Consider the following 110,655-nt stretch of genomic DNA (forward strand, 5'->3'; position numbering starts at 1 on the left):
AAGAGCGCCTGAAAGCCAGCGGTCGCGCTGCCTGGGCGCTCGGAATGCCCGTCATCATTCTGGGCGGCATCAAGGCTGGCATAGTCACGCCAACGGAAGCTGCTGTGGTTGCCGCCATGTATGCGCTTTTCGTGGGCATGTTCATCTATCGCGAACTGAAGATCACCGATCTCGGTCACGTGTTCCTTCGCGCCGCGAAAACGACTTCCGTCGTCATGTTCCTCGTCTGCGCGGCCCTCGTCTCTGCATGGCTCATTACAGCGGCAAATATTCCAGCTGAGATCAGCAACTACATTGAGCCACTGATCGATCGCCCGACTTTGTTGCTCTTCGTCATCATGCTTCTGGTTCTGGTCGTTGGTACAGCACTTGATCTGACACCGACGATCCTGATCTTGACGCCGGTCCTTATGCCGATCATCCAAAAGGCAGGCATTGACCCTGTCTACTTCGGCGTCCTCTTCATAATGAACACATCTATCGGCCTTCTCACACCACCCGTCGGTGTCGTCCTGAATGTGGTTTCAGGTGTAGGACGCGTTCCACTTGGTCGGGTCATAACAGGTGTTTTCCCGTTCCTGCTTGCCGAGATTTTGGTGCTGTTCCTTCTGGTTCTGTTCCCCGATCTTGTTCTTGTTCCCGCCAGCTGGCTCTATTGAGCCACTGGTATTCTTTCATTTTCTCTAAACTCTGGGAGGATACTCATGAGAAAATTCCTAATCGCAACAACCGCACTCGTTTCTGCCGCGGCCACTTTTGCCGTCGGACCAGCACAGGCTGAGTTCAAGAGCCGCAATATCCGCGTCTCCAATGGTATCAATGCCGATCACCCGGTTGGTGATGGCATCAAGGCGATGCAAGCATGTCTTGATGAAAAATCAAATGGCAATCTGAAGCTCACGGCGTTCTGGGGCGGTGCGTTGGGCGGTGACCTTCAGGCAACGCAGGCTCTGCGCTCCGGCGTCCAGGAAGCTGTTGTGACGTCTTCTTCGCCTCTGGTTGGTATTGTTCCGGCACTTGGCGTCTTTGATCTTCCATTCCTGTTTGCCAATTCCGAAGAAGCTTATACCGTCATGGATGGTGAGTTTGGCGATCTGCTGAATGAAAAGCTTGAGGCAGCCGGTCTGGTTAATCTGGCTTATTGGGAAAACGGTTTCCGCAACCTGTCAAACTCCAAGCATCCCATCAACAAATGGGAAGATCTTGAAGGGATGAAGGTTCGCGTGATGCAGAACAATATCTTCCTCGATACGTTCAAGAATTTTGGTGCCAATGCGACCCCGATGGCATTTGGTGAAATTTTCTCCGCGCTGGAAACCAAGGCTATCGACGCCCAGGAAAATCCATATGTGACGATCGACACTTCAAAATTCTACGAAGTGCAAGCCTATGTTTCGGAAACCAAACACGCCTACACACCATTCCTTTTCTTGTTCTCTAAGCCAATCTTCGACACCTATTCTCCTGAAGAGCAGGCTGCTCTGAGGGAATGTGCTGACGTCGGCCGTGATGTCGAGCGCAAGGTGATCGCTGAACTGAACAAGAAGTCGCTAGAAAAAATCGAAGCGGCTGGTGTGAAGTTCAACACGATTACGCCGGAAGAACAGGCGCGTATTCTCGAAAAGTCCCAGGTGATTTACGAGAAGCATAAAGCTGATATCGGTACTGATATCGTGGAACGCGCTCAGAGTATCCTTGCCGACCTGCGCAAGTAAGCCTTAGTTCAAATGCACAAAAAGCCCGCGGTGATATCTCACCGCGGGCTTTTTTTACAAAAGGATTCACGGACGGGACAATTGCCCATCCATTTACGCTCCCCGCTTCACTCGCTGCTCACGGAAGAAAATAAACAGACCCGATCCAACGATCAGCGCCGCACCGATCAACATGCTCGCTTTCGGAATATCTCCGAAGAACATCCAGCCAAAAAGCACAGCCCATAGCAAAAGCGTATATTGTAGCGGCGCTACAGTCGCCGCATCTGAGATTTTCAGCGCACGGTTGACGAGCATATGAGCCCCCATCGCCACAACACCCAAAAGCAGCATCAGCCCGATCTCGGCCGGTGCCCCCAATGGTCGCCAATCTAGTGGCGCGAAAATGACGCCAGCGATGAGCGCGCCCATCAATTGAAAGAAAACAAGTGTCTTGTCCGGTGTAGCGCGCAGACTCCGGCCCGAAATCATCATGAATGCAAAGGCAATGGTGCCAAGGATTGAGATGATAGCTGGCGCGGTAAACATGGCGCTGGACGGATTGAGCGCGATAATGACGCCCACAAAGCCGATACCGATAGCTGTCCAGCGACGCCAGCCGACTTTTTCACCAAGCAGAAAAGGCGATGCCGCCGCTACATAGATCGGTGCAGCCAGCCAATAGGTCATGACATCAGCCAGCGGCAGATACATGACAGCAAAGTAGAACGCGAAAACCTCAAAGGTCGAAAAGAAAACACGCGCTGCCTGCAGAAGCGGTTTCTCTGCCTTTATAATAGGTTGCAGGCCGGCCCGCCAAAGAAAAGGAGCCAGAATGACAAGTGCTGCAACGCTGCGGATCAGAATAACCTGACCAACACTGTAACTGGCGACAAGCCATTTACCCATTGCGTCATTTAATGAAAACATCAGCATACCGATAAGCATAAGTGCCGGTCCGGCGATTGCCGGAACTGCACTGCCGCCGTGCTGCTGTTGCGTGGTGGCAGACATAGAGCCTCCGTTCAGAGCTGTTCGTTATTGCCCGACATCAAATTGAGTTTGCATCCGAAATACGCCGGCTCACCGTGAATGCCTTATCGAGCTCCGGGTTTAGCTCCATGCCAAGGCCAGGGCCGGGAGGAACCGTAATCATACCGTTCTTCACCTCCGGGAGAGCTGTGACCAGATCCCTATACCATGTCCGGTAAAAGGCGCGGACACTCTCCTGCACCAGCGCGTTCGGCGCGTTCAGTGAAAGATGGGTTGAAGCACACAAAACGACCGGGCCAGTGCAATCATGCGGAGCAACAGGCAGATGCCATGCTTCCGCCATCGACGCAATTTTCCGGGCCTCAGACAGCCCCCCACACCAGGAGATATCCAGCATGACAATCCCCGCAACGCCGGTTTCGAGATAATCGCGAAAGCCCCAGCGGGAGGCCAGTGTTTCAGAGGCGGAAATGGGCGCAGGAGAGACTTCTGCGTAGCGCTTGAGGCTGGAAAGACTATCCATTTTGATGGGATCCTCATGCCAGAAAGTCCCATAGGGCGTTAGCGCTTTCGCGATCTGCATGGCTGGCAAAAGCTGCCACATGGAGTGAAACTCCACCATAATGTCAATGCGATCGCCAACAGCTTTACGGATCTTCTCAAAAGGCTCGAGTGCGGCTTTCATATCTGTTGAAGAAATATACTGCCCCCGCGTTTTTTCCGCAGCTGCATCGAACGGCCAGATTTTCATAGCAGTGATGCCATCTTCAAGCAGGGAGTGGGCTAATTCATCAGCCCTATGCAGAAAGCCGTTGAGATCGTCGTAATCGCGACCGCTGGAAAGACCGTAATTGCCGGTGGTCTGGCCGGTCGCTTTTTTGATGTACTCGGTGCCTGCACAGGTATTGTAGGTTCGGATTTCCCGCCGCGAAAAGCCACCGAGGAGCTGTGCTATCGGTTGATTGGTTGCCTTGCCAAAAATATCCCACAACGCGATATCGAAAGCCGAGTTTCCGCGCACTTCCGCGCCGGACGAACGAAAGCCGACATAGCCAACGAGATCCGATGCCAGCAGGTCGATTTCCAAAGGATCGCGACCTATGACCCTCGGTGCAACATATTCGTGAATATAGGTTTCGACCGTTTCTGCGCCGAAAAATGTTTCACCAAGCCCGGTAATACCTTCGTCCGTATGAACAAGAACCCAGAGCAGGTTAGCGCGTTCAGCCACGCGCACGGTCTCCAGCGCAGTGATCTTCATAAATTCCTCCTACCCCCCCCCAAGATTACTCCTCATAAGTCCTTGGGATTGCTGGCAACCTGACTGATGAAAGTATCAAATTCGTTAGCATTTGGCGTACTGGGCTTTAAAAGCTCAGTCGAATTTTTCACAGAGCGATTCTGAGCTCAAATTGCGCGCGAGGTATCGCAGCATTCGGGAAAATCTGGACTTGTGTGGAAAACAAAATGGCGGAGGGGGTGGGATTCGAACCCACGGTACAGTCTCCCGCACGCCGGTTTTCAAGACCGGTGCCTTAAACCGCTCGGCCACCCCTCCGCATCTGAACGAAGCAGACTTGGACGTCTCTTTATCGTTATCAAATAGCAGCGTCAATCTGCCACTTGCTATCATCCGCTATTAAATGCCTGAAAGTCTTGCTCTCAGTGTTAACGAAGTCTAAACATGAGGATAATAGTCATAAAGAAAAGGGAACTCATGAGTCTGGAATCGGTCAAAGCTTTTTTCGCGGACAAAGCACCAGAAATAGAAGTGATCGAATTGCCCACCAGCACCGCGACAGTCGCTCTCGCTGCTGAAGCACATGGTGTGGAACCAGGGCAGATCGCTAAAACGCTGTCCTTCTCGGCGAAAGACCAAACCATCCTGATCGTTACGCGTGGAGACGCGCGAATTGATAATCGTAAATTTAAAGACCGTTTCGGCACTAAACCACGCATGCTGGATGCCGAAAGCGTGTTGAACGAAACAAGCCATCCTGTTGGTGGTGTTTGCCCATTCGGGTTGCCGAGTGCCCTGCCCGTCTATTGCGATTTATCGCTCAAAAGTTTTGAAGAAGTTGTGCCAGCCGCTGGTGCCACAAATAGTGCGGTGCGGATCACACCACAAAAAATAGCCGAACTTGTTTCTGCAGAATGGATTGATGTCTGCCAATGACAACAATCATTGTCCGAAATACCTGATCGCGACGACGTGATGATTGAAGCGCTTTTTTACTCTTTAAAGGTGATAAAGGGCTTCATATATTTTAAGAATAGTTCTAAAGTGGATTCGAGATGAATGCACTCGCTTGGCACATGCCCCTGCCGAAAACTCCGGCTTCGGATGGGACTGTGACGTAACAAAAGCAGAGTTTTCCTGTGGATAAGACCATCTGGAAGGCTTGAGAATGTGCTGAAAGGAATAATCAATGCGTCTTACTCGTCAGACGAATTATGCCATTCGCATGCTTATGTATTGTGCCGCCAATGACGGCAAACTGAGCCGCGTTCCCGAAATCGCCCGCGCTTATGGCGTGTCGGAGTTGTTTCTTTTCAAGATTTTGCAGCCTCTTGTTGAGCACAGTCTGGTTGAGACCGTGCGCGGACGAAATGGTGGTGTGCGTCTTGGGCGCGCAGCAAAAGACATCTCTTTGTTCGATGTCATACGCGTAACCGAAGAAAACTTCGCAATGGCAGAATGCTTCGAGAACGATGCTACTGAATGCCCGCTCGTCGATAGCTGCGGCCTGAATTCTGCGCTACGCGAAGCACTGAATGCCTTCTTCGGTGTTCTGATGAAGTACAGCATTGCGGATCTGGTTAAGGCGCGTCCAAATGTGCGTGCCCTGCTTGGTATCGATGAAGTTGAAGTAGAGCGCGTTGCCAGCTGATCGTTAGGTGCAACCGGAAAATACAAAAAGGCTGAGAACTGGATAAGTTCTCAGCCTTTTCTTATTGCTAGAGCATTTCCAGCAAAAGTGCGAAGCGGTTTTGTGTCGGATAATGCGAGAAAAACAAAGAGATAGAGCATTTCCAATGATTCAAGAAAAACAGGAAATGCTCTAGAGCTTTTTACAGTGCCGCAGCATAAGCTGATTGCGGCAGCACGAATGGAACACCCTGTGCTGGCGGCACTCCCACCCGCAACGAACATTCATAGACCCGTTCCAGCCGATCATCCGTCAGAGCATGTTGCGGCGTGCCGATAGTATCGAGCCTGCCTTTGTGCATGACCGCAATGCTGTCCGCGAACATGGCTGTCAGATTGAGATCGTGAAGGATCGCAATGACGCCGCCGCCTGCTGCTGCAAAATCGCGCGCAATTTCCATCACTGTGATCTGATGCTTGATATCAAGGCTCGAAATAGGTTCATCCAGAAACAGATAACGCGGCTTGCCGTCAACAACAGGCTTCCAGACCTGACACAACACGCGCGCAAGCTGTACGCGCTGCTGTTCACCACCGGAAAGCTCCTGATACAGCCTGCCACTGAAGCCCGCCAGATCGACTTTCTGCAACGCAAGATCAGGCAGCCTCTCCTGTTCAGCACCTGTTACACCGCTAAAGCCACCCGTCAGGCCAATATGCACGATCTCGCGGACGGTAAACGGGAATGACAAGGCACTTGCTTGTGGCAATACTGCACGCCGTGCCGCCATACGCCATGGCTTGATCCCTGAGAAATCTTCGCCATCGAGATAGGCCGAGCCGGTATAGGAAAGATCGCCCGAAAGCGCACGCAATAAGGTGGTTTTTCCAGAGCCGTTGGGACCGACGATCGCCGTCACTTCCCCCGGACGTGCAACAAAATCGATGTTCTCGATGATTTGTTTGCTGCCGATGGAAACGCATAGGTTTTTGGTTTCAATCATCTCGTGCCTCACAGATCAAGAACGCCGCGCTGACGCAGCAATATCCAGAGGAAAAATGGAGCGCCACAAACTGCCGTGATGATGCCAATTGGCAATTCCGCAGGGGCAACGATCGTACGGCTCACAGCATCTGCAAGCAGCAACATGATAGCACCGAGAAGTGCTGCCGAAGGCAACAGATAGCGATGATCCGGCCCGATGCTCAGACGGAGCATATGCGGCACCACAATACCGATAAAGCCAATACCACCAGATATGGCCACAGTTGCACCGGTTGCCGCCGCCACTGTAACAATTGCTACGTTTTTGATCCGCTGCACAGGTATGCCAAGGTGCCCGGCTGCGGCCTCACCCAAGGCTAACGCATTGAGACCGCGTGCCAAAAACGGCGTTGCAACCAAAACAACGGCGATGATCGGACCAGCGGTGCCAATCTTGCCCCATGTGGCCCCGGCCAACGAACCAAAGCCCCAGAAAGTCAGGTCACGCAACTGGCGGTCGTCGGAAATATAGACAAGCGCACCTGTTGCAGCACCTGTGAGTGCTCCAAGCGCGATACCAGCCAGAAGCATCGTCGCTACAGACGTGCGTCCGCGCCGGGTCGCCACGCGATAAAGAAGAAGCGTGGTGACAAGTCCGCCAAAAAATGCCGCGAGTGGCAAGGCATAAAGGCCGAGCAGAAGATAAAGTGGAGCGAGTGCTGTTCCACCCAGAACAATCATCGATACGGCACCGAGACTGGCACCAGCAGACACGCCAACAAGACCCGGATCAGCAAGAGGATTACGAAACAATCCCTGCATAACTGCTCCTGAAACCGCCAATGCAGCACCGACCAATATTCCCATGACGATACGCGGCAAGCGTATTTCCATGATGATCAGATGATCGCGACGGAATGCCTCAACGCTTTCCTGCGTGCCGAAAATGAGCGCACGCATAACGCTCAGAACAGAAGCGTCCGAAGCACCGGCCGTCAGGCTGAAGAGTGCTGTGAAGCAAAGGGCTACCGCAAGAATTATAATAGCCATACGGGCTCGCACGGAGCGATCTCCGGCATGCTTGCTGGTGACTTGATCACGCACGGCAAAGCCCCCGGGATTTGCCGCGCGATCTTGGCTGGTCATTTCGATATGTCCTCACTGCGGGTTTCCGCGAGTGCCTGTCCGTATTCTCCTCCGGCAGGCATATATTTTAGAGCGCGTTTCGATCTGATTGAATCAGATCGGCGCTCTAAATATTTGTTTTAACGCGCATCTTTGTCCGAAAACCGTTTCACACTTTTCGGGATGCGCTCTAATTTGCGGCCTGCTTGCCATAGAGCTTTTCTGACAACTCGCGACTGGCTGCACCCGTGCGTGGACCAAAGCCAAGGAGATAGAGCGAATCCATCTGCACGATATTTCCGCTGCGCCCTGCGGGGGAATTCGCAAGTGCCGGGTTCTTCAGAAGGTCATCTTTCTGAATACTGTCCTTGCCTATATCCATGGTGAGGATCAAATCCGGTGCTGCCTTTTCGACAGCTTCATCTGTCAGCTGCTTGTAGCCTTTATAAGAATCGATGGCGTTCACACCGCCTGCAAGCGTGATGATGCCATTAGCCCCCGTGCCGGTGCCAGACGCCATAATACGTCCTTCCTGCGCCGACATGATGAACAGCACACGCTTGCGCGGGTTCTGATTGGCAGAGATTTTCTGCGCGGCTTCCAGATCACGCGACACATCTGCTGCAAGGGCGTTGGCCTTGTCTTCTAGCCCAAGAGCTTTGCCAACCGCTTCAATCTTCTGAATCACGCTCTCAGCAGTGTGGTCGTCAGGAATAATAGCGATAGGAACAGAAGCTTTCTTAAGTACTTCCAGCGTTTCCGGGGGACCGCTTCCTTCCGATAATAGAATACCAGTCGGGTTGACTGAGAGAACGCCTTCCGGCGAAAGGCGGCGCATATAGCCCACGTCAACAAGCTTCCGGGCTTCTTCCGGATAAGTGCTGGTCTGATCGCGAGCCACCAGCCTATCGCCTGCACCAAGCGCATAGACGATTTCGGTCACAGCACCACCGACTGATACAAGTCGCGACGTATCAGTGATTTTTTCAACTGTATCGGCTTGTGCTACTCCGCCAAAGGCAAGCGAAGCAGCCAAAGCGGCACAACGCCCGATGCTCAATGAAATGATTGACATGTTCTGTTTCCCTAAAGCACGTCGCGGAAAATTCGGAACCGGCGCTCCGCTGAAGACGTGCATAAAAACTATGGTTCTGACTGCAGTCCGGAAATGAACGGCACTTCCGGACTGCACATCAGAACAAAGGCTTAGCTGCTATTTTTTCAAGCAGCGCTCGACTGCGGCAAGCGCGGGAGATTTTCAGCAATCATGCGCCAGTCAGCAAGTTCGACTTCACCTTCGTGACGCTCACCGAAGAACTGAATGATCAGCTCACCATTGGCGTCATAAGCTTCGAGCGATGTGACATGACCATCTTTCGTTGGCTTGCGAACGACCCAGGCGTCAGCAATGTGGTCGGCACGCAGATGCAGATGGAACGTCGGGTCAAGCACATTGAGCCATGGCCCCATCGTCTTGATTTCCGCAATCGTGCCAGTGTGGATCTGGATACAGCCACGACTACCGACAAAGCACATGATCGGGATCTGTTCCTGAACCACGTGGTTCATCATCGCTTCGACTGCTGAAAGATCAACGCGCCAGGCAAAGTCCTGTCCGGCAAGATGCACAGCCTGATGACGATCAACACCGAAATCTTTCAAGAGACCAACAAACTGGTGAACATCGGTGAGAGAGCCCCAGCGTTCGCGGAATGCATCGCCGTCAATAGTCGAAGCATCGGCTTTTACTGCCTTTGCAGCGATTGGCTTCGTTTCGATGGCTGGCGTCTGATCGTCGAGCAGTAATTCGGAAACGAGCTGCTCATAAGCTTCCAGATTGGATGCCGGACGAAGATGAATTTTGTGAACGGCTTCGCCCGATGCATCGAAAAACTGCAGGCTTCGGCGAACATGCTCACCATCAAGCTTTGCTACAGCAAAACCATGCACCCAATGCTTCGGGAATATGCGGAGATCGATTTCCTTACCGAGCGTAAGGGACGCGTGCGGACCCCAAATCGTCTTTTCAAAAGGACCGATCTTTTCATGCACAGCGCTTTCATTGCGCGTCAGCGCCATGACTTCGCCAAGCGAAGGCGCATGTTTAAGCAGGGTTTCCACATCTGCACGGATGCGGCGAGCAGAGATTGAGCTGTCAGCTTCTGCACCGGTGTAAGCCGCAATGAAATCGGCTTCCGATATCCCGAGACTTTGAGCGAAATCACGCTCGCGCATTTTCGGGTTATCTGCCCGTGCCTTGAGTATCTGCTCTGGGGAGGGCTTGGTCTGGGTCGTCATCTGTTGTTTGCCTATTTGTTCAGGATGAGCTTGCCTTGACGGGTGATCTTCAAGCGATAGAGAGAGCCGCCATGCTCTATCGCCACTTCACGGGAACCGTTGAAGAGTTCACGGCTGCCATAAGTCTGGAGCTGCGGCTCAAGCGGAGATTCAGAAGTGCGCGCTCTGATTTGTCCGTCCGCAGCAAGGCGGGACTGGATTTCGGGCATGCGGCTGGAGACGCGTTCCCGCGGCAACCGCACCTGCATGTCGATGTGAATACGCCTGTTCATTTTTCTGCCTCTGCGCCAGTTATGGAGCCGTCTTGTTAACTGACCGAATGTCGACCAAATCATTAGTTGACATCTAAAGTCATGTTTAATAATCACTGCCTTACTGGATTAAACGAGTCAAGTTTAATTCTTGTTTTTTCCAGAGCAAGCCCGAAGGTTTCTCCTTCCAGCCAGCGTTGAGACTCCCCTCGGGATGGGGAGATCATAACCTATTGAGAAACTTAAATTTCTCACCTCCGGCGGGGCGTGAGAATTTTGCTTTGTCCTTCAGGAGAAACTAGGCAATGCGGGCAATAAACGGGGAACAGAAGCGGTCATTTTTGGCGAGCACCGGTCTCGCAGTCGTAATTCTGGCAATGGCGTCGGGTGCATACGCGCAGGAGCAAACTGCAGCGACTGACAGCAACGGCGTTGAGCTGAAACCTATTGTTATCAAGAACACGCGCGGCACTAAGGGCTCGGTTTCCGATACACCTTTGGCAAACGTCACGACTGCTGACGAAATCCGCAAAAAGGACATTGAATCCGTCAAAGACCTGTCCAATACGCTGGAGCCTGGCCTTGCTGTAAACACGACAACTGGCAGCGTAAATATTCGTGGCCTTCAGGATGATCGCGTATTGACGACCATTGATGGCATTCCAATTCCTTATCTTGATGCGACTGTCCGTACAGATGTAAATGGCGGCGGAAGCGATGCATATGACATTTCCGCTCTCTCAACATTTGACGTCCTCTATGGCGCTGATGCCAGCCGTCTTGGTTCAGGGGCCATGGGCGGCGCCGTTGCACTGAAGACATTGGAACCTGAAGATCTGCTCGCTCCGGGCAAGGCATTTGGTGGTCTTGCTAAGCTTACCTATGATGGCTCCGACAAATCCTTCATCGGTTCTGCTGCTGTCGCTCAGAAAATTCAGAACACCTCAGTTCTGTTCCAGGGTTCTTATAAGCGTGGTCATGAAGTTCAGGGCACCGGAGACATCGGCGGATATGGCGCAGCCCGTACAGAAGCCGATCCGAAAGATTATGATCGCAGCAATCTTATGTTCAAGCTGCGGCAGGAGCTTGAAGGTGGCCACACCATCGGCATCACAGCTGAACGCAATCGTTATGATTCCGACACCAATCTGAATTCGGATGCAGGGACGACCTACGACAATCGCGATTACAATCAAAACCGCAAAAATGATCGTGACCGTGTATCGCTCGATTATCGTTATGAGAGCCAGGATGATGGCATTGTAAACAATGCATGGGCAACCGTTTACTGGCAGAAGATGACGCGATCTTATGGCACCGACACCATCCGTAAAGGTGCGCTCGCAGGTCCTTTTAGCCGCCACTACAAACTTGAAGATGAGCGTTACGGTGCAAGCGGTTATACCAATCTCGGCTTCGACACGGGAACACTTTCTCACTCGCTGACTGTTGGCGGTGATTTCAGCATCGGCAAAAGCACTCAGTCGTTTACAGGTGATGACGCATGTATTCGTGGTGTTCAAAGCCCGACCTGCGCATTCTTGCATATCAATCAGGCAGATACACCTGACGTCGACAACTATCGCTTTGGCCTCTTCGCTGAAGACCGTATCGAAATAGGCGAGACGCCTTTTGCCATCACTCCGGGTATGCGGTTCGACTGGTTTAAGTATGAGCCAGATTCGATAAGCGGTTATGCTAACAATTCGGACAGCCGCATTTCGCCAAAGATCCGCTTCTCGTGGCAGGCCACACCAGCTCTTGAACTCTTTGCGCAGGTATCTACGACTTACAAAGCTCCGGAAATTGATCAGCTTTATGTCACCTACCTGTCTGCTGGCTATGGCACAATCGGCAATCCTGACCTTAACCCTGAGAAGGGATACGGCATCGATGTCGGCGCAAATTTTGGCGATCAGAATTCAGGCGGTAAAATCACGGCATTCGTGAACCGCTACAGTGACTTCATCGATACCGTAACCACCCGCACAACCGAATTTCCAATGGGCCTGACCGAGTATCGTAATCTCGATAAGGCGCGGATTGCCGGTATCGAAGTAAAAGCGCACCATAACTTCGTGAACGGCTTCAATGTGCACGGCACGTTGGCTTACGCGAAGGCTATGAACCTGGATGATAATATCCCATTGGCATCATCACAGCCCTTCAAGGGCGTGTTCGGTGTGGGTTACAATGCTGAATCCTGGGGCCTTGACACCAGTGTTGTCGCAGCGGCCTATGTTAATCAGACTATTTCAACCCAAACAGGGACACAAACACGTCGTTTGCCCGGCTATGGTCTCGTCAATCTGACAGGTTGGTGGGAGCCAAAACAACTGAATGGCACGCGTCTTCAGGCTGGCGTCTACAACATATTCGACAAGACCTACTACAACGCTATGAATGTAAACAGCTTAGCTAACGTGACTGAACGTTACTCAGAAGCAGGCCGTTACTTCAAAGTATCGCTGACGCAGAAATTCTAAAAAAATTCGGGAGGCGACAGCCTCCCGAACATCAATCGTCGTGTCTACGAAGTCCACCCATCTCTGACCGCGGCTGTGGCCTTCATATCCCGAGATACGGCGCGGCGAGTGCGGGCCCTACCACCGCACTCGCCGGAAAACCGACAGGACACGGCAGAACATCTGTGCGATTGTTCTGGAGATTTTTTTGTAGCCAGTCCATCTTTGTAAAGAAAAGGATCAGCAATGTTCATCGCAATGAATCGCTTCAAGGTTCTCATCGGCAACGAAGCCGATTTCGAGACCGTTTGGAGAAACCGCGATTCCCAGCTCTCCGAGCTTCCCGGCTTTGAAAGCTTCAATCTGCTGCGCGGCGCAACCAATGAGGAAGAAGGCTATACGCTCTATTCTTCCCATACAGTCTGGCGCACTCGTGATGATTTCGTCTTCTGGACAAAATCTGAACAGTTCCGCAATGCCCACCGCAACGCTGGCAATAACAAGCCTCTCTATGCAGGCCCACCACAGTTCGAGGGATTCGAGGCCGTTGAAGGCGTTTGAGCCACTGTCACGCGGTGTTTTCCACATCGTGCGGCGAAATGGCGCATAAGTTTGAAGCAGGGCAAAAACTGCCCTGTTTTGCCCCATGTAAAAGTCTAATTAACGTTTAAAGATGGGTGCTTAACTCATATTTAGAATAATTCTAAGTTGTTGATTTTTAGAACGTTTCAAAAACATAAAATTTGACAGAACCACCCCACCCCAGCCATAACCTGACTTAAATTGGTGGGTTTTTAAAGACTTACCCAAGACTACCTTTGATGTTCGGGCCTTTAACCCCTGCGATTGGAGGAACCTTTGTTCGGTTCAACACGGCATTTTGCCAATATTGAAGTAAAAATCGGCGCGATAAGCGGCATTTTTAGCGATAACAATAGCAACGAACAAAGTGCGTCACTCCGCGTTGTGAATTTTATACAATCACATAGCATTGCAGATGCTGGAGTTTACTTTTCATGCTAGTCTGCAGCTGCAACGTTATTACCGAAAAAGATATTGAGATCGTCGTTACGCAGCTTCTTGACGAAGATTGCTGGCGATTAATCGTACCTGGCACCGTCTATAACGCCATGTCCAAGAGCGGTCGCTGCTGTGGCTGCTTCCCAAACGTCGTAGAAACGATCATAAGGGTGACTGAAGAATACCATCTTCGTCACAACCAAATGGACGAAAACGTGGTCCTGTTCATGGATCGTGTGCGTTCTCTACGAGACAAATTCGGGAGTTCATGGAATGAAAGGCGAACCAAAGGTCATCGAGCGGCTTAACGAGGCACTGTTTCTCGAGCTTGGTGCAGTAAACCAGTACTGGTTGCACTATCGTCTGCTCAACGACTGGGGTTTCACGCGTCTTGCAAAGAAAGAACGTGAAGAATCCATCGAAGAAATGCAGCATGCGGACAAGCTGATCGACCGCATCATCTTCCTTGAAGGCCATCCGAACCTGCAGACGCTTGCGCCACTGCGCATCGGACAGAACGTCAAGGAAGTTCTGGAATGCGATCTTAAAGGCGAATACGACGCTCGCGCATCCTACAAGAAGTCCCGCGAAATCTGCGATGAACTTGGTGACTATGTTTCCAAGCAGCTTTTTGACGAGCTTCTGGCGGATGAGGAAGGTCACATCGACTTCCTCGAAACCCAGCTCGATCTGCTCGCCAAGATTGGCGAAGAACGTTACGGCATGCTCAATGCAGCACCTGCCGATGCAGCCGAATAAGTTCGGCTGAGCGAACTTTTAAACCGGAGCTTTGCTCCGGTTTTTTTGTTTTGGCTTTCGTAAAGGTGTGCGAACACATAGGCTTGTTTTTTCAGAATCCAAGCCCGTGGAAGTTTATCATGACCGATACCACCATATCCATTCGCAAAGCCATTGACGCCGATCTTACGGCGATTGTAGCCATGCTGGCGGATGACGCGCTGGGGGCCACGCGCGAGGATAACAGCAGCCCGCTGAACCAATGCTACATTGACACGTTCAAAGCCATAGACAACGATCCCAACCAATTGCTTGCCGTGGTCGAGCGTGACGGGATAGTAGTCGGCTGCTTACAGCTCAGCTTCATTCCGGGATTATCGCGCAAAGGCATGTGGCGCGGGCAGATCGAGAGCGTGCGCATCACCAGTGATATACGTGGCGGTGGCATAGGCAGACAAATGATTGAATGGGCAATTGAGCAATGTCGCAAACGCAACTGTGGTTTGGTGCAGCTTACGACCGATAAATCTCGTGCCGACGCGATACGCTTCTACAAGTCTCTCGGCTTTGTTGACAGTCACGAAGGTATGAAATTGTCGCTTTAATAAGGGCAAATAGTCCGCTGATTAAAAACCAAAAAGGGCGCTTGAAGCGCCCTTTTCCTTTAAGCCTGTCATAGCTTATTGCGGCAGCTTGTCGTCAACGCCAGCAACGTAGAAGTTCAGACCAAGCAAGGTCTTGTCGTCAGCCTGTTCGCCTTCCTTGAGCCACTCGGAGCCGTCCTGCTTCTTGATCGGGCCAGTGAACGGCTTAAGTTCACCCGACTTGATCTTGGCTTCGGTTTCCTCGGCCATTTTCTTAACATCGTCCGGCATGTTGGTGTAAGGCGCCATCTTCACGAGGCCTTCCTTCATGCCCCACCAGATGTTCTGGGTCTTCCACGAACCGTCAAGCACAGCCTTGGCACGGTCGATATAATATGGACCCCAATCGTCAACAATCGCCGTCAGCTGGGTTTCAGGGCCGAACTTGATCATGTCCGAAGCCTGACCGAAAGCCTTGATGCCGCGCTCATGCGCAACCTGAATTGGTGCGGTCGAGTCCGTATGCTGGGTGAGAATGTCTACACCCTGATCGACGAGAGCCTTGGCAGCATCCGCTTCCTTGCCTGGATCAAACCACGAATTGACCCAGATGACCTTGACCTTGAAATCAGGGTTGATCGACTGTGCACCGAGCATGAATGCGTTGATGCCCTGTACAACTTCCGGCACTGGAACTGACGCGATATAGCCTGCGACGCCCTTGGTGGACAGCTTGGCTGCAATCTGGCCCTGTACATAGCGGCCTTCATAGAAGCGCGCATTGTAGGCCGCCATGTTATCTGCGGTCTTGTAGCCAGTTGCGTGCTCAAACTTCACATCCGGAAACTTGGCAGCGACTTTGAGAGTCGGGTCCATGTAACCGAAAGAGGTCGTGAAGATCAGCTTGTTGCCTGCACGCGCCAGACGCTCAATCGAACGTTCAGCATCCGCACCTTCCGGTACGTTTTCGAGAAAGGTCGTTTCGACCTTGTCGCCAAGAGCTTCGATCATCTCCTTGCGGGCAACGTCGTGCTGGTATGTCCAGCCGAAATCCCCTGGAGGTCCGATATAGATGAAGCCGATCTTCAGTTTGTCTTCTGCATGTGCCGCCCCACCAAGCATAAAGCTGGCCGCGGTGGCGATTGCCAACAGCGTCTTTTTCATGTTCCCTGCGCTCCTTTTTTCACCCTCAAAATAAAACGGCAGACTGTGGGAGCCAGACCGCCGTTCAAAACCATTATCTGTCTGGCACGAAAGATTTACCGAGCGACGCAGGTGTATTCATCATCGTCAAACGCCTGTTGCGCGAGATGATGACCAAAACCACAATGGTCGCGAGATAAGGCAAAGCCGACAAAAACTGCGATGGCAGGCCGAAACCAAGCGCCTGCGCGTGCAACTGACCGATTGTAACCGCACCAAACAGGTAAGCGCCAATCAGCACGCGCCACGGACGCCATGACGCGAATACAACAAGTGCAAGCGCGATCCAGCCACGCCCTGCCGACATGTTCTCGACCCATTGCGGCACATAAACGAGCGAAAGCTGCGCACCGGCAAGCCCTGCACAAGCACCACCAAACAACACAGCGAGATAACGGGTGCGCACCACATGCACGCCAAGCGCATGCGCCGAGCCATGGCTGTCACCAATGGCACGCAATTGCAGCCCCGCTCTGGTGCGGAACAGGAACCATGTCACGCCAATAACCAGCAGAATGGAGATATAGAAGATCGGGTCCTGCCCGAACAGGAAACGGCCAACATAAGGAATATCACTGAGATATGGAATGCTGATTGCCTCAAGCCGCACACCCGGCATACCGACAAAGCTCTCGCCGAGCATAGCCGAAGCACCGATGCCGAGAATGGTCAGCGCCAGCCCCGTCGCAACCTGATTGGTCACAAGCGTCAGTGTCAGGAATGCAAAAATGCCTGAAAAGAGACTACCAACAAAGATAGCGGCGATCATGCCAAGCCAGGCCGAGCCTGTATATTGTGCGGCGGCAAAGCCCGAAACCGCACCCATCAGCATCATGCCTTCGACGCCAAGGTTCAGCACACCAGAGCGTTCGACGACAAGTTCGCCAATCGCTGCAATCAGCAAAGGTGTTGCAGCAGTTGCAATGGTGAGAAGGATTGCCTGTGTCAGATCCATTAATCACACCTTTCCTGCTGTGCGGCCCGCTACAAAGCGGATGCGATAATGGATGAGTGTGTCGCAGGCGAGCACGAAGAACAGGATCATGCCCTGAAACACGCGGGCCGATTTTTCCGATATGCCGATGGCAACCTGTGCGGCCTCGCCGCCCAGATAAGACAGCGCAAGCACAAAACCTGCGGCTATGGCCCCGAGTGGATTAAGACGACCAAGAAAGGCAACGATGATCGCCGTAAAACCGTAACCGGGTGAAATGACTGGACGAAGCTGGCCAATGGCACCCGATGTTTCCGCAATACCGGCGAGACCCGCAAGCGCACCTGAAACAGCGAAGACAAAGAAGACCAGCTTGCCGGAACTGAAGCCAGCAAACCGCCCTGCCCTTGGGCTTTGCCCGATGACCTTGACCTCGAAACCCTTGAGCGTTTTGGCCAGAAGGAACCAGACAGCAACAGCGGCAATGATTGCAAAGATGAAGCCCCAATGGGCGCGACCCGATGCGCTCCAGATTTCCGGCAATACTGCACTCGGATTGAACTGGCGTGTTTCCGGGAAGTTATAGCCTTCAGGATTGCGCCATGGTCCACGCACCAGCCAGTCAAGGAACAGCTGCGCGACATAGACCAGCATAAGGCTCGTCAGAATTTCATTGGTGTTGAAACGAACCTTGAGCAGCGCCGGAATGGACGCATAGGCGGCACCACCTGCCATGCCCATCAGCATCATCAGCGGCAAAACGATCCAGAGCTGCAATTCAGGAAACATGACCGGTAAAATGGAGCCGGTTATTGCACCGATAATGAACTGACCTTCAGCTCCAATATTCCAGTTATTGGATAAGAAACAGACGCAGAGACCCACCGCAATCAGGATAAGCGGCGTCGCCTTGACCAGCAACTCATGCCACGACCACACATCAAGCAACGGCTCAACGAAAAAGACGTAAAGCGCCTGAAACGGGTCTTTGCCCATCAGTGCAAAAGCGAGGCCACCAAAGACCATCGTGAGCGCAAGCGCCAGCAAAGGTGAAACTGCACTGAAGATTTTTGAAGGCTGAGGCCGTTTGACAAGTTCTATCCGCATTATGCTGCCCCTGCCTGATCCGTGCCGGATACACCGCCCATGAGAAGGCCGATCTTTTCCAGCGTCACTTCGGCAATGGGCATAGGATCAGAAAGCGCACCATGGTTCATGACAGCAATACGGTCGCTGATTTCAAGCAGTTCATCGAGATCCTGACTAATGACGAGAACGGCAGAGCCGGAACGGGCCAGATCGAGCAGTGCCTGACGGATATGCGCCGCAGCGCCTGCATCCACGCCCCATGTCGGCTGGTTTACAACCATGACAGACGGAGAGCGATCGAGTTCACGGCCAATAATGAATTTCTGAAGATTCCCGCCAGACAATGCTGAAGCTGGCGGGTTTTCAGCGCTTTTGCGAACGTCCATCGTTTCAATAATGCGCTTTGCAGCCGAGCGCAGAGCGCTTTCCGCAATCAGCTTCAGTTTGCCACCGCGCAAAAACGCTTTCGCATCAGTCTTATAACGCGACAGGAAGAGATTATCCGTCAACGGCAGGGATGGCACGGCACCATGGCCAAGTCGTTCTTCGGGGACAAAGGCTGCGCCCATCAAACGTCTTTCGCTGATACCGAGCTTGCCTGCATCCTTGCCGCGAATGCGCACGGCAGACGCTGATGATTGAAGAAACTCACCGGAGACAGCTTCAAAAAACTCGCCTTGCCCGTTGCCCGCCACACCTGCAATACCAACAACTTCACCTGCCTTTACCGAAAGCGAGATATTGTTGAGAGCGGTCGAAAACGGGCCGCGCGGGGCCTGAGACAAATTTTTGATTTCAAACAGTAGCGTGGCCGCAGTTTCAGCCACATCAATCGGTCTGCGCGCTACGACTTTGATATCATTGCCAACCATCATGCGGGCGAGCGACGCCGCAGTTTGCTCTCGCGGATCGCAATGCGCGACCACCTTACCATGACGAAGCACGGTCGCGCGGTCACACAGCCGCTTCACCTCTTCAAGGCGATGGCTGATATAAAGGATCGACTTGCCTTCTGATTTCAGGCGCTCCAGCGTCTCAAATAAACGATCAGCTTCCTGTGGTGTCAGCACTGAAGTCGGCTCATCGAGAATGATCAGATCCGGCTCTTGCAGGAGACAACGCACAATCTCGATACGCTGACGCTCGCCCACCGAAAGATCGCCAACATGCGCCTGCGGATCAATCGGCAGGCCATAGGCTTTTCCGATCTCGCGGGCACGCTTCGCCACTTCAGGGAGCGGCAGTGAACCATCAAGAGACAGGGCAATATTCTCGGCCGCAGTCAGCGAGTCAAACAGGGAGAAATGCTGGAAAACCATACCGATGCCCAGCTTCCTTGCTGTACCGGGCTGGGTAATGGTGACGCGTTCACCCTTCCAGACGATTTCGCCTTCCAGCGGCTGCAACGCGCCGAATAGCATTTTAACGAAGGTGGATTTCCCAGCACCATTTTCGCCCAGAAGCGCGTGGATTTCCCCCTCTGCAATGACGAGATCTACCGCGTCGCAGGCTCTGAGTTGACCAAATACTTTGGTGAGCCGGCGGACATCCAAAAGAGGCCGGTCGGATAAAGGCGCTGACATTGTTCCCCGAATTTATTTTTTTAAGACCTTATCCAGCAAGATCGCAATTGAAAAGCCAAAAAGAAATCGGCGGAGGACATATGCACACCGCCGATATTTCCAAGGCACAATTTCATACCCACTATGGGAGCAGGATACTCGCCCCCGTCGTCTTGCGTGCTTCCAGATCTTCATGCGCTTTGCGCACATCTTTGAGCGCATAAGACTGCTTGATCTCAATCTTGACTGCACCGCTTGCCACAACGTCAAAGAGATCGTTTGCGGTTCTCTCCAGATCGGGGCGCTTCGCCACGTAGTTGAACAATGTAGGGCGGGTCGCAAAAAGCGATCCCTTCTGCGCAAGAATGTTCAGATCAAATGGCGGGATTGTTCCGGAAGACTGGCCGAAGCACGCAAACATGCCAAGCGGCTTCAACACATCGAGCGAACCCATATAGGTGTCGCGACCAACCGAGTCATAGACAACATCCACGCCTTCGCCGGCGGTCAGTTCCTTGACACGCTCGACAAAATTTTCCGTGCGATAGTTGATGACATGGTCATAGCCATGCGCCCTGGCTAGCGCGATCTTGTCTTCTGAACCCGCCGTTCCGATGACGGTTGCACCAAGATGCTTGGCCCATTGACCTGCGATAAGGCCAACGCCGCCTGCAGCCGCGTGAAAGAGGATCGTGTGGCCGGGTTTAACAACAAAGGTCTGACGCAGCAGATATTGCGCCGTCATCCCCTTGAGCATCATCGCAGCAGCCGATTTCAGCTCAATCGTTTCCGGCACTATCAATAGACGACTAGCAGGCAGGATACGTTCATCGGCATAAGAACCCGGTGTCGCAGCATAGGCGACACGATCACCAAGCTTGATGTCATCGACGCCAGAACCAACAGCAACGACAATGCCTGCGCCTTCATTGCCGGGAATGAACGGCATCTGTGCCGCCTTGTATAGCCCGGTGCGGAAATAGACATCGATGAAGTTCAGGCCAATTGCCTCGTGGCGCACCTTCACCTCACCCGGACCTGGATCACCAATTTCAATCTGTTCATATTGCAGAACGTCAGGACCACCCGTCTGATGGACACGAATTGCATTGATCATGATGCTTCTCCAGTCGTTGTGTTCTTGGCACTCGCAGCTTCAGCGGCAATCACCGCAGCCGTCCGACCAAGATTGGGGAAGAATTGCATGATGGCACCGATGAAGTAGATATAAAGCCCTGTCACAGTGATACCGACACGCACCCAGAGCGGTGCATCCAGCGTGTAATACAGGCCTGCCGCACCGAAAGCGCACCACAGTAGGAAGACAGTCAGGTTCAATGGACGCAGACGCACCACGCGCACAGGATGCAGGAAACTGATCGGCAGGAAAGAGAGGATCGCTGAAGCAACGACGATGGCGAAAGCTTCCCACTCGCCGGGTCTGACGATAAAGAGCGTGAACACCACCATGTTCCAGACAACCGGGAACCCCTTAAAGAAATTCTCTTTCGTCTTCATTCCCGTGTCAGCGTAGTAAATAGCGCTCGAAACCACGATGATTGCGCCAGATATAAAGGACAGGTTTGTCCCCATAAAACCGCTTTGATAAAGCGCGAAGGCCGGTATCAGAACGTAGGTCACATAGTCGATGATATTGTCGAGCAATTCGCCGGACCAGTTGGGCAGCACATATTTGACTTCGAGCTTGCGCGCGATTGGGCCATCGATACCATCGACGAACAGAGCCAGACCCAACCACCACCACATTGCGGTGTAGCGGCCATCACTCGCCGCAACGATCGACAGAAACGCAAGAAACGAGCCTGATGCCGTGAGAAGATGAACAGAAAATGCCTTTGCCTGCGGCGCTGTCACTTTCTTGGCTTTGAGTTTTCCGGTCAGTCTGGTTTTCACGCCGTTCGCCATTTCTCTTGAAGGCTGCCCTCAATCTTCCAGCGTTCATTCTGCCGGGTGCGGGTCAGCCAATATAACTCTGAGGCTCTGAGCCAAAAAGTCGTGATCTTGCATAAAGCTTTCCCCGAATAAGGCGAAAAGAGCAAGTAAGTCATGAGACAAAACCGCCCTCATTCCACCAAAGATTAGGTTTTAATTAACGCGACATTGGCCTTTTCGGCCTATTTGCGTTTAAGTGCGGCTGAACCAGAACGAATAAGAATCGCTTTCGGCCAGCATTTTGGCGAAGGATAGAATACGATGAATGACGTGGTTGTCGATAAGCCCCTCACCGAGATCGTCATCAGTGGCGGTGGACCAGCCGGGATGATGGCAGCACTTGCGTTGAGTGCAAAAGGCTATCGGACAGCGTTGCTAGGCCCTGAAACCGACAAAAGCGACCGTCGCACGACCGCACTCATGATGCCTGCAATTCGCTTTCTCGAAGAGATTGGCGTTTGGGGCGACATTGCTCCGGAAGCAGCTCCTCTCGCCTCGATGCGCATTGTTGACGCAACCCGTCGTCTCATCCGCAGCCCGGCGGTTACATTTCGCGCTGGCGAGATTGATGAAGTGGCTTTCGGCTACAACATTCCAAATGCGGCACTCAATCAGAAACTTGCGGAAGCGGTTGAGAAGAACAGCGCGATTGAGCGCATCACGCTTCCGGCCATCGAATATCGTAACAACGACGATCACGTAACGATCACGCTCAAAGGCGGCGATACGCTCCACACCCGCCTTGTTGTTGCTGCCGATGGCCGCAACTCAGCCGCACGCGAAGCCGCAGGCATTCGCACGCGCCGCTGGAGCTATCCGCAGACAGCTGTTGTGCTGTCGTTCAGCCATACGGTCGATCATGAAAATATCTCGACCGAGTTTCATACCGAAGAAGGGCCGTTCACACAGGTTCCGCTCAAGGGCAAGCGTTCCAGCCTTGTCTGGGTGGTTAATCCTGGACGTGCAGAAACGCTGCTCGCACTTGATGATGAAACGCTTGGTCAGCGCATTGAAGAAATGATGCAGTCCATGCTCGGTAAGGTCACTCTGGACATCCGTCCACAGGCATGGCCTCTGTCTGGTCTGGTTCCGCATGCTTTTGCCGCCAAGCGTACGGTGCTGATAGGCGAAGCTGCTCACGTGTTTCCCCCAATCGGCGCGCAGGGCCTTAATCTCGGGACGCGCGATGTGGAAACGCTTGTGAAGGCCATTACAAGTGATCCATCGGATCCCGGTTCGGATCGTGTCACGCGCGCTTATGATCGCGGCCGCCGCCCAGATATTCTGGCGCGCACAGGATCTGTTGATGCATTGAACCGGTCGCTACTGTCACCAATGCTGCCAGCACAGATTGCGCGCGGCGTGGGCCTCGAAATGCTGCGTTCATTCGCACCGCTCAGAGCATTCTTCATGCGCGAGGGTTTGCGTCCCGGCAGTGGTTTTTCGCAGTTTATGCCCAAGCTTCCAAGCTTGGCCGAACGCGGGAAAACGTCACCAAAGCAATAAAGCGCTCCAATAATCGACCCTGAAACCTCCCGCAGCTTTATTTCGGCGCGCGGTGAACTACATATGTCTTATGAGTATGGCACAGATAAAACACGCTAAGTTTCAGATCGGACAGGTGGTCAAGCATCGACTGTTTCCCTTCCGCGGGATCATTTTCGACGTCGATCCGGAATTCGCCAATACGGAAGAATGGTATGAATCCATTCCCGAAGAAGGGCGTCCGCGTCGCGATCAGCCATTCTACCATTTGCTGGCTGAGAATTCAGAGTCGGAATATGTGGCCTATGTTTCGGAACAGAACCTTGTTCCTGATCTCAGCGATGAACCGCTTCGCCATCCACAGCTCAACGACATGTTTGAGCGCCTGGAAAACGGATCATATCGTGTAAAACTGCACGCAAACTGAGCTTTATACCAAGGCGGCTCAAGATGCCAACGCATCACGCCTTGATAAAGTTCAATTGCCACTCAGGCTTAACCAAAGTCCAATGAGTTTCACTCAATGAACTTTGGTATTACGGGTTCTTTCATTGAATAGTGCAACAAAAAAGGGCGCTTTGAAGCGCCCTTTTAAATTCCTTGCATCAGAACAGCTTAGTTAGCTGCACCCTTTGCCTTGGCCTGTTCAGCCTTCATCTTTTCTTCAAATTCCTTCTGGCGCTTTGCAACAGCGTCCTGAAGTTCTTTCTGACGTTCTTCAAGTTCAGACTGCTTCAGGCCCGGGCCCGTAAGAGCTGCCGAGAAGCCGGTCAGTGCAACTGGAATCGGGTTCTGCTTGTTCTGGTAGTTGACCGAAGTCAGAGTTACCTTGCTGCCCTTCTTGAGAGCATTGATCAGATCGTCGGAAAGCGGAGCTTCCGCAATGCAGCGATCCGGGAAGCAGATGCCGTATTCAAGCTTGGTTGGCTTGTTGTTGTCGATCTGCAAACCGACGCCAGCAGGGATCAAACGGCCAATCGGTACGGTGACCTGAAAAATCTTACGATTGATCTTGCCCTTGATTTCGATGAGGTTGACAGCGGTCAGCAGCTGGCCGGAGTCAGCAGTGATAATGTTCTGCGTGTTGCAGATGTCGTTATCTTCCTGCTTCGAGCAAACCTTGAACCAGCCCTGTGGCGGCTGCTGCTGTGCGGCTGCAGGCATCGTCGCAGAAGCAAGCAGGGCGAACGCGCCAGCAAATGCAGATGCGGCAGCGATTGTCTTCGTGCTGGTCATGATCAACAGTTTCCTTCCAAGGCTTTGATCTTCCGGTCTCTGGTTTGAGTCAGCGATAGACCGTCACTGATTTGAAAATGCGGCAACAGCGTGACCTCCGGGACTTATCATCCCAATCCGAGGGCCGTGTTACAACGACTTCAGCTATGAATCCAGATGGTCGACCACATTCAGACAGCAAAATACGCCATATTTTTTGTTTTAATCTGCACTGTCACGCGCCAGACACGCTCTTAATCCGCACAAATGCAAGGTTCATGCTAATTTCGCCACACGAATCGATACTAAACTCACACTTATTTACAATGGACCTATCAAGTTGAACGGGGACGCGAGAAAGTTGACTGGATTGTTTGCTCTTTTCCGCAACACAGCTTTAGCAAGCCTGATTGGCATCTTTGCGAGCATTGCTTCAGCACAAGCGGAAAACAACGCTTCGCCCAATTATGCGCTTTCAATGCATGGCGACGTGGCCCTGCCCGCTGATTTTACGCATTTTCCTTATGCGAACCCGGATGCGCCCAAAGGTGGCGCGCTTAAAATGGGTGTGGTCGGGACATTTGATAGTCTCAATCCATTCGTGCTCAAAAGTATGCGCACGACCGCCCGCGGCCTGTTCGGCGATCTCGACTTTGGCAATCTTCTCTATGAAACGCTCATGCAGCGTTCACGCGACGAGCCGTTTACCCTTTATGGGCTGCTTGCTGAAAAAGTTGCAGTCGATCCGGAACGAAAATGGGTCGAATTTACGCTTAACCCGAAAGCCAAATGGTCCGACGGTGAGCCTGTCACCGTGGATGATGTCATTTTCACCTACGACATTCTGACCGAGAAAGGTCGTCCACCATACAACAATCGTATGAGCCGGATTGAAAAGATCGAGAAGACCGGTGAACGTTCGGTGCGCTTTGTCTTCAATGACAAGTCAGACCGCGAATTCCCGCTGCTGATTGCTGCAACCATGCCGGTTCTTCCCAAGCATGCAATCGATCCTGCGACTTTCGGCAATTCGACGCTTAAAGCGCCGGTCGGCAGCGGTCCTTACATTGTATCTGGCGTACAACCAGGCCAGCGCATCGTTTATAAACTGAATCCTGACTATTGGGGCAAGGACCTACCCGTTCGACGCGGTTTCGATAATTTTGAAACCCTGAGCATCGAATATTATCGCAACGAAACGGCCTTGTTTGAGTCCTTCAAGAAAGGACTGCTCGATGTGTTTCTTGAAGGCAACCCGACACGCTGGGAGAAGTTCTATGATTTCCCGGCTGTGACACAGGGAAAGGTCATCAAAGAGAACTTCGAGAAAGGTACACCGGCAAACATGCTGGGCTTTGTCTTCAACACGCGTCGTCCGGTTTTCGAAGATCGCCGCGTGAGACAGGCGCTGGGACTGTTGTTTGATTTCGAATGGGCCAATCGCAATCTCTTTGCTGATCAGTACAACCGCCTGCAAAGCTTCTGGGAAGGCTCAGAGCTGTCATCCGTTGGCAAGCCTGCAAGCGCGCGCGAACGCGAGTTGCTACAACCGTTCCCCGATGCCGTTCGAAAGGACGTTCTGGATGGAACGTGGCATCCGTCGACCACAGATGGGAGTGGTCATGATCGCGGACCGGCAAAGGCAGCCTACGAGCTTTTGATTGAGGCGGGTTTCTCTTTCGAGCACGGCAAAGCGATAGATCCATCCGGCAAGCCTTTGCAGTTTGAGATCATGACACGCTCGCCAGACGAGGAAAAAGTAGCACTTGCCTATAAGCGTAATCTTGGACGCCTTGGTATCGATGCCGAAATTCGCAGTGCCGACGATGCACAATATCAGCAACGCCTGCAGACCTTTGACTATGACATGATCCTCGGCGCCTTGACCGGCTCACTATCACCGGGCAACGAACAATGGCAGCGCTGGGGCTCAGCATCGCGCGAAGCTCAGGGTAGCTTCAATTATCCCGGCGTTGCCGATCCGGCGGTGGATGCCATGATCGAAGCAATGCTTGCCGCACGCAAACGTGAGGATTTCGTCAGCGCCGTTCGCGCGCTCGACCGCATTCTCATATCCGGAGACTACTATATCCCGCTCTATTATCTGCCTTATCAGTGGGTAGCGCGCTGGGATCGGATCGGACATCCGGCGAAAACATCGCTGTATGGCTATCAGCTTCCCACATGGTGGCAGGTCGCCCAATAGCGTCAGTTGATAAGGCCGTAATTCACCCTACATTTTGGAATTATAAAGATAAGCGAGCAGGAGAATACGTCTCCTGCTCGTCGAACGGAGCACCTTTATGACCGCAAGAAAAATCACCATCGATGTTGTTTCAGATGTCGTCTGCCCATGGTGCTTCCTTGGCCGCAAAAGGCTGGAACAGGCCCTTGCACTAGCGCCCGACGTCGATGCCGAGGTCCGCTGGCGCCCTTATCAGCTGGACCCGTCTTTGCCTGCGCAGGGCAAAGATCGTCAGGCCTATATGCGCGAAAAATTCGGCACTGGCTCGAAGATTGACGACATTCACAAGCAACTCACTGAGCTTGGCGAAGAGAACGACATCGTCTTCGATTTCGAGGCTATCACGCGGGCACCGAACACGCTTGATGCACATCGTCTGATCCATTGGGCTGCGCAAGCTGGTCCGGGAAAGCAGGATAAGCTCGTTGGCACACTGTTCTCACTCTATTTCGAGCAGGGACAGGACATCGGTGACCATGACGTGCTCGTTGATGCCGCAGCAAGCATCGGCATGGAAGCGCCAGTCGTCGCCCGGCTTCTGCAAACGGATGCCGATAAGGCCACGATCCGTGAGGAAATTGACACCGCCAATCGCATCGGCGTGCGCGGCGTTCCCTGTTTCATTATCGATCAGAAATATGCAGTCATGGGTGCGCAGTCTGCGGCTGTTCTGGCTGATGCCATTCAGCAGACTGCGGAAGGCTTTGAACCAGGAATTTCTGAAGATCGCTGAAAACAGAGCTATACAATAAAAAGCCCGCGCTCCATCCGGATGCGCGGGCTTTTGGCTTAAACATCAAGAAAATTCTTACATGCTTTCGTCGGATACGCGAACCAGAGTCCAGCATGGCTGCTTGGCAAATTCGAATTCCATGTATTCACCATTGTCAGTGCCTTTGATCACGACAATCTTGTTACCATTCTCACCATCTTTGTACTCAGCCTGCCGTTTTCTTCCGGCCAGCGTTTCCACGTCTGGCATCACCGGCCATTCAACGTCAGCAAGAGGAACTTGCCTACTGACCTTCTTTGGCTCAGGGTCGGCTTCCATATCCATGCTCTCAAAGATGACTGTCTTTGCGGTAGAAGCTTCCTGAATCGCGATATCGTGGCTGAAGTTCTTAACGAAATTCTCAATCTCCTGCACCTTGCAATTAGGCGTAGACAGAGCGAAAGCCGATTGAGAAACCAATACGAGTGCGGCAGCAGCGCAGGAAACGCGCAAAGCATTCTTAAGCATCAAAGTTCTCTCCGTTTTAAACTTCAGAGCCGGGGGATTGGCTCCGAACCCTCAATGTTTAATCTCTGTGTATCTCAGCCACCAGCCGCGATTTTTGCAAGCTGAGTCATGATAACTGCCGAGCCGTTCAACCGCTTTTCCGGTGTTGCCCAGTCGCGGATGAAAACGATGCTTTGGTCCGGTCTGATCTTGGCCATTGAGCCCTGCTCGCCGATCATCTTCACCAGCCCAACCGGGTTTGCAAAGGTTGCATTGCGGAACTGGATAACCACGCCCTTTGGACCGGCATCGAGCTTTTCGACATTGGCGCGGCGGCAAAGCGCCTTGATATAGACGATCTTGAGCAAGTGCTGCACTTCTTCCGGCATCGGGCCGAAACGGTCGATCAGTTCTGCGCCAAAGGCGTCGATATCCTGCGGTTCTTCAAGATCGGCCAGACGACGATAGAGCCCAAGACGCAATTGCAGATCAGGCACATAAGCTTCCGGGATCATGACAGCTGTACCAATCGCAATCTGTGGCGACCACTGGCTGTCTTCAACCTCAATTGTACCCTTGAGCGTCGCGACCGCCTCTTCCAGCATCTGCTGATATAGTTCGAAGCCGACTTCCTTGATGTGACCCGACTGCTCTTCGCCGAGCAGATTGCCCGCACCGCGAATATCCATGTCGTGACTTGCAAGCTGGAAGCCTGCGCCAAGTGTATCGAGCGATTGCAGAACCTTAAGGCGACGTTCGGCAGTGGCGGTCAGTGTGCGTCCGGCAGGGAGTGTGAACAATGCAAATGCACGCTGCTTGGAGCGACCAACACGTCCACGCAACTGATAAAGCTGCGACAGACCGAACATATCGGCACGGTGCACAATCATCGTATTGGCCGTCGGAATATCGAGGCCGGATTCAACGATGGTCGTGGAGAGCAGCACATCATATTGCCCGTCATAGAAGGCATTCATGATGTCATCGAGTATGCCCGGCGCCATCTGGCCATGAGCCACGGCCACTTTCAGCTCCGGCACATGTTCCTTCAAAAACTCTTCAATCTCGGTGAGATCGGCAATACGCGGGCAAACATAGAAGCTTTGGCCTCCACGATAGCGTTCGCGCAGCAATGTTTCACGGATTACAAGCGGATCGAAAGGGGAGACGAAAGTGCGCACCGCCATACGATCAACGGGCGGCGTCGTGATCAGCGAGAGCTCGCGCACACCTGTCAGAGCCAGCTGCAATGTGCGCGGGATTGGCGTTGCTGAAAGCGTCAGCACATGAATGTCCGACTTCAGCTCCTTCAGCCGTTCCTTGTGCTTAACCCCAAAATGCTGTTCCTCATCGATGATAAGCAAGCCAAGATTTTTGATCTTGATCGAATTGCCGAGCAACGCATGAGTGCCCACAACAATATCGACCGTGCCATCTTCCAGCCCCTTTTTGGTAGCGGCCAGTTCTTTTGTACCCACAAGCCGCGAGGCATGAGCCACATTGACCGGCAAACCATGGAACCGCGCAGAGAAGGTCTTGAAATGCTGGCGCGACAGAAGTGTCGTTGGCACGACCACCGCCACCTGAAAGCCGCTCAAAGCAGCAACAAAAGCTGCGCGCAGTGCCACTTCCGTTTTGCCAAAACCGACGTCACCGCAGATGAGGCGATCCATCGGCTTGCCTGCCGCAAGATCGTCAGTGATGGCATCAATCGCACGCAGCTGATCTTCGGTTTCATCATAAGGGAAGCGCGCGGCAAATTCGGCATAAAGTCCATCGGGCGGCGTCATGGACGGCGCGCCACGCATCTGCCGTTCAGCAGCAATCTGGATCAGATGACCGGCGATTTCAAGCAGGCGCTTCTTGAGTTTGGCCTTGCGCATCTGCCATGCGCCGCCGCCAAGCTTATCAAGAACAGCTTCAGACCCTTCCGAGCCGAAGCGAGAAAGCAACTCGATATTTTCAACCGGCAGGAACAGCCGATCATCGCCGGCATAATGTATCTCCAGACAATCATGTGGCGCACCCGCCGCCGTGATCGTCTTGAGACCAATAAACCGCCCGATACCGTGATCGACGTGGACGACGATATCGCCCGCTGAGAGCGACGCCACTTCGGAAATGAAATCCTGATCGCGTTTGCGGCGCTTGGTGCGGCGTACAAGACGGTCACCAAGAATATCCTGTTCGGCAACGACGACCAGATCGCCTGCATCAAAGCCGCTTTCGACCGCAAGAACGGCTGCTGTGATTTTGTCACGTGAAAGCGCCTTAACCGTCGAAAGGCGATCAACAGTTTCGATTTTCTCAAGGCCGTGCTCGTCCAGCACCTGTAAGAGACGGTCGAGCGAGCCTTCAGACCATGCAGCAACCAGTACTTTTTTGCCAGCCCCGCGCAGATCGCCGATGTATTTCACCACCGCTTCAAAAAGGTTCACATCGGTTGCAGCACGTTCTTCCGCAAAGCTACGGCCCTTATGCACATCGGCATGAACGACCGTCCGACCGGAGACTTCTGGTGTGCCAAATGGCGTAAGATCGATACGCAGACCCGTCGACGCGGCAACCGCTTCGACTTCCCTTGGTGTCAGATAAAGCGCTTCCGGCTTGACCGGCTTGTAGGGAATGGCATCGCTGCCCGGCTCTTTACCTTCTGCTTGCCTGAGACGTGCCTCATAATGATCGACGACCATTGTATGGCGTTCGGTCAGCGCCTCATGCACCAGATGATCGAACACCACCGGCATATCGCCCGCATGGTCGAATACCGTTTCAAGATTGTCGTAGAACAGTGGCAGCCAGTGTTCCATGCCAGCAAAGCGACGACCTTCACTGATTGCCTGATACAGCGCATCATCGCGCTGTGGTGCGCCAAACATCGCCACATAGTTTTTGCGGAAGCGGCTGATCATATCCGGCGAAAGCGAAATTTCGCTCATCGGCTGGAGTACGAATTCCTTGCGCGCGCCCGTGGTGCGTTGCGACGCCGGATCAAAAGCGCGGATTGTTTCCAGCGTGTCGCCAAAGAAATCAAGACGCAGCGGTTCTTCTGAACCCGGCGCATAAAGATCGAGAATGCCACCACGAACCGCATATTCGCCGATGTCACGCACAGTCGAGACACGTTCAAAACCGTTGCGTTCCAGCCGCGCACCCAGATCGTTCATGTTGAGCTGGTTGCCGGGACGCGCCGAAATTACCTGCTCGGCAATTGCTGCCTGTGGCGGCAGCTTTTGCAAAATGGCATTCGCCGTTGTGATGATAACTGCCGGATGCGGCGACTTCTTCAGCGAAGCCAATGCGGCCAGTGCCGCAAGTCTGCGCGCCGATGCGTCTGCTCCCGGCGACACACGATCATAGGGCAGACAGTCCCATGCCGGCAGATGCAGAACCGGCAGATCGGGCGAAACGAAATTCAGCACCTGCTCCAGATCGGCAATGCGCTGACCGTCACGGACGATATACAGAACAGGCCCGCGCTCACCGATCTCCTCGACCAGACGCGCAAGGCAAAACGCTTCGAAACCATCGGCAACGCCGTCGATTACGATATGCTTGCTGCTTTTGACGCCTGGACTGGTTTTAAGACCGAGTTTGCTGAATACGGGCATGGGGACTTATTCTCAGAATTCTATGCGGTCGCGGAAAGCGATAATGTCTCGAAACAAAGGCGTATCATATTCTTGCGGTGTTTCGCTTTCGCCTGTCACCCATTTCAGAAGATCGCGATCAAGAACTTCAAGAATCTGCTCAAACTCATCGAGTTGTGCATCGGTGAAGGCTGGAAGATACTGATCGGCATATTGCCCGAGGATCAGATCCATCTCGCGCATACCGCGATGCCAGGCGCGAAACAGAAGCTTGCGACGCCTTACATCAAGATTTCCTGCCGCAAGTGTGCTGCCAGTCATTGTTTGAGCGCTCCATTAACAAAATATGCTGCCGGTATATAGCATCTACGGCGCAAGTGGGAACCCATTTAGGCAACAAGAACAAAAATAGTACAAAATCATTTCAAAGGCTTGCGCAGAAAAGCAAAGCAGTTAATGCTCGCCGCCATGCGTCCGTCTGTGCTTGATCCGTTTTTCGCTTCCGTCCGCTCGCTTTCCGGCATTGGCCCGAAAGTGGCTGCCTTGCTTGGTAAACTTTTGGGCACTGATGTTCCCGGTGCGGAGCCGAGAGTTGGCCAGCTTCTCTTTCTGCCACCGCATAGTGTGATCGACCGGCGCAACCGTCCCGGCGTCGCTTTTGCGCAGGAAGGCGCGATCGTTACACTGGAAGTGATGATCGATCAGCATCAGCCCGCCCCGCGTGGGAGAGGCAACGTTCCGCATCGTGTCATTGCCCATGACGATACCGGTGAAATCATTCTCACCTTCTTTCATGCGCAATTGCCATGGCTTGAAAAGATGTTGCCTGAAGGCGAAACCGTCATCGTTTCCGGCAAGGTCGAATGGTTCAACGGGCGCGCCTCGATGGTGCATCCCGATTATATTGCGAGCTTGGAAGACGCAGCCAATCTGCCGATGGTTGAGCCAGTCTATCCGCTGACGGCTGGCCTTTCATCCAAGACCCTTGGCCGCGCAATGAAAGAAGCGCTGACCCGCGTGCCGGTGCTACCCGAATGGATAGACGGGCCGCTGATCACGCGCGAGCGTTTTGCTTCGTTCAAAGATGCGCTCGCTACAATGCATCTCCCGGAAGACCCGAGCGATATAGCCCTTGAAAGCATCACGCGCCGCAGGCTTGCTTATGACGAGTTTCTGGCTGGTCAACTGGCTTTGGCGCTGGTGCGTGCCAAAACGCGCCGCCTTTCGGGTCGCCCACTCGAAGGCAATGGACGTATTGTTGCAGAAATCATGCGCCACCTGCCCTATCGACTGACCAAAGGTCAGGAGCAGGCCGTGCGCGAAATCATCACCGACCTTAAATCGCCAGAGCGTATGCTGCGGCTTTTGCAAGGCGATGTCGGTTCGGGAAAAACGGTCGTGGGCCTGCTTTCTATGGCGCATGCCGCTGAATCCGGCGGGCAGTCAGCGTTGATGGCGCCCACAGAAGTTCTTGCGCGACAGCATTTTGCAACGATTGCACCTTTGGCTGAAAAAGTCGGCCTGAAAGCAGCCCTGCTTACAGGTCGCGATAAGGGCAAAGAGCGCAATGCTGTTCTTGAAGGTCTGAAAAGTGGCGAAATCGATATTGTCATCGGCACGCATGCACTGTTTCAGGAGAAGGTCGAATATCACGATCTGGTCTTCGTTATCATCGATGAACAGCATCGTTTTGGCGTGCATCAGCGTTTGATGCTGACCGCAAAGGGCACTGCTCCCGATATGCTGGTCATGACAGCAACGCCCATCCCACGCACGCTAGTGTTAACGGCCTTTGGCGATATGGATGTTTCAAAGCTCACAGAAAAGCCAGCCGGGCGTCAGAAGATCACCACAGCAATTCTGCCTATGGAGCGGATGAACGAACTTGTTGAACGCATCCGAAAGGCAGTCCAGGAAGGGCAGAAAATTTACTGGATCTGCCCATTGGTGGAGGAGTCCGAACTCGTTGAGCTGACCTCCGCCGAAGAACGGTTTGAATCGCTTAAACCTGTTTTTGGCAACAAGATCGGACTCATTCATGGCCGCATGAATGGCACGGAAAAAGATGAAGCCATGCGCGCCTTCAAGCAGGGCGAAACACGGCTTCTGGTGGCAACGACCGTGATTGAAGTTGGTGTCGACGTGCCGGATGCAACAATCATCGTCATCGAACATGCCGAGCGTTTCGGGCTTTCACAGCTGCATCAGTTACGTGGGCGCGTTGGCCGTGGCGACAAGCCATCCACTTGCCTGCTGCTCTATAAAGGCCCGTTGGGAGAAATCGGTCAGGCACGTCTTAAGGTGATGCGCGAAACGGAAGATGGTTTCCGTATTGCCGAAGAAGATTTGAAGCTACGCGGCGAAGGCGAGTTGCTTGGCACAAGGCAATCGGGTACACCGGGCTTCCGGCTTGCTTCAATTGAAGCTCATGGTGACCTGCTGGAAATCGCGCGCAAAGACGCACGTTATATTCTGGCAAGCGACCCGGATCTTGAAGGCGAACGCGGGCAAGCGCTGCGCGTGCTTCTCTATCTTTTCGGTCGTGATGAAGCGATCCGCCTGCTTCGAGCAGGATAGTAAAAACAGAAATGGCCGCATTGCTGCGGCTATTTCTATTCATCTATTAAAGCCTATCTATAAAAGACTGTTTTTCTTTTACTCTACAGTCACCGACTTCGCGAGATTGCGCGGCTGATCGACGTCCGTACCCATCAGAATAGCGGTATGATAAGCGAGCATCTGGATCGGTAGAGCATAAACCAGCGGCGTGATGAACTCTGGTACGTCAGGCAGAACGATGGTTGCCATCGTATCAAGGCTTGCTGCTGCCGCACCCTTCTTGTCGGTGATCAGAATGATACGACCGCCGCGTGCTGCGACTTCCTGCATATTGGAAACGGTCTTCTCATAAAGACGATCCGACGGTGCAATGACGATAACCGGCATGGTCTCATCAATGAGTGCAATCGGGCCGTGCTTGAGCTCACCAGCCGCGTAGCCTTCGGCGTGAATATAGGAGATTTCCTTGAGCTTCAGCGCGCCTTCCATGGCCAGCGGGAAGGATGTTCCACGGCCCAGATAAAGAACGTGATTGACCTTGGCCAATTCAGAACAAACCGCTGCGATCTGATCTTCAAGCTTCAATACCTGATTGATGAAACGCGGCGCTTCAGAAAGCTGACGCACCAGTTCCTGCTCACGCTTGTCATCAATCGTGCCGCGAACCTTTGCGGCAGCAATTGCAAGTGACGCCATGGTCGAAAGCTGGCAGGTAAAAGCCTTGGTCGATGCAACACCGATTTCAGGACCGGCAAGTGTTGGGAACACGGCATCCGATTCACGGGCAATGGTCGAGCCGGTGACATTGACAACAGAGGCGATCTTCAGACCTTGCGACTTGCAATAACGCAACGACGCCAGCGTATCAGCAGTTTCGCCAGACTGCGAAACGAACATCGCAAGCGAGGCTTTTGAAAGCGGCATTTCACGATAGCGGAATTCCGAGGCGATATCGCTGTCGACTGGAAGGCGGGCAATCTGCTCAAACCAGTATTTGCCGACCGAAGCCGCATAAAAGGCGGTGCCGCAGGCAGAAATGGTCAGACGGTCGACCTTGCTGAAATCAATGCCGACTGCTTCTTCACGGACTTTGCCAGTGGTGAAATCGAGATAGTTTGCAAGCGTATGGGAAATGACTTCCGGCTGCTCAAACATCTCTTTCTGCATGAAGTGGCGATGATTGCCCTTCGAGACCAACATATTGGCGGTCTGCGATTTCTGAATCGCGCGCTCAACCTCAACATTGTTCTCGTCATAGACGGTCACACCCTTGCGGGTCAGCACAGCCCAATCACCATCTTCGAGATAAGCAATCGTGTCGGTAAATGGTGATAGTGCGATAGCGTCGGAGCCGAGGAACATTTCGCCTTCGCCGTAGCCAACAGCCAGCGGCGGCCCCTGACGCGCACCGATTAATGTTTCTTCATCGCCTTCAAACAGGAATGCGAGTGCAAAAGCACCCTGCAACAATGGCAAGCTATCGCGCACGGCTTCCACAGGCGACTTGCCCTTTTCCAGCTCGCGCGTCACGAGATGCGCGACAGCTTCGGTGTCGGTTTCTGTCTCGAACTTGCGGCCTTCCGCTTCGAGCATAGCGCGTAGTTCAGCAAAGTTTTCGATAATACCGTTATGCACCACAGCCAAACGGGTGGTGATATGCGGATGCGCATTACGTTCAACCGGCTTGCCATGCGTTGCCCAGCGAGTGTGGCCGATGCCGATCACGCCCGGAAGCGGGTCGCCCGCCAGACGCTTTTCCAGATTGACAAGCTTGCCCTCGGCACGACGGCGAGCAAGCTTTCCATCGAGCAGCGTGGCGATACCGGCAGAATCATAGCCGCGATATTCAAGTCGCTTCAGCGCATCGACCAGACGCGGTGCGACTTCGTCATTGCCGATAATGCCGATAATTCCACACATAGGGTGCTCCAAATCCGAGATTCACGCATATAACTGCGATTTAAAGAGTCTAGCGCGGAACGGCAACCCAAGGGACTGCCGTTCTCTTCATCTGTTCGTCGATTTATTTCGAAGAGGTTTTAGCCGCTTTGATGGCAGCATACTTCTCCCGCAGGATCTTTCCCCGGCCTTCTTTGGTTTCCTGTCGGGCACGGCCAAAGGCCAACGCATCTGCCGGCACATTATCTGTGATCGTGCTGCCTGAAGCGATATAGGCATTATCACCAATTTCGACCGGCGCCACGAGCGAACTGTTCGAGCCTACGAATGCGTTTTCACCGATAACCGTCTTATATTTATTGTAGCCATCGTAATTGCAGGTGATCGTACCCGCACCGATATTGCTTGATGCTCCGACAATCGCATCGCCGATATAGGTAAGGTGATTGATCTTGGCACCCTTGCCGACCTGCGCGTTCTTCACTTCGCAGAAATTTCCGACCTTGGACTTTTCACCAAGATTTGCACCCGGACGCAAACGTGCAAACGGTCCAATCTCGGCTTTCTCACCAATATTTGCGCCTTCAATATGTGAAAACGCATGGATCAACGCACCGGATGCGACATGAACCTTCGGTCCAAAAAACACATTCGGTTCAATTACAACGTCGGCTTCAATCAATGTATCATGCGAGAAAAACACAGTTTCAGGTGCAATCAGCGTCACACCCGCCAGCATCATGTCCTGACGCTTACGGTTCTGCCAGATGGTCTCTGCCTCTGCCAGTTCTGCGCGATTGTTGATGCCGATCACATTGTCCACTGGCACTTCGATGGCAGTGACGTTCAGCCCCTTGTCATGAGCGATAGACACGATATCGGTGAGGTAATATTCGCCTTTGGCATTGTCATTGCCAACAGCGTCGAGCAAAGCCAGCGCGTGGGCACCACGCACAGCCATCAAACCACCATTGCAGAAACCAATCTTTTTTTGCTCAAGGGTGGCTTCCTTTTCCTCAACAATGGCGACCAATTGATCGTTCTCTTCAATGAGACGACCATAACCATGCGGGTTCGCCGGACGGAAGCCGATCACAACCACGTCCGCACCATGGGTCAGTTTTTCACGCGCGACCAGAAGGGATTGGGCTTCGATCAATGGTGTGTCGCCGAAGACAATCAGCAGATCGTCATAACCGCGCTCGATGGCTTCGCGTGCTGCAAGAACCGCGTGGGCTGTACCAAGACGTTCTTTCTGCTCGAAAGCCGAAACTGCGTCGGCAACTTTTTCGACAGCGCTACGCACTTCATCCGCTCCGCGCCCGACGACCAGCGCCACATCGCTCTTGCCGGTGTCCTGAACGGCTTTCACCACATGACAAACCAGCGGAAGCCCTGCCACCTGATGCAGCACCTTCGGCAAGCTCGATTTCATACGCGTGCCTTCGCCCGCGGCAAGCACGATGGAAAGGCAGGTACGGTCTGTCCTAGCACTGTCTGTCATTATATCGTCCAGAATGATTGAAGGCTCATCTGCTCATAGCATTAAAGCGTATATGGAAACTTACGGATTGCTTAGCCCAATCGTCCCAATGCCGGGAAAGTCTCAAGCAACCAGAACGAAAACGACTGCATGCCGCCGGTAAGAAAAAGGACACCGGCAACAACGAGAAGTGCACCCATTGCCTTTTCGACTTTGCCAAGATGAACGCGGAACTTGGACAGAAACCGCATGAATGCGCCCGAAAAAAGGGCCGCGATCAAAAACGGAATTCCCAAGCCTAGCGAATAAACAGCCAAAAGTGCGGCCCCCTCACCCACCGTGCTGCTGCCGCCCGCCAATGTGAGAATTGGCCCGAGAACCGGCCCTATACAAGGGGTCCAGCCGAATGCAAAGGCCAAGCCCATCACATAGGCCCCAAGCGGTGACGCAGGTGCATTGCGTGCTTGAAACCGGGCTTCGCGGGACAAGAACGAGAAACGCAATATGCCAAGGAAGTTGAGGCCCATCAAAATGATGACGACCCCAGCCACCATGGCGATTTCCTGCTGCCACATGCGCAAGAATGCGCCAATGGACGAAGCACCGGCGCCAAGCGCTACAAAAACTGTGGTGAAGCCAAGCACAAATGAGATCGCAGCCAATGCCAGCGAGCGACGCTGCAAGGAAGCGGCGGCAACCCGTGATTCCTTTTCGGCGCGAAAATCTTCAACGCTCACACCCGCCATATAACACAGATAAGGTGGAACCAGCGGCAGAACGCAGGGCGATAAGAACGACAGCGCACCCGCACCGGCAGCCGTTAGATAAGAAACACTAAGCACCAAAACCTCATTTTTTCACATAGAGCAGTTATTATCTGAACCAGATAAGCTGTTCTATTGAATTGTTTTTGAGCAAATTACGAAAAAATATCTAACTTTCCAACTTCACTCAAAATGCTTGCGGCGAACGCCGTTTGCTGGCCTTATACCCTAACTTCGACATTACTTTGAATATTTTCAATGCGGCATCTCGCTCGAACATAAGTTCGCCCTAAATCAGGATCACTTGCGCAATTTTAGATTGCTCCAACTGGACGACGCTCCGATGAGCTTAATTGATAATGAAGAACCTTCTTCAGTATCCACCAGACAGAATAAGTCTTTCGGATTTCTGAAACGATACCAGCATTTTCTGTTCCCCATAGCGGGCATCGCCATCGCCCTCTTAGCAATATACGTTCTGGAAAATCTGCTCCAGAACACCTCACGCAAAGACACGCTTGAGGCCCTTCATGCCATTTCGTGGACGACCATTGGGCTCGCCGTATTTTTCACGATGCTAAGCTATGCAGCTGTGGCGCTGTATGACGTGGTTGCGGTGGACACAATAGCGCCCAACCAAATCCCGCGCCGCATTGCAGCGGTGGCTGGGGCTGCGGGCTATGCGATTTCCAATGCAATTGGCTTCTCGCTTCTGACCGGCGGTGCACTTCGCTATCGCATCTATGCGGCTGAAGGCATCAGCCTTGCCGATATCGGAAAGATCGTCGGTACTTCCTGGTTTGCGATCTGGTTTGCACTCATCATCATGGTGGGGGCTGCACTCCTTATCGACCCGCAGGACGTGCCGTGGATTTCTACGATCGACGCCCGCATCGATATTGTTGCTGGCATCATCATTCTTGGTGGCATCAGCTGGCTGATCTACTGGCTTTCGCATGGCGAGCGCACACTGCGCCTTGGCTCACTTAGCCTGCGCCTGCCTAACTCCAAGGGTGCTATTACACAGATTTTTGCGGGTCTTGTCGATGTCGGTGCTGCGGCTGCAACGCTCTATGTGCTGATGCCTCAGGATGCAGTTCCAAGCTTTGCTGTCTTCGCGCTCGTCTATGTCATCGCCATTGTACTTGGCATTGCGAGCCATGCTCCGGGCGGGCTCGGTGCCTTCGAAGCGACGATTATTGCTGGCCTCGGCATTGGCGGACAACCTGACGCTATCGCGGCTCTCCTTGCCTATCGCGTGATCTATACGGTCATGCCGCTTGTGGTCGCCACAGCAGGCATCCTGATATGGGAAATCATGAGGCGCAGGCAGATGCTGGGACGGCAGGCCAAGTTTGCCAAACGTCTCGTTGAGCCTCTGATACCAGGGCTTTCCGCCAGTATTATCTTCCTTGGTGGCATTATCCTGCTGGTTTCAGGCGCAACACCGGATATGCGATATCGCGTAGAAATTCTCTCCGACATCGTGCCAGAGTTTTTCGTCGAAACATCGCATCTCGCAGCAAGTCTTGTGGGCGTTGCCCTGCTCATCGTTGCGCGTGGTCTCTTCAAAAGGCTGGAACGCGCATGGATTGCTGCCCTCATTCTTCTGCTTTTCGGTGCGGTTTTCTCGCTCACAAAAGGTCTCGACTGGGAAGAAGCGACCATTCTTTGCGTCTTTGCCTTTGCCCTATGGGGCTTCCGCGATTCCTTTTATCGCCGTCCGATTTCTGGCCCGTTTGAACTGAGCTGGAGCTGGATCACATCAGTTGGCACCACTGTTATCGTTTCGACATGGCTGGGTTTCTTCGTTTATCGCCACGTTGAATACTCCAATAATCTCTGGTGGGATTTTGCATGGAATGCCAATGCGCCGCGCTTCCTGCGTGCGACCGTTCTGGTCTTCGCAGTTGTGGCGGCAGTTGGCCTCCATTCGATCATCAACCGGCATAGCCAGCGCAAGCGTAAACGCGACTACTCTATTCCAGAGGCTGTTCCTGCACTTGTCGCCGCCTGCCCGCATACGGATGCTGCGCTTGCAATGCTGGGCGACAAGCAATTCCTGCTCGCACCTGATAACAACGCATTCATTATGTATGCGCAATCCGGTGGCAGTCTGATCGCCTTGGGTGAACCAATCGGAGACAAAAAAGCCGCCAGAGAACTTGCATGGTCGTTCCACGGCCTCGCCGACAAAATGGCATTGCGCACGGTGTTTTATGGGGTTGGGCCTGAAAGCCTGCCGCTGTTTCTGGATATGGGCCTTGTAGCGCTGAAACTCGGCGAAGTTGCTCGCGTCGATCTGACTGATTTCTCGCTTGAAGGCCCTCGTCGACAGCCATTTCGTTATGCTGATCGTAAGGTCGACAAGGATGGGCTGACCTTTGAAGTCATCGACGTGAAAGATGTGTCGCCACTCGTCCCCCGCTTGCGGGAAATCTCCGATGCATGGCTCGACCATAAATCCGGCAGCGAAAAGGGCTTTTCACTCGGCTATTTCGATGATGACTACATGGAGCGTTTTGACGTTGCCGTGATGAAAAAAGATGGTGAGATTGTTGCCTTCGCCAATTTGTGGCGTGGAGCCGACAAATACGAAATCACCGTCGACCTGATGCGTTATATGCCCGACGTACACAAGCTGCTGATGGACGCGCTTTTTGCCAAACTGCTGATGTATAGCAAGGATCAGGGCTATAAATGGTTCAATCTGGGTGCGGCACCGCTCTCCGGCTTGAACCGCAGCAGACTCGCATCACGCTGGAACCGGTTCGGTTCATTCATATATCGACGCGGTGCAGACCTCTATCACTTCGACGGCCTCAAGGCTTTCAAAGAAAAGTTCGACCCGATCTGGACACCACATTACATGGTTTGTCCTGGGGGTCTGGAAACGCCTCGTGCTCTTATCGATGCCACAACGCTGATCAATGGCAGCCCTCTGGAGTTCATCCGCAAATGAAGAAGCGACGCATTCTTTTAACTGTTCTTGGGTTAGCGCTGATAGGAGGTGCCGGTGCCTATGCAGCACTTCACCCCGGCAAGATTGCGCGCCAGTGGGCGCAATTCTTCAACGCGGACGAACCGGTCATTCACGCAAGCGCCGAGCGGCTTTCGAATATTCCAGTCTACATGCCGAAAGGCGATCCAGCCGGGCTTGCCATATTGCTGAGTGATGAAAACGGCATCGGCGACAAAGAACGCAGCTATATGGATGCAATGCTTGCGCGAAACATAATCGTTTTGCCCGTCGAGCTCGGTCCCTGGCGGGCGGCGCTCGATAAGGAAGATGGCGAGTGCAACTATCTCGACTCCGACTTTGAAGCCATCGCCAAGGAAGCGCTGCGGGGGCTTGATCTCGATGTTTACTTCCATCCAGTCGTAACCGGCATTGGTCAGGGCGCAACGATTGCCTATGCGGCCGCGTCAGATTCGCCTGATGCGACCATAGCAGGCGCTATTGCTCTTGATCCAACACCTGCAAAGACGCGCCTGCCCTCCTGCACTGAAGCAGCTGAGGCCATCAAAGCGCCTGATGGCGGTTTCACTTACGGCTATGATGCGAACATGCCAGCTCCAACCCTCGTGATTGGACCGACAGGTTCGCAGGTGAACAATCCGGTCGAGGCGCGTCAGAAGAAGATTGCCGTGTTGCAATCAGGCCCTGACTTCCCCGCACGCGTGAAGATGGCGGTCGATAACGTCGTCGCTATGGCCGATCAAGACGCCAAGAATGAAGCGCTACCAATTGTCGATCTTCCAGCCAAAGGCGGCAAGAGCGATATGGTCGCCGTGTTCTATTCAGGCGATGGCGGCTGGCGCGATCTCGACAAATCAATCGGCGAGTGGCTGCAGGCTCATGGCGTTCATGTGATCGGCGTTGATTCACTGCGCTATTTCTGGTCCGAGCGCACGCCAGAAGAAATCGCTCGTGACACAACGACAATGATCGAAAAAGCCGATCCAACGGGCAAACTGCCCGTGGCCGTTCTCGGCTATTCCTTCGGAGCGGACACATTCCCCTTTGCATGGAAATATCTTGATCCGGCGCTTCAGGACCGCACGAAGATGGTCGGACTTCTCGGCGTTGAAACCACCACGACATTTCAGGTTTCTATTGAAGGCTGGCTTGGCATGGATGGCGATAAGGACGTTGTGCCGGCTATCACCACCATCCCGCTTGATCGTGTTGTCTGCGTCTATGGCGAAGAAGAAGACGATACCGCCTGTACGGCACCTGAGCTTAAAGGTGCAGACCTGATGAAACTGTCCGGCGGCCATCATTTTGATGAAAACTATGAGCCGATAGCAGCAGCTTTGCTGGATAAGATGCGCGCTCGAGCAGGTCTGCCACCGCGCCCTGCCAGCTAAGATGAAAATGGCACCGACAAGATTGTCGGTGCCATTCTTACTCACTCACGCTTTCACAATCTTTGCACCGCCCAGTTTCCAGCGGGCAAGATCAATCAGCAAAAATGTGATCAGGCTCAAACCGATCATCGGCAGAGCCCAACCAATCACAGCTGCAATCAGCACCACCGAAAGCTTCTGCGGCATGCCAAGATAGAGCCAACTCTGGATCAGGGTTCGTGGCATGGAGCCAGCAGGCGGACGCCGCTGCCACCAGATGCGATAGCCATAGATAATCATACCAATCAGCGCCAGGCCCAACAAAGCCATAACAATCTGATTGGCGACACCAAACAGCACGCCCATATGCAGATCAATCCCCCAGCGAATGAGCTTGGCAATGATCGGGAATGTTTCGAAATCAGCCCGGCTGATTACCTTCATATCCCGCGGATCGATAGCAATCGTATCAACCTGTGTCGGCCATGAGCGATCATACTCACGGACCAGCCAAGCCTGATCAGCATTGCGCGGAATACGAATTTCCAGCATTGGCGATTGAAGACCGGACTGTCGTGACAGGAGATTCACGGCATCCAGCTGGCTGACGTAATCGATTGTCGGTGCAACAGAACTTTGATCCTGATGGCCTCCGTGGTCATGATGTTCGGCATGCGGATCGGCCATCACAGCAGGTTTGTCGAGTGCGGTCGAAACGGACGGTGTTATCCACCCGACTGCCGCGCGAAAATCGTCAATCCGCCCGCCTGCCAATTGCGACCAAGTCATGCCTGTCGCCGAAAGAAAGACTAAGCCTGCAGCGATCCAGATGCCAATCTGGCTGTGCAAACGCCTCGTACGCAGATGCACATTTTCTTTGGCTTTTGAGCTACGCCGGATATCCCGCTTCCACCACCAGAGCAGAACACCGCCGAGCGCTGCGACCCACAGCCAGGAAGCGGCAAGTTCGCTGTAATAGCGGCCGAAATCCCCAAGCATGAGATTGCGATGCAGATAGTCGATCGACGCGCGCAATGGCAGCACTCCGCTCGTGCCATAGACGACCAGATCGCCCCTGATTGCCAGCGTAATTGGATCGACAAAAATTGCTCGGCTTTCAGAATCACCCAGACCCGGCACGCTGAACATAACGCGTGTGTTCCAGCCTGGGCCTGTCGATGGGCGGATAGCAAACAACCTCGGATCGTCACCGATAAAATCGCGGGCGGCCTTAACCTGATCGGCCAAGGGCTGCACCGTTCCCAGGGATGCTGTGCGCAATTGATCGCGATAGACGATATCTTCGATTTGCGGCGTCAGCACATAAAGCGTGCCCGTGATCGCGGCGATCAGGATGAATGGGCCAACAAATAGCCCAACATAAAAGTGTAGCCTTGTGATGAAGGCCTTTAAACTCGAACCGGCAACGCGCGTTGTCTCGGCAGGACTGTTCTTCGATTGAGTGTTTGGCAGAACAGCATCGGTCATGGCTGCACCTCATTTCGTGCAGCACATTCGTGTAGATAAAAAGAAAACATTGGCATCTCCAGCCAGTGTGAAACAGCCGGACGGCACGCAACTGCGCTTCAGTTAAAGTGAGCACGGCTGCGAAACGCCGGAATTGAATCATGCATCAGCTGAAAATGTAGGCGGGCCTCTGGGGAGATAGGTTTCGGCCAGAAAATTAGGCGGACCGTGCACCACAAGTCGCACAACATGATAACGGGCGACCAATACTGCGTGGTAGGCAAACGACAGCGTTTGAGCGGCGAGACCAGCACCGACAGCACACGCTGCCTGACAAAGTGTCGAACAGCACGAACGCGCAAGATCCTTGAGCGGAGCTTCATCGCCATTGGCTTGACCTTCATGGATCGAGCAAATGACTGAAGTTTGGCCATTGGACCACGCAACCATCGAGGCTTGTGCGTAGGAGGTTATGATCCCCTGAAACAGAATGACGAGCACGATTGATGCCGCCCAAAGGGCTGCTTCAAACTGATTGCCAATTATTCTGGCTTTGAGGCTCATAATCGCTCATCTCATCCCCTGATGAGATTGTCACTGCGACAAATACGAGAACCAGACGAGGAAGAGCCCCGTGAGCTTATTTTTTCCGCCCTTCAAGCACAGGGATGGTCGGTGTGACACCGGACTGAGGCTTTCCGCGAGGATCATCGGAACAATCAAACTGATAGAGTTGTGGTGTCGGTAACGGCTTAATCCCAAAAAGAGGCTGGGCAACAGGAAGGCTCGACTCTCCGGTTCCGGCCAATGGAACCAGATTACAACTCACCGGAGCCTTTGAATCAGCATTGGCAGCACTGCACGACAGTACAACGGCAGGTAGAGCAAAAAATCTTAAAGCAAGGCGCATTATTATTCCTTAAACAATTATGCGCAATCTAAGGAAATCGTCTGCCAGCGGTATCGCAATGCTTTGCCGCCCCAAAAAAGGGAACAACGATGCCGGGAACTTTTGGAAAACACTGACGAATGATCTGGCTGCCACGTGTAAAACGATGACGACCTTTAAAACGTGTTTTGTATGTTCGGCTAAATCATTGAAAATGGTGAGCGCGCAGGGATTCGAACCCTGGACCTACTGATTAAAAGTCAGTGCATAAAGTGTTATTTTTCAATGTCTTATAAGCGTCATGTGTCATTCATGTGCCAAACTATCATCATGCGAGAGTTTCTGCAATCTTATCGAACGCAGCTTTATGATCGTCCGATGGGAACAGGTGCCCATATCGATTCATGGTGATCGCATAGCTCGCATGGCCTGCCAGAGTCTGCACCGCTTTTGGTGAAAGGCCAGCCTCGATCCAAGTCGAAATGGCGAAGTGACGAAGAGCGTGCCATCCGATATCTTCAACCTTTGCACTTTTGATCATCGACTTCCAATCTCGTTTCATGAAGTTGGTGTGACGCACAAACCCGCCCTTGCTGTCGGTGAAAACAAAGTCGTCAGGCTCGCTATGCTTTGATTCACTCTTCCAAGATTTCAACTGTTCGATCATAGCCTTACCGATCGGCACGGTGCGACGCCCTGCAGATGACTTTGTCGTGTCAAACTCACCGTATGCATCCACGCGAGTTTCGACCGAGACAGAGCCTTTTTTCAGATCCAGATGCACCCATCGCAGTGCCCACTGCTCAGAAGCTCGCAAGCCTGATGAAGCAGCAAACTTAATTCGAAGCGCTAGTTTCTCGTCAGAATTTTTCAGGATTATTGCCAGAGCCGCTTTTGACGGTGGCGTGACCCTTTCTCCGGCCTCATCGCGCTTGCCAATAACTCGCACGCCTTTGGCGACATTTACGCCGACTTTATCCGTTTCGACGCCATGCTTCAAAATGCGGCTCAGTGTTCCGAGAACCCTCCGCGTAGTAACAACGCCGGCCGATGCGTCGCGCATTTCATTCCTGAGCTTTATCACGTCCGCTGTCGTCAGTTCTGACAGGGTTTTGGTTCCGATACCTTTCGTGAACCCGACAGCGCTTTCTTCTTTCGGATCAATCCAATTATCTATGTGCTGCTTTGTAGTGCGCAGATACGACTGAACAACGCTTTCACCGCGTTTGTTGCGCTTTTCCATCTCTTCATAATAATCACGACAGACATCAGCAACAGTCGTCTTTTGAGCTGCTTCCTTATAGGTCGCCGCGCCTGTCTCAGTCATGAGATCAGCAAGGCGAGCTTCGGCTTCCCGTTTCTTTGCGTATTGTTCGCGGTGGCGTTTCCCATGCCTGTCAGTGAAATCCAACTGCCAAGCCTCATGTTTTCCGCTCGCATTTTCCCACGAGCGCTTCTTTATTTTCGCCAAGAATGATCTCCTGATATTCTAGGCACACACTATATTCCGGCACATGATCTCGCAAGAGAAACTAAATCTTGACTCTTAATTCGTACTGGAACATAACAAGAACATTGGCGGCGGTAATAAACAAGCAGGAGAACGCCATGAATGCGGTTGCTGAAAACTACGACGATGAGATTGAATTGGTTCTCGCCTATCACAAAGGCGATATGCGCGCCGCTATGGAAGCGCTGTTGAAAGACCGGGATTTCCTCATCAAAGAAATTGAGTACGCCAGCCTCGCCATGTCTCTTGGTTTTTCACGTGGCTGGAAACCGACGGTGTTTACGAGATGAAAGCGCTGCTCAACCAGATTTCCGATTATCGTTTCCAAGTGGCGCTGCCCGAATCGTATGCGCTCAAGTTTGAGCGACGATCAGTCCATCTAGACGCAGATCGCCTCGGAGTGCATTCGATACACCACATGGCGAAAAAGGCTGGGATACATTTCTGTGTGTTCAGCTTTTCAGACGAACGCAGCAGGAATGCGTTCATGCGCCGGCATGGCGGTAAAGTATTCGAAACGTCTGAGTGGGAGCAGGTTGTCGTAGAGTGACGGGTTTTGCCCCTTGACATACCCTGCATGCCAGAACATTTTAGGAACATTCGTATTAAGAGGTATATAAAGAGATCCATGGCAATCAAGTTTACAAGCTCACCCGACCGTCAACCGGAACCCAAAGTGGGGAAAGGGAAAGCTTCTAAAAAGAAATCTGCTAACTCGTCGAAAGACAATGCGGAGCTTGATCTCAACACCGAGGGAAAGTGAATTGAATGGCAGCTGCTCGACTGATCGTGGTTGCGGCTTTTGATAAAAACGATGACGGTGAACTGATTCCAGCATTTGACCCTATAGCCTTTGAAACGGAAGGCCGCGCTATGAAGTCAGCTCTTACGCTGGAAGGAAAACATGCAGGGGTCGTAGCATGGAGTAGAGAGGCCGATCCGGACATTGGCGAATATGGACCTCCAGCCATTATTTTCCAATATGGCGAAATTCCCGATATGGAATGAGCAAATAAAAAACCGCCCCGAAGGGCGGCTTTCTTTATGCTGCTCGCTGTTCGATCGCCTTCAATCTTTCAGCAAAAAAATACGATCTTGTTCAGGTCATACAGCCGGCTGGCCGCGTCCTTCTCACCAAAGCGATAGCAAGCCTTAAAGATGTTGCCGAGCGCAAAAGACATGCCTTTGTGCTCAATAAGGTCGTTTAGTTCGCTCGCGCCTTCTGGCAACTCGTAATAGCTGGTTGAGCCGCCGTCTGATTTGATAGCGCTGGCGGATCGTAGGTCGAGATCGGTTAAATGCACAGGCTTCGGCAAGGGCTGCTTTGGTCTATCCAACTCACCCCGGGTGATCTCACGATCAATCCTTGCGTCTGGCACCATCATACACCCTCCCCTCACTTTACGCTTCGGCTCCTCAAACTTCTCTGTAATAGGCCCGTCTGCGAGTAAGCCACGAAGCGACGACAAACGATCCGCAACAAGCGGACGGAATCGGCTCGCAGCAAAAAGGTGGGTTTTCGTAACCGAATTGTGGGCAGGTGCCGCGATCAACGCCCTTGAGCCGAACGCCAATATAAGAGCCGTGAATGTAATGTTCGAAAGGGCCGATCCAAGCGATCTCGTAAATCTCACCTTCCTTAACCTCGAGATATTGCTCGAAGCCAACGACGGAGTTGATACAGACAACTTTTTGCCCAACTTGGAATTGGTTCATGCGTCGTTCCAATCAAAGGTTAGCGCTGCTGCTGCGGTCGCGATAGAAAGCATTAAAACCGCAATGCCTGTACCGGGTATCGGCAAAGTGAAGGCAAGTGCTAATGCGGCTCCGGTTACGACATAAAGTGCCCTGGATGGTTTCATGCTGCGGCCCTCCTAATTTCGTAAGTCGCACCGTCGCCAAACGGCTTAATGCCCGTCACAATAAACACGCAGGAACTGTCTGAAAGTTTAACCTTACTCCCCACATGGATTTCGGGAACGATGGGACGTGTAACAGTGAATGATTCAACAGAAGGCAGCCAAATTGGATCGTCTTCCTTTGTCATGCCACTGCCCTCGTCTCAATGCTTCGATACTCGACTGCCACATCGTGCAGTCCGGCTCGATCGATGCCCATCTTCATGCCGCCGCTGATACTACGATCAGAGTAAACAACGCATTTCGTTGCCACGCGATACCAAGAAAGACCGGCCTCAATGCCTAACGAGCGCTCATCAGGCTGCATATCGTCCAGAACTTGCGTATGCAGCAAATGGCTGGCAATCGGTGCTTCGCCTCGCCGCAGGCTGTCTAGAAGGCAGGCGCGTGCGTACGCGGTGTTGGCTTCCACGTCGCCGCTGTAAGGCGTTTCGATGATGACGAGGTCGGCAGGCGGCTTCACAGGCGCGAGATTGATTACCCACCCTGTGTTTTTCCAGACGCCATCCTCATTTCTAATACTTAGTGCGATGCCGTTGTTATTGAATGTTATCCGCGTAGCTGGCTCTGCTATGGGCCGCCCTTCAACAGCCGCGCGTGCGGCTTCGTCTTCGGGCCCTTCGATCCATTCGTCTCCCGGCCTGTTTACGCCGTATAGTTGGTGCAACTCCATATGCTCTCCTCGTGTTGTGGTGAAACGCCGCTTGGTGGGCGGCGTTGTTGGTATTGTCTGGATGCGGTTTCCAAGCCTACACTGAGAAACAATCAGGGAGGCCGATATGCAAATATTAGAAGCCAAGTACATTGGGAACTCAGCATCCATCACAGTGCAATTCTCCGGCAAGAAGGTGGTCGTGGAATATGGCCCAATAGCTCCGCCATTAGACGCAAAAATGCATTCCCCATTCATCGATAATGTAGATCTGGCCATCAAAGAAATTTTGGCACAAACCAATCAACTTGAGACTGAAATTCGAGCGGCAGTTGTAGACTATCTAGCGTCCCAAAAGGGATGACGGTTAGGCTGCAACCCTTTGACTTACCACATTATCATTCGCCGCCGCATATTTCCCTGCAACCATTTCAGGACGGAGAGTAAGGCGTGACACTTCTCCGTGTAGTTTTGAATAAGTGATAATCTTCGCGCTTCTGCCCGAAAGCCAACCTCCGCCCGCAGCATAAGCATCAGGAGCGGCAAGTGTTTCATGGCGTTCTACATACATCAGGCCTGATTTGCGTCCTTCGTCAGAATGCAGATGACCAATGTGTGCATAGGCATATTTGCTGCGGCCGTACATTTCGCGAAACTTACCGGCTAGCGTTGCATCGACATTGTTGACGCCACGCTTGTGACCGTGATGTGCAAAGATTGCAGTGCTGCCCCACTCATATGCATAGTAGAGGCTGGGAGAGTTATCGACGGTAATGCGCGGTTCATTCTCATACATCGCCGCCAGCATTTCCCGAAGCCATGCAGATGAGGCCGGATCGTGGTTGCCCTGCGCCATAATGATATGCACATGCCAGTGCTTTTGAAGCAACATATCAATCACACGACGTACCGTGCGGATGATCACTCGGATGATCTTCTGTAAACGTGAGTCCGAATCCAAAACATGCCTGCTTGCAGGCGTTACTGTTTCCATGCTGTCGTAGTGAGCAAGGTCGCCCAATTGCGCAAATACGGCAGTATGAGCGTCCGGAGCCAAATCGATCGAGGCGGCGAACCAATCCGTCACAAGTTGCTCGGCAATCTCAATGTCATAATCAGCGCCAGTTTCTTCACGCCAAGCCAACATGCCGAAATGCGCATCCGTCAAGCAGAAGAAATTCAACAAATCCTCGCGACACCCCTTCGGTGCTGGCATGATCGATACGCGCGGTAGGTCTTCCTTCAGCGCTTCAACCATGGTTGTGATTGCAGCCCGCTGTTGGTCGGCGCCCGCACGCTCCATTATATGTTGCGTGACAATGCGCCCTTCGCTGTTAACGAGCGTCGTCTTGCCTTTTACCGCCAATCCGGCAGTAGCCTCATAAACCGGACCAGCCTCTTTCGTCTGGCGCATGTATGTGCCGTTAGGCGTTTCTGTCAGGCTTTTGATTGCGTAACCGGGCAGCGTTTCCTTCGGACCCATCAGCCCAAGCTCAGCCGCGCGTTTAATGCTGTCGTGAAAAGCAGACTTCTTGACGCCACATGCGGTCGCAGCCTTCGTTATCGTGCCGTGCTGCTGATACGCAGCGACACGGCGGGCTAGTTCTTGTTTTGAAAGCATTTAGTGTCCTCTAGCGGCAATCATGGCGTCGGCAATCTCATACGCAGCTTTAGCCGCATACGTAGTGGCGGCGACCCCATCATCTTTTGCGCATCGAGATATGATTGCTTGGGTCTGTCCGTTTGAATAAAGGGCACCCATTGCAATTCCCGCAAAATGATCACGTAGTGTCATGCCATGGCTAGCGTCCGGACCTTTCCAGCCGCCGTTCCAGTCTGGTGAAGGAAAGGCGTTGCCACCCGTATTTACGCGCGCACCCGCGCCCTGTGCCTGTTCAGACATACAGTCTCCTCGTGTTGGTTGGTTTACGGGTTGGTGGCCCGCAATTTGTCATTGTGGTGGAAGTGAAAGGGGGCGTCAAGTATGATGTGTGAAATTTAGGATTCGGGGGGAATTTGCATGTCTAAGGCGACAATCGGACTTTGCGCATTTTGCCAGAAAGAGAAAAAAGCTCTCCAGATCACATGCAATTCCTAACAGCTATTTTCGATCCGCAAAGAGTAATGGTCAGGCGGTGAAATATAAAACTGACAACTCTCCAAATAGCTTAACGCAAGCTAGCGGTGACTGCCCGATGCTCTGCGCTGAATGTGAGAGCCATTTCAATGTCAATTTTGATATTCCACTGCAGCAAATTATTGAAAAATTAGATAGACAACGAACTATATGTGCTAACGACGCTCGTTCATTTTCTCGTGCAATGTTATCAGTTGCTTGGCGAGCCAGTAAAAGTTACGCTGAGTTTTATCAGAATTTCAAATTATCCCGTCATCACGAGGATCAAATCAAATCTCTTTTTTCGGATAATTCACACAAGTCATTGGCTCATTATGCCGTGAGAATAAGCCGCTTATTTGATCATATTCACGGCAATGACGTCAATTTAGCAAAGATAATGCTTTCGCCACGCATCCTCCGAAACAAGAATGGCGTAAACCTTACGTTTATGTTCGGAGGCTGCTTTATTGAAATACTGTCGCCACGTCCTCCACGTCCGACAGCTGTTAGTGAGCACTACCTAAAGACTGGACTGGGGAAGAACAATATTAGAACGATAAGTGTTTATGCGGTGCCAGGGTACGGTGAAAACATGTTGCGAATGCTTGAGAAGGATCGCGAAGATCATGTCACTCCATCCTTCCGTCGTTTTACCGCGCCCAACTGAATCGCTCACCCCCTCGCCCGCGTCGTCTTCTGTTCAAACACACGATCCATGCGCTCGGTCAGCCCATCAATGCGGTTTGCAACGCTTTCGATGGCGCGCATGATCTGCGAGGTTTGTTCCTGCATCCCGGCCTTTGTGGCGAAGGTTTCGGCCGCACGCAGCTTATAGTCTGACAGCTCCTGCCGCGTCAGTGCGGCAAGTTCTGTGGCAGCTTCTGCTTTAGCTCCGCACTCCGATCGCACAGTCTTGATGTGGCCTTCGATGTATTTCCAAAGGCCAAACAGAAAGCCGAACAGCATCACAATGAAGCCGACGACGCCCATTATTTCAGTGCCAGTCATTTCTCATTACCCATCAATTTGTTCATTACAGCATCCCTCAAGGCCGTACCCCGCACAGCTTTTCCATTTTCTCATTCTCGACCAGTATCTGGCGCTTGGTTTCCGACGTGTCGTCATGGCTGGCGTAGATCGCTCGTGCCACGTCGCAGTAGTTACCGCTTGTCGCGCATCCACTTAGCAAGCCGAGCGTCAACAGCGCTGTCATCAAGACGGCTGATTTCATTTTCTATCTTCCGTGCTTTGGTTGCGGATTGTGCGGCGCGCTCGGTCTGAGCCGTTTTGCTGTCAGACCTGCCTTTTAGATACGCGCCGACAAGGACGGCCAGCGCCGCGCTAAGAACAACGGCGTAGCCTGTCAGCTTGGAGCGTAGGGCTAAGAGGAAGGTCACGTCTGCTCCCCCGTAAGAAGCAAAGACTTCGAACCGTCGCGTTCGCGGCGGATCAGATACCCGTCGCGTGTTTCAGTGACGCCTTGCGCGAGAGTTAAGCGCACATCAGTCCAATGCTGGACCGTGCCGTCGATCGTAACTGCAGCAGTCTGAGCATAAACATCGTAGTCAATCACGATCCTCACGTCGCCACCCTCTTAAGTTCGAGCCTGCCCGTATGCCAAAGCCAGAAACCGCCGCCCAAGGCAACCACGATCAAGGCAACTGTCAGGAAGGCCCATGGATTAGAAACTGCGCCGATAATGCCGGTAACGAACGTACCGCCACCAGCTGCGACGATGGTCTGCACCGTCTTATCCTTGAGCAAGGGCACGTCATCAGGCTTGGCGTCTTCAACAGCAGCCGCTTTCATTTCACGCGCAGCGATAAGGCTGTCGAGGAAGTTGCGGTAATAGCCGGCGATAAGCGTAGCCTTATCGATGCCATTGACGATCGCTCGCGCTCCTTCCGGATCTGCTTTGCCCTTGCCGAAATAATCCCCCTAGCTTACGGCCCGTGAACTTGCCCAGCACCATGCCTTCAAAGAGGACGCGGATCGCCGTAGCCAGCTCCAGCGCTTTTTTCAGGCACATCGGCGATACCGAATTTCTTGTAATTGTCCTCGCCAGTGATATGAGGCAGGCCGCGTCCTCGATAAGTCCATCCGTCATTGACGCTGTCGTTACCCATGCGGCCGCCGTAGACCTTGTTTGCTAACTTCTGAGGCTGTCGCACATATGGTTCTGCCGCAGCAATAGTCGCAAACCGCTTGGGCCAAACCTGTCTGATACGTGCCGCTGACGTATAATTTAGGTTTTCCTCATTTGGCTGCATTTTGCCGCCAGTTTCATGAAAGACCGTTGCAAGAATATACGCGATCTGCTCATCGGGTAGATTACGACGCTCCGCTTCAGCCAAGATAGCCTCTGTGCCACTAACCTGAGCCTGGCTCAAACGGCCGCCAAAAGGCGCGCGCCTCGCATACGCGAAGAACGTTGTTTTGTTCATTTGATTGTCCTTGGAGTTTAAACGAGCAAATGCGCCGCCGCGTTTATGCGTCGTGCCATTGTGTTTTCCTTAGATTGTGATTGTGAGGGTCTTGAAACCGATAGATTTTTGACTAAATCGAAGCCGTCATTCCAACAATAGCGTTCGATCAAATGGAGGTTTCGATGAGCGACCGTTTGTTTGACAGTCCTGTTTTTGTGAAGGACGGCCCTTACCTTATACGTGAGATTGCCAGCATCGGAGATGCGCTAGATTTTCTCTACGAGTGGCCCGAGTATGACCGTGGCCTCATTTACGAAACCGCTTGGAAAGCGTGCTGCGACAGTCACGATGGCATCAAACCAGTGAAAGTGGCAGAGAGCGCCATTCGAGGTTTCGCCAAGAAGAACGGAATTCTCGAAAAACCAGAAGTTGCGATCCCTTGGATGAAGGGCAAAAAATCAGGAGGCGGCCTAGTTCAGGCTTGAAAGCGCATCATGATTTGGGTTTTGCTATTTGAAGCGGCTATTCTTGCTACGCTGTCATATGTGGTAGCCTTGATCGGCTGGAAAGAGATCAGGTACTACATGAACAACCGACGTAAACTGTAACACTAGTTTTAAATCAAACCCCGGTCCCATCGCCGGGGTTTTGTTTGTTTCCTCTTTTAAGATATCGTTATGAAAGAGCGTCTTCACTCACCCTGACTGGTGCCTTACATTGTTAATGCGCACCGTCCCAAGCCCCCCGCTTACTCCTCGGTGCGCAGAACCCCGGCATGGTCCTCCAGCCGGGGTTTTTATTTATCAAGAGCTCGAGTAATGTCGAACAGCGTTGAGGTAAATGCGAATCAGCCTTAGCGCAGAACCCCGGTGGGCTTTGCGGTCGCCGGGGTTTTCTTCATTCCAGGGTGGGTGTAAGCTTGGCGAGCGCAGTTCATCTTCGAGACGCGACTGGAGACCTGCGTAGCCCCCGGCTTTCTGGGAGGTCAGTCGGGGGTTCTACAGGAAGGGAGGACTGATGAGCCAATTGCGAGAATTTATTACTTCAGATATCGGACAGATGATTATCGGCGGGTCAGCGCCCATTCTGGCGGTGGTGTTCTTGGTGTTGCTTGCCCAAAACCGCCGCATTCGCTTCTGATACCCAGACTGCAAAGAGTTCTTATTAATTATTTGGCGCTAGCCTTCCTGAGCAATTGTCAGTTCCAAAACGAGAGTCGGTAAGCTTTTTTTGATTGAATTTCATGCTTTGCCTACGGGGGGAGAATGTATCACACGCATCTGGAAGACTTCGAAGCTCTGATGATTATCGTTGCACTGGTTGTTATCGGTTGCATTTCCAAAGGAAGCCTCTGACTTCCTTTCGGCATGAAACCGCCTCAATGGCGGTGTCACGCACTTATTCGTTGTTCAATTTGATTGCCTCAAATCGTAATCATGATAATTAGCCACTTTTACAGGCCAATGATCTACGACGTTTTGCAGCAAGAATAGCCAGACCGAACATTGAGTAGGGTAGAATGACCAGAATAATGAGAGAGTGGAGCGAGACAGAGGAAAAGATTGCTCAGGATACGGTTGATAAATTCCACAAAGTTTTGAATGCAATGCTAGCGGAAAAGAAGATGACACATGCTGATTTAGGCGCGGCTTTAGGTGTAACAAGGGCTCGCGCTAGTCAACTTCTCGGTCGTAATACTAACCCATCCATGCGTTACACCGCATTAGTTCTTCACCGACTAGGCTATACGCTGGAAATCAAAAAAATAAAATCCCGTCGCCGTAAGTGATCTACATAGGGGGCATATTCAACCAGCTGCGTTGCATTGATACCAATTGTAACGTCATATTTGCAGGGTTGGCTTTTCAGTAACTCCTGTATAAATGCTGTTAGCGCAGACTGAATATTTTATGCAGATTGTGCAGCCCCTGTGCGTTGTGGGAGATGCGCAGGAGGCGTTTATTTTTTATATTTTTTGATAATCCGCACGAAGAAATACATATGTTGGGCTAATTGGGAAAAATGCTTCAGAAGAACTCTGAAAAGATTCCATATCTAGCAACTTAAGTTGATATTTGTCTTTAGATATCCCGGCTCGATAAACTATAGGATGCGACGACGATACAAGCGAAGCAAATTCGTTGACTCGTTCATCCCAAAATTCGGTGAATATTGCCCTTGGTGGACAGTCTTTGAGAGATTGATATGCACCGTTGATGACGTCAATTTCCGCGCCTTCAACATCCAGCTTCCATATATCAAAAGGACCACTTTGCAAACTATCGATCGTGATTGTCGGAGTAGTGATAAATTTAACATCGTCCCCAAATATGTGCGAGAACTTTGCAATCACCGCACTATCATATGTTGAACCTTGATTGTGCGTTTTCGAGATCGCTATATCGACGAATGCGCCTGAACGTTGGCTCAGCGCAGCTTCGGTAACAGATATTCTGGCATCACCTAACCGCCTTATTCTTTCAGACAACCACGGCAACGCTTCCACACATTCGACAAAAGATGCACCAGAATGCAGGAATTGAAGCGCAGTCAACCCGATATTAGCACCACCGTCCAGTATCCGGTCTCCCTGCCTCACGAACCGTTCCATGAGTAAGGTATCAATATCGTATTGAGGATAGCGGAGTGGTGTACTCAAACATGCCGCGTATCGACGCTCATGAATATTACACAGATCCAATATGATCTTATTCTGGCCGACTTTCAGAGTAACATTTCCCTGATCGCGAAGGATTTCGTCAAGATCGGTGCAAAATCCAACTTCAGATTTCCCCTCATGCGTGATGAGAAACTGAGATATTAATTTACGAAAAAATCTCACAATCTCTTCCTTGCTTCCAATACACGCTCTAATTGTTAGATATTTTTTTGAATCGATATTACTGTTATCTATAATATCCTATCGCTTTTCTAAATAACAACTGAGGAAAATCCGATTTTGTTGAATGAACAGACACAAATCGTTGTTGAATTACCCACCGACTGGATGTTGAACCCCGTCGACGGCGCACGCCACAGGATTTTCCTGACCAATGTTATGGGTGCACTTTCAAAACTGCATCCGTCAATTGTCGTACGGGATGTTCCTTGGGGTACTGACCTAGTTGAAAGATCCCCCTCCGCCAGACGGCGTACTTTTTTCCTTTCACTCTGTCGGAAAAGTGCGTGGAGTTTGGCGCTTAAAAGAAGCCGCCATACCGCCCTTATACGCTATAGATCGAACTGGTCACTCTGGCTGGTCTGAGATTGCTAACGACAAAAAGCTCCAAGAGAAGGCATATTCATTTGATCTAGAAAAAAGCAAAGTTGATAATAAGGAATTACAAAGAAAGATTTCAATTAGATAAAATAAGCAAATATCCGCAACCCGGTTTGTTTGATCAAGAAATTAGGGACTATGTATTCATTCCTCTTCAAGTTCAATCTGACCCAGTAGCTAAGTTTGCTGATATTGATGCGTTAACCATTCTCAAGTCGGCATCAATTCTTTCGCTCGAAACAGGTATACATGTCGTTGTCAAAAGGCACCCATACTGCGATAGTGACGCGATAGCAGCATTCATCGAAAGTGCCACGGCGGCGAACCCCTTTTTTCATACCAGTCAAGCCAATGTACATGATCTCATTGAGCATTGTTCATCAGTTATTGCTGTAAATTCGGGAGTTGGTCTCGAGGCGCTCATTCATGGAAAACCTGTCTATGCTTGTGGACTTTCCGAATGGTATCCCGCAAGCCATCGCATAAAAGACGCTGCAGAACTTCGCCTGGCATTTCACGAGATTCAACCTGAGGCAGATAATAAATCTATAGCTTACCTGGGATATCTTCTTTCCGAATACTGGATTGACGGTTCGGATTTCCGAGTAGTTTCAGAAAGATTGAAACGCTGTTTAAACGAATCCCCCATCAGCGATATTAAGGTGGCACCCATTGCTCCTAAGAAGCTGAAAGTGTGCGGCGAAGTTGGAGAGTTGGAACGCCGGTTAGCGAGGGTGATGACCGATCTTAATTACTTCAAAGATGAGAATGATCAACTTAAAAGAACGGAGCTAACAGATCGAGAGTACACGCAACAAATTTTAGAAGAACTGTCTGCCTTAAAGAAACTCAATGGATCTCAATCTTTACAAATTACTGAGATCCAAAAGAAGCTGAGTACCGTGAAATCAGAAAACATCCGATATCAAAATCTAATCGGAAAAATAAGAGACAAGCCTCTTAGCAGTGCGATTAAGCTTCTCGCAAATAAGCTGGGGAAGTAACCCCTCAGCTCATCTGTTCTAAATTTCGACCTGAAAGCATTCTTTCGCGATAATCATCTTTGAGGTCTTCGCGTATCAACGATAGAGCCCAGCGATGAGTGGCCGCTTCTATCGGACCCAAGTGGTTCAACAATTCACCATCATATTTTGTCTCGATTACTTGATAGAGATAATCAAATATCTCGAAGTGAATGTATAGACGCTCATCGTCGAAACTCACGTCCTGGCCTGGCCTACCCATTCTATAGAAATAATGCGCATCAGGAATTACGACAACGGACTGCGCTAAACTTAGAGCGAGGTAGGCAAATGGCAGATCGTCAAATCGCTTCAACGAATTATTGAATCTTAGATCATATTTATTCAAGAAGTCACGCCTGTATATACGTCTCCAAATAGAGGGTGAATTGAAAATAAAATCCGGTTTGAAATTCGTTTCATATGGGAAGATTAGAGGCAATCTTATTGGCTCGTTACCGAAATTCGTTTTACTTCCACCGCTTTCGTAAGCTTCTACGTATCCGCACTGTCCAATATCTTTGAAACCTGGAAGTACTGCATTCAACAAATCCTCGAACATATACGGAGAAACCCAATCGTCACCGTCAACAAAGCCGACATAATACCCACTTGCTTCAGCGAGGCCAGCGTTACGCGCGGACGCACAACCGCCATTCTCTTTATGAATTACTTTAATAATTTCCGGGTAACGGCTTGCCCAATCATCTGCAATTGCACCTGAATTGTCTTTAGCACCGTCATCGACGACAATAATTTCGATCTCCTTCAACGTCTGACTTGAAAGGGTTTCCAAGCACTTAGGCAGATAATTCTCGATGCCGTACGCAGGAACTATGACCGATACATATTTTTGCAACCCCTTTACGGATTTCGCTAAGCTCATCTCACTGGACAAAGATCGGACATAGAATAGATCGGCGACGCAAGATAAATCTCTATGTAATTGATATGGCGACCTACAAAGTGAGCCAAACGCACCGCAAAGATAACCTATTTTTATTTTAACCGAACCCAGTTCGGTAATAAGCTCATCTGTAAAATAGTGTTCATCAACCCTACAGAAATCGACACCATCCACTCCAAGTCTCTGAAGAGACACCATTAGTTCATCAACGTTATTGACAGCAATATCGCCACACTGCGCGACATCAATCTTGCAATCCCACGTAATGATCCGAGCGCCGGGGTAGTTGGCTTTGACAAACTCAATCTCTAAACCGGATCGCGCTCCTAGAAACAGGCAAACTGGACGAGGTGAAACTGGAGCAGTCAGGGGACCATAAAACTCACTTAATATGCGACCCAAATCAGCCTGAACGCTTGAAGCTATATCCGAGCGGCGTTTCAAACTGCCAGCAACTCTTTCCCACAAATATGACATTATCTTCCGACCATCATGTTTTTGATTTTTCTAGTAGGTGCTTTAACTAACGAAATGATGCTTCGCTTTATGAGTCGCGCCGGAACCATCGGAAAATCTTTAATAGTTTGTAGTTTAGATTTGTGTTCGAACACAACACTCTCAACTTCGGACAATGCAGAAAGTGGTTGATCTTCCAAATTAACACCGACCAAGGACTTCAAAGCTCGGCCATCTTTGTTCGCTGAAAATTCGCAGAACTGTGCCTCAGCCATATTCTCCGAATATCTTTCCTTATAGATCAACCACCAGATGCTTGGTATTTTCGTAATCGAATCTAAAAATATATCAATAAACTCTGACCGCATATTCTTCGGGCATTCGGTGGCGCACCAGTGCACTAATCTAGCAAGCTGTCCACATAAACACGCCCCCGCTTCGGTAGACAAATCGCCAATATAGGCACTCTCGGAGATTTGCTTTACAGAGTGCAAGATATCGAAACGCGTCGCGCCTTTTGATGCCGTAATCTGTCCAGCTCTATCTATACGATATATTAGCAGACATTCGTTGAGCAAACCTACGCGCGATGCCCTTGCTATCGACGCTGCATGGGGGGCTACATCCTCAAAGTGCACCCCTTCTGGGAATTTTTCTACGCTTTGATCGAAGAATTTTTTATTGTAGAGTCTAATTACCGCGCTCGGCTCAACACGGAATAATCTTCCTTCTCGGCTGGCGTTTGTCACTTTGAAGTGGTCGCCACCTAAAATTGAATTAATTATGTCATGATCCCCGAATTTAGAGGTACGCATAGTTAAGTTACTAAAACGTCTAGCTCTAGCAATTATGACATCTAAACTATTCAATTCCGCCAACTGTACCATTGTTGGATAAGTGTATGAACAGGCGTAATCATCGCTATCGAAAAATGTAATGTAACGCCCTCTTGCCGCGGACGCCCCTGCATTCCTAGCCGAACCAAGCCCACCATTTTCTTTTATGATATAAACGACATTGAAATCGTTACTACTAATCCATTTTAGTATTGCCTCATGCGATCCATCTGAGCTACCGTCATTTACAACAATTACCTCATAATCATCATCAAACGATGAAACAATGGACTGCAGAGTTTCTACCACATACTTTTGCGTATTGTAGACCGGCACTACTACCGAAAGTAATGGTGTTTTTCCTGTCAGCCTTGATAAGAATACGTTCTGTTTTATCAGGCCATGCCCATCTACGACCGTCATGCCGACCGCCATATTCTGATAAGAATCGCGACAATCACACTAGACAAACCAAAAGAGAACACGACAATAGACGCCGAGGCTAAAAAATCCGACCCATATTTTACTGCATCAAACCTACAAAAAAAGAAGACCAAAAGCCCGAAGACCGTTAAGATCAATCCATTCCTACCACGCATCATCAACCCACTGCCTCCAACAACGATAAATGCAACCTTATTATCCGTCGTGCGGCCACATTTCAATGTCTGAGCTGAGTTTCCCCTTGGGTCAACTTCACTTCAAGCTCTTCAATCCTGGACAACATAACCTTACACGCCTCCACGAGCACAGCCGCAGCCACACCACCAGTATCAAGCGCCAGCACATCGGTGATTGTCGTGCCGTCTGGCAACGTCTTCTCTTTTTTCGCTGACCTGTGAGCATCCAGGAACTGCCTTTTCTGCATCCTGTGCAATTAGGCCAATACCGTTTGTACCTGTGTCAATGCGGGTCCAAGTACAACCGTTTAACTTTTTTAGAGCTTCAAGAGGGTCAGGGATATTCTTAATATCAGTTTTTTAATCGTCCGTCAGAAGAGTTGACCCAAGAACCAGAGCTTGCGTAAGCACTACCATTTCCCCTGAAGTTGAAGAAAACGGAAGGTGTGCCTGATGCATTGGTGATAGCTGTTGTTAATCCGTGCCAAATGCCGTGTTGTATTTCGAACCAAGATGTTGCGCTGAACACCCCCGAATTACCGTAACGTATGTTACGTGAGTATCCTCCACCTGACGGGCCTGCATTGTCAACCTCACCTAGATTAAGAGCGAACACACCCGCAGCAATTGGCTTCGACCAAACGTAGGTACCAGTAAGTCCACTTTCCCCGGCTTTGTTAAGAGCACCGATAGTGCCGCGCACGGTTGCTGCGTCACCATCATCCAAAATTGACCGAGCAAAAGCTGTCAGGGGTGTCAACGCTGATGTGTTGGCTGCACTGAGATATGGCATTCGATCAGCCGTACCCGGCAGACCAAGCATTGAAATGGCCCAAGGCGTGATGTCGCCCTGTGCTAAGTCCTTGTTTGCATCTGTGTAGATGAATTTATTCGCCAGAAGAGCCAAAGCCTTCAGCGCGCCGTTTTCATCTGTCTGGAAGATTTGACGGGCAGCTACTGTCAGCGCTGCAAACTTCGCCAATGTGCCGTTCGGGTCTGTCACAAGGTCCGCCAGCTCATATTCACCCGCCGCATTGCCGACTGCCACCTTGCCGTCCTCAACGCCAAGCTCAGCAAGGTTAGACAATACGCCATTGCCGAGCAGCTCTATCAGTGTCGTTGCCTGCGCAGTCACGCGAGCACCGTCTGGTAAATATCGCGCACGATAAGGCGCATCGTTCAGCGAAGTGCCGGTCCACGGCGCGGCCAGCGTGAGCGATGTATTACTGTTCACGCTGGCAATGACGGCCGTCAGGTTCTGAATTTGAAGCGTATCGCCTTCACGAAACTTCGCCACGTCGAACAGTGTGCCCGTGCCGGTCACAGCCGTTGAGCCATTGGCGAGCGTGATCGTGCCAGAGGTGTAATCTGACAAAACAGCCATAGTATTCTCCGATTTCGGATTGTTAGAGCGTGGTAGCTCCGAGGATATAATAGCGGACACCGACAGGGTCGGGAAAACCCGTCACATTACCGGCGCTGTTGCCAGGCGAAATATGGACAATGCAATGATCGCTATTGACGACCGTCGCCATGGAGTGCCTCAGCACTTCAACGCCACCGCCCGGTGACAGATACATTGTGTGATTGCCCTGCCGGAACATGTCGCCAAAATCGACGATGACCTTGGGAAACACGAACAAGCCTTGGCTGTCGAAATTAATCCGGGCCGCGATATTCCCGTAACGCCAGTGGACCTGATTGGCTGCGCTGAAACTTGAGGCGGGGATATACCCTTCTGCCAATACCGTCACAGCTGCGAAACGAGTGTCCAGAAGGATATCGTTGTACCCCGGTGCAACATCACTGGAACCCGGCCTTTTGATCTGAAGATACTGACCTTCAACTTTTCGGATTACAGCGCTTCCGCCCGTCGTATGGCCTTGAATGCCGGTTGCGTAGAGCATGAAACGAATAGCAACGGAGTGCGTTCCGGTAACGCTGAAACGAATTCCCCCAGCTTCAACTCGGTAGTATGCCCATGTCTGCTGCTCATCAAAACCGGTATTCAGATTGACTGGAGGAATGGCAAATCCCCAACCATTCAGACTGCAAATCGTATCGCAGACCATTGAAGGAGACAGGTCGAAGTCAATCGATGTAGGCTTTGCGACAAAGTAGGACGTACCGGGCGCGATAGCAGGCGTTTCGCCCATCATCACACACTTGATCGGAGTCCTGTCACTATCCATGATCAACTGACGCCCTGTCGCTGTATCGATGGAAAACCCCGGCCTTGCCATCTTGATGCGGTTATTGGACGCCTCAAACGCTATCTGCCCTGCGATAGGCGTTCCGACAGGCTTAGGGATCGGCACGTTATTGCAAGGCAAATCCCAGATCATCGTATTCACGTATTCTTTGTCACCGCCGAGGTAGGTGTCAAAACTTGCAGATGCGTCCGATGGCCTTATGCACCATCCCGTATAGCCGAAGTCTGAAGGAATACGTCGATAGCCGAGGCCAGTCGTGCCCGTTTCCGTGGAGTTGCAAGTCACGCCGTAGTTAGTGACGCTGAAATAATAGGCGCTCGAACTTCCCGGCTTATTGTTCCAAAGAATGCGAGATGTTCCATCCGCTGAAATGAACTTTACTTCCGCAAATGGGATGGTGCCTGCGAGGTCAGGCATTCGACCAATCAGCCCATAGATATCATAACGAGTCCCAGTCTCATTAGATGTCGTGTAGGTGCTTTTCATCACCCATTGGTCGCCAAGAGAACCAGTTTGCAGGCCATACATACCCCCCGGGAGATATCCCCCGGGATAGTTCGATTTGTTCAAGGGCTGCGGTGTCTGAAAGTTTCCAAACACATACGACAGATTGCTCGCCTCTGAATTGAAGTAGAAGCGATTATGCGCATCGTTCGGCACGTCTAACGGCCAATCGTTATCATATTTATTGACCTTCATCACCGCGCCGACGCCCGGTTTCCAGCCCACAAACCAACTGACCATTAGACGATAATCCTCAGATATGCGTTGCCGCCATCGCCACGTGCATCAAACTTGCTATTGTTTGACAGGAGACGATCAAACCTCAACGTTCCGAGGCGAACGCTTTGCATGTAAATCTCACCATTCTGAGCGACAAACGGATACGTAAAGCTGCCGTCATCGTTCGGGTCAGCTATCGCGAACTGGTTGGAAACGATGACAAACTGGCTGCCTGTCGGAGTGACATTCACAAACCACCCGGCTTGTTTCCAACTATCGCCAGACCCAATGCGGCCAAACGCCGAAATTTTCACGGACTGACCGCCGCTACCCTGTGTTGCAGTCATGCGCCAAGCGGCATTCGAGACAGTTCCATCTACCGATGCATTGACCTCAGTCAGCGCATTCGAAATGGCTGTCATGTCGCCTTGAACGCCATCAACACGGCTTTGCAGAAGCACAACCGTGCTCGCATCGGCCTTGGTGCCGAGGCTGACATTGATCTGCGTCAGTTGCTGGCCAATGGCACTGTTCGGGCCTGTGGCAGTCAGGATATCCTCTTGCCACGATGCTTTTGCCGTTCCGTAAGTGCTGGTCAACTGACGGCGAATGGTCTGCAAATCAGCGTAGTTGGTGTTGTGATTGTCAGCAGTGCTTGTTGCCAGTTCCTGCGCTTGCCTTTTCAGCTCGCGCATATCGTCAGTGATCCAGTTAATCAGACCCGACAAGTCGTCATCAAGACGGCCGTAATCGACCGGGCTGTCATCGCCTGACACCTCTTGCGTCAGAACCAGCACCGGAGCAGACCAAACCACAGGACGCGTTCCTGCCGCCACTCTGAAGCGATATCGCACGTTCCATTCTGATTTGCTGGTCAGTCCGTTGACGATCTGAAAGACTGTCACATCACGCGGCACGTAAGCCGTGAATATCTGGGACGGATCATTCTCAGGCCAATACTGGATTTCGACACCTTCGACAGTCGTGTCGGTGATTTCATCCCAGAACAGACGAATGCCGGGATATTCCTGCCCGTCATCGCCAATCACCTTGTTCGGGATGGCGTTGAAGTTAGAAAGCTGCGCCTGATAATCTGGAGGTTGGTTCGGGATCAAAACAGGCGGATTTGTCTCGTAAGCGGTCGGATCAAAGATGCCGTCGCCTACCTCCTGCCACGAAATTGAAACGTCGCGAACGCTGTCACTGCCCATCGCGCCAAGAGACTTGGAATGGATCTGCATCTTGATCGTACGGTTGTAGCGATCAGACTGCCATTGCACCCACTGGCCTACCTGAAGCGCCAAGAACTTTGGATGAACCGTAAAACTTCCGTTGGCCTGATAGCGCGATGCACGGATTGCAATATCTGCCAGCCGGTCGCCAACTCGATGATCGGTAACAGCAGTATAATCCACCTTGGATGCAAGGCGCTCACGATCCTGCGCCAAAGCAAGCGCATCAATGCGGGTCGTTAGCGAAGTGGTTTCATAGAACAGGTCAGGACTGACGTACGATGCAGCGACCGTATTAACGAGCTCGGTTCGCGTGCGCGTGAGTGAAAGCTGGAAAGATTTTTCCCACGCAATGTCGTCATCGGTAATTGTCGCTACAACCGCCTGATTTGCCCCGACGATTGGATATTCCCCTGTTACGGCCTCGATCCAAGAGCCTGCGCAACCTTCGCGCAATGGCGTCATGTTGGTTTCGTGGGTAACGCCATCACCAGATGAGGCAATCAGAGCCGCGCTATAACGCTTGCTGCCATCCGACATGATTTCATCGCAGATATTCATTGCGGTGAACCATTCAGACAACGGCAGGCGGCTTGCGGCCACACCACGACCGACGATCTTTTCAGTGCCGATGTACAGGCCTCTTTCAAGGTTATACATCATCACGGCATTGTTGTTGCTGAACTCCCAAGTGCTCTGGTCATTCCAGCGATGTGCGCCGAAGCCGCCGACAGAGGTGTCTTTGCGTGGATCATACAGTGGAGCGCCGCGTACTTCGAACATGAGGTTCGGGACGGATGTGAGATTGTCCACGTCAGTAATAGTCGTGACGATTGCATAGCACAGGCCGGCGCCGCGATGGGCTGTCGTCCAGCGACCGGCAGGGTTTGCATAGGCGATCAGTGCCGGGTCGGCTGTCTGATCAAACGTTCCCTGATAAAAGCGCACGAAGCATTGGCCACCATCCTTCACACCGAGAATGCGCTGGCCATAGATGCGGCCTTCGTCGCCTTGCTGATCGGGAGACAGCGATTTCCATTCACCATCCATCTGCACGCGAAGAAGCTCAAGGCATCGGAAATCCGACAGCTTGAACACGTCCTGAACAATGTGATTGCCCTTGTCGAACGCGTTTCGGTAGATGTGATGGCCCATAGTGCCAAAGACGCCAAGCCCGACCTCGCGCACGAGGTTTTCGCCGTACTTGGTTTCTGTAGCAGAGGCGGAAGACTTCGGCGTTTGCTGGAAGATCGATGTCAGCGCGTACTTGGCAGCAACAAGAAGTCCGCCAAGCACGATGTTTGCAAGTACGGTGCCGCCAAATAGCCATGATCCAAGGCCGACAATGCCTGTCACAAGTGAAACAGGGTCCGCCGCCGCAGGCGTTGCCAGCAGCGCGAATAAAATCGCCAGAATGTAAAACATCAGGAAACCTTGAAGGCCCTCTCGGCCATTGTGCGCGGCAGGAAGCGCAAACCGTCCTCGCCTTTCAAAGCGAACCCGTATTCACAGAAGTAGCCGACAGTTTTCTCGAAGATACCAACATCACCGCGCTGCGCCATGGAGACAGGGATTTCTTCAAATCGGTCGGCTAGCACTGCACCAAGGCTGTCGAAGTTACGCTGTTTGATCATGCGATATGCGCCAGCACGGCGCTTGTACTTGCCACGCACTTCTATCGCTGGATCAAGGCCTGTCATGGCCTCAATAGCGTCACAGGTGGTAAGAAGGCAGTCAGACGTTCCCCAAACCAAAGGCGTGACTAAGTGCGCCTCCGTGACAGCCACGAGGCGTTTTTCCCATTCCGGATGTCGCATGGAGATCCCTTCGCGGTGGTCATATTGTGCAGGGAGGACTTATTGGTACGGCGTGATGTAGAAGTTCTCGCGCTTCACAGTGGATGCGTATTCGAAAATCTTGTCACCCGGCGAGATAAGCTGCTGATCTTCATGTGAAGCAGTGCGGTATCCGTCGCGGTGGTTTTCAAGCGCAGACGTTTCGACGTTGGCTTTCAGAACCATTTCGCCGCCATCTATGACGTGATCAACCGTATCGATATAACCGCGATACATCGGCTCAACGTGCAGCAGCTCTCGCGTATCCGGATCGAAATAAGCATCGGATAGGATGACCGTGCGGCCCTTATAATCCACGCTTTCGATCTGAGCGAGCTTGTCAGGCGTCACGCCATAATCCGCCGCTGTCGGCATGGTGATCGTGATCGGCAGAGCTTCAGCACCCATCTGATACGGCGGCTCTTCAATCGCAATAAGCTGGTTTGGAATGTAGGTGTTGCCGTTCCAAGTGAATTCAGAAGAGCCGTTCCACATATACCAAAAGCCAGTGCCAAACTGAAATTCGCCGAGAGAGCGCACAACAATGCGCCCCTCTTCCAGCAATTGCTGTAGACGAGTTGGGAAAGCCATGAAGCCTCCGAATTGTAGGAAAGTGTAATCGACTTATAGTTGCGACTCGGCTTTGATGCACGTGTCAACAATAGGGAGGCTTGAAATGAATGAGTTCAAAGACCCACAGATTACATATAACGATCAACCAAACGGTAGGTTTGTGACGATCAATCTCAATCACATGGGGCTACCGAACGCACGGGTCACATTCATAGACACTGAAAGGCCTGATGAGACAAACGCCCAAGAACGAACACGCGTCTTAGGACTGGCGAAGCAATTGTTTAGACGGGCTGCTGAAAGCCTCTAGCGTATCAACCCTTGCGGTTAACGCCATGAGCGTTGCGTCTTGTTCGTCAATACGGGCTAAAGACAGTGTAAGAGCATTGCTCAAGTCGTCATATGAGAGAGGCAGGACTTTGCCTGCCTTTTCTTCATTGTCCATAATTCCCTCCTTCACCTCGGCACCTCGATCAGCTGGAAAGTCGCTGTGGGTCGCGGACCTTTCGACATTTGAAAGCTATCCTTCACAAGCCGCGTATTCATTTCTGGCTGCTTGAAACGAGCCGTTGCGCCGGTTGCGATATAAGACGCAATCGGCTGATCCACCTTAACTGTGATCGTCGTGCTTACGGCTGTTGCACCGCCGCCGTAAGCGATCTGCAAGAACTGCCGATATTCGCCGCTCTTCAGCGAGAACATGTCACCGTCCATTAACTGCAGTCCAGGAACGACGCCGGTTAGCTGAACGGTATAACCGTCGGTCACTGTTCCGCGCGAGGCTGTACCGGTGATGTGCGAATTATTCGGGTCGCCCCAATAAGCGCGAGGGATGCAAATATGCTTCGGACGATAAACAATCGTCTCCATCCCGCCCTTCGCTGAAGCAATAAACGCCTGAAGCTGAACAGCCTCGCTGGCCTTCATCGGCTGCGTTTCCATATCAACGGTTCGATATGGATCAACAAATTCAACCGTCGATATAACCCGACCGCCGAATTTCGTCTGGCTGGTCGGGTTATTAAGCATCGGATAGGACGGTACAAAGCGGACAGTTGAGAGAAGATCGATCATGGGTTGTCCTTAAAGGGGAGGAAATATTATTTGGCCCGTCAATTAGCGTAGACTTCTGCCGTGGTAGGCAACGGACATAACAGTGACGTCTGCCTTTAAGTGACCTCAATTGTTAGCTTGCTATTTTATCCATAAAAGTGGACTCTTGATTGTCAGCATTAGATTTTTACTTGGGCTCGCTGGCGGGACTAAAATGTCCGTAACCGTAATCTGAAAGGAGGACTTCATGTCTTCCAATATCCATCTCGTCGATTTCCACATCAGCAACCGCATCCTTAATCAAATGATGGCTAAGGCGGGTTATGTAACGTTAAGAATGAAGCCACTATCTGGTCCACTCTTTCACCAGTCGAAATTAGTTTTGCAGAATTTTATGACGGGTGTCATGCGTGACCATCGCATTGATATCGCTCCGTTGCCTGAAGCTACCTCATCATATGGTACGGCTTAATTAACGAAGCTTTTTTGGGGTGAGCTCACCATTCGTGAGAGCTCGCCTTTTATAAGTTTTAGAAAAATATTAGTGCTGATATACGTGAGATTAAAATAAAAATATCTACCAAACGATGATTTACTTAAATATAATTTGACAATTCCGAGATCATGCATTAAGTATTAATCATCGATATTTTCTTGATGAGTTTTGCTTTATTGCGCGTTTAGCACCGCGCCCTGAACGAACCCCTTTTTAATAATCGTTATCACTTTGCGTCACGCAACTGCGTGCTGCTATCTATACCTCTATGAAAGGGTTTATTATGACCACTGGCACAGTTAAATGGTTCAACTCCACAAAAGGCTTCGGCTTCATTCAGCCTGACAACGGTGGCGCAGATGCCTTCGTTCATATCTCTGCCGTCGAGCGCGCCGGAATGCGCGAAATCGTCGAAGGTCAGAAGATTGGATACGATATGGAGCGGGACATGAAGTCCGGCAAGATGTCTGCCTGCAACCTCGTCGCAGCCTAAATAAGTTTTCTCCTTTCCTTTGACCACGGATGTACTGGCACTGTTGAAAGAAGTTACTTTTAAAAGGTCGAGTGCACGCTCGGCCTTTTTTATTTTCGTTCTTATTGCATTAATGAATTTAACAGAGAGGCTCTTATGGAAAACCAACTAGACCATTCAAAAAACCTTAAAAAACAATCTAGGAAGACTGATGTTTCGCCTTTGGAGCAGTCCCGTTTGGTGAACAACCTCTCGACGCGCCTGACTTCATCGCGTGACTGGTCAAAACTTTCAAACGTCCTGAGACGAACTGCTGGCGGTTGTTCAAAAAGCCGAGCCCGTTAGTCATCGGCTTTATTTTATACTGAGAGGACTCCGCCATGATAACTGAATACACAAAAGATACGCTCTTCAAGCCAATTGATACGCGCACGGAGTCGCAAAAGTCGCGAACCGCTCTGGCCGCTAAGACTATTCTCCACGAAGAGAGATCCGCGACCACTGCGAAAACGGACCGTTTGAGGGCAGCCAGAATAGCTCGCGATCATTCTTTGTAACCTATAAGTTAGGAGAGACTATGCAAGTTCTTGTCCGCGATAATAACGTTGATCAAGCCTTACGCGTTTTGAAGAAGAAATTGCAGCGTGAAGGTGTGTTTCGCGAGATGAAGGCTCGCAGGGCATATGAAAAGCCTTCCGAAAAACGCATTCGCGAAAAAGAAGCTGCAATAGGCAGAGCCCGAAAAGAAGCGAAGAAGAAAGCGCAACGTGAAGGATTACTGCCTAAGCCCAAGAGAAAGCCGTTATCGGGGACTACTAGATCCCCAGCTCATAACGTTAATGCTCAAACTGCAGCTTAAAAGAAACCAGGAACTGCACGAACGCCATCCAGATTCCTATCGCACTAACCCCCGCCTTGATGCCTGTTTACTGTCCCGTGCGAAGCGCATCGGCCCTGATTTGTCGTACTGCCGAAGTCCCTGACTAACGCCATCGCTGACAACGGCGCGGATGTAATCGTCACCGCTCGCGCTTGCCACGTTGATATTGATCTGTGGTGCCACCTGTGCAGCACTTGGCCTTTGCGGAGCGCTGAGTATCGGCATTGAGGGTGCGCGCAAACTCGGAGTGCCGTCGGCAAAGGCTGGCAAGCGATCCTGGTTGATCGCTTCAAGAAGCCCACGATATTTCGCTGTCGAACGAGCGTTCGTGATAAACTCTTTATTCGACACTCTCGCGAGGATGCTGTCACTGCGACCAGTTCCCGGTCCACGAATGAGGCCATGACCGGGGCGCGAAGGCGTTCCATTGGCAAACTTTGGCAGCCCGCCATCTTTGAACCCCATGAATCCACCGAACAAACTTCCTGACTTGCCGAACAGACCATCGAAAAGGTTGTTCAGCGTCATGTCCAGCAACTTATCGATCAGCTTTTGAACAGCATCTGTCAGGGCTTCAACAGCGTCTTTTCCAGATGAGAGGTCAGTAACTAGCCCCTTAAAAGCGTCCAGTTCGGTGCTTCGCCACTCCGAAGACTTCTGCCTTAGCTCGCCCTGCGCCTCGTTGAGCTTGTTCGCTTCAGCCGTAGCAAGGGCCCACTGCTGAGCAGTCTGGGCAATCTGCGACCTGAGTTCAGGAGTGATGGCAATGCCGGCTTTTTGAGCCGCATTGAGTAGTTCCTGCTCGGTGCGTGCCTTTTCAGCTGCGAAGCCGTAATCATCAATTAGTGGGTTGATCTGGCGAAGCGCTTCTGTTTCGGCGACAAGTGCAGCTGTGCGGTCGTTAGTGTCCTGAACTGTCGTGTCGAATTTTTCAGCCGGTGTCTTTTTTTCTTTCTTCGGCTTCTTGCCTTCGGCAGTTCGAGATTCTTGTGCGGCGAGATTGGCTTTCGCGATGCGGTCTATCGCTTCTTCCGTTAGCTTTGTGCCATCCTTAATCGCATCGTTTCGAACGCGAATACGCTCCATTTCTAGAGCGTGCTCCTTCTTATTCAAAGAAGCCTTGCGCAGCGCTTCTTTTTCGTAATTGCTCGCCGCGACTGCATTCAAATCAATTCGGATAACATCATCTTTTGCTGATCGGCCCATTTCAGCGCGCGTGTCAGCTAGTCTTGCCTGTAATAGGCGAGCAGCTTGCTCCGCTTCCACCAGCTTGCCAACGAAAAGCTCCACGGAACTGGTAAACGATTCCCACGCAGGATTTGCGCGCGTAATGCCATCAAGCTCTGACGCTAACTTTTGCGCAGTAATTGCACCTGATCGGAACTGTTCGCCAAGTGATCTTACCTTATCGACTTCATCTTGTGGCACACCTTCAAAACTGACATTCCGAAGATTATCGAACTGATCTGTAACGGTTTGAGTGGCTTGTGATATTTCTTCTAGCGAAACAGCTATGCCGCCTTCAAGCTTATCAGGCAGGCCACGGGCAATTTTCCCCCCAGCCTCTTCGACTGCATCACCTGTGTCTTTTGCCGCATCCTGAACCTCTTTTAGAGCTGCGGCATAAACTTCTGAAGCCTCGCTGGCCTGGCCAACAGTTGAATTGTAGAGAATGAGCGATGATACAACCGCACCACCGATGACCATGCCGACAGGACCGGCAGCGGCACCAAGCCCACCGAAGGCAGTTGCCAAGCCGCCCATTGTGCTTGCGGCAGCTAGAGCCTTCCTGAGTTGGCCCAGAGCCGTCACGCCAAGACCGAGCGTACGGATCATGCCAAGGAGAGAACGTCCGACGAGGGCTCCTGCAATGACAGCAGCAACCTGCAAAGCTCCGTCGGCGACTTTGTCGAAGTTGTCGGCTATCATGACTAGAGCTTCGGAGATCTTCGCAGATACTCCAGCTGCACTGTCAGCATTGCCAACGTACTGGAGCAGAGCATTGTTCAGAAGAGTAAAGCCGTCGCCGATCGTGGCAGGCATGTCGGCGGCTTCTTGACGAAGCGTTTCCATCTGGCTTGAGAGGCCGCGAACAATGTCGTTACCAGTGATCTTACCCTGCGAGCCAAGCTTGCGCAGACCGCCCACTGTCGTACCTAGACCAGTTGCCAACGCCTCAGCGACACGGCCACCTGAATCAATCACTGTATTGAGGTTGTCGCCTTGCAGTTTTCCAAGCGCCATAGCCTTGGCGAGCGCATCAATAACTCGTGCAGCTCGATCCCCCTTGGCGCCTGACACAACGAGAGCGTTGTTCAATGCCTCGGTGTAGTTCAGAGATTCATCAGTATTGTAGCCGAGCTCGCGAACAGCTGTAGCATTGGATAGATAGCTTTCAGCTGTTTGGGTTAGATCAGAGTAGGTCCGGCGCGCCATGTCGCCGAGACGGCCCATGACCTCAGTACCTTTATCGATCGAACCTGCGGCGAGGTTGACACGAGACGTCATATCCGTCCACGTATCTGTCATCTTGCGCAACTGATCGACGCCCAGCGCAGCGCCTATTCCGGCGAGTGGTGCCGTGAGGCCGCTAAACGAGCGCGTGAAAATGCTATCCAGATTCTTGTTCATCTGGCGGGCGCGGCGTTCAATCGCATTAAATTGGCGATTAGAAACATCGTTGGCGCGGGCCAGGCTTTTTTCAAACGACTTGAAGTCAGCGGAAAGCTGAACAACCAGACTTTCGAGGTCGGTTCTTGCCATACTCAACGATGTCCTGATAAGAAAAAAGCCCGCACGAATGCGAGCTTGGGGATGTGGATGAAAGTATTGGTCGGCGCGGCCTGCATCGCGGTTATCGCGTTCGTCGGGTACTATTTTTGGAATGAGTACCGTGCGGCGCAGTATGTAGCTGCAGCGCGTTCAGCTAGCGCAGAACAATCCCTAAGGGACTACGAGGCCGATTGCGATGTTTGGGTAAAAGCCCTGAATTCTTGGAAGAACGGCAGTCCGGACGGTCGCGCTGATAGCTTTGCGAAAGCCCGAGGCGAAGTTGACCGGTGTCTAAACTACACAGTCGGACGGCCGTGGCAAGAAAAAAACATCAGCATAAAGTACTGGTAAGGCCAGCATCACCCAGCCTTAAAGCCAATCCCAAAGCTCATCTTTTTCGGACTCTGACAGTTTGCCAGGCTCGTCTGGCGTAGACGCTTTGATGTAACCATCAAGCGCCGCCATGTACTGCCAAATCGACATTTTGCGCACTTCTTGCGGCGTATAGCCTAGAACTGCACCGTTTCCGTAGATGGCGGCAAATCTGATTTTTCCATTGGGAAGGCTGTCGAGTTGCTCCCCTCCTGACTTGCCGCTCCCTGCTCCCCCACCGGCTCCTCCGGTACGCCCTGAATTCCAGCCTGCAATATCGCAATTGCATGAAGCAAATTTTCGGCCGGCGGGCGCTTTTCGACATAACGCTGCACAAGCTTCGTCGCGTCGGTTGGCTTCATCTCCCCGCCAATCAGGCCTTGCCGAATGACATTTGCGATATCACCGACGAAACACTGCTTTGATATCAGGCGCTCAAGAATAACCCAGGGGCCCGCATCGCAGGCCTCCTGAAGTGCTTCGAGTTCGCTCCACCCAAGGCGGAAGGTGTAATCATCATCCGCCCAGGTTAGTTCGATCGACGCGTCTCGACTCATTATGGCGTGGCCGGAGTAGACGTACGAACCATGACGCCATCGGACTGCAGGCTGACATTCAGCGTTGCGCGCTGGCCATTAGTAGCGCCAGCCTCGATGCTTTCAACGTGCATGAAGCCGGTCCAAGTAATAGTTTTTGCAGGAAATTCCCACTCTACCTTAACCGGAATGGATTCGAGGCTGTCGACGGCATCTAGCCATGTATCGACACTTTCAGCTGCCAGTACGCCCTCGCCGCTGATGCTCATCGAAAGACTGGTCGCATCGCGCCCAACCCAATCGACCTTATCCGGGTCAGTACAGTCAGGAACATTGACCTCTTCAAGACCTTTGTTAATTGTGATCGATCGCTGTGTGAAGCCACAAGGGTTTTCGTAAACAATCGGCTCGGCATCGTTGCCGATAAGGACGCGGAATTTACCGCCCTTGATAGTTGTTGCTTGAGCCAATGCGGCCTCCAACAAAAAAGGCCGCCTATAGCGACCTTAAAAAAGATTGAATTGTGAAATCCGGCGGCGCGGGCTACGGCGTCTCGATGACTGCCGTGTACTGGATAGAAGCCTGATTGATGCCGGGCGCGCGGATGTAGTCGGTTCGCCAATAATCGAAGGTGACGAGCGCGTTTACCGCGAGCGGAGGATCCCATCGTTTAAGCGCTTTGGTGACTGCGTCGGCGATTTGCCGAACCTGTTTCTGACTTGGCAGAGACGACCAGCAATTGATTTGAAAAGTAACGTCTACCGCATCAACGCAATCGGCACTGTCATCAGAAGATGAAGCGCTGCCGAATGACACATAAGGATAGGTTGCGGCCGGTATATTACCATTGGGATCGGCAGGAGGATTGTCGTAGACCTTGTCAGCGCCGATTAGAGTTGTGAGGGCAGCATTCTGCGATAACCGCGCGTATATCGCGGTTTGAAGTTCCCATACTGGGTCCATCCATCAGCCTCCTGCGGCTACTGTTTTCGCGGCTTTGGTGATGGCTCGACGAATACGGCGTTTCGTCTCTTTGTCCTTGGCCCGCCACGTCACGTAGAAGAACGGCTGCTTGCCTTGGCCGGGGTTCTTTGTTCCGGGGAACATGCCTTTGTTGGCAAAGCCTACCGTACCGAATTCAATCCAGCGAGCATAGTAAGCTTCCTTATTGCCAGCATAAATCGTGATCGTCCAATCAGCTGCAAGGCTGGCTTCTACCGTCGCGATAACCATGCTGCCCTTTGGAGCCTTGCCCCACGTCCAGCCGATGCTTTCCCGTAGTGCTCCGTCATCTTCAGCGACACGACGTTTCATCATATCGACGATATCGTCTGAGCCTTGCTCCATTGCACCGCGAACCATGTCGCGAGCGACTTTTGGCAAGCGTTTGAACTTCTGTTCGAGTTTGGCGAGCCCCAGAATGCGCGCACCAATTGCCATCAGCCACCGCCCTGCACGACAGCGCGCATTTCGATATACTGATTAACCTCGTCGGGGTTCGCACAAGACTGGATTTCGTAGAAGACACCCGTTCGCTTGTTTCTCGCGCGCCATGACGGCGTGACGCCTCGTGTTCGCGGTTCACTGCGAACAACAAGCGTATAAGGCTGGATGCCTTGAGTACGAGCCGCAATATCGTTTTCAGAACCAAGGCGGGGCTGTAAGCGAGCGGCGGTTTCGAACTTGTCTACCCAATCCTGGCTGGTGCCACCGCCCTCATCCCTCACCGCTTCACGCTGTTGAAAGACCACGATGTTGTTGAGCGCACCTGCGCCTTTACGTGTCGCCATCCTTCTCACCTTTTCTAGGAGTTTTCAGACGAACAGCCTTGTTGGCTTGTACGGCAGAATTTGCGCACGGTGTAGTCACGAGGCCAGACCAGCCAGCCCTATAAGCAATCGTAACCTGCGGGAGCGGCTTCCAGTCAAAGTCTTCGGAGAAGCGGACGTGGGGCATTAAGGGGCTGCGTCTTCGAGGGCTGCTATGCGAGTTGCAAGCGCCTGTAGTGTGACCTGCAAATTACCAGCTGCAAGGCCACCAGTACCGGCAACAACCTGAAGTGCAGTAGCCACAGGAAGAGCATGCACATGATCTGCACGTGCAGCAGTAGTGCCTGTACCGACAGCGGCAGCGGCGGCCAGTGCGGCTGGAGCCGTAGTTGCTACGGCCAAGCTAGACGTACCCGCTCCAATAGCAGTTCGCGCAGCGGCCTGATCAGCCCCAGCCGCGATTACGGCAGGTTTGCCCGTAATGTCGGCCCAAGCAGTAGCACCGCCACCACCTTCAAGGCCTTCAACCGTTGCGCCGGCCTCAACTTTCAGTGTGCCGCCGATGACAAGCGTATCGCCGCCGTCGGTAGAGTAGTTTTTAGTAATGTATGACATATCCGCCTCCTAGACAGACATCAGGCGAAACGGGTTGATGAGCCGCCGCGCCGTTGGGATTTCTGTGTGGATGGTGCCGGTGATGTCAGATTCACGGTTCTCGTACATGCTGGCAGCATGCAGCATAATAGCCGCGTCAAACTCGAACTCTGCGCCTACTGGAACCGTCTCTCGACGAACGTAATGGAGAGCCCACGATTTAGACGCATCCAGATAAGCCTGGATGATTTCGTCCTCGTCGTCGTAATCCACGCGGATATGTTTTTTGAACTTTTCGAGTGTTACCGACATCGTGCCTCACAAATGGCGGGCGCTCCAGAGAGCGCCCTTGTTCGTTAAGCCGCGACCTTATGATAGCGGAACACTGTCGGATCTACGACACCGCCGCCAACACGCTTGGTCGTGTAGAACTGCACGAATGGCTTATTGGTGTACGGATCCCGAAGAATGCGAATGCCAGTACGGTCAATGACCAAATAACCGCTGAAGTCGCCAAATACGATTGGGATCGCACCTGCGGCAATATCAGGCATCGCGGCAAACTCGGTCACAGGATGACCAAGGACTGTCGCCGGCTGACCCGACTGAAGTCCCGGCTGCCAGATGAAATTACCGTTGCCATCTTTCAGCTTACGGATTGCACCCTGCGTCTTACGATTCATAGCAAAGCGCGCATTTGGCGTGCGCTCGCTCGGCAGATCGTAAACAAGATCAACGAGACCATCGAGGGACAATTCAGCTGCCTTGCCGGTCTTCACTTCTGGAATGGCGCCCCAAGGATGTGAGCCAGCAGTCGTATAGGTCAAAAGACCCTTCGGCTTGTCGGTGCCATTGCCTGAGATAAATGCAAGGCCTTCCTGATAAGCGAATTCAGTCTCGACTTCACCAGCAAGCCAGTTTTCGAGGTTGATTTCGGAATCATCCAGCAATCGCTGGGTTGCGGCTGGGTTCGCATAAATCTCGCCGGTATTGAACTTCACTTCCGCAAACTTTGCAGTCGTGGTTTCAGGCCGCTCAGTGGTTTCACCAACCCAGCCCGATGCGGTAGCGCGATCGTTGTAAAGCTTCGAGAAGCCATTGCCACTGATCGTCTGCGTCGCTGCGATCTGACGCATTGGCGAAATGATCTTCAGCTTGTCGATGATCGAACGGTCCCACTCAGTTGGAGCTGTGTAACCACCGTCCTCTGGAGTGCCGACGTTCATTGCGGCCTTTGGATTTTCGCGGAAGTAGGCGTCCAATCCAGCTTCGTCACCACGACGGAAGAAGCGTTCAAACGCTTTAGCGTGGGCGCTATTAGGCTTATGGTTATCGTTGGCAGGATCACCAAAAAGCGCCGCAGCGATCTTCTGATTGGCCTCGTCGATTGCAGTGCTGAGCTTGCCGACTTCGTCGTTGATCCGATCAACCTTTTCAGCCTGCACAACGTCCTTACGAACATCGGCCAGAGCCTTGTTGTGTTCGGCCTTGAATGCTTCAAAGGCCTCGCCCTGCTTTTCAATAAGAGCGGTTACAGTCGTGATGTCAGTCATGGGAGACTCCTAACGCTGACGTTGATTTCATGAGGGATGCCGCGATTGCGGCGTAGTCAGACTTGGCAACATCAGCGTTGGAATTGGGCTCAACGGCATCGTCGCGCGCGGCCTTCTTCATGTCTGAAATGGTTGTCTTCGCTTCTTTGGCGGATGCGCCAGCAAGCCTCAATGCGCGTTCGGTTTGCTTTTCAGCCCTAAGCGCGTTGGCTTTTGCGTTCGGTTCCGACTTGATACGGTCAGCCGGTAGCAAAGCAGTAGCAAAACCAGCATCGATTGCCGCCTGACCTGAGAACCAAGTTTCAGCATCCATCATGGACGCCACGGTTTCGGCATCATTGCCGGTTCTGGCCTCGTAGACGGATGCCATATTGGCGTCGAACTGCTCCATCGTGACTGCCATTTCGGCAAAGTCACGACGGTTGCCCATAGCGACGGTCCAGCAATTATGGATCATGATTGATGCGGATGTGCCGATTTCGATCTCGTCACCAGCCATAGCGATTACGCTGGCAGCACTTGCAGCGACGCCGAGTACCTTGACCTTCACCGACAGAGTATTTGCATCAGCGTGGTCGCGGATCTTGTTGTAGATCGCCACCCCTTCAAACATATCACCGCCTGGTGAATTGATGTGAACTTCGAAGTCGCGACGTCCAATGGTTCGGAGAGCTGCATCCAGCCGCTTGAGCGTAAACCCGCCTCCGGTCCAGAAGTCTTCGCCGATCACATCATAGATTGAGATCACATTATCGCCGATTGCATCTGCAGAGAGGATGGAAGCGTCCCACCTCTCCAAGACGGCATCGGGCGTGCGAGCGCTAATGCCCGCTCGCGCAGGCACCGCAATTCTAGGTAAATTCATATTGGATTATTCCTGATTGGGTGCTTCGACCGTCGTTGGTTCGATGCCGACAGGCTGCATATTGAGAGGCTGGAGATACTCATCGCCGCCATCTATCGGGTTCATATCTTCGCTCGCGCGGATGTCGTTGACGGAAAGCCAACCCCAATTCCGTCCGATCGCGTATGAATCGAAACGAGCCTTCATGTCGCCTTTAAGCAACCCGGCGATGTTGAACTTCGCATAAATCTCGAGATCATCTTCCGGGATGAGATCGCGGCCTATGGCCTGCTCCCACATCACCAGCCAATCGTTGACCGTGTATGTGATGAACCCAATGTTCTGTTGCTCAATGCCCGAGCCCCATGATGTTGATTTCTCTGTGATACCCAACATATGTGGAGGCACGCCGAAGAACATGGCAATCTCGGTCAATGACTGAACGCGCGTTTGAATGAACTGCGCGTCGTTCGATGTCATCCCGATCTTGTCGTAAGTCATTCCCTCTTCGAGAATGAGGTCACGGCCTTCCCGCGCGCCGCCCCGACGATAATAATCCAGGCTTTCCCGTAGGGCTTCTTGCCCTTCAATCCCGAGCTTGCCTTCGTGCCGAAGTACGCCGCCAACATTGGTGCCGTTTTCAAACAGTGAGGTTGCGTGCTGCTCAGTGGAAAGCGACAAACCCATTGCTTCGCGAGCATAAGTGAGCACAGGCAAGCCGACGATGCCATCGAAGGTCATTCCGCGCAGATGAAGCATGTCTTTCTGCTTCAGCTGCAATCGGCTACCGCTCGGCAACGTCACATTGTAAGTCAGGGAAAGGTCGCGCTCTTGCTTGACTTCCACGTTATCGGCGTTGAGCGGAATGAGTTCAATCACCTCGCCGCGACTGTATACCTTGTATGCGTAACCGTTGCCGCGCAGCAGAACACTCGCCTGCATCATGCGTCGGAATTCAGAAGGTGTTTGCCATCTGTTCGGCTTCCGCCGAAGTAGCGACCACAAAGCATGATCGTCCGCGTCAATGCGCGTTTTGCTGTCTACTCGCCTCTTCAGATCAAGAGGGAGTGTGGCGACTGTCCCTGAGATGAGGTTCACACATCGCCACACCGCTGCAATCTTCATAGAGTTTTCAGCGGTAATGTTGCGACTAGCGGACGTGTCACCGTTTTGAATGAAGTCATTTAATGGCGTGTCCGCCATACTGCTCCATTGCTGCTTAGGCGCGCCCCGTCGTTTGGGTGGCCCATCTGAGCCACGCCACCAATCCATAAAGCCCATGCGGTCCTCATAAAATCAAAAGGCCGCGGCCTTTTCTGTATATGGATTCTTTTGGCGCCGCTGGAACACCGTCAAGCGCAGCACCAATAGCCATTGCGAGCGCGACTGCAGCATCGATGCGAACCGACGCTTTCGTTTTGACAAACCATCGGTTTTCTTGCGGGTCGTGATCGAACGTTGCGCCCATGAGGGCGGTCATCAACACTGGGTTTCGCCTCAAGCGAATGCGCCCGTCGATGATCATGTCTTCCAGCGCCAGCACCGAACCAGGCATCCACAAGCCTTGCGGCGGTGGCAGGCCAGCGGCTTTTGCGGCCTCAACTTTTGCTGGTTCAGGCTTAGCTCGAACCTTACCACCCTGCGGATGTGCAACATGGTCGACTTCAATGCCGAGTGCGTCCACCTCTTCGCGGAACTTGTCGTAGGCGTAGCGGTCGTATGCAATAGCTTTGATTTCAAATTGCTGATCAAGCCGCTGTAGGCGTGCCGCAACGAAGTCATAGCGGACACGCTTGCCGGGCGTGGCGTTAAGCCAGCCTTGCTGCACCCATAACTCATATGGTGCTTTGTCGGCTTGCGCTCGGGCTTGCAGCGTGTCGCCGGGCGTCCAAGCCTCAACCCAAGCGTCAAAAGTCGGAAGACTGACGGTAGCTCCGTCTTCTCGTTCCATTTCCATGAAGCCAGTAGGAACCACGCAGGCGAGAACGGTCATGTCCTTGCTGCCCGAAAGGTCGACACCCATGAAAACCGGCTTTTCAGCGTGATCTTCTTCGGGGTCGAAGTCGTCCATGACGCTTTCGACAGTCTCACGCGGCATCCACGCCTTATCGGCATCCGTCCAGCAGCAAAAGTGCAGGCGCAGAATACCGTTCAGCTTGCCCGGCATTTGTTTTGCCTGAGCAACAACGCCGGCCAGATATTCCTGCGTCAGAATCACTCCGAGAAGTGGATTAGCTTTCTTCCAGCAAGTCGGATCGTTCAGAGGGTCATCGCCCTTATCGAGCGCGCAAACCCATGCAAACGTCGTGTCATCGATGACTTCACCGACGTAATTAAATACTTCGTCTGGCGTCTGCGTTCCGGCTGCAACCCGAACTGCGTGCTCGTGCTCTTCCCAGCAAATGCTGTTCTTGTCGCTACCAGAGTTCGTAATCATCAAAAGGAGCGGTTGACGACGAAACTTAAAGCCACGCTCTAGCATTTCCATCGTCGATCGGTCTGGATGCTCATGCACCTCATCGCAAAGCGCGAAGTGTGGACGCGGACCAGAACCCGACTTTCCCGAATCCTTTGAGATCGGACGGAAAAAAGATTGTGATTTGTGGTGCGCGATATTGAACTCGCGCCCAATACCGCCGCTGAACTTCACACGCTGCATCAAAGCAGGTGCAGCCCGCGCCATCTTCACAGCGTCCTGAAAGAGAATGCCTTACGTCAATGGTTTCAACGACTTAGAACTAACTGCGCAACTCTTGCGCAATTGCTGGCACGTTTATTTTTGGCGATGGCATTAAGCGGTCTGAAAGCGATTGTGCGGCTTCGGCGTGACCCATGCCTTTTTCAAACGCATGAGTGTAAACTGATAAGGTCGTATCGACCCGCTTATGACCCATTTCTTTTGCCACGATAGGAAGCGCCCAACCAGCATCAACACGCCAGCTTGCCGCAAAGTGCCGAAGGGCATGAAAGTGGAAGGTGGGCTTTCTTTGTTCGGTAGACAGTCCCGCCCGGTATAACAAACCACCCCATAACATCCGGATCGCATCATGCCGGTAGGGCTTGCCCTTTGCGTCGGTGAAAAATAGATCGTCCTTGTTCTGCATCCAAAACGATGCCTTCCAAGCCTTCAACAGATCAATGACATGGGTAGGAACGCCAACTTCGCGATTACCCGATTCTGTCTTCGGACCCTTCAAGCCATCTAAGCGAGACAAGCTTGACCTAACCTTCAGCACTCCGATTTCCATGTCGATGTTTGAAAGCTTTAAACCCAAAATTTCGCCAAGGCGCAAACCGCAGAACGCAGCAGTATGAACGCAACACTGCATTAAAAGATTAGCCCGTGGCCTCCTTCCTACGTACATCGGCATTGCCGCCGCTTCCAAAAGCTTTTTTATGTCATCAGTCGATAGAGTTGCGATTGGCTTTGAAACAGCGCCCCGCGTCTCGTGGAACAGGTCTATGAGCGGGTTACGTACAGCCCATTTTCGCCTTATGGCAAACTCGAAAATTCCTTTCAGCACCGTTTCAAACTGCCGGGCGGAAACTGGGGCCACTTTCTTTTCAGTGATCAGCTTTCCATGCCAATCAGAAAGAACTTCCAGGTTCACTTCGGAAAGCTTCAGATGTCCAAGGGCTGGCAAGATGTGCCGTCTCACATCCTTGGCGACCTTATAGTGGTAGGTCTTTCCGATGATGCCAGATTTAAGCCGCTGGTCCTGCCATCTCATGTATTCTTTAGCGACGTATTCAACCGAGAACTTGCCGGATTCCGCGACATGCAAACCGGCGTTCAATTCCGTTTCAATTTTGGACCTGTGCGCGTCCGCATCTTTCTTCTTGTCAAAAGACTTGGAACGGTGCTTGCCGCCCTGATCGACGTAACGCACTTCCCACGCCGATTTCCTGACGCCGTTGTATTCCCACTCGCGTTTTCTAACGCTCGCCATTTCATTCTCCTTCTTGTGAAAACGTAGCCCTGACCGGCAATAAAGCCGATCAGGAAGCCTAAAGGCTGGTTAGTGACGTTTGGAACCCAACGCCCATGCGTATTGGATCAATCGGTCTTCGGGCATCGTGATTGCCAACTCGCCGTCTTGGTACAAATCCCACATGCTAAGATGTTCGTTGTACCGGCCAATCTCGAACAGTTTCCCGCTCATCATGATCGTGGCCCCGACTTTAAAATCGTCGCGTCCTATGTTTCGATAGATGACGCGCGGCGCTGGCTGGTTAGATGGCCCTTTGTCTTGAAGGGTAGCCACAACTGCCCCGGCTTCGGAGCAATGGCGAAGCTGGCGTTGTATCTCGAACTGCAACAATTTTTCGGTTGTTCCGACATCATCCGGCAATCGGCACCACTTGCGTAGCATCCGAAGTTCATCAGCCACCGAGTCGGCCAGAGCTTCCAATATCTCGGTTGACTGTCTAATGTCGTGAATTGCGCCATCCAGTGAACAAAGGTCGGTCATGCCGCACCGCCAATCGTACGAGGGCCACATGGCCAATGGGGCAGTCTAATGATGACCACGATCATTTTTTGCTCGCCACGGCTAAAATTCAGCGCAACAAACAGCATGGTTTCAAAGTGTTTCATGGTCATGCGCGCGCCTCCCAATATTCGCGGGTCGCGCCGTCATACGTCTCTTCTTCGTAGCCACCCTCTTCGTCGGGTTCGAAGTCAGATTCGTCGTCTTCTATGTCCGACAGGCAAAGCTCAAGCTCATCGCCGCGAAAGCTGGATGCCACGCCAAACTGGCTGCCGGCAAAATTGCTTTCAAGCGGCTCATGTTCAAGATCACAATCGCCGTCGATCTGATCAAGGATTGAAATCAAGCGCTCAATCTCGTCGGCAATGCTTCGCCTGACGAATTGCACGTTCATGCCCGCAATATGTGCGGGCGCAATAGTTGGATGATTCATTGTAGTCTCGCGGTAAGACCGAACATGTCTGCTTCTCAGGGCTTTCATGCCGGGTAAGCCAGTGAACAGCACTGGCGCCGGGAGTCTGAGAACATGTCCGCGAGAACATGCGCCATGGCCTTCGTTATTGAGGTCAAGATTTCTCTTGACGCACCGTGGCACTCCCGGCAATAGTATGCCGGTCACGCCCACGGCAAAGGGGCGCGTCATTATTCGGAACACATCTAGCCCGGCAAGGCCGATCTGTTCCTATCGCGGATGAAGCCCTATCCCCGGCAAGGGACGGCTTCGAGAGTTCTCAGGCTCCGTGAACACACTTACCGAAAACATTCTTAATTTCAAGTGAATCCATCCCCTTTCGGGGAAGCATTCGCCTATGCTATTGCTCGCCCTGTCTAAATGGGGAATGTTATGAAGCGTATAATCGTTGTTTTGAGCCTACTGACGGCAACTATCGCGCATGCTGATGATAAGACGGACAAAGATAAAGTCTGCACCTCTTGGGGTGGCCTTGCCGCAAAAATCATGGAGCTTCGACAAGACGAGGCACCAATGAGCCGGGTGATCGAGCTTATTGATTCTGATGGCGACAACCCGGTAACGAGGCACATCATCAATCAAGCATATGAACAGCAAGCATTTGAATCCCCAGGCAATCAAAAGCGCGCCGTTGATGCTTTCCGTAACAAAATCGAACTTCAATGTTTTAAGTCAGCGAATTGAGGCGTCTAATGACAACCGCATACCCACGCAACATTATCGGACATGTTGACGATCTCAGCGACGCAATGAAGGCGGCCAAGACTATCGACGAGATTGAAAAATCGTGGCTGCATTTTCATCTCATTGAATCGCATATCGAGCGCACTTGGCCCAACGATCGGCGTTTAATGGACACGTTGCGCCGTCTGAAAAGCGGGCTTTCACAATACACTCGCGATTTCAGAGAAGGACTACCCTCGCCTTACAGTGGATGGAGAGCCGATCTTTCGTCGCTGCGATCACAGGTTAGCCCGCAATACGACAAGGATGGTTGGCCTAAATAAAGAACTGCTCGCTCATATTGCATTCAGCCATTAAAAAAGCGCCTAACAGCGCTGTCATTTTATTCATCAATTTGAACAATGTGCTGTTCCAGGTGCGTATAGAAAGCAGCGAAATCTAACTTATGCGCTATAACACCAGTAAAGATCTTTGCCGTCTCTTCTGTGTCAGGCACATGAAAATCATAACCGTGAAATTGCATGAATGTTCTTCCCGCAATAAATCCGGTACGTTTATTTCCCTGCATAAAAGCATGTGCGCCTGCAATTGACACCATATACTCGACACCGAGAACAACAACATTCTCTTCGCTATTATAAGCCCATTCAGAATATGGCCTCGATAACGCGCCTTCTAACTTCCCTATATCGAGCAAAGAATATGGCTCGCCGCTAGTTTTAACAACGTGCTGATTGATTTCACAAACGTCGCGAGAAGCGAGCCAATTGAAGCTATTTTGCAAGTTCAGCCATAATCCGTGGATAGCGTTTAAAAGTATCTTCGCATACGGATTTGATCGTTACCTGATTCTTAACGGGACGAGGAGGAAATTTATTTTCCTTCTTCGAACTTCCCACATCAGTATGACTGGTGGTGAAGCATGCTATAACCTGTGGCATGGTCTGCTCCTTTCCACATTGTAAACGCATTGAACGGCAGATGGGTTTCCAAAAATCAACCGTTTGTTGAATATGTATAAGGGTACAAAATATCTGTCTGTCAAGACTTGATTTATGAGTCAAAATATGTTACGAAGGCTCTGTCTTCTTCAGTAGCCTTCTATGTACGGCAGAGCATGCAAAAAAATAATTAACAGACATTCAATTTCAGTCAAAATAATAAGAAATTTACAAGAAACTTGCCCAACGCATTAATTAAAAAATTAATCATTTTTATAGATTGAGCAACAAACCATTTTGCAAATGTTTGCAATTTTTACGATTCGAGATGAAACGGCCCGAAGGCCGCCCCTATCATCCATACCTTTGCATAAGCTCAGCTAGTTCATCCTGATCAGGTGGCGCCACATCAGCCCCGCCGCCTTGTGCTGTATTCCAGCCTTCGAGATATTGATTGAACTGCCACATGGTCATGTCGGAAAGGTCGGCAGGCTTTAGCCCGATTGCTCCCGCTGTCTGATAAATATCAGCGCTGGAAAAATCCGGGTCCGACTTCCCTTTCTTTTCTTCGCTAATCGAGCCGTCTGGCGCAGATATGCAAACCGCAATCAAAGCCCTGCATAGATCACGAACACGACGCGCCATAGACGGCCCATAGTGAGCCGTCAGCAAGCGTTCTGATTTAGATGGACGCATACCGCCGCCGACCAATGAAACGCTCAGGACGCGCCGGACTTCGGCAAGCTGATACGTTTCATTCGCCAACCTATCCCACAGGCCAGCAATGCCGCCGTCAACATTACTATCGGTGTCGATGTAACCGGCCACCGTCAAGCGCAAGGAATGCACCTGACCAGCGAGAGGGGCGCTCAAATAGCCGATCATCGTACAATACCCCGCCGTGCAGCTTCACGGCTGTCTCGTCCGAAGCGCAGCGATGCGCTCTTGTCGTAACGCTTGATCTCTCGCTCGCTCATCTGCTGCGATACGCCTCTCACATAAGCTTCCAGATTGCCGTTTTTATCGACACTCACACCAACATCCACTCCGACATCAACCTTGCTCTGTGTTGCACCGCCCGTCTGTGCCTGACCTGCAGGCTGGCGAAGCGCCTTAGCTATGTTCGTATTCGAGATGACCTGCGAACCACGTGGAATATTCAGAAGCTCTGGTCCCTGCTCACCGATCAAAGACAATCCGCCTGGCGCTGAATTTGTACCTTTTGCGAACTTTGGAATAGGCGGGAAATAGTTCGTGCCGAAACCCGATCCACCCCCAAACAAGCCGCCGAAGATATTGCCAAATCCACCACCGCCGAATAGAGCGTCAAGGCCGCTATTCAAGAAACGATCAGCCAGACGCCCGATAGCATCAGCGAGAACGTCAGTTGCCTTGGCGCCAGATAGAAGGCCAGAAACAAGCGTGCCAGCGAACTCCCGTCCAGCGTCGTTCAATTCTGCTAGTTGTTCCTGTGCCTTATCCCACGCCTCATTCTGCTTATGTGTGCTTTCGACCAGCGCTTCGATTTTCTGCTTTTGTGTCTCGGTCGCAGCAGCACCCGCATGACGAACGGCGATCATTTTCTGTTTTTCGACTGCAGATTTGCCGACAAGGCTGGCCTCGAATTCAAGGTCCGAAATCAATTTCAGAACGGCCTTGGCTTCACGTTCTGCCGCCTTGGCCGCTTGATCGCGATCCCGCGTGGCGTCCGACTTGCCGCCCTTTGAGCTGCTGCTGTCTGGCAGAATGTAAGGCTTGACGGGCGACTGGTCAGGAACAACTGGAGTCGATAGGCTTTTGCGACGTTCAAGCTCATTGTTCAGTTCTTTTTCGCGAGCGGTAATACCTGCGATCTGCGCCTCTTTGCTTTTACCAAAAACCCAGCCGACATTATCTTGTGCACTTCCGGCCTCAATAGTATTGGCACGCTCGCGCTGCTTCTGAAGGAGATCAAGCTCGGATCTAATGCCCGCCACGCTCTTGTTATTCAGCTCATTCCACGAACTGATAAACGCTGACAGAGCGCCAACCGCATCAACAATCGCCGCCTTAAGCGTCGAACCGATAGTGGTCGCGATCTGGTTGAACTTCTTATCAACTTCCTCGGCTCGCCGGATGAAATTCTCATCCATGATGCCGCCCATCTTTTGGGCTTCATTCAATGAGGCTTCAATGCCGGCGCGACCCTGTTCTATGAGTCTGACGAACTGTTCGCCGCCCTGACCGCCAAGCAATTCATCAAAAATGCGAACGCCTGCGGCGGTGTCTTTTAAGCGTCTGGTCCGATCGATCAGTTCGAGCATCAAGTCGCTTGGATTCTTGATACGCTCTTTGACTTCATCGGGAGACATGCCGAGTTTTGCAAATGCTTCGGCGGCCGACCCTTTGCCGGTCTTGGCGTATTCATCACCACGGATTGCGAGCTCTTTAAAGGAATCGACAAGCGCATCGACGCTGATACGGTTCTCATCTGCTACCCGCCGCCAAAGCTGGAACGACTCCACCTTAAGGCCTGCGGTCTTGGCTTCGTCTCCCAGCGCGATGATTGATTTCATCGCAGTATTGACTGAAGCAGTAATCGCTCCAAAGCCCAGCCCACCAATGCCGAACTTGGCAAGGGCCATGTTCATGCCCTTGGATGCACCCTGCATTGCTTTCTGCATCGCGTCGGAGTTTTTCTTTGCGCTGTCGGTCATCGCCTTAAAGCGCTTTTCAGTCGTCCGCTGCGCTCGCGCCATGCCTTTTTCAAGATCATTGATACGGGCCTCAACGGCAATAACTAGTTTTTCTTCATCGGTGCGGGCCATCTAACGCCTTCCCAAAATGCGCAGCCCTGTCGGACGCGCTGATTTATCTGAATAGATCGACATCTGATCATTGCCGAACGATGCCCGGTCGACGGCCATCCACGTTGCAAAGCAACCGTCAATGCGATCTGTTGAAAGCCCTTTATGCAGGGTTCGATTGCCGTTGCTGTCGACGTGAACTTCAGCGTTCTCGAAGTTCCACCGCAGAATAGGATTGCCGTTATGTCGGAACTTGCGGCTAAGAATTGCGGCTTCAAGCCGGTTTAGCGCGGGCGACTGCGTGACCCATCCCTGTTGTAGAGTTACAACAGGGTGATGCGACTTTTCCAAGCTTTTCATAAGCAGGAACGCGTAAGCCTTATCAAACGCAATCTCTTGAACTTTGAAGCGTTCGCAAATGTCGCGAATATATCGCTCTACCATTTCCTGATCGATCACGGGTCCCGGCGTCGGAGTGATCAAACCCTGTTCGGCCCAATGCCTATACGGCACGCCATCACGTTCGGATTTGCGCGTGATGCCGTCCTCTGGACAGAAGAAATGAGGATGCACGATATAGCCGCCCTCGCCGTCTCGCCAAGCTGCAACGATAGCGGTCAAGTCAGTGGTCGTGCTCATATCCACGCCCAGCCAGCAAGGCCGGTTTTGAAGCTCATCCAGATCGACTTTGCCGCGGCAAGAATCCCATTCTGTCATGTCAAGGAAAGGCGAAGTTGCCGTGTCCATCCACATATTCAGATGGTCGTTCTTGAACTTGTCGCGAAGCGCTGGCCGCTCTTTGGCTTCCTTTGCTTCCTGCCTCAGACTTTCAAGGTCGGGATATTCCGGCAAGCCGGGGTTAACACGGTGCCATACTTCTTCGTCCTGCCAATCCGCGTCTTTCGGCGTTTCAAGTAGAATAGGAAGAGTGCCAGGATCATCGTCGACCTCGCCTGTCGCAACCTTGCGGGCATAGTCAAATACCTCGAAAGCTACATTTTCTTGTCCGCGGCCCGCCTGCGAAATCACAACGGAAAGTGTGTTTTTCGTTTTACCAAGGCCGGTTCGCATGACGTCATATAGCGAGCGCGAAGGCCAGCAATGGATTTCATCGAACAAGCACATGGCCGGGGTGGCACCATTGCGCGCTTTGGCGTCTGACGACACGGCACGAAATGAGGAGCGTGATGTTTTGTGCTTAAAGCGGTGGCGGCTGTCGGTTATAGTGACCTTGCTGCGCAAGCGCTTGTTCATATCGATAATGCCGACAGCTTCTTCAAACGCGATACGGGCCTGTTCTCGATCATAGGCGCAAGCAATCACCTGACCATATGGGCGACGTTCAGGCCCGATTGAATGAAGCAATGCAAGTGCTGCGCCAAGCGTTGTCTTGCGGCAACCGCGTGGCAACATCATAACGACGTTGCGAACGATGCGGTGCCCGTTTGGATGACAAGGGCCGTAGATGCGCCTGACAATCCTTTCCATCCACGGATCAAGTTGAAAGGCTTTACCGCTGATCGGATGCTTGAGAAAGCGGATCGCCTGCACCGCTCTCTCGCCATATCCGAAACTGTCTTCAATCGGTGAATCGTCAAACACCCACGCGGGCCAGCTATCCGAAGCCTTTGGCGTCAAGTTCGTCATTATCATCACCAGTATCTCGAATTGAAGGGCGGGATCGCGACGTAGGTGACAGGCCATACTGGTCACCGATCTGTCGGGCCGTGGTCATGGCCTTATCCTGTGCGCGATAAAGAGCTGGATCGAAGCCGTCGCCCATTTTGCGGATTGCGCGCCCAAGCCTTTCGACAGTGCCCATTGCTATGCAGAAGTTTCTCAATCCCGGCATGTCAGCGGCAGTCAAAACTTTGCGCTCGACAAGATCAGGCATTATTTCGCGCCATATACGCTTTGCATACTTATCGAGCGTGGAAGGCGGGGGCGGAACAATATCTAGCGCGTTCGCGGCGGCCACAATCCCGGCCTTACGTCCAGCAGCCATTAAAGCGCCTCCATGTAAGCTTTAACGGCCATACGGGCGCGATTGACTCCCTGCACATCGTCGCGGCTGAAATCAGTGCTTTCAATGCGCAGATCAATCAGATTGAAGCCAGACACCGGCACATCCTTCTTATGAAGCAACTGCCAGACTTCGCCCGCGATCAACTTGACCTCTTTGTAATTCTCTTCGTCAGACCAGCAGTCGATTTGAAAATAGACATCGAAGCCGTCAACACAGTCCACGTCGTCTGGCAGCACTTGGCCGGAACCGATGCTGATGCGCGGAAAAATCCCCGGCGTTACCTTGTCAAAGACAGCAGGCCCGGCGGCGGTCTTATTATCAAGCTCGCGGACGATGGCGACTTGCAGCGCATATGAAGGTTCGCTCATTTTCGCTCCACCAGCAGCTCTATGAATTGCCGCTTCTCATCCATATTTCCCGCGGACTTAATCGAGTATTCGCGCTTGTCTTCGTCGTATAGCTTCCAGCTGTTGGTCACATTGGCGATTTCGGGCTGCCATGGGATCGTGACGATGAAAGGCTGAACACCAGTCAGGCGCGCAGCTATAACCGTCTCGCTGCCCTTCATGGGCTGCATTCGCGCCCAGAAAGGCCCGTGCTTTATATCTTCATAGATCGGGCCGCCGCCTTCGTCCTTTTCGCCGGTCCAGCCGTAAAACGTCAGCGTGACCATGCGGTCACGTTGGCCGATGGTTGTCTTCATGTGGCGGTTTCCTTCAATGCTTTGCGGGCAGCGCGGCGCAATGCTGCCTTGGTCTTCTTCCGCTTCAATCGAATGGCTGGAAAGAAGAAGGGCTGCGCCTCGTTCTTCTCGGTGCCCCACTCAACAAGGTGCGCATATCTGACCTTGCTGTTGCCAGCGGTGATCATATAAACGCCTTCAGGAACCGTCTGCGAACCGCCCGGCTGACTATGAGGCGGGGTAGTATGCCCCGGCCCTGTAACAGTGATGCTTTCCTTCAGGTCGCCATCATCGACAGGCGCGAAGTTGCGTATCTGATCAGCAATTTCGTTTGCAGCCGTTTCGGTTTCGGCCATCAGGCGTTCGCGCATCGCTTCAGGAATACGCGCCAGCCTGTCTTTCAAGTTGCGAAGCTGCGCGTCATACTTAGGCTGCGCCATTGGCAAACCTCCTGTAGCGATACGTCCGCAGAAGATCGTCAAAACTGTTAGGCATTGCCGCCATGCTGCCGTCGATCGCAGCGCCGCGCCATTCATAGAAATGAACGGTAAGTTTCACCCACGCCTCAATCAAACCGGCTGGCGCGCCGCCTTCGATGCTTTCCAGCTTGCAGCCGATAATTTCTTCGATATAATCTTTCGCAGCCGCAATTTTTCGCGTGATCAACGCGTCTTCAAAATTATGCGTGATGCGCAGTTCAGCCTTCACATCGGCCAGCGAAATTTCCATTTTTAAAAACTCCAATTGGAAAAAAACTCACGCGATTGCCCCCCCACGTTCCCTCAAGGATCGGCAAAAGTTGACGACTACCCCCGGGTACTACGTGCAAAACCTTGATCCCGGGCTGTTCGGCGTGAGTGACAGGACTTGCAAAGTGCCCGCAAATTCGACCATTCCAGCCTCAATTCGGGTGCTTCTTTGATACTTTTGATATGATCTGCTTCGGTTGCAGGCGCTTCACACCCGTCTGCGGTACAGTACGGATTAGCGAGCAGGAAGGCTTTGCGCAGCCTGCGCCATGCGCCGTCATAACCCTGCTTGGAAGCCGATGGCCGCGCCCGGTCCATTGCTCGCTTGCGTTCAATCGCGCATGAACATGGCTGGCCGTATGGCACGACCTCGCTCCCACACGCGCAGACGCGCGGTATACCTGAATTCATTAGTTCCTCGTGATAAGTAAGAGGGTGACAGCATCACGCTGCCACCCAATGCGCCCTTGTGCCTTAGGAGTACGGCCGGTGCGCTGGACCGCATCACCTTGACCCTCTGACAACATGTTGCAGCGGCAGGGAGGTGATTTCGCGTTATCGGACAGGCCCGTGAGCCACGCTCAAAGCGTAGGCGTTGCCCTCATTATGCGCCGCTTAAACTTCGTCGACGAAAGTGAGGACATCAGCAGCCGTAAAGGTCGCGCTGAATTCCATATTTTGCTCGACATCACCCGTGAACTCGAAATCGGTCACAAACCACGGGCCGGTGTAAGTGCCATCACCGGGCACAATAACCTTGGCGTTGAACACTTCCGCATTGCGGACATAGTTCAAGAATGCCTTAGTTTCAGCACCTGCAATGAAGGCACCAGCGCCGTTGAACGTGCGGCTCGAAATGCCGGGTTCGCTGGTCTTCTGGACTGGACCGTCAGGATTTTCACAAGGCGGCACTGTCGTGTCTATTTCCGTGGTGCTCATATTGAATGAGCGAGTCTTGATGCCGCAGAGCGACTTGAAGACTTCAGGTGTTGCTCCGTCGCCAATCTGGATCAGGAGCATACGGCCTTTCTTCTGTTTACCCGCCATGATTAAGCACCTACCGGGCGAGCATGAGCGCCAGCAAGCACAGCCACAGCACCAGCAGCAATTGACGTGCCGCCAGCCTTGGTAAGCACAAGGCGCGTATAACGCTTGTGGCCCCAATAGCCGAGCTTATAGGCGCTGGTTGCTTCCAGCGTGTCAGGTGCTTCACCAATAATCCACTTCGGATCAACGTCAGCAAAATCGGCCGGCGTGATAGTGTCGGAGTCCTGCACCTTGAAGGTGAAATCGCCATCGGCTGCGATTGCGCCCGTGTTTACGACGTAAGTCACCTTCTCAAAGCCCTTGCGGTCAATGACGGTACCAGTTGCATTTGCCGCCTGCACAGCAGGAGCGAGCGCCGAAAAGACGGCGATATTGTTTGCGAGATCGCGCATTGAATAACCCTTATCTGGATAAGAAAAGGGCCGCCGATTGGCAGCCCTTAATGAAATGAAATGATGTGCCGATTACGACTTCATCTTGAACTTGCGCAGCGCCTTCGGCTTCACAACGCCAGCGCCAAGACGCTTGCGAACGTGGAAGCGCGTCATGCCTTCCTCAGCACGCTTGAACGGATTGACGAGGACTTCCATGTCAACACGGTCATAGATGCGGTAGCCTTCGTTGAGATCGCCATAGACGATTGGAACCGCACCGGCTGCAGCGTCTGGCATGTCGAGCAGTTCAATCACTGGACGGCCCAGAAGCGTTTCGGGCTGGCCTGCCTGGTATGAAGGCTGCCAGAGGAAGTTGCCCTGACCATCCTTCAGCGTGCGCAGCTTGCCAAGCGTGGTGCCGTTCATCATCCAGCCGCCGTCATTGCGGTAATAAGCAGGATGCGAATAGAGCATCGCAATCAGTGCATCGGCGTTGATGTTCGTCGCATGATCATTGTCGAACACCGCAATGTCATCGCGCGTCAGGAAGCCTTCCGGCTGCTTGACGCCAGTGCCGTGAACGAATGCATAGCCTTCCTTCACACCAAGATCTTCCGCAAAAGCCATGCGGACTTCGGCTTCAACGTCAATCGCCGCATCTTCCAGAAGCTGGTTCGATACGTCGACATACGTGTTGATCTCGTGGATCGGGATTTCTACTTCGCGGAAATCGAATGTCGATTCCTCTTGCGTTTCGAGCTCGCCTTTCCACTTGGCGTTCGTGGTGCCGACACGGCCCGGCAGGATCACCGAGTTATTGCCAGTTGAGCCGACGTGCGCATAATCCCGAACAGGTGAAAACTCGACGATTTCGCGCAGCATCTCGTTGACAAACTCAGGAGGGGCAACATAACCGCCCTTAGTGTCATTGCCCTTAACCAGCGATTTCGTTGCAAGTGCCGCACGCTCACCGTGTCGCAGATAATCCGCGAACGCCTTACGCTTCATTTCTGCAGGGTTTTCCTGCTGACGAATAACGCCCGGACGCGCCGACTTGATCGTCAGCTTGGAAAGCGACTTTTCGATATTCTCGGTGGTTTCTTCTACATTGCCGATAGACGACTTGATTTCAGCCACATCGGTTTCCAGTGACGTCACACGATCTTCCAGCGTGCTTTCTTCGATGACTTCCTCAATGACCTGTTCGATGTTGTCATTGTCGGATTCAAGTTCTTTGCGCACGATGCGCTTAACAGCAGCTTTTGCCATTGTTGTACCTTTCCGGCTCTTGGCCGATTTAACTGTGATGATTTTCGCGCCCTTGTGAGCAGGAACGCTGACAAGGCTGATCTCGGCCAACTCGGCTTCGAGAATATTGTCGCCGCCGAATTCATTTGGTTCCACCACAAGGGGCAGGAAACCAAGCGATAGGCCAGACAAGCTTTTGGATTTGACGAGGCTATAGGCTTCAGCAGCGCGTGGAATTTCCTTGACCAGCATCTTGCCGACCACTTCAATGCCACGGCTCGTTTCGGCGATGGATGACCAGCCGCCGAGCACTTCGCTTTGATCGTGCTGCCAAAGCATCGGGATTGTTCCGCGCAGTCTTAACGCGCCTTCCCCGATAACATCGCCTTCACTGTCGGGCGAACCGAACGGCCAAGCAATGCCTGTAATAGTTCCCTCATCATCGACCGAAAGGCTCGCCGCCTTGAGGGTCAATTTACGCATTACGCCTCGCTGGTGCCGAAAAACGCCACATTGAGAATGTCGGAAGCCAATGCCGCACTATCGCCAAGCGGTCGCGGCTTCACATATGTTTCGACCAGATCGTACGCTTTGACGTCATCAGTGCCGCCGCCAATCAGTGCCAGCCTGATAATCTCGGCGATGTGCTTAACGCGCCAATCGCTGTCGAGAATGCCTTTGTGCGTGGCAAACAATGACGTCCGGTTATCACGCTCGAAAGCATGAGCCAGATCATACGTCAGGTCGAAGTCATACGCGCCGTCCGCGAACGGTCGGGTTATTTTAGTTTCGCTCATGAAGCTCACTATCAGTTTGAGGTTTCTTGTCGTCCAGCATTGCGGCAACTGCCGTATCGCTTGTTGTGTTCGGGTTGACGTATTCGTCGCCACCCTCATATGCAGGCAAGTTTTCGCGTGCCCGGCATTCGTTCGGATTCATGATGCGGCTGGTGATTGCCACCGCATACGCCGCCATCCGTTTCGCGGTATCCGCGCGCAGCAGATCGTCCGTCAAGAACTCAGCAAACCATTCGTCTCTCTCTTCTTCCGAAAAGAGCTTCAGCATGATTTCGCCTTCCCATCGCTTGATCCATGACATCAAACAGTAGGTGACAAGCTGGCTGCCCTGCTGTTCGTTATTGGACCAAGTTGCGCGTCCATAATCGTTCAGGAAGATCGGCGGCACCCGGAAGGCGCGGCCGATTTCTTCAACGCAGTACCGGCGAAGCTCTAGAAATTGAGCATCGGTATTTGACATGCCGATCTGCTTAAATGTTGATCCTTCTTCCAGAACAGCAACACCGCCCGCGTTGTCGCCACCGTTGGCTTTCTGCCAACTATCAGCCATTCGGTTAGCAGCATCGTCACCCATTTTGCCGGGGTGCTCGATCACACCGCCTGGCTGCGCTGAATTGCGGAACAACACCGAGCCGTGCTTTTCCAAAGCCAAGGCAAAAGCAATGGCTTCCTTTGCAGCTTCGATCGGACTCTCGCCAGTGATCCCGTCAAAGGTCGGTGCGCGAATATGGATAATGTCCTCGAGATTATAGACCGCTTTAGTGCCTTCGAATTCGTACTCGTATGAAGGCTCCTGCGTCGTCTCATCAATGATGATGCGGACCTTGTCAGGCTGCAAACGGTTCAACTCGACAGGCTTGTTGTCACCATCGCGAAGGATAACGGCATAACCATTTCCCCAGAGCAAAGCGTCCCGCGTGACCATCTCCCGAAATTCGCTGGCAGGGATAAAGTTGTTCACCGACCTTCGCAGCAGATTATGCGCTGGATGCTCGTCAGAGCGCTCCTTGTCGCCTTCATCGTTGCGGTGGTAGGTCTGCACTGGCAACTGGCCTATTGCCTCTGCAATGACCTGCACGGCGCACCTGACGGGCACACAGTTCATGGCATTGCGTGGCGTCACTGAAATGCCAGCCGCTGTAACTCGAATGCCTAGCAACCGCCGCTCGAAATCAGTGGGCGCGGAAAGGCTCTTGCCGGTCAAGCGACCAGCAAGTTTGCGAATAATGTTCATGATTTTCCTTTAGGAAGAAACCGCGCCGCCCGGCCACGAGGAGCAACCGGGCGGGGATCAGTCAGGCTTAATGTTCGCGTACCACCGCGAACGCCGTGACGATCTTTGATTAGGTGGCGTACCAGCGTCCGAAGCCCGTCGCATAATAGACTTTCGACCGTTTTGCCTGGCCGCAAAAAAACCATCCCCGACGCCGCAGCATCGAGGTAGGACAGGTCTAGCCTATCGTCCCAAAGCTCTATCCGTTTAGCGTCCCTACTTCAGGCCGGAAGACGACCTGAATTAGTTGATTGTTAGAAACTCGCCATCGCGATTCATTTTGAATGAGCGGCCCACAAGATCATTTTCATCTTGCAGACTATCAAGTCCGCAAGCTGATAGAAGTTTCCATAGGTCTTTCTGACCAGCGTCTTGTTCGCTTGCGCGGCTCGATTCCAAAACCACGAACACTTCTTCTGACGCATTGCCGTCATAAACGGTATCTAACTTCAGATAAGTACGGCCATTCTCTTTTTCGACGAAGGCACCCATTACCTCATGGACGCGCTCGTAATCAATTTGACTGGCATTCATTCTGAGTTTCCTTTGTTTCTGCTGTTGCTTCCGCTCAGGCTTCACAAATCCTGATGGCGCGTCTTCCAGATGGCGCTCCTGCCCTAACCAATTGGCGAGGGTGTAGCGCGGTGCATCTGGCTTGTTCTGGCGTTCCCATGCCTCACGCCAAGCGTTGGCGGATTCTATTAAGACGGGGTGGTCGGCAGCGGCTGGCGAAAGGGCTTCATATGCCTTGCGCGCTTCTGCCCTGCCCCGCCTGTAACCGTAAGCCTTATAAAGCTCATCAAAACCATCTATCGCCCTTTCCGCGACGGTGGCCTCAAGGCCATCCGTAAGCGGCGGCGAAGCCGGGGCGATATCAATATCTATATCTTGTCTACCGGCCTTTGTAGGCCGGAGACGTATATAGGAGGGGGTATCAGGCGTGACACCTAATAGGGCTGTTTCGGTGTCATCCTTGATACCTAAAGCGTCTAATTCGGTATCATCCCTGATACCCTTTGTTTCAGTGACAGGGATGTCACCCTTTTCAGGGACCATATCAAAATTTGGCTTGTAGACCGTCGAACGGCCCCTGCGTCCCATTGACAGGACGGAAACAAAACCTAGCCTTTCAAGCTTTTTCTTTGCCCTGATCACCGAAGGCCGGGATATGCCTGTATCTTCAATCAGCATTTCATGGCTTGACCATGCGTTGCCGTATTCACCGTGATACCGCTGCACGATTTCACCCAACACTGCACAGTCCGCTTTCGTAGTCTCAGGATGGCGCAATGCCAGCCTTAGAAAGTGCACCTGTTTCCATGCGGCTACATCGTACTTGCGCTTCATGATCAGTTACCGGCGCTTCCTGCCGTTCGGGCCTTGGCTTCCATATCGGCCAGCCATGCTCGCAACGATGTCCGACGGGAGCAGATCGTGCCACCAATCCGAAAGGTCGGTATATGACCCGTTTCAATTCGGTGCCTCGCCTGCTTCTCTGTGATGCCCAAAAAGTTAGCTATCGGGACTGCGCCATAGAGCAGGTCAGCCCCTTCCTTATCCTGTTCCATGATATGCCTCTCTTGCGTAATTTTTGCGCAACCGCGCAGCCGGGATTTTTCGGGAATGGTGGGTAACTTATTGATATAAAACATTATTTCGGTGGAGTATTTTTCGCTATAAGATAGGCCCTAATCAGGGCCTATCTTATTGATATAGCTACACTAAAAACCATTTTCACAGCGTCCTGAAAGAGAATCCCCGCCTGTTCTTTCTTAGCAGCGGCGGCATAAATCTGCGCGCCAGCTTCCTTGTCGGCGATCAACCCGAACAGGCCGACACCGCCAGCGAATGGCGATTTTCCGTTGCCCTTGCCTTCCTCGATGTACGCACGACGAAAACGGCGGGAGCCGTCCTCGCGCTTCCAACCGAACAACGAACCGAGCTTGAATGCTTGCGATGCGTGTAGCTTGAAGGGCTTGCCTTCAAACTGGCCTTCTGACAGCTTCAAACGCTCTTCGAAGAAGCGAAACACACGATCTGCCTCCTCATCGTCAAACCACAGCCCGCGCTCATGCGCTGTCGCCAAATCGTCGAAATGACGCTGGCAAGCGTTTCGAACGTGCGGGCCTGCAATCTCAGTGCCGTCAAGGACAGCTTGCGCGTAAGCGCTCACACGCTCCAGCGCAGGCATATTAGTCAAGCAAATCGTCCTTTTCATCGCCGTCGTCGGCAGTCGCAACTTTCGACGCGTCCGCAGGAGTTGCTCCCATCTGGCCAAGCATCTGACGCAGCAAGTTCATCGCCTGCACGCCAACCTCTTGCCCAGCCATGATGCGGCCCTGAATATTAGCAGCCATACCCACCAGCGTGCGGTGTGACTGATTCAGCCACGGCAGCTCTTTCTCAAAGAGCTTCCACGCCGCCTTGGCTTTAAGCTCTGGAGTGTCCTTCAACCATGCGGGAGGATTGCCGAGCGGGCCATCAGCCTTGACATCGGTGCGGTTTTTGAAGCGCTGCGGGTCTTTCTTGTCTCTCCCCTCGATTTTAGCCTTGCCGAGGGGATTTCTCGGCTTTGCCATTGGGGAAATCCTTCAAGAGGGGTCATATTTTGAATTGCGGATGCGTGTGCTGTGGACCCTCGCCGTTCCGGCATTTTCGACCTTCGTCGACTTTTTGATGCCCCCGGGGGACCGTGATATTTCTGCAACACTTCGCAAAAGTGACATAAATGTTACACCTTCGATGGGAGGACGCATGAAAAATCCCGATTTTTCGGACCACGAGACGGGGTTAGCCATTATAAAAAAAATACTCGTACTGGTTCAAACCGGCCACCCGTCGGCCCCGAAGGTCACGATGTCCTGACCTCGCTCCAAGCGCTGCTTGGTTCGATCGTGGCACGTCTTGCAAAGTGACTGGAGGTTGCCTGCATCCCAGAAAAGGAACTCGTCGCCCTTATGAGCGATGACGTGATCGCAAACCGTCGCCGGTTCGACGTCACCAACCCGTAAGCAGAACATGCAGAGGGGTTGCTCGGTCAGTTGTCGCTCGCGCATTCGCTGCCATCTGGCAGTCTTGTAGCGGCGGAGCCATGTGCGTTGTGGCATGATGTGGAACCAAACATAGAGATCCGGCAAAAAGCACGGGGCTTATCAATGAGCAGTTTCAATTGACAAATACGTTTAGATCGCGCGCCGATGCTTGCAGGCAATCTATACTCATTCCCCACAAAACGGTCTGATCTGTCGAATTATCGTACGGGCGCAAGACATAGGTGCTAGGCTTAAACCAGAGCAAAATGACCTGAACGGATATCTGTGCAGGTTTGGAACAATCCGCTCTGAACAAGAAAGTTTCCGTCATGGCAAAAGGCCAAGTACGCAGTAATCGTGAAGTGCGTAAACCGAAGAAGGATAAATCAGCATCTGCTGAGAAGTCTGCAAGCAAAACAGGAGGTGGCTTCACCACCCAAATCAAAGATACCGAGAAGCAAAAGAAATAATTTAAAGCTCTTGAATAATACTGCCGGATACGAGCTTGAGGTAGGCGTTTACCGCCTGCCTTTTTTATCAAATGAAAACGCCACCGCAAGCCGATTCCAAAGATTGTTGTGCCCGCATTTCACATCGCTCTACCTCTATAAGAGGTGAATGTTAGGTTGCTACATTTTATCAATAGTATATAATTACGAAATGAGAATTTCGGCGAAAAAGGCCTATAAGCTAATTCTTACTGCCGTGCACGTCGATGGGACCCTTATCGAGCCATTCACGGCTAAGGATATACGACGAATAATTTCCGGTTGGCATTATACTGATCACTTTAGTTTCCTCGCGTCGAACTGCGATGGCAAACAACTCGATAACAAAGTTCTGTTCATTCGGGTTGGGCGAGGCAGTTACCGATTGCCCACGCGGCTTACTTCCGCTGAGACCGATTAACTTGGTTGCAGAAGGTCGAGCTTGCCAAATTCCTTAAAAGATAGTTAAATGCAGTTCTGGATAGGAGGTGATATACATGCCTTTTCGGAACGCACGGTATCACGGGACTTTCCGTCCCTCAGACTTAGCCATTCTGCAAAAAGCATACGAAGAATGCTGCGTCTTACTTGATCGATGCCCTACCAGCCATGAAGACAAGGACAGGGTGGCGAGAGCCATAATCCGATCCTTTGAAAGCGGTGTGCGCGATCCAGTCAAAATAGCTGAACAGGTCGCAGTAATCGAAACGCACGTCAGTGTGACGGTGACAAACTACTCCGGCCCAACCGCAGCCGAGCGTGTTGTAGCCCATTCGGAATAGTTAATTGATCGGCGGGGAGGCACTGGCTTTATCGTTGCCAACCTCAACCCGCCGTATCCCGTCTGCCGGAGGAGAAACGGCGCCGGGGATTTGAATTGATTGGCAAGCGCAATGCAGGCGTGCACTGCCTATGTCTGCGAGCCGATGACTGCAGGGGATTGCGCTTGCTTTTCAGATTGACGACTGAATACCGTCGTCAGGTAGTTACGCCCGGTTCATCGCTGACCGAGCGTCTGTCGCTGGCAACAGCCTGTGCGCACAGAACATGGAATGAATTGGAAGTTTGCCTTCCCACTATTACCAACGTTCTGACGGTTTGAGTTTAAACTGACATTTTGAAATCTTGTCGTTCAACTTGGCCAAGGATACCGCGCAGCGTGATAAGCGCGATGTGCACATTTGCACGTCCTGCCCCTGTGGCGATAGCGACACTGCCTCCGATCGTTGCTGCTCCAACCTCTGCATACGTCTTTCCGTCGATGCATGCCAATTCAAACGGCTCACACAAATAACCCAAAGCTGATCGCAGCCTGCAAAGCTTATGCTGAGCATCAATCATCTCGTTGACAGGCACATCGCCCCTCCAAGGCTTCGGCACGTTCGTGTATCCGCTTTCTGATTTTTCAGAAGATAACTGCGTCTCGGAGTCGGTTACGCTTTTCTTGCGGGATGGAATATCAACGCTCGCAGCTTTTGACTGACGCACGTGCTTGTAGGCGACACTTCCGTTCGGGCGCACATGGATGTGTCGGTCAAGCGCTATTCCTTCACCAAGCGTCACAGATGACCCGCCTAGCACCGCGTTGCTTTTAGCCGCCGTGTGAATGCGACGATACATCATGGCATATTTAAGAAGGTCCGTATTACCTTCCCTGATCAGCGCTGTTGCCAACGGCCAAGCGATGTTGTCATTCGCCGCACGACCATCCCAATCGCTACCAATACCTTGCCGCTTATTGATACGGCGACGCAACTTGGCCAACGCTTTCACCTCGCGAGCCCGTTCGACAGGTATGCGATCTCTTGCTGCTTGCCTTTGCTCTGGCGTACGTTCAGGCATGTGTGTTCCATGAATGGCGCTGGTTGCGATGTGTGGCTTGAGATTAAGCTGCGTCATTGATGTTCTCCTCGTGCGGTTTTGGTTGGTTATCGTTCGAAGTTTCCAGCAGCCAGCCTTTAACTAGCCTCACTGCCTGCTCTGCTGCATCACCCTCGGTAACTGCCCTGACGACCACGACGGGAAAGCCAAGAGCATCAAGCAACGGATGGCGGGTTATCTGGCTTGACTCGAGCCTGACCTTGCCGACCTTGTTTTCGATTTGACGCAGCACACCACCGTAGAGATAGATCCGGACGTCTGCTTCTCCCGGCGTCAGCCCTGCAGCTAATGCCTCGGCTCTTGCCTTGGGGCCTCGCTTGGCTGCGTTCTGATCTCCAGCCAGCGTGAATGTACCCGGTCGAACGTCTTTCGCTGTGTGAACGTATTCTGGCAGTCGGCGTAATGCCCGGACCTGTGCAGCTTGCAGTTCCCATTCCAGAGGCAGTGCTGCTTTTGTTGTCACCTTGCCATCGCGTGTCGTGATGATTGTTCGGACGCCATTGATGCGGACGGTCTGGGTTGTGGCTTTTGGCCTTGCTGAAGGTTTGGTGCTGGCTGTGGATTTGAGCTTGCTGGATGACGCGCCTTTCAGCGCACGTCTTCGTGTCATGGCCTCTCCTCGTGTTCATGGTGCGTCAGCTTGGTTTTCTAACAATTCACATCATGGTGGGAGTGACAGGTCGGTCAAGCGTCGACCGGCATAATTTCAACCAACCTCAAATCAGGTTGTATTTTTCAATCGTGAAATTTTCTAAAAAGTGCGTAGTTCTCAAAAGCATAGAACTACGCGCTGCGCGCTTTGTGCGTAAGTTTCTATATAAGAACTCTTACGCACTAAAAGCAGCGTGCTTTTGCGCAAGTCTTTTTAGGTTTTTTGAGACTTACGCAGTATGACTTATGCGTTACCTATGGTTGTATTTCTATTGTGACAGCGGGTTGTGTTGTTGGTGCCCGAAAGGAAGGACACCCACCCTCCTCTCGGCATATGGCTCAACAAAACTAAGCTTTGTTTATCTGATTTATCGCAAGATTCGTGAGCTTATTGTTAGTGGCTTTTTCCTGATCCAGAATCTGGGTCAACAAAGTATGCGCTTCTGTATGTCCGAGTTCCTTGGCCCACTCGCGCAGAGAACCATATCTTGAGATTTCATAATGCTCTACTGCCTGACAAGCCGCTAACAGACCAGCGTCGAGAGCTGTTCCGCTTGCTTCTTCAATCAAGCCGTCTGCTTCTTTAATCAGTCCTTCGATGGCGTCGCATTTCTCAGCGTTGGGCTTTAGTTTGAGAGACTTGAACACTTGATTCAACGTTGCGATCTGACCTTTGGTTTCCTCCAGATGCTCCTCGGCTGCCTGCTTTAGTTTGGCACTCTTTGCCGCTTTGGCTACCTTCGGGAGCGCTTTGGTGATCGCGTTTTCTGCGTAGTAAATGTCCTGTAAGGTGTGCTCAAAAATATCAGAAAGGGTTTTCACATCCATCCTCCTTGTTAGGAAGACGAAACGAACGATTCGCTGATAGGTTCCTGGGTAAAATTCCGCGAATTGCGCCGGAAACTGCTAACTAGAGCAAAAAACCGCCCGACGTCTAAGGTGGCCCCCTTGTATTCTGGCGCTATCCCGCTTGTTGCTTGCGTATCAAAAGTCTCTCTTCGGGAACGGAACCGCGACAACTGCGTTTACTGAAGCCATTGACCCAGAGTGATAGAAAACATGGATCAGCTTCAAATCGCGCTCGAAGAAGCGCTAAAGTCCGATAACTTTAACGTCTGGCCACACATTATCGCGTTGGCTGCTGCCTACATCCTTGCATTGCCGATTGGATGGCACCGAGAACGCCAAGAGCGAAGCGCCGGACTGCGGACCTTCCCACTCGTCGCAGTAGCCAGCTGTGGCTTTATTCAAGCGACAGAGGGAATAACCACCGACAATCCCGAAGCGCTTGCGCGCATTATTGAAGGTGTGATCACAGGCATGGGCTTTATTGGCGGTGGCGCAATACTTCGCTTGAGCTCGTCAATCAAAGGCACAGCGACAGCAGCCAGTCTGTGGTCAACAGGCGCTATCGGCATTGCTTGCGCTGTCAACGCCTTCGACGTTGCCATTATCATAATGGTGTTTGCGCTGCTCACTCTGATATTCTTCTCAAACGGAAAGTCGGATACCGAGGACATAAGCACAAAAGATACCCAATAAAAAAGCGGCCTTTCGGCCGCCTTTTTACACCGCTCTGACAAAGGTCGTCATGCGTCGTTGGATCGGGTCTCGTTCTTCGACCTTCTTCAGAAAGCCTTCCGCAAAGAGCGCCTTGGTGATCATCCCGACGCGCTTCTTGTCCGTTTCTTCGTCGACATCCAGTTGCAGAGCGTAGGCCACTGCTAGCCCGACCCATTCCTTAGCGTTAGGTGCTTGCTTATACATCCCGCCATTAACGGCACCACGGATGGCCTCGCGCTGCGCTTCTGTAAGTTCGTCTGCAATGTCCTCGCTGGTCGGCCAAGTCCAAGCGATAACGACCGGCGCATGATCCTGCGGCTTTGTCAGCCCCTGCCCGTTGCCAAGCGCAACACTCTCCAGCTTGCGCCAATCAGCCTTGTGAGAAAGAGGTGCAAGGTTAGCCTTCCCGTATGTGACAGAGAAATACGCAAACCGATCCATTGACCCCATCCCTGCGTCTTTGGCCTGCGCTTCGGACATGCGGTTAAGCACACGCACCGAACGCGCCGCACCGATCAGGGACACAGCACCGCGAGCGTCTTCAACCGTAGCCTCACGATCGCTCACCTTGCGCAGATGGTGCACGATATCGATTGAGCAGTTCGTGCGGTCAGCGACCTGCGCCCATAGCTTGGCCACCTTGTCGATTGCGCCATTGTCGTTTTCATTGACCTGGTGCGTCGAGACGAACGGGTCAACAATCATCACGTCAATGCCGAGCTCCGAGATCGTCTCAACGACTGCTTCAACAACCGGCTCCTGAATGCGCACGCCTTTCTTGTCGTCGATCGCAATGACCAGTTCCTGCTCGCGGCCTGTGTCGAGAAACAGATGCCCATCGATATCGGCTGGCTTCAGATTGAAATGAATGCACGCTGCCATGATACGACGCTCAAGCTCGTCGCGAGGATCTTCGGCATTGAACAACCAGACCTTTAGACGCTTCGGCGGCTTCGTGCCGTTGAGTGCTTTACCTGACGCCATGGCGAGCGCTTCGACGATGCTGTTCGCAGTTTTGCCAAGACCGCCCGGCGCAACCGTTACTGAAACATACTTACGAATGAAGTGCTTACCGAACGCAAACTCGCGCCTAGGAAGCGTCGACGGGTCTTTCCATACGAAAGGTGTAGCGATGATTGCGCGTTTGTTTTCAGTAGTTTGTTCCGGTTCGCTGATAGATGAATCAAAGTCCGCAACGGGCTCTGCAACAACGTCAGTGCGTGCCTCCGCTTTTGCCAAGCCATTGGCAATCATGCGGCTGATATCGACTAGGCGTGTGTTGTCGTTGTCATTCTGCGGCACGATACGTGGGCTGCGGGCACCGGCTGCCAGGCCGTTGTCGATGGTCTTGACGCAGCGCGGCCAGTCGCGGCCCCAGCCTCGTGCCACGTCCTGCAACAGCGCACGCGCTTCGGACTCAGCCAGAGCGCCAGCCCCGACGAAAGTGCCCAAACGAAACGCGGCGTCGTTCAGACGGTTGTTGCGGTTGCCCATCGGTTCAAGCGCGAGATCGTCCAGCTCAGACTGAACAGCACGCTCGACATAACGATCGTTGATCTTGCCACTGACAGACGGCGCTGCGGTGTATGTGCTCTCGTACGAACGGGGCAGCACGAGTTCCAGCAGCCAGTCGGGCGCGTCGACCGGCTCCTGCTCCATGATCCAGCGATATGGCAGGCCAACCCCCGGCACGCTCCCGGCCGCAATGACATAACCGCCGTCACCGCGCACATCGACGCCGGAGCCAAGCGCGCCACGATTACGAACGCCCTGACGATGACGAAAGAAATAGTGACGGCCGCCGCTCGTGGTTTCTGCGGTCAGCGTTGCAGGCAGCGCGCCGTGTGCGGCCTCAAGCGCTGCAAGCGTTTCGTCGCCGCCGTGCTTCGGATCGATATCCAGCACCCATGCACCAATAGGTGCACCTGTCGGCACGCCGATCATCGCGGATGGATTGCGGCGCCAGTATTCGCGAACGATGCGTTCGTTCAGTGTCGCGCCACGGAACCCGTTTGATGTCAGAGGCGTTTTAGTAGCGAGGATTTCGATTTCACCGGTTTGTGGATCGATAATTTCCTCGTCGCGGTAGCGGCACGGGAAAACCGGCCAGTTTTGAGCCTGATACGACAACGCGACGTCGAGCATTGGATCAGCATCATTGACCAAAGGTTGCGCTGAAATAATCATAGCTGTACTCATTGTTTTCAATTGATTCGTTCCTTGAAAGGACTCGCATGAGCAGATCGACATTAACGGGTGGACGGTACATCGGTGGACGCTACAAGACATCGAACGGGGTAAACGACACTTGGTCAGTGTTTGATCAGAAAGCTCAAAAGCTAGTCGAAATGGGATCAAGGCAGGCGGTAGGTCTGAACTACCGCGATGCCAAAGAACTCAGCGATCTTCTCAACACGCTCGAGGCAAATCGTCAGGCTTCCTGACGTCGTTGTCGTTAGCGGCTTTCCTAAAACGGTGCCCTTCCTAAAACGGCGCCTCCTTCAAAGCTTCCCGCATCCCTCGCCCACAGCCTTCCCATGCGGCTTTCACCAGCATGCGTGCTTCGAGCTCGTCGCATTCCGCAAGATCGGTTTTGCCTATGGACCCAAGGAAGGCTCCTACTGCCTCAACACCGGTATCAAGAGCGCGTAATTCGTAAGGGTCGAGCCTTCGGCGGGAACGAATGTGCTCGGCAATATCTGCGCATTCCTTGCATAGCCAGCGGATCGGTTCTCGGTCTGACTGCACGCCAAGTCCCACGGCGTGACGGAGGCAGACGTGGCATTGATCTGGATGGCTCATGCGGCTTCTCCGAAGAGGTTGGGCTGCACAAGCGGTTGGTTGTCGTTCGCAGGTTGCGCTTTCGCGGCAACGACGGGCGCATCTGTAAATTCAACGCAAACGATCTCGCACATTGGAGAGACGCCTTTCCACTGATCGATGAAATAGGCAGTATCGACGCCGCAGCCTGCATCGAAATGCAGACCGGTCAACTCCTGGAACTTAACGGCTTTGCCACTAGTTTGCCTCTCATAGCTTTGCCGTCCTGAATAATTAAAGCCCGCCGACATTTGTGGAACGATGAACGTGCCGTAGTCCGCCAGATGTGCCGCAATATCGATTACGTGGAATTCGAAGTCCTTGCCGCTGTATCTCGGGGAATTTCTGCTCCGCTTGATGTTTCCGAACGGAGGGTTGCTAATCGCACTGTCGAAGTGCCCCAGTCCCATATCGAGAACATCAAATACGTCAGCGTGAATCCATTCTGCTTCTGGCAGCAACTTTTTCCCGACCTCAAGATAGTCCGCATTACGCTCTACACAGGTGATTTGCGGCCTACTGTCGTTGAAACGGCTACGCTGCCAAATGGCGTAAGACAGCATTCCAATCCCAGCGCACAGGTCAATAATGCGACCGCCGCCAGCATCTATCGCAAAATCAAACGCCATATCGAATGGGGTGAAGAAGGCACCAGCTTCGCCGTTTACGTGGTTAGCGCCCTCGTTCCAGTTTCTGTATACGAATTCCTTGTCGTCTTCCGACAGACGCTCTTGCTGCAGGATAGCGACTGCTTGAGAGTGGGCCTGAGCCTGCGCCCTCGTGAGCTTAGCCATTAAGCCACCTTCCCCAGCAAATCTTGGTTATTATTGGCCGCAACATACTTCTCAGACTCGTTCCCCCATGAAGACCAGCCCGGCCACGCCTGACGAGCAAAGAGCTCTAGATAAGTACCGTCGACCAGCTTCTCGATGCGTCCGTACTGTTCATCTGGTTTGCGGGAATGCTCGCGACGCGGAGCCTTGATGAGTGAGCGCACGCCTTTCGATAGGCGGCGAGGCTTGCCGCGCTTGAACAAATGACAGATTTCAACTTCCTGCCGCGTCCAGTAACCCATGCCCATGCGGCCTTTGTCCCAGACAAAAGCAATGCTGACAGGTTTGAAGCCCCACGCGGCTGCCACATCGATTGCAGCGGCCTGCAGGTGCGAAACCGTCCACATGAACAACAAACAGTCGCGAGCGCATACCTGTTCGACAGGCAGCGCTTTGATATCGTCGAGCGACATCACGCCGTAAGGCTGGCGACCTCGTGCTGGCGCGACGTCTTTTTTACCATATGTTCTAAAAGACCAAGGCGGGTCCGCAAGGACGCAGCCGAAAGGCCCGCTGGGTAGCGGTGCATGCATTCATTCTCTCCTCGTGTTTGGTAACCCGCCAGTGGGTGGCTGGCGGGGTGGTTGTTAAAGGCTGGGCGCTCCGCCTTGCTGCTCGGCAGCAATTGGGATGCTGAGGTCAGGAAACCAGTCGTCATAGGTGGAGACGTTCATCCGTCCATCTGCGGCCGAATTCCAGCCGCAGGAGCATTCGTATTCGTCTTTGATGTACAGGCCGACGCCTACGTCAACGCATTCAGCCTCAGCGGTGCCGCCGCAATCCTGGCATTTCATGAACTGATCGCCGTAGTTTGTCATGCTGCCTCGCTGATACTATCGTGGCGCGCGAATTCACCATGCAGATGGTTAGCAGCTTGCTCCCGTACTTTTCCTGCCTCCTGCGCGGTTGCATAAATACCAAGGTGGTGAATTTTTCCATTGACCCGGACTCTAGCAGTTCATCCACCACGCCTCTTATCAAAACCAACACCCTTAATTCCACTTGTGTTATCGGCTCTCAGGGCTGTATTCATTAAATTTTGCGATCGAGTAGCGGGGCGAAGGTTATTGGGCCTGTTGTTCATATGGTTCTTATCTATGTGGTCTATCTCTGAAGGAACGTCCGTTAGGTTGATGCCACGACTTAAGGCATAAATTATACGATGAGCATAATAGCGCTTTTTATCGATAGTGATCCTAATATAGCCATCAGATCGATAGTTTCCGGCCGTTTTGCCTGCAGCATGAATTGTCCAACTGTGCCAAGACTTCCAACTAGAGAAATGTTCTAATGGACGTTGTTTCCATGTGAGAACTCCCGCGTCAGCGTCAAGATCAAAACACTCTTTAAGAAACTCTGGTGACATATCTGTCATCGTGCGATTCTTTCCTCATACACACGAAAACCAGGAATTGAACGGATGCCAGACCTAACATCTGTTTGAGCCATATTGACGATCAAGTCTTTAAACGCTTCAGGCCGCTTGCCCCAGTAGTGGTCAAGCGCGACGCCTTCGTCAACAAGATCGCAATGCCAGACCGAACGAAGGCCAGTGCCAGTCGTTGCCGCTTTGTCTTCGCGCTTCGCCCAACGGTCAGCTTGCTTGGCTTCCTTGACCAGTTCCTCAGCCTGCTCGCGCGCTTCCAGATTGCCGGCGCTCGCCTGAATTGCCTCCTGCGCCTCGCGGATTACGCGGTCGGCTTCCTCACGCGCTGCCTTGGCAGCAGCTTCCTTTTCAGCGGCAACCTTATTGCGCCACGGGGTCAGGAGACCTTGCAGCACTTCCTTGCCGAGAACGACTTTGCCCTTGCCTGACGTCTTAGTGTTGCCGATCAGTTTGTTGTAGCGCGTCTGGATTTCTGCTTTGGCGTCGTCGTGTGGCTTCGCTTCGTCCTTGCGAACCTCATCGGCGCGCTTGCCAGCCTCATGCAAATTGTCGTGCAGTTCGGTTACTGCGTCGGCAAGCGCCTGATTGTCGATGGCTTCGCCGTCTGCGAAATTCTTAGCTTCAGCAAACAGGTCTTCGATTTCTTGCTTGATCTCTTCATATGCAGAGGTCGGCGGGTTGTTGTGTCCTGCCTGCGCCGTGGTTCTTGCGGTGTACGGATCGTAAGTGTCATTAGTCATCTTCAATTCTCCTCGTGTGGTTGGCTGGTGAGGCCGACAGTCAACGATGCAGACTGCTCATAAAGATAGTATTAATGAACGGTTAAGATATTTCGGTTGTATCACCCAGTATTGGCAACCGTTACATTTGTTCTATTTTATTCTAGGATTTATTTCGTAACCTCGGCATTGCATTGACCTCCTTTGGAAATATGCTTCCCGTATCGCGCACCCCAAGCCCCCCGCCCAAATGCGCGATGCGGGCCTTTTTCAAAATGGAATCTCGTCGTCCAGCAGTTCCGAAAGACCGATAGAAACATTGTCATTTGCTGGCTCCGGAACGTTGTCGTTATCTGCTTCAAAATCGAGGCCCGCCCGTACGTCTTTCACATTCCAGTATTTGCCATTCGGAACGACGCTGATTTCGTCGGTGGTGAGCAACTCTCGCTGACGTTCAAGCCACTCCATGACCGTTTTAGGGAAAGGTCGCTGGCCTCCATGCTGTGTCCACCATCGATGCGCCTTGGTTTGTGCAAAACCCGTATGCTGCGGACAAAGCCATTCATTGATCTGCGTATAGCCAGCGATGTAGCTGCACTTGACCGATGGCGGCTTGTCGCCCTTGCCTTCGTGGAAGTGAAACGTCCTGCCTGTTACCTTGCGCCATTCAGCTTCGGCGGTCGAAAGGACTGGGGCATCAGCTGCTTGAGCTGTAATGGACGTCTTTTCGCTTTCAGGAAAAACATATCCACAACAATGGCATGTCTTAGCCGATGCATGAATCGTTTCGCCGCATCCGAACTTGCCTTCAGTGTCACGCACTGCTCCAGGTGTTTCTTCACTCGGACACACCTTGCGGGGCGCTTCACCGTCACCGCTTCCCGGTGCCCTCGGCCTGATCTGATCGATAGGTCCGTGATAGGCAAGGTTCTTGCCGTGATCGGCAATTAAGCAATCGGTCTTCCCTGGAGAATTGCGGGTTCCTCGTCCTAAAATCTGCACGAGTTTTCCCGCCGACTTAGTTGACAAGATCAAGCTGATGAAGTCCACGAAAGGAAAATTTGTCCCGGTGGTAATCATTGAGACTGAAGAAATTGCCCAGTACTTACCGGATCGGAAC

At 52.3% G+C, this 110,655-nt stretch carries 128 protein-coding genes, 1 tRNA gene and 1 pseudogene (2 of these 130 running past the window's edge); 35 read left to right on the forward strand and 95 right to left on the reverse strand.

The genetic code is table 11. The features are described 5' to 3' along the window. Together C9380_RS15500 and C9380_RS15505 are read left to right on the forward strand one after the other, a co-directional pair. Positions 1–659, forward strand: partial view of a TRAP transporter large permease gene (locus tag C9380_RS15500; RefSeq protein ID WP_128093952.1) — the 3' portion only. Its footprint begins 619 nt before the window's first position; 659 of the gene's 1,278 nt are visible here — the last part of the coding sequence; the start codon falls outside the window, past its left edge; its stop codon occupies positions 657–659. Positions 660–704: 45 nt separating this feature from the next. Continuing rightward, complete coding sequence (locus C9380_RS15505; RefSeq protein WP_100557121.1) at positions 705–1,715, forward strand: TRAP transporter substrate-binding protein; 1,011 nt, start codon at positions 705–707, stop codon at positions 1,713–1,715. A 93-nt stretch (positions 1,716–1,808) separates the two neighbouring features. Here the strand turns inward: C9380_RS15505 and C9380_RS15510 are convergent, their stop codons facing one another. The 3 genes from C9380_RS15510 to C9380_RS15520 all read right to left on the reverse strand — a co-directional run bounded on the left by C9380_RS15510 (position 1,809) and on the right by C9380_RS15520 (position 4,245). Next, positions 1,809–2,708, reverse strand: coding sequence for a DMT family transporter (locus C9380_RS15510; RefSeq protein ID WP_198513175.1), 900 nt, complete (start codon positions 2,706–2,708; stop codon positions 1,809–1,811). Positions 2,709–2,745: 37 nt separating this feature from the next. Continuing rightward, a complete protein-coding gene (locus tag C9380_RS15515) occupies positions 2,746–3,948 on the reverse strand; it encodes a mandelate racemase/muconate lactonizing enzyme family protein (RefSeq protein WP_128093953.1) in 1,203 nt (400 codons plus the stop codon). 207 nt (positions 3,949–4,155) lie between these two features. Further along, positions 4,156–4,245, reverse strand: a tRNA-Ser gene (locus C9380_RS15520). A gap of 159 nt (positions 4,246–4,404) precedes the next feature. On the opposite strand from C9380_RS15520, the gene C9380_RS15525 reads away from it, so the two are divergent. Both C9380_RS15525 and rirA read left to right on the forward strand, forming a co-directional pair. Then, on the forward strand, positions 4,405–4,863 hold the full coding sequence (locus tag C9380_RS15525) for a YbaK/EbsC family protein (protein ID WP_036568663.1): 459 nt from the start codon (positions 4,405–4,407) through the stop codon (positions 4,861–4,863). Between the two features lie 253 nt (positions 4,864–5,116). Next, entirely contained in the window at positions 5,117–5,578 is a 462-nt protein-coding gene (rirA, locus tag C9380_RS15530; RefSeq protein WP_024900279.1) for an iron-responsive transcriptional regulator RirA, read from the forward strand. A 181-nt stretch (positions 5,579–5,759) separates the two neighbouring features. Here the strand turns inward: rirA and C9380_RS15535 are convergent, their stop codons facing one another. From C9380_RS15535 to hemP, 5 genes are all read right to left on the reverse strand, one after another. Then, on the reverse strand, positions 5,760–6,560 hold the full coding sequence (locus tag C9380_RS15535) for a heme ABC transporter ATP-binding protein (protein ID WP_100557123.1): 801 nt from the start codon (positions 6,558–6,560) through the stop codon (positions 5,760–5,762). An 8-nt stretch (positions 6,561–6,568) separates the two neighbouring features. Then, positions 6,569–7,687: a FecCD family ABC transporter permease gene (locus tag C9380_RS15540; protein ID WP_128093954.1), complete on the reverse strand. Its 1,119-nt coding sequence runs from the start codon at positions 7,685–7,687 to the stop codon at positions 6,569–6,571. Positions 7,688–7,856: 169 nt separating this feature from the next. Then, a complete protein-coding gene (locus C9380_RS15545; RefSeq protein WP_128093955.1) occupies positions 7,857–8,741 on the reverse strand; it encodes a heme/hemin ABC transporter substrate-binding protein in 885 nt (294 codons plus the stop codon). A gap of 146 nt (positions 8,742–8,887) precedes the next feature. Then, entirely contained in the window at positions 8,888–9,964 is a 1,077-nt protein-coding gene (locus C9380_RS15550; RefSeq protein ID WP_100557125.1) for a hemin-degrading factor, read from the reverse strand. An 11-nt stretch (positions 9,965–9,975) separates the two neighbouring features. Beyond that, positions 9,976–10,236 carry a hemin uptake protein HemP gene (gene hemP / locus C9380_RS15555; RefSeq protein WP_128093956.1) on the reverse strand — a complete coding sequence of 87 codons (261 nt, stop codon included), beginning with the start codon at positions 10,234–10,236 and terminating at the stop codon, positions 9,976–9,978. 284 nt (positions 10,237–10,520) lie between these two features. Here hemP and C9380_RS15560 point away from each other — a divergent pair, with 284 nt between their 5' ends. From C9380_RS15560 to C9380_RS15580, 5 genes are all read left to right on the forward strand, one after another. Beyond that, positions 10,521–12,701, forward strand: coding sequence for a TonB-dependent hemoglobin/transferrin/lactoferrin family receptor (locus C9380_RS15560; RefSeq protein ID WP_111786429.1), 2,181 nt, complete (start codon positions 10,521–10,523; stop codon positions 12,699–12,701). A 225-nt stretch (positions 12,702–12,926) separates the two neighbouring features. Beyond that, positions 12,927–13,241 carry a heme-degrading protein HmuQ gene (gene hmuQ / locus C9380_RS15565; protein ID WP_024900272.1) on the forward strand — a complete coding sequence of 105 codons (315 nt, stop codon included), beginning with the start codon at positions 12,927–12,929 and terminating at the stop codon, positions 13,239–13,241. Positions 13,242–13,696: 455 nt separating this feature from the next. Beyond that, the gene (locus C9380_RS15570; protein WP_084486986.1) at positions 13,697–14,008 is read left to right on the forward strand and encodes a (2Fe-2S)-binding protein; all 312 of its coding nucleotides are present in this window, start codon (positions 13,697–13,699) and stop codon (positions 14,006–14,008) included. Further along, positions 13,974–14,459 carry a bacterioferritin gene (gene bfr, locus C9380_RS15575; protein WP_024900271.1) on the forward strand — a complete coding sequence of 162 codons (486 nt, stop codon included), beginning with the start codon at positions 13,974–13,976 and terminating at the stop codon, positions 14,457–14,459. The genes C9380_RS15570 and bfr overlap by 35 nt, the downstream gene beginning before the upstream one ends. 119 nt (positions 14,460–14,578) lie before the next feature. Continuing rightward, the gene (locus tag C9380_RS15580) at positions 14,579–15,043 is read left to right on the forward strand and encodes a GNAT family N-acetyltransferase (protein WP_128093957.1); all 465 of its coding nucleotides are present in this window, start codon (positions 14,579–14,581) and stop codon (positions 15,041–15,043) included. A gap of 75 nt (positions 15,044–15,118) precedes the next feature. On the opposite strand, the gene C9380_RS15585 is transcribed toward C9380_RS15580, so the two are convergent. From C9380_RS15585 to pcsA, 6 genes are all read right to left on the reverse strand, one after another. Next, entirely contained in the window at positions 15,119–16,186 is a 1,068-nt protein-coding gene (locus C9380_RS15585) for a BMP family ABC transporter substrate-binding protein (RefSeq protein ID WP_128093958.1), read from the reverse strand. 73 nt (positions 16,187–16,259) lie between these two features. After that, on the reverse strand, positions 16,260–17,180 hold the full coding sequence (locus C9380_RS15590) for an ABC transporter permease (protein WP_100557128.1): 921 nt from the start codon (positions 17,178–17,180) through the stop codon (positions 16,260–16,262). Positions 17,181–17,183: 3 nt separating this feature from the next. Beyond that, positions 17,184–18,266 carry an ABC transporter permease gene (locus C9380_RS15595; RefSeq protein ID WP_128093959.1) on the reverse strand — a complete coding sequence of 361 codons (1,083 nt, stop codon included), beginning with the start codon at positions 18,264–18,266 and terminating at the stop codon, positions 17,184–17,186. Then, on the reverse strand, positions 18,266–19,831 hold the full coding sequence (locus C9380_RS15600) for an ABC transporter ATP-binding protein (protein WP_128093960.1): 1,566 nt from the start codon (positions 19,829–19,831) through the stop codon (positions 18,266–18,268). Before C9380_RS15600 ends, C9380_RS15595 begins: the two co-directional genes overlap by 1 nt. 121 nt (positions 19,832–19,952) lie before the next feature. Continuing rightward, positions 19,953–20,927 carry a quinone oxidoreductase family protein gene (locus tag C9380_RS15605; RefSeq protein ID WP_100557131.1) on the reverse strand — a complete coding sequence of 325 codons (975 nt, stop codon included), beginning with the start codon at positions 20,925–20,927 and terminating at the stop codon, positions 19,953–19,955. Next, complete coding sequence (gene pcsA, locus C9380_RS15610; RefSeq protein WP_111786425.1) at positions 20,924–21,736, reverse strand: phosphatidylcholine synthase; 813 nt, start codon at positions 21,734–21,736, stop codon at positions 20,924–20,926. Before pcsA ends, C9380_RS15605 begins: the two co-directional genes overlap by 4 nt. A gap of 288 nt (positions 21,737–22,024) precedes the next feature. Here pcsA and C9380_RS15615 point away from each other — a divergent pair, with 288 nt between their 5' ends. Both C9380_RS15615 and hspQ read left to right on the forward strand, forming a co-directional pair. Continuing rightward, entirely contained in the window at positions 22,025–23,269 is a 1,245-nt protein-coding gene (locus C9380_RS15615) for a UbiH/UbiF family hydroxylase (RefSeq protein WP_128093961.1), read from the forward strand. Between the two features lie 70 nt (positions 23,270–23,339). Then, positions 23,340–23,675 carry a heat shock protein HspQ gene (gene hspQ / locus C9380_RS15620; protein ID WP_024900262.1) on the forward strand — a complete coding sequence of 112 codons (336 nt, stop codon included), beginning with the start codon at positions 23,340–23,342 and terminating at the stop codon, positions 23,673–23,675. Positions 23,676–23,863: 188 nt separating this feature from the next. Here hspQ and C9380_RS15625 read toward each other — a convergent pair whose 3' ends face one another. After that, positions 23,864–24,484, reverse strand: coding sequence for an invasion associated locus B family protein (locus tag C9380_RS15625; protein WP_024900261.1), 621 nt, complete (start codon positions 24,482–24,484; stop codon positions 23,864–23,866). Between the two features lie 457 nt (positions 24,485–24,941). Between C9380_RS15625 and C9380_RS15630 the strand changes: the two genes are divergently transcribed. After that, positions 24,942–26,669, forward strand: coding sequence for an extracellular solute-binding protein (locus C9380_RS15630; protein WP_084486995.1), 1,728 nt, complete (start codon positions 24,942–24,944; stop codon positions 26,667–26,669). Between the two features lie 97 nt (positions 26,670–26,766). Beyond that, positions 26,767–27,441 carry a DsbA family oxidoreductase gene (locus C9380_RS15635; RefSeq protein ID WP_024900259.1) on the forward strand — a complete coding sequence of 225 codons (675 nt, stop codon included), beginning with the start codon at positions 26,767–26,769 and terminating at the stop codon, positions 27,439–27,441. Positions 27,442–27,516: 75 nt separating this feature from the next. On the opposite strand, the gene C9380_RS15640 is transcribed toward C9380_RS15635, so the two are convergent. The 3 genes from C9380_RS15640 to C9380_RS15650 form a co-directional block, all read right to left on the reverse strand. Beyond that, positions 27,517–27,948, reverse strand: coding sequence for a hypothetical protein (locus tag C9380_RS15640; protein ID WP_024900258.1), 432 nt, complete (start codon positions 27,946–27,948; stop codon positions 27,517–27,519). A gap of 74 nt (positions 27,949–28,022) precedes the next feature. Further along, positions 28,023–31,538: a transcription-repair coupling factor gene (mfd, locus tag C9380_RS15645; RefSeq protein ID WP_111786421.1), complete on the reverse strand. Its 3,516-nt coding sequence runs from the start codon at positions 31,536–31,538 to the stop codon at positions 28,023–28,025. 12 nt (positions 31,539–31,550) lie between these two features. Next, positions 31,551–31,838 carry an FAD assembly factor SdhE gene (locus tag C9380_RS15650; protein WP_100557135.1) on the reverse strand — a complete coding sequence of 96 codons (288 nt, stop codon included), beginning with the start codon at positions 31,836–31,838 and terminating at the stop codon, positions 31,551–31,553. A 135-nt stretch (positions 31,839–31,973) separates the two neighbouring features. Between C9380_RS15650 and recG the strand changes: the two genes are divergently transcribed. Further along, the gene (recG, locus tag C9380_RS15655; RefSeq protein WP_210249771.1) at positions 31,974–34,094 is read left to right on the forward strand and encodes an ATP-dependent DNA helicase RecG; all 2,121 of its coding nucleotides are present in this window, start codon (positions 31,974–31,976) and stop codon (positions 34,092–34,094) included. Positions 34,095–34,172: 78 nt separating this feature from the next. Here the strand turns inward: recG and glmS are convergent, their stop codons facing one another. The 3 genes from glmS to C9380_RS15670 form a co-directional block, all read right to left on the reverse strand. Further along, on the reverse strand, positions 34,173–35,996 hold the full coding sequence (glmS, locus tag C9380_RS15660) for a glutamine--fructose-6-phosphate transaminase (isomerizing) (protein WP_128093962.1): 1,824 nt from the start codon (positions 35,994–35,996) through the stop codon (positions 34,173–34,175). Between the two features lie 103 nt (positions 35,997–36,099). After that, on the reverse strand, positions 36,100–37,479 hold the full coding sequence (gene glmU, locus C9380_RS15665) for a bifunctional UDP-N-acetylglucosamine diphosphorylase/glucosamine-1-phosphate N-acetyltransferase GlmU (RefSeq protein WP_128093963.1): 1,380 nt from the start codon (positions 37,477–37,479) through the stop codon (positions 36,100–36,102). A 71-nt stretch (positions 37,480–37,550) separates the two neighbouring features. Next, complete coding sequence (locus C9380_RS15670) at positions 37,551–38,300, reverse strand: cytochrome c biogenesis CcdA family protein (protein WP_128093964.1); 750 nt, start codon at positions 38,298–38,300, stop codon at positions 37,551–37,553. Between the two features lie 265 nt (positions 38,301–38,565). Between C9380_RS15670 and mprF the strand changes: the two genes are divergently transcribed. Continuing rightward, the gene (gene mprF / locus C9380_RS15675; protein ID WP_105706416.1) at positions 38,566–41,184 is read left to right on the forward strand and encodes a bifunctional lysylphosphatidylglycerol flippase/synthetase MprF; all 2,619 of its coding nucleotides are present in this window, start codon (positions 38,566–38,568) and stop codon (positions 41,182–41,184) included. Next, a complete protein-coding gene (locus C9380_RS15680; protein WP_210249772.1) occupies positions 41,181–42,593 on the forward strand; it encodes a virulence factor family protein in 1,413 nt (470 codons plus the stop codon). Before mprF ends, C9380_RS15680 begins: the two co-directional genes overlap by 4 nt. Before the next feature lie 45 nt (positions 42,594–42,638). On the opposite strand, the gene C9380_RS15685 is transcribed toward C9380_RS15680, so the two are convergent. The 3 genes from C9380_RS15685 to C9380_RS15695 form a co-directional block, all read right to left on the reverse strand. Further along, complete coding sequence (locus C9380_RS15685; RefSeq protein ID WP_128093965.1) at positions 42,639–44,060, reverse strand: PepSY-associated TM helix domain-containing protein; 1,422 nt, start codon at positions 44,058–44,060, stop codon at positions 42,639–42,641. A 138-nt stretch (positions 44,061–44,198) separates the two neighbouring features. Then, positions 44,199–44,603 carry a hypothetical protein gene (locus C9380_RS15690; RefSeq protein ID WP_024900249.1) on the reverse strand — a complete coding sequence of 135 codons (405 nt, stop codon included), beginning with the start codon at positions 44,601–44,603 and terminating at the stop codon, positions 44,199–44,201. Positions 44,604–45,256: 653 nt separating this feature from the next. Next, entirely contained in the window at positions 45,257–46,399 is a 1,143-nt protein-coding gene (locus C9380_RS15695; protein ID WP_247877608.1) for a tyrosine-type recombinase/integrase, read from the reverse strand. Between the two features lie 137 nt (positions 46,400–46,536). Between C9380_RS15695 and C9380_RS15700 the strand changes: the two genes are divergently transcribed. The 3 genes from C9380_RS15700 (at position 46,537) to C9380_RS15710 (ending at position 47,446) form a co-directional block, all read left to right on the forward strand. Further along, complete coding sequence (locus tag C9380_RS15700) at positions 46,537–46,728, forward strand: hypothetical protein (protein WP_100557140.1); 192 nt, start codon at positions 46,537–46,539, stop codon at positions 46,726–46,728. After that, entirely contained in the window at positions 46,725–46,988 is a 264-nt protein-coding gene (locus C9380_RS15705) for a hypothetical protein (protein WP_128093966.1), read from the forward strand. Before C9380_RS15700 ends, C9380_RS15705 begins: the two co-directional genes overlap by 4 nt. 218 nt (positions 46,989–47,206) lie before the next feature. After that, positions 47,207–47,446, forward strand: coding sequence for a hypothetical protein (locus tag C9380_RS15710; RefSeq protein ID WP_024898753.1), 240 nt, complete (start codon positions 47,207–47,209; stop codon positions 47,444–47,446). A gap of 68 nt (positions 47,447–47,514) precedes the next feature. On the opposite strand, the gene C9380_RS15715 is transcribed toward C9380_RS15710, so the two are convergent. From C9380_RS15715 to C9380_RS27075, 4 genes and pseudogenes are all read right to left on the reverse strand, one after another. Further along, positions 47,515–47,823, reverse strand: a complete 309-nt coding sequence (locus C9380_RS15715) for a hypothetical protein (protein ID WP_252869817.1) — start codon at positions 47,821–47,823, stop codon at positions 47,515–47,517. 9 nt (positions 47,824–47,832) lie between these two features. After that, positions 47,833–48,154: pseudogene (locus tag C9380_RS15720) on the reverse strand (hypothetical protein); the annotation flags it as partial. Further along, positions 48,151–48,300 carry a hypothetical protein gene (locus tag C9380_RS26885; protein WP_164844665.1) on the reverse strand — a complete coding sequence of 50 codons (150 nt, stop codon included), beginning with the start codon at positions 48,298–48,300 and terminating at the stop codon, positions 48,151–48,153. The pseudogene C9380_RS15720 and the gene C9380_RS26885, both read right to left, overlap by 4 nt. A 181-nt stretch (positions 48,301–48,481) precedes the next feature. After that, the gene (locus C9380_RS27075; protein WP_210249773.1) at positions 48,482–49,030 is read right to left on the reverse strand and encodes a DUF7768 domain-containing protein; all 549 of its coding nucleotides are present in this window, start codon (positions 49,028–49,030) and stop codon (positions 48,482–48,484) included. A gap of 106 nt (positions 49,031–49,136) precedes the next feature. On the opposite strand from C9380_RS27075, the gene C9380_RS15730 reads away from it, so the two are divergent. Then, complete coding sequence (locus tag C9380_RS15730; RefSeq protein WP_128093967.1) at positions 49,137–49,373, forward strand: hypothetical protein; 237 nt, start codon at positions 49,137–49,139, stop codon at positions 49,371–49,373. 3 nt (positions 49,374–49,376) lie between these two features. On the opposite strand, the gene C9380_RS15735 is transcribed toward C9380_RS15730, so the two are convergent. After that, on the reverse strand, positions 49,377–50,630 hold the full coding sequence (locus tag C9380_RS15735; protein WP_128093968.1) for an oxidoreductase: 1,254 nt from the start codon (positions 50,628–50,630) through the stop codon (positions 49,377–49,379). Continuing rightward, positions 50,631–50,912: a hypothetical protein gene (locus C9380_RS15740; protein ID WP_128093969.1), complete on the reverse strand. Its 282-nt coding sequence runs from the start codon at positions 50,910–50,912 to the stop codon at positions 50,631–50,633. It abuts the gene before it with no gap. 232 nt (positions 50,913–51,144) lie between these two features. On the opposite strand from C9380_RS15740, the gene C9380_RS15745 reads away from it, so the two are divergent. Next, positions 51,145–51,795: a hypothetical protein gene (locus C9380_RS15745; RefSeq protein WP_128093970.1), complete on the forward strand. Its 651-nt coding sequence runs from the start codon at positions 51,145–51,147 to the stop codon at positions 51,793–51,795. Positions 51,796–51,800: 5 nt separating this feature from the next. On the opposite strand, the gene C9380_RS15750 is transcribed toward C9380_RS15745, so the two are convergent. From C9380_RS15750 to C9380_RS27540, 5 genes are all read right to left on the reverse strand, one after another. Continuing rightward, a complete protein-coding gene (locus C9380_RS15750) occupies positions 51,801–52,136 on the reverse strand; it encodes a hypothetical protein (RefSeq protein ID WP_128093971.1) in 336 nt (111 codons plus the stop codon). A 37-nt stretch (positions 52,137–52,173) separates the two neighbouring features. Further along, entirely contained in the window at positions 52,174–52,359 is a 186-nt protein-coding gene (locus tag C9380_RS15755) for a hypothetical protein (protein ID WP_128093972.1), read from the reverse strand. Between the two features lie 162 nt (positions 52,360–52,521). After that, positions 52,522–52,710, reverse strand: coding sequence for a hypothetical protein (locus C9380_RS15760; RefSeq protein WP_128093973.1), 189 nt, complete (start codon positions 52,708–52,710; stop codon positions 52,522–52,524). Further along, a complete protein-coding gene (locus C9380_RS27535; protein ID WP_252869783.1) occupies positions 52,707–52,937 on the reverse strand; it encodes a hypothetical protein in 231 nt (76 codons plus the stop codon). Before C9380_RS27535 ends, C9380_RS15760 begins: the two co-directional genes overlap by 4 nt. A 167-nt stretch (positions 52,938–53,104) precedes the next feature. Next, on the reverse strand, positions 53,105–53,572 hold the full coding sequence (locus tag C9380_RS27540; RefSeq protein ID WP_252869784.1) for a hypothetical protein: 468 nt from the start codon (positions 53,570–53,572) through the stop codon (positions 53,105–53,107). 164 nt (positions 53,573–53,736) lie between these two features. Between C9380_RS27540 and C9380_RS15770 the strand changes: the two genes are divergently transcribed. From C9380_RS15770 to C9380_RS15775, 3 genes are all read left to right on the forward strand, one after another. Then, positions 53,737–54,039, forward strand: a complete 303-nt coding sequence (locus C9380_RS15770) for a DUF982 domain-containing protein (protein ID WP_105534730.1) — start codon at positions 53,737–53,739, stop codon at positions 54,037–54,039. A 532-nt stretch (positions 54,040–54,571) separates the two neighbouring features. Next, positions 54,572–54,694 carry a hypothetical protein gene (locus C9380_RS28350; RefSeq protein ID WP_282183929.1) on the forward strand — a complete coding sequence of 41 codons (123 nt, stop codon included), beginning with the start codon at positions 54,572–54,574 and terminating at the stop codon, positions 54,692–54,694. 379 nt (positions 54,695–55,073) lie between these two features. Then, positions 55,074–55,343: a helix-turn-helix domain-containing protein gene (locus C9380_RS15775; protein WP_128093974.1), complete on the forward strand. Its 270-nt coding sequence runs from the start codon at positions 55,074–55,076 to the stop codon at positions 55,341–55,343. A gap of 177 nt (positions 55,344–55,520) precedes the next feature. Here C9380_RS15775 and C9380_RS15780 read toward each other — a convergent pair whose 3' ends face one another. After that, positions 55,521–56,396, reverse strand: a complete 876-nt coding sequence (locus C9380_RS15780; protein ID WP_128093975.1) for an FkbM family methyltransferase — start codon at positions 56,394–56,396, stop codon at positions 55,521–55,523. A gap of 551 nt (positions 56,397–56,947) precedes the next feature. Between C9380_RS15780 and C9380_RS15785 the strand changes: the two genes are divergently transcribed. Continuing rightward, entirely contained in the window at positions 56,948–57,838 is an 891-nt protein-coding gene (locus C9380_RS15785) for a capsular polysaccharide export protein, LipB/KpsS family (RefSeq protein WP_164844666.1), read from the forward strand. A 4-nt stretch (positions 57,839–57,842) separates the two neighbouring features. Here the strand turns inward: C9380_RS15785 and C9380_RS15790 are convergent, their stop codons facing one another. From C9380_RS15790 to C9380_RS15835, 11 genes are all read right to left on the reverse strand, one after another. Further along, positions 57,843–59,240 (reverse strand): glycosyltransferase, encoded by a 1,398-nt coding sequence (locus tag C9380_RS15790; protein ID WP_128093977.1) that lies wholly within the window; start codon positions 59,238–59,240, stop codon positions 57,843–57,845. Beyond that, a complete protein-coding gene (locus C9380_RS15795; protein WP_164844667.1) occupies positions 59,240–60,478 on the reverse strand; it encodes a glycosyltransferase family 2 protein in 1,239 nt (412 codons plus the stop codon). Before C9380_RS15795 ends, C9380_RS15790 begins: the two co-directional genes overlap by 1 nt. A 238-nt stretch (positions 60,479–60,716) precedes the next feature. Next, positions 60,717–60,869 (reverse strand): hypothetical protein, encoded by a 153-nt coding sequence (locus tag C9380_RS26890; protein ID WP_164844668.1) that lies wholly within the window; start codon positions 60,867–60,869, stop codon positions 60,717–60,719. Next, positions 60,829–61,026 (reverse strand): tail fiber domain-containing protein, encoded by a 198-nt coding sequence (locus tag C9380_RS28530; protein WP_128094450.1) that lies wholly within the window; start codon positions 61,024–61,026, stop codon positions 60,829–60,831. The genes C9380_RS26890 and C9380_RS28530 overlap by 41 nt, the downstream gene beginning before the upstream one ends. Position 61,027: 1 nt before the next feature. Further along, positions 61,028–62,059 carry a hypothetical protein gene (locus tag C9380_RS27080; protein WP_217284092.1) on the reverse strand — a complete coding sequence of 344 codons (1,032 nt, stop codon included), beginning with the start codon at positions 62,057–62,059 and terminating at the stop codon, positions 61,028–61,030. 22 nt (positions 62,060–62,081) lie between these two features. Beyond that, positions 62,082–63,632 carry a hypothetical protein gene (locus C9380_RS15810; RefSeq protein WP_128093979.1) on the reverse strand — a complete coding sequence of 517 codons (1,551 nt, stop codon included), beginning with the start codon at positions 63,630–63,632 and terminating at the stop codon, positions 62,082–62,084. After that, on the reverse strand, positions 63,632–66,268 hold the full coding sequence (locus C9380_RS15815) for a phage tail protein (protein ID WP_128093980.1): 2,637 nt from the start codon (positions 66,266–66,268) through the stop codon (positions 63,632–63,634). Before C9380_RS15815 ends, C9380_RS15810 begins: the two co-directional genes overlap by 1 nt. Beyond that, positions 66,268–66,660, reverse strand: coding sequence for a DUF6950 family protein (locus tag C9380_RS15820; RefSeq protein ID WP_128093981.1), 393 nt, complete (start codon positions 66,658–66,660; stop codon positions 66,268–66,270). The genes C9380_RS15815 and C9380_RS15820 overlap by 1 nt, the downstream gene beginning before the upstream one ends. A 39-nt stretch (positions 66,661–66,699) precedes the next feature. After that, positions 66,700–67,269: a hypothetical protein gene (locus tag C9380_RS15825; protein WP_105706421.1), complete on the reverse strand. Its 570-nt coding sequence runs from the start codon at positions 67,267–67,269 to the stop codon at positions 66,700–66,702. A gap of 244 nt (positions 67,270–67,513) precedes the next feature. Further along, positions 67,514–67,696, reverse strand: a complete 183-nt coding sequence (locus C9380_RS15830; protein ID WP_024898773.1) for a hypothetical protein — start codon at positions 67,694–67,696, stop codon at positions 67,514–67,516. Between the two features lie 11 nt (positions 67,697–67,707). Beyond that, positions 67,708–68,325 (reverse strand): hypothetical protein, encoded by a 618-nt coding sequence (locus C9380_RS15835; RefSeq protein WP_128093982.1) that lies wholly within the window; start codon positions 68,323–68,325, stop codon positions 67,708–67,710. 226 nt (positions 68,326–68,551) lie between these two features. On the opposite strand from C9380_RS15835, the gene C9380_RS15840 reads away from it, so the two are divergent. The 3 genes from C9380_RS15840 (at position 68,552) to rpsU (ending at position 70,131) form a co-directional block, all read left to right on the forward strand. After that, positions 68,552–68,776: a hypothetical protein gene (locus C9380_RS15840; protein ID WP_105534673.1), complete on the forward strand. Its 225-nt coding sequence runs from the start codon at positions 68,552–68,554 to the stop codon at positions 68,774–68,776. A gap of 307 nt (positions 68,777–69,083) precedes the next feature. Then, positions 69,084–69,293 carry a cold-shock protein gene (locus C9380_RS15845; RefSeq protein ID WP_024897687.1) on the forward strand — a complete coding sequence of 70 codons (210 nt, stop codon included), beginning with the start codon at positions 69,084–69,086 and terminating at the stop codon, positions 69,291–69,293. Positions 69,294–69,849: 556 nt separating this feature from the next. After that, positions 69,850–70,131 carry a 30S ribosomal protein S21 gene (rpsU, locus tag C9380_RS15850; RefSeq protein ID WP_024897686.1) on the forward strand — a complete coding sequence of 94 codons (282 nt, stop codon included), beginning with the start codon at positions 69,850–69,852 and terminating at the stop codon, positions 70,129–70,131. A gap of 36 nt (positions 70,132–70,167) precedes the next feature. Here the strand turns inward: rpsU and C9380_RS15855 are convergent, their stop codons facing one another. Next, positions 70,168–72,915, reverse strand: a complete 2,748-nt coding sequence (locus tag C9380_RS15855; RefSeq protein WP_128093983.1) for a tape measure protein — start codon at positions 72,913–72,915, stop codon at positions 70,168–70,170. A gap of 57 nt (positions 72,916–72,972) precedes the next feature. Between C9380_RS15855 and C9380_RS26895 the strand changes: the two genes are divergently transcribed. Beyond that, positions 72,973–73,275: a hypothetical protein gene (locus C9380_RS26895; RefSeq protein ID WP_151081286.1), complete on the forward strand. Its 303-nt coding sequence runs from the start codon at positions 72,973–72,975 to the stop codon at positions 73,273–73,275. A gap of 158 nt (positions 73,276–73,433) precedes the next feature. Here the strand turns inward: C9380_RS26895 and C9380_RS15860 are convergent, their stop codons facing one another. The 16 genes from C9380_RS15860 to C9380_RS15930 all read right to left on the reverse strand — a co-directional run bounded on the left by C9380_RS15860 (position 73,434) and on the right by C9380_RS15930 (position 83,515). Beyond that, positions 73,434–73,853, reverse strand: a complete 420-nt coding sequence (locus C9380_RS15860) for a gene transfer agent family protein (RefSeq protein WP_128093984.1) — start codon at positions 73,851–73,853, stop codon at positions 73,434–73,436. Then, positions 73,853–74,302 (reverse strand): phage tail tube protein, encoded by a 450-nt coding sequence (locus C9380_RS15865; protein ID WP_128093985.1) that lies wholly within the window; start codon positions 74,300–74,302, stop codon positions 73,853–73,855. Before C9380_RS15865 ends, C9380_RS15860 begins: the two co-directional genes overlap by 1 nt. A gap of 73 nt (positions 74,303–74,375) precedes the next feature. Beyond that, positions 74,376–74,795, reverse strand: coding sequence for a DUF3168 domain-containing protein (locus tag C9380_RS15870; protein ID WP_128093986.1), 420 nt, complete (start codon positions 74,793–74,795; stop codon positions 74,376–74,378). 3 nt (positions 74,796–74,798) lie between these two features. Further along, positions 74,799–75,272, reverse strand: a complete 474-nt coding sequence (locus tag C9380_RS15875) for an HK97 gp10 family phage protein (protein ID WP_128093987.1) — start codon at positions 75,270–75,272, stop codon at positions 74,799–74,801. Continuing rightward, entirely contained in the window at positions 75,272–75,622 is a 351-nt protein-coding gene (locus C9380_RS15880) for a head-tail adaptor protein (RefSeq protein WP_128093988.1), read from the reverse strand. The genes C9380_RS15875 and C9380_RS15880 overlap by 1 nt, the downstream gene beginning before the upstream one ends. Further along, a complete protein-coding gene (locus C9380_RS15885) occupies positions 75,609–75,788 on the reverse strand; it encodes a hypothetical protein (protein ID WP_128093989.1) in 180 nt (59 codons plus the stop codon). Before C9380_RS15885 ends, C9380_RS15880 begins: the two co-directional genes overlap by 14 nt. Beyond that, the gene (locus tag C9380_RS15890; RefSeq protein ID WP_128093990.1) at positions 75,788–76,216 is read right to left on the reverse strand and encodes a hypothetical protein; all 429 of its coding nucleotides are present in this window, start codon (positions 76,214–76,216) and stop codon (positions 75,788–75,790) included. The genes C9380_RS15885 and C9380_RS15890 overlap by 1 nt, the downstream gene beginning before the upstream one ends. 9 nt (positions 76,217–76,225) lie before the next feature. After that, entirely contained in the window at positions 76,226–76,507 is a 282-nt protein-coding gene (locus C9380_RS15895) for a head-tail connector protein (RefSeq protein WP_128093991.1), read from the reverse strand. A 44-nt stretch (positions 76,508–76,551) separates the two neighbouring features. Beyond that, positions 76,552–77,748, reverse strand: a complete 1,197-nt coding sequence (locus C9380_RS15900; RefSeq protein WP_128093992.1) for a phage major capsid protein — start codon at positions 77,746–77,748, stop codon at positions 76,552–76,554. After that, entirely contained in the window at positions 77,741–78,613 is an 873-nt protein-coding gene (locus tag C9380_RS15905) for a head maturation protease, ClpP-related (RefSeq protein WP_128093993.1), read from the reverse strand. The genes C9380_RS15900 and C9380_RS15905 overlap by 8 nt, the downstream gene beginning before the upstream one ends. A 6-nt stretch (positions 78,614–78,619) precedes the next feature. Beyond that, a complete protein-coding gene (locus tag C9380_RS15910) occupies positions 78,620–79,873 on the reverse strand; it encodes a phage portal protein (RefSeq protein WP_128093994.1) in 1,254 nt (417 codons plus the stop codon). Between the two features lie 7 nt (positions 79,874–79,880). After that, complete coding sequence (locus tag C9380_RS15915) at positions 79,881–81,275, reverse strand: terminase TerL endonuclease subunit (RefSeq protein ID WP_247877610.1); 1,395 nt, start codon at positions 81,273–81,275, stop codon at positions 79,881–79,883. Positions 81,276–81,330: 55 nt separating this feature from the next. Beyond that, positions 81,331–82,542 (reverse strand): tyrosine-type recombinase/integrase, encoded by a 1,212-nt coding sequence (locus C9380_RS15920; protein WP_128093995.1) that lies wholly within the window; start codon positions 82,540–82,542, stop codon positions 81,331–81,333. Between the two features lie 69 nt (positions 82,543–82,611). Continuing rightward, positions 82,612–83,064, reverse strand: coding sequence for a hypothetical protein (locus C9380_RS15925; protein ID WP_128093996.1), 453 nt, complete (start codon positions 83,062–83,064; stop codon positions 82,612–82,614). After that, complete coding sequence (locus tag C9380_RS28355; protein WP_282183930.1) at positions 83,061–83,195, reverse strand: hypothetical protein; 135 nt, start codon at positions 83,193–83,195, stop codon at positions 83,061–83,063. Before C9380_RS28355 ends, C9380_RS15925 begins: the two co-directional genes overlap by 4 nt. After that, positions 83,192–83,515 (reverse strand): hypothetical protein, encoded by a 324-nt coding sequence (locus tag C9380_RS15930; protein WP_128093997.1) that lies wholly within the window; start codon positions 83,513–83,515, stop codon positions 83,192–83,194. The genes C9380_RS28355 and C9380_RS15930 overlap by 4 nt, the downstream gene beginning before the upstream one ends. 411 nt (positions 83,516–83,926) lie before the next feature. Between C9380_RS15930 and C9380_RS15935 the strand changes: the two genes are divergently transcribed. Then, positions 83,927–84,238 carry a hypothetical protein gene (locus C9380_RS15935; RefSeq protein WP_128093998.1) on the forward strand — a complete coding sequence of 104 codons (312 nt, stop codon included), beginning with the start codon at positions 83,927–83,929 and terminating at the stop codon, positions 84,236–84,238. 8 nt (positions 84,239–84,246) lie between these two features. Then, the gene (locus C9380_RS15940) at positions 84,247–84,561 is read left to right on the forward strand and encodes a hypothetical protein (protein WP_128093999.1); all 315 of its coding nucleotides are present in this window, start codon (positions 84,247–84,249) and stop codon (positions 84,559–84,561) included. A 59-nt stretch (positions 84,562–84,620) separates the two neighbouring features. Here C9380_RS15940 and C9380_RS15945 read toward each other — a convergent pair whose 3' ends face one another. The 20 genes from C9380_RS15945 to C9380_RS16040 all read right to left on the reverse strand — a co-directional run bounded on the left by C9380_RS15945 (position 84,621) and on the right by C9380_RS16040 (position 99,268). After that, positions 84,621–85,022 (reverse strand): type II toxin-antitoxin system death-on-curing family toxin, encoded by a 402-nt coding sequence (locus C9380_RS15945; protein WP_164844670.1) that lies wholly within the window; start codon positions 85,020–85,022, stop codon positions 84,621–84,623. Positions 85,023–85,533: 511 nt separating this feature from the next. Further along, on the reverse strand, positions 85,534–86,064 hold the full coding sequence (locus C9380_RS15950; protein WP_128094001.1) for a GTA-gp10 family protein: 531 nt from the start codon (positions 86,062–86,064) through the stop codon (positions 85,534–85,536). Continuing rightward, a complete protein-coding gene (locus C9380_RS15955) occupies positions 86,061–87,986 on the reverse strand; it encodes a phage tail tape measure protein (RefSeq protein ID WP_128094002.1) in 1,926 nt (641 codons plus the stop codon). The genes C9380_RS15950 and C9380_RS15955 overlap by 4 nt, the downstream gene beginning before the upstream one ends. Continuing rightward, positions 87,987–89,612, reverse strand: a complete 1,626-nt coding sequence (locus C9380_RS15960; RefSeq protein WP_128094003.1) for a terminase large subunit — start codon at positions 89,610–89,612, stop codon at positions 87,987–87,989. Further along, positions 89,581–89,970, reverse strand: a complete 390-nt coding sequence (locus C9380_RS15965) for a P27 family phage terminase small subunit (protein WP_128094004.1) — start codon at positions 89,968–89,970, stop codon at positions 89,581–89,583. The genes C9380_RS15960 and C9380_RS15965 overlap by 32 nt, the downstream gene beginning before the upstream one ends. Further along, a complete protein-coding gene (locus tag C9380_RS15970) occupies positions 89,970–90,359 on the reverse strand; it encodes a DUF3168 domain-containing protein (RefSeq protein ID WP_128094005.1) in 390 nt (129 codons plus the stop codon). Before C9380_RS15970 ends, C9380_RS15965 begins: the two co-directional genes overlap by 1 nt. After that, positions 90,356–90,694 (reverse strand): phage head closure protein, encoded by a 339-nt coding sequence (locus tag C9380_RS15975; protein WP_024898798.1) that lies wholly within the window; start codon positions 90,692–90,694, stop codon positions 90,356–90,358. The genes C9380_RS15970 and C9380_RS15975 overlap by 4 nt, the downstream gene beginning before the upstream one ends. Further along, on the reverse strand, positions 90,691–91,113 hold the full coding sequence (locus tag C9380_RS15980) for an HK97-gp10 family putative phage morphogenesis protein (RefSeq protein ID WP_128094006.1): 423 nt from the start codon (positions 91,111–91,113) through the stop codon (positions 90,691–90,693). The genes C9380_RS15975 and C9380_RS15980 overlap by 4 nt, the downstream gene beginning before the upstream one ends. After that, the gene (locus tag C9380_RS15985; protein WP_128094007.1) at positions 91,100–91,402 is read right to left on the reverse strand and encodes a head-tail connector protein; all 303 of its coding nucleotides are present in this window, start codon (positions 91,400–91,402) and stop codon (positions 91,100–91,102) included. The genes C9380_RS15980 and C9380_RS15985 overlap by 14 nt, the downstream gene beginning before the upstream one ends. Positions 91,403–91,479: 77 nt before the next feature. Next, the gene (locus C9380_RS28535; protein WP_128094008.1) at positions 91,480–91,833 is read right to left on the reverse strand and encodes an HNH endonuclease signature motif containing protein; all 354 of its coding nucleotides are present in this window, start codon (positions 91,831–91,833) and stop codon (positions 91,480–91,482) included. A gap of 204 nt (positions 91,834–92,037) precedes the next feature. After that, the gene (locus C9380_RS15995; protein WP_128094009.1) at positions 92,038–92,469 is read right to left on the reverse strand and encodes a phage tail tube protein; all 432 of its coding nucleotides are present in this window, start codon (positions 92,467–92,469) and stop codon (positions 92,038–92,040) included. 2 nt (positions 92,470–92,471) lie between these two features. Next, entirely contained in the window at positions 92,472–92,861 is a 390-nt protein-coding gene (locus C9380_RS16000) for a hypothetical protein (protein ID WP_128094010.1), read from the reverse strand. Between the two features lie 72 nt (positions 92,862–92,933). Beyond that, a complete protein-coding gene (locus C9380_RS16005; RefSeq protein WP_128094011.1) occupies positions 92,934–94,574 on the reverse strand; it encodes a phage major capsid protein in 1,641 nt (546 codons plus the stop codon). Then, on the reverse strand, positions 94,574–94,888 hold the full coding sequence (locus tag C9380_RS16010; RefSeq protein ID WP_164844671.1) for a gene transfer agent family protein: 315 nt from the start codon (positions 94,886–94,888) through the stop codon (positions 94,574–94,576). The genes C9380_RS16005 and C9380_RS16010 overlap by 1 nt, the downstream gene beginning before the upstream one ends. After that, entirely contained in the window at positions 94,875–96,092 is a 1,218-nt protein-coding gene (locus tag C9380_RS16015; RefSeq protein ID WP_164844672.1) for a phage portal protein, read from the reverse strand. The genes C9380_RS16010 and C9380_RS16015 overlap by 14 nt, the downstream gene beginning before the upstream one ends. 312 nt (positions 96,093–96,404) lie before the next feature. Then, positions 96,405–97,508, reverse strand: coding sequence for a helix-turn-helix domain-containing protein (locus C9380_RS16020; protein WP_128094014.1), 1,104 nt, complete (start codon positions 97,506–97,508; stop codon positions 96,405–96,407). A gap of 2 nt (positions 97,509–97,510) precedes the next feature. Further along, complete coding sequence (locus C9380_RS16025; RefSeq protein WP_128094015.1) at positions 97,511–97,729, reverse strand: helix-turn-helix domain-containing protein; 219 nt, start codon at positions 97,727–97,729, stop codon at positions 97,511–97,513. 131 nt (positions 97,730–97,860) lie between these two features. Continuing rightward, entirely contained in the window at positions 97,861–98,352 is a 492-nt protein-coding gene (locus C9380_RS16030) for a terminase large subunit domain-containing protein (RefSeq protein ID WP_247877621.1), read from the reverse strand. 1 nt (position 98,353) lies between these two features. Further along, positions 98,354–98,740 carry a hypothetical protein gene (locus C9380_RS16035; RefSeq protein WP_128094016.1) on the reverse strand — a complete coding sequence of 129 codons (387 nt, stop codon included), beginning with the start codon at positions 98,738–98,740 and terminating at the stop codon, positions 98,354–98,356. Between the two features lie 243 nt (positions 98,741–98,983). Further along, complete coding sequence (locus C9380_RS16040) at positions 98,984–99,268, reverse strand: HNH endonuclease (RefSeq protein ID WP_128094017.1); 285 nt, start codon at positions 99,266–99,268, stop codon at positions 98,984–98,986. Positions 99,269–99,486: 218 nt separating this feature from the next. On the opposite strand from C9380_RS16040, the gene C9380_RS26900 reads away from it, so the two are divergent. Both C9380_RS26900 and C9380_RS26905 read left to right on the forward strand, forming a co-directional pair. Continuing rightward, a complete protein-coding gene (locus C9380_RS26900) occupies positions 99,487–99,663 on the forward strand; it encodes a hypothetical protein (protein ID WP_164844653.1) in 177 nt (58 codons plus the stop codon). A gap of 964 nt (positions 99,664–100,627) precedes the next feature. Continuing rightward, the gene (locus C9380_RS26905) at positions 100,628–100,783 is read left to right on the forward strand and encodes a hypothetical protein (protein WP_164844673.1); all 156 of its coding nucleotides are present in this window, start codon (positions 100,628–100,630) and stop codon (positions 100,781–100,783) included. Positions 100,784–100,785: 2 nt separating this feature from the next. Here C9380_RS26905 and C9380_RS16055 read toward each other — a convergent pair whose 3' ends face one another. The 3 genes from C9380_RS16055 to C9380_RS16065 form a co-directional block, all read right to left on the reverse strand. Then, positions 100,786–101,454: a hypothetical protein gene (locus C9380_RS16055; RefSeq protein ID WP_252869818.1), complete on the reverse strand. Its 669-nt coding sequence runs from the start codon at positions 101,452–101,454 to the stop codon at positions 100,786–100,788. A 112-nt stretch (positions 101,455–101,566) separates the two neighbouring features. Further along, positions 101,567–102,172 carry a VRR-NUC domain-containing protein gene (locus C9380_RS16060; RefSeq protein WP_128094019.1) on the reverse strand — a complete coding sequence of 202 codons (606 nt, stop codon included), beginning with the start codon at positions 102,170–102,172 and terminating at the stop codon, positions 101,567–101,569. A gap of 389 nt (positions 102,173–102,561) precedes the next feature. Then, positions 102,562–103,035 (reverse strand): YciE/YciF ferroxidase family protein, encoded by a 474-nt coding sequence (locus C9380_RS16065; RefSeq protein ID WP_105534692.1) that lies wholly within the window; start codon positions 103,033–103,035, stop codon positions 102,562–102,564. Between the two features lie 237 nt (positions 103,036–103,272). Here C9380_RS16065 and C9380_RS16070 point away from each other — a divergent pair, with 237 nt between their 5' ends. Continuing rightward, positions 103,273–103,755 carry an MgtC/SapB family protein gene (locus C9380_RS16070; protein WP_105534693.1) on the forward strand — a complete coding sequence of 161 codons (483 nt, stop codon included), beginning with the start codon at positions 103,273–103,275 and terminating at the stop codon, positions 103,753–103,755. Positions 103,756–103,779: 24 nt separating this feature from the next. Here the strand turns inward: C9380_RS16070 and C9380_RS16075 are convergent, their stop codons facing one another. Beyond that, positions 103,780–105,963 carry a bifunctional DNA primase/polymerase gene (locus tag C9380_RS16075; RefSeq protein ID WP_247877612.1) on the reverse strand — a complete coding sequence of 728 codons (2,184 nt, stop codon included), beginning with the start codon at positions 105,961–105,963 and terminating at the stop codon, positions 103,780–103,782. Between the two features lie 47 nt (positions 105,964–106,010). Between C9380_RS16075 and C9380_RS16080 the strand changes: the two genes are divergently transcribed. Continuing rightward, entirely contained in the window at positions 106,011–106,220 is a 210-nt protein-coding gene (locus tag C9380_RS16080; protein ID WP_105534694.1) for a hypothetical protein, read from the forward strand. Between the two features lie 40 nt (positions 106,221–106,260). Here C9380_RS16080 and C9380_RS16085 read toward each other — a convergent pair whose 3' ends face one another. From C9380_RS16085 to C9380_RS16115, 7 genes are all read right to left on the reverse strand, one after another. Beyond that, on the reverse strand, positions 106,261–106,578 hold the full coding sequence (locus C9380_RS16085) for a DUF6511 domain-containing protein (RefSeq protein ID WP_128094020.1): 318 nt from the start codon (positions 106,576–106,578) through the stop codon (positions 106,261–106,263). After that, positions 106,575–107,390 (reverse strand): methyltransferase, encoded by an 816-nt coding sequence (locus tag C9380_RS16090; protein ID WP_128094021.1) that lies wholly within the window; start codon positions 107,388–107,390, stop codon positions 106,575–106,577. Before C9380_RS16090 ends, C9380_RS16085 begins: the two co-directional genes overlap by 4 nt. Then, positions 107,390–107,962 (reverse strand): MT-A70 family methyltransferase, encoded by a 573-nt coding sequence (locus C9380_RS16095; RefSeq protein ID WP_128094022.1) that lies wholly within the window; start codon positions 107,960–107,962, stop codon positions 107,390–107,392. Before C9380_RS16095 ends, C9380_RS16090 begins: the two co-directional genes overlap by 1 nt. A 54-nt stretch (positions 107,963–108,016) precedes the next feature. Next, positions 108,017–108,247, reverse strand: a complete 231-nt coding sequence (locus tag C9380_RS16100; protein WP_128094023.1) for a hypothetical protein — start codon at positions 108,245–108,247, stop codon at positions 108,017–108,019. 140 nt (positions 108,248–108,387) lie between these two features. Next, positions 108,388–108,804 carry an HNH endonuclease signature motif containing protein gene (locus C9380_RS16105; RefSeq protein ID WP_128094024.1) on the reverse strand — a complete coding sequence of 139 codons (417 nt, stop codon included), beginning with the start codon at positions 108,802–108,804 and terminating at the stop codon, positions 108,388–108,390. After that, positions 108,801–109,556 carry a hypothetical protein gene (locus C9380_RS16110; RefSeq protein WP_128094025.1) on the reverse strand — a complete coding sequence of 252 codons (756 nt, stop codon included), beginning with the start codon at positions 109,554–109,556 and terminating at the stop codon, positions 108,801–108,803. Before C9380_RS16110 ends, C9380_RS16105 begins: the two co-directional genes overlap by 4 nt. Positions 109,557–109,805: 249 nt before the next feature. Then, positions 109,806–110,655, reverse strand: partial view of a DEAD/DEAH box helicase gene (locus tag C9380_RS16115; protein WP_128094026.1) — the final stretch only. It continues 902 nt past the right edge of the window; only the last 850 of its 1,752 coding nucleotides appear in the window; its start codon lies off the right edge, out of view; the stop codon is at positions 109,806–109,808.

Origin of the sequence: Brucella pituitosa, from assembly GCF_003049685.1 — a bacterium.
GTDB classification, from domain to species: Bacteria; Pseudomonadota; Alphaproteobacteria; order Rhizobiales; family Rhizobiaceae; genus Brucella; species Brucella pituitosa.

Excerpts from the sequence above, each read along its gene's own strand:
- C9380_RS15505 (WP_100557121.1), top strand. The coding sequence starts at position 705 with ATGAGAAAATTCCTAATCGCAACAACCGCACTCGTTTCTGCCGCGGCC.
- C9380_RS15510 (WP_198513175.1), bottom strand. The coding sequence starts at position 2,708 with ATGTCTGCCACCACGCAACAGCAGCACGGCGGCAGTGCAGTTCCGGCA.
- C9380_RS15515 (WP_128093953.1), bottom strand. The coding sequence starts at position 3,948 with ATGAAGATCACTGCGCTGGAGACCGTGCGCGTGGCTGAACGCGCTAAC.
- C9380_RS15525 (WP_036568663.1), top strand. The coding sequence starts at position 4,405 with ATGAGTCTGGAATCGGTCAAAGCTTTTTTCGCGGACAAAGCACCAGAA.
- rirA (WP_024900279.1), top strand. The coding sequence starts at position 5,117 with ATGCGTCTTACTCGTCAGACGAATTATGCCATTCGCATGCTTATGTAT.
- C9380_RS15535 (WP_100557123.1), bottom strand. The coding sequence starts at position 6,560 with ATGATTGAAACCAAAAACCTATGCGTTTCCATCGGCAGCAAACAAATC.
- C9380_RS15540 (WP_128093954.1), bottom strand. The coding sequence starts at position 7,687 with ATGACCAGCCAAGATCGCGCGGCAAATCCCGGGGGCTTTGCCGTGCGT.
- C9380_RS15545 (WP_128093955.1), bottom strand. The coding sequence starts at position 8,741 with ATGTCAATCATTTCATTGAGCATCGGGCGTTGTGCCGCTTTGGCTGCT.
- C9380_RS15550 (WP_100557125.1), bottom strand. The coding sequence starts at position 9,964 with ATGACGACCCAGACCAAGCCCTCCCCAGAGCAGATACTCAAGGCACGG.
- hemP (WP_128093956.1), bottom strand. The coding sequence starts at position 10,236 with ATGAACAGGCGTATTCACATCGACATGCAGGTGCGGTTGCCGCGGGAA.
- C9380_RS15560 (WP_111786429.1), top strand. The coding sequence starts at position 10,521 with ATGCGGGCAATAAACGGGGAACAGAAGCGGTCATTTTTGGCGAGCACC.
- hmuQ (WP_024900272.1), top strand. The coding sequence starts at position 12,927 with ATGTTCATCGCAATGAATCGCTTCAAGGTTCTCATCGGCAACGAAGCC.
- C9380_RS15570 (WP_084486986.1), top strand. The coding sequence starts at position 13,697 with ATGCTAGTCTGCAGCTGCAACGTTATTACCGAAAAAGATATTGAGATC.
- bfr (WP_024900271.1), top strand. The coding sequence starts at position 13,974 with ATGAAAGGCGAACCAAAGGTCATCGAGCGGCTTAACGAGGCACTGTTT.
- C9380_RS15580 (WP_128093957.1), top strand. The coding sequence starts at position 14,579 with ATGACCGATACCACCATATCCATTCGCAAAGCCATTGACGCCGATCTT.
- C9380_RS15585 (WP_128093958.1), bottom strand. The coding sequence starts at position 16,186 with ATGAAAAAGACGCTGTTGGCAATCGCCACCGCGGCCAGCTTTATGCTT.
- C9380_RS15590 (WP_100557128.1), bottom strand. The coding sequence starts at position 17,180 with ATGGATCTGACACAGGCAATCCTTCTCACCATTGCAACTGCTGCAACA.
- C9380_RS15595 (WP_128093959.1), bottom strand. The coding sequence starts at position 18,266 with ATGCGGATAGAACTTGTCAAACGGCCTCAGCCTTCAAAAATCTTCAGT.
- C9380_RS15600 (WP_128093960.1), bottom strand. The coding sequence starts at position 19,831 with ATGTCAGCGCCTTTATCCGACCGGCCTCTTTTGGATGTCCGCCGGCTC.
- C9380_RS15605 (WP_100557131.1), bottom strand. The coding sequence starts at position 20,927 with ATGATCAATGCAATTCGTGTCCATCAGACGGGTGGTCCTGACGTTCTG.
- pcsA (WP_111786425.1), bottom strand. The coding sequence starts at position 21,736 with ATGGCGAACGGCGTGAAAACCAGACTGACCGGAAAACTCAAAGCCAAG.
- C9380_RS15615 (WP_128093961.1), top strand. The coding sequence starts at position 22,025 with ATGAATGACGTGGTTGTCGATAAGCCCCTCACCGAGATCGTCATCAGT.
- hspQ (WP_024900262.1), top strand. The coding sequence starts at position 23,340 with ATGAGTATGGCACAGATAAAACACGCTAAGTTTCAGATCGGACAGGTG.
- C9380_RS15625 (WP_024900261.1), bottom strand. The coding sequence starts at position 24,484 with ATGACCAGCACGAAGACAATCGCTGCCGCATCTGCATTTGCTGGCGCG.
- C9380_RS15630 (WP_084486995.1), top strand. The coding sequence starts at position 24,942 with ATGCATGGCGACGTGGCCCTGCCCGCTGATTTTACGCATTTTCCTTAT.
- C9380_RS15635 (WP_024900259.1), top strand. The coding sequence starts at position 26,767 with ATGACCGCAAGAAAAATCACCATCGATGTTGTTTCAGATGTCGTCTGC.
- C9380_RS15640 (WP_024900258.1), bottom strand. The coding sequence starts at position 27,948 with ATGCTTAAGAATGCTTTGCGCGTTTCCTGCGCTGCTGCCGCACTCGTA.
- mfd (WP_111786421.1), bottom strand. The coding sequence starts at position 31,538 with ATGCCCGTATTCAGCAAACTCGGTCTTAAAACCAGTCCAGGCGTCAAA.
- C9380_RS15650 (WP_100557135.1), bottom strand. The coding sequence starts at position 31,838 with ATGACTGGCAGCACACTTGCGGCAGGAAATCTTGATGTAAGGCGTCGC.
- recG (WP_210249771.1), top strand. The coding sequence starts at position 31,974 with ATGCTCGCCGCCATGCGTCCGTCTGTGCTTGATCCGTTTTTCGCTTCC.
- glmS (WP_128093962.1), bottom strand. The coding sequence starts at position 35,996 with ATGTGTGGAATTATCGGCATTATCGGCAATGACGAAGTCGCACCGCGT.
- glmU (WP_128093963.1), bottom strand. The coding sequence starts at position 37,479 with ATGACAGACAGTGCTAGGACAGACCGTACCTGCCTTTCCATCGTGCTT.
- mprF (WP_105706416.1), top strand. The coding sequence starts at position 38,566 with ATGAGCTTAATTGATAATGAAGAACCTTCTTCAGTATCCACCAGACAG.
- C9380_RS15680 (WP_210249772.1), top strand. The coding sequence starts at position 41,181 with ATGAAGAAGCGACGCATTCTTTTAACTGTTCTTGGGTTAGCGCTGATA.
- C9380_RS15685 (WP_128093965.1), bottom strand. The coding sequence starts at position 44,060 with ATGACCGATGCTGTTCTGCCAAACACTCAATCGAAGAACAGTCCTGCC.
- C9380_RS15690 (WP_024900249.1), bottom strand. The coding sequence starts at position 44,603 with ATGAGCCTCAAAGCCAGAATAATTGGCAATCAGTTTGAAGCAGCCCTT.
- C9380_RS15700 (WP_100557140.1), top strand. The coding sequence starts at position 46,537 with ATGAATGCGGTTGCTGAAAACTACGACGATGAGATTGAATTGGTTCTC.
- C9380_RS15705 (WP_128093966.1), top strand. The coding sequence starts at position 46,725 with ATGAAAGCGCTGCTCAACCAGATTTCCGATTATCGTTTCCAAGTGGCG.
- C9380_RS15710 (WP_024898753.1), top strand. The coding sequence starts at position 47,207 with ATGGCAGCTGCTCGACTGATCGTGGTTGCGGCTTTTGATAAAAACGAT.
- C9380_RS15715 (WP_252869817.1), bottom strand. The coding sequence starts at position 47,823 with ATGATGGTGCCAGACGCAAGGATTGATCGTGAGATCACCCGGGGTGAG.
- C9380_RS26885 (WP_164844665.1), bottom strand. The coding sequence starts at position 48,300 with ATGAAACCATCCAGGGCACTTTATGTCGTAACCGGAGCCGCATTAGCA.
- C9380_RS27075 (WP_210249773.1), bottom strand. The coding sequence starts at position 49,030 with ATGGAGTTGCACCAACTATACGGCGTAAACAGGCCGGGAGACGAATGG.
- C9380_RS15730 (WP_128093967.1), top strand. The coding sequence starts at position 49,137 with ATGCAAATATTAGAAGCCAAGTACATTGGGAACTCAGCATCCATCACA.
- C9380_RS15735 (WP_128093968.1), bottom strand. The coding sequence starts at position 50,630 with ATGCTTTCAAAACAAGAACTAGCCCGCCGTGTCGCTGCGTATCAGCAG.
- C9380_RS15740 (WP_128093969.1), bottom strand. The coding sequence starts at position 50,912 with ATGTCTGAACAGGCACAGGGCGCGGGTGCGCGCGTAAATACGGGTGGC.
- C9380_RS15750 (WP_128093971.1), bottom strand. The coding sequence starts at position 52,136 with ATGACTGGCACTGAAATAATGGGCGTCGTCGGCTTCATTGTGATGCTG.
- C9380_RS15755 (WP_128093972.1), bottom strand. The coding sequence starts at position 52,359 with ATGAAATCAGCCGTCTTGATGACAGCGCTGTTGACGCTCGGCTTGCTA.
- C9380_RS27535 (WP_252869783.1), bottom strand. The coding sequence starts at position 52,937 with ATGAAAGCGGCTGCTGTTGAAGACGCCAAGCCTGATGACGTGCCCTTG.
- C9380_RS27540 (WP_252869784.1), bottom strand. The coding sequence starts at position 53,572 with ATGAACAAAACAACGTTCTTCGCGTATGCGAGGCGCGCGCCTTTTGGC.
- C9380_RS15770 (WP_105534730.1), top strand. The coding sequence starts at position 53,737 with ATGAGCGACCGTTTGTTTGACAGTCCTGTTTTTGTGAAGGACGGCCCT.
- C9380_RS28350 (WP_282183929.1), top strand. The coding sequence starts at position 54,572 with ATGAGCCAATTGCGAGAATTTATTACTTCAGATATCGGACAGATGATT.
- C9380_RS15775 (WP_128093974.1), top strand. The coding sequence starts at position 55,074 with ATGACCAGAATAATGAGAGAGTGGAGCGAGACAGAGGAAAAGATTGCT.
- C9380_RS15790 (WP_128093977.1), bottom strand. The coding sequence starts at position 59,240 with ATGTCATATTTGTGGGAAAGAGTTGCTGGCAGTTTGAAACGCCGCTCG.
- C9380_RS15795 (WP_164844667.1), bottom strand. The coding sequence starts at position 60,478 with ATGACGGTCGTAGATGGGCATGGCCTGATAAAACAGAACGTATTCTTA.
- C9380_RS27080 (WP_217284092.1), bottom strand. The coding sequence starts at position 62,059 with ATGGCTGTTTTGTCAGATTACACCTCTGGCACGATCACGCTCGCCAAT.
- C9380_RS15810 (WP_128093979.1), bottom strand. The coding sequence starts at position 63,632 with ATGGTCAGTTGGTTTGTGGGCTGGAAACCGGGCGTCGGCGCGGTGATG.
- C9380_RS15815 (WP_128093980.1), bottom strand. The coding sequence starts at position 66,268 with ATGTTTTACATTCTGGCGATTTTATTCGCGCTGCTGGCAACGCCTGCG.
- C9380_RS15820 (WP_128093981.1), bottom strand. The coding sequence starts at position 66,660 with ATGCGACATCCGGAATGGGAAAAACGCCTCGTGGCTGTCACGGAGGCG.
- C9380_RS15825 (WP_105706421.1), bottom strand. The coding sequence starts at position 67,269 with ATGGCTTTCCCAACTCGTCTACAGCAATTGCTGGAAGAGGGGCGCATT.
- C9380_RS15830 (WP_024898773.1), bottom strand. The coding sequence starts at position 67,696 with ATGGACAATGAAGAAAAGGCAGGCAAAGTCCTGCCTCTCTCATATGAC.
- C9380_RS15835 (WP_128093982.1), bottom strand. The coding sequence starts at position 68,325 with ATGATCGATCTTCTCTCAACTGTCCGCTTTGTACCGTCCTATCCGATG.
- C9380_RS15840 (WP_105534673.1), top strand. The coding sequence starts at position 68,552 with ATGTCTTCCAATATCCATCTCGTCGATTTCCACATCAGCAACCGCATC.
- C9380_RS15845 (WP_024897687.1), top strand. The coding sequence starts at position 69,084 with ATGACCACTGGCACAGTTAAATGGTTCAACTCCACAAAAGGCTTCGGC.
- rpsU (WP_024897686.1), top strand. The coding sequence starts at position 69,850 with ATGCAAGTTCTTGTCCGCGATAATAACGTTGATCAAGCCTTACGCGTT.
- C9380_RS15855 (WP_128093983.1), bottom strand. The coding sequence starts at position 72,915 with ATGGCAAGAACCGACCTCGAAAGTCTGGTTGTTCAGCTTTCCGCTGAC.
- C9380_RS26895 (WP_151081286.1), top strand. The coding sequence starts at position 72,973 with ATGAAAGTATTGGTCGGCGCGGCCTGCATCGCGGTTATCGCGTTCGTC.
- C9380_RS15860 (WP_128093984.1), bottom strand. The coding sequence starts at position 73,853 with ATGAGTCGAGACGCGTCGATCGAACTAACCTGGGCGGATGATGATTAC.
- C9380_RS15870 (WP_128093986.1), bottom strand. The coding sequence starts at position 74,795 with ATGGACCCAGTATGGGAACTTCAAACCGCGATATACGCGCGGTTATCG.
- C9380_RS15875 (WP_128093987.1), bottom strand. The coding sequence starts at position 75,272 with ATGGCAATTGGTGCGCGCATTCTGGGGCTCGCCAAACTCGAACAGAAG.
- C9380_RS15880 (WP_128093988.1), bottom strand. The coding sequence starts at position 75,622 with ATGGCGACACGTAAAGGCGCAGGTGCGCTCAACAACATCGTGGTCTTT.
- C9380_RS15885 (WP_128093989.1), bottom strand. The coding sequence starts at position 75,788 with ATGCCCCACGTCCGCTTCTCCGAAGACTTTGACTGGAAGCCGCTCCCG.
- C9380_RS15890 (WP_128093990.1), bottom strand. The coding sequence starts at position 76,216 with ATGTCATACATTACTAAAAACTACTCTACCGACGGCGGCGATACGCTT.
- C9380_RS15895 (WP_128093991.1), bottom strand. The coding sequence starts at position 76,507 with ATGTCGGTAACACTCGAAAAGTTCAAAAAACATATCCGCGTGGATTAC.
- C9380_RS15900 (WP_128093992.1), bottom strand. The coding sequence starts at position 77,748 with ATGACTGACATCACGACTGTAACCGCTCTTATTGAAAAGCAGGGCGAG.
- C9380_RS15905 (WP_128093993.1), bottom strand. The coding sequence starts at position 78,613 with ATGAATTTACCTAGAATTGCGGTGCCTGCGCGAGCGGGCATTAGCGCT.
- C9380_RS15910 (WP_128093994.1), bottom strand. The coding sequence starts at position 79,873 with ATGGGCTTTATGGATTGGTGGCGTGGCTCAGATGGGCCACCCAAACGA.
- C9380_RS15915 (WP_247877610.1), bottom strand. The coding sequence starts at position 81,275 with ATGGCGCGGGCTGCACCTGCTTTGATGCAGCGTGTGAAGTTCAGCGGC.
- C9380_RS15920 (WP_128093995.1), bottom strand. The coding sequence starts at position 82,542 with ATGGCGAGCGTTAGAAAACGCGAGTGGGAATACAACGGCGTCAGGAAA.
- C9380_RS15925 (WP_128093996.1), bottom strand. The coding sequence starts at position 83,064 with ATGACCGACCTTTGTTCACTGGATGGCGCAATTCACGACATTAGACAG.
- C9380_RS28355 (WP_282183930.1), bottom strand. The coding sequence starts at position 83,195 with ATGACCATGAAACACTTTGAAACCATGCTGTTTGTTGCGCTGAATTTT.
- C9380_RS15930 (WP_128093997.1), bottom strand. The coding sequence starts at position 83,515 with ATGAATCATCCAACTATTGCGCCCGCACATATTGCGGGCATGAACGTG.
- C9380_RS15935 (WP_128093998.1), top strand. The coding sequence starts at position 83,927 with ATGAAGCGTATAATCGTTGTTTTGAGCCTACTGACGGCAACTATCGCG.
- C9380_RS15940 (WP_128093999.1), top strand. The coding sequence starts at position 84,247 with ATGACAACCGCATACCCACGCAACATTATCGGACATGTTGACGATCTC.
- C9380_RS15950 (WP_128094001.1), bottom strand. The coding sequence starts at position 86,064 with ATGATCGGCTATTTGAGCGCCCCTCTCGCTGGTCAGGTGCATTCCTTG.
- C9380_RS15955 (WP_128094002.1), bottom strand. The coding sequence starts at position 87,986 with ATGGCCCGCACCGATGAAGAAAAACTAGTTATTGCCGTTGAGGCCCGT.
- C9380_RS15960 (WP_128094003.1), bottom strand. The coding sequence starts at position 89,612 with ATGACGAACTTGACGCCAAAGGCTTCGGATAGCTGGCCCGCGTGGGTG.
- C9380_RS15965 (WP_128094004.1), bottom strand. The coding sequence starts at position 89,970 with ATGGCTGCTGGACGTAAGGCCGGGATTGTGGCCGCCGCGAACGCGCTA.
- C9380_RS15970 (WP_128094005.1), bottom strand. The coding sequence starts at position 90,359 with ATGAGCGAACCTTCATATGCGCTGCAAGTCGCCATCGTCCGCGAGCTT.
- C9380_RS15975 (WP_024898798.1), bottom strand. The coding sequence starts at position 90,694 with ATGAAGACAACCATCGGCCAACGTGACCGCATGGTCACGCTGACGTTT.
- C9380_RS15980 (WP_128094006.1), bottom strand. The coding sequence starts at position 91,113 with ATGGCGCAGCCTAAGTATGACGCGCAGCTTCGCAACTTGAAAGACAGG.
- C9380_RS15985 (WP_128094007.1), bottom strand. The coding sequence starts at position 91,402 with ATGGAAATTTCGCTGGCCGATGTGAAGGCTGAACTGCGCATCACGCAT.
- C9380_RS28535 (WP_128094008.1), bottom strand. The coding sequence starts at position 91,833 with ATGAATTCAGGTATACCGCGCGTCTGCGCGTGTGGGAGCGAGGTCGTG.
- C9380_RS15995 (WP_128094009.1), bottom strand. The coding sequence starts at position 92,469 with ATGGCGGGTAAACAGAAGAAAGGCCGTATGCTCCTGATCCAGATTGGC.
- C9380_RS16000 (WP_128094010.1), bottom strand. The coding sequence starts at position 92,861 with ATGCGCGATCTCGCAAACAATATCGCCGTCTTTTCGGCGCTCGCTCCT.
- C9380_RS16005 (WP_128094011.1), bottom strand. The coding sequence starts at position 94,574 with ATGCGTAAATTGACCCTCAAGGCGGCGAGCCTTTCGGTCGATGATGAG.
- C9380_RS16010 (WP_164844671.1), bottom strand. The coding sequence starts at position 94,888 with ATGAGCGAAACTAAAATAACCCGACCGTTCGCGGACGGCGCGTATGAC.
- C9380_RS16020 (WP_128094014.1), bottom strand. The coding sequence starts at position 97,508 with ATGAAGCGCAAGTACGATGTAGCCGCATGGAAACAGGTGCACTTTCTA.
- C9380_RS16025 (WP_128094015.1), bottom strand. The coding sequence starts at position 97,729 with ATGGAACAGGATAAGGAAGGGGCTGACCTGCTCTATGGCGCAGTCCCG.
- C9380_RS16030 (WP_247877621.1), bottom strand. The coding sequence starts at position 98,352 with ATGCCTGCGCTGGAGCGTGTGAGCGCTTACGCGCAAGCTGTCCTTGAC.
- C9380_RS16035 (WP_128094016.1), bottom strand. The coding sequence starts at position 98,740 with ATGGCAAAGCCGAGAAATCCCCTCGGCAAGGCTAAAATCGAGGGGAGA.
- C9380_RS16040 (WP_128094017.1), bottom strand. The coding sequence starts at position 99,268 with ATGCCACAACGCACATGGCTCCGCCGCTACAAGACTGCCAGATGGCAG.
- C9380_RS16060 (WP_128094019.1), bottom strand. The coding sequence starts at position 102,172 with ATGACACGAAGACGTGCGCTGAAAGGCGCGTCATCCAGCAAGCTCAAA.
- C9380_RS16070 (WP_105534693.1), top strand. The coding sequence starts at position 103,273 with ATGGATCAGCTTCAAATCGCGCTCGAAGAAGCGCTAAAGTCCGATAAC.
- C9380_RS16075 (WP_247877612.1), bottom strand. The coding sequence starts at position 105,963 with ATGATTATTTCAGCGCAACCTTTGGTCAATGATGCTGATCCAATGCTC.
- C9380_RS16080 (WP_105534694.1), top strand. The coding sequence starts at position 106,011 with ATGAGCAGATCGACATTAACGGGTGGACGGTACATCGGTGGACGCTAC.
- C9380_RS16085 (WP_128094020.1), bottom strand. The coding sequence starts at position 106,578 with ATGAGCCATCCAGATCAATGCCACGTCTGCCTCCGTCACGCCGTGGGA.
- C9380_RS16090 (WP_128094021.1), bottom strand. The coding sequence starts at position 107,390 with ATGGCTAAGCTCACGAGGGCGCAGGCTCAGGCCCACTCTCAAGCAGTC.
- C9380_RS16095 (WP_128094022.1), bottom strand. The coding sequence starts at position 107,962 with ATGCATGCACCGCTACCCAGCGGGCCTTTCGGCTGCGTCCTTGCGGAC.
- C9380_RS16100 (WP_128094023.1), bottom strand. The coding sequence starts at position 108,247 with ATGACAAACTACGGCGATCAGTTCATGAAATGCCAGGATTGCGGCGGC.
- C9380_RS16105 (WP_128094024.1), bottom strand. The coding sequence starts at position 108,804 with ATGACAGATATGTCACCAGAGTTTCTTAAAGAGTGTTTTGATCTTGAC.
- C9380_RS16110 (WP_128094025.1), bottom strand. The coding sequence starts at position 109,556 with ATGACTAATGACACTTACGATCCGTACACCGCAAGAACCACGGCGCAG.